Below are 112,078 nucleotides of genomic sequence, written 5' to 3'. Positions count from 1 at the left end.
TCCAGGGCTGACTCGAGATCGGGCCCAGATCCGGTTCACCGGCTCTCGGTCGCACCCGCCACGGTGACGTTGCTCGACAAGTGGGGGCGGTGTTACGGTCTTACCGAGCCCCATATGGGCCTACGCATGGAGGTATCGGCTACTCAGCCATCGCAGAGATCGGCACGTTCCGTCTCTCGCAGCCTGTCAATCCCTGTCCTGGGACTGCTGCGCCCTCTTCACTGCGTAGGTATGCGGGGTATTTCTGTGTCGATTCCCGGTGGCGTGGCCCTCCTTCGCGATCAATCGACACGGAAAGGCAGTGCATGAGCAAGGAACAGGCCGAGACCTGGGCAGGCATCGACGTCAATGAGTTCCAGCGTCAGGTCATCGCCGAGTTTCGGGCGAACAACGGGAAGATGAGCGGCATGTTCGAGGGCTGGACGTTGGCCGTGCTGACGACCGTCGGAGCCAAGAGCGGCCTGCGGCGGGAGAGCATCCTGGGCCATCTCGAATTCGACGGAAAAGGGATCGTCGTCGCGTCCTCGAATGGCGCCGACAAGCACCCCGCGTGGTACCACAACATCCGCAAGAACCCGATCGTGACGGTCGAGACGGGTAGCGACACCTATCAGGCGATCGCCGCCATCCCGCCGGCCCAGGAGCGTGACAAGCTCTTCGACCGCGTGATCGCAGAGGCGCCGGGGTACGCCGACCACCAGGCCAAGACGGCCCGGGAGATCCCGGTCGTCGTACTGCACCGGATCGGCCCCAAGCCCGGCGAGGAGCGGGTCAAGGGCATGGGCGACTGGATCGTCGAGGTGCACGACTGGCTGCGCAAGGAGCTCGAGACGCTCCGCGCCCAGGTCGACCAGGCGATCGAGGGCGGCATGGACACGATCGAGCGGACGCCGCCGGACCTCGCCCAGCAGATGCGCGCCCACTGCCTGAACTTCTGCGGGGCGCTGAAGAAGCATCACGGCGGCGAGGACATGGCCGTGTTCCCGATGCTGGCCAAGCAGTTCCCCGCACTCGCTCCGGCGCTGGCGCAGCTCGGCGAGGAGCACAAGGTGGTGGCGCGGCTGCAGGACGACATCCAGCAGCTCGTCGACAGCTTCGTACCCGGTGAAACCGACTCCGTGCAGTTGCGCGCCGACCTGGAGCGGCTGGCGGACCAGCTGGAGTCCCACTTCAGGTACGAGGAGGAGACGATCGTGACGGCGCTCAACGCCACGGCCCCAGCTCCCGAATTCGGCTGATCACCCCCGGCCCCTTCCTCGGCGCGGGGGTGATCGCTGCGCGCCGGGCCCGGCAGGAGCATGCCGCGGCCCGGCAACCCCGGCTCGGGTCGCCCTCGACAGCAGGCGTTGAGTCGTCCTCAAGCGGGAGTTGCCCAACCGAGAAGAGGGCGGAAGCGGCTGTTCGGCCGCCTCACCGTGGAGGACCCCGGGGGGCGCCGGGGTCCTTGTCGGTGCGTGATCCGCCACGGCCCTCAGGAGGTGAGCACCGGCTCCAGGAAGCTCAGCCTGCCCGCCTCGGTGTCGAGCCGGGCCCTGACCCCGATCGGGTAGGTCTGCATCGAGATCCCGTGCCCGATGTCCGCCCCGGCGAGGACCGGCACCCCGAGGTCGCTCAGCCGCTCCACCAGCATCCGCTCCACGTCGCGCGGCTCGCCGCAGTTGGTGAAGGTGCCGAGCAGGATCCCGGCCACGCCGTCGCTGTAGGTGGCCCGGCGGAGCTGGGTGATGTAGCGGTCCATCCGGAACAGCTCCTCGTCCACGTCCTCGAGGAAGAGGATCGCACCCCGGGCGGGCAGCGAGGTGTCGGTGCCGATCGAGGCGGCCAGCAGCGTGGCCGTGCCGCCCAGCGTGTGGCCCTCCGCGATACCGGGCACGACGGTCCGGGCGTCGGGGAAGACCAGCTCGGTCACCGTCTCCGGGTGGAACAGCAGCTTCATCAGCTCGTCGAAGTCGTACTCGCCCGGCCCTTCGTAGAAGCCGTCGCAGGCGACCATGGGCCCGAACAGGGACGCCCAGCCGAGCTTGACCGCGATCGCCTCCAGCAGCGCGGTCACGTCGGAGTAGCCCACCACGACCTTCGGCCTGGCCGCGTCGATCTTCGACCAGTCGACCAGCTCCAGCGTGCGCTGCATGCCGTACCCGCCGCCGGCGCAGAAGACCGCGTCGAAGGCCGGGTCGCCGAGCGCCTTGGTCAGGTCGTCCGCCCGCAGGACGTCGTCGCCGGCCAGGTAGTCGTACTCGGTCCCGCCGGCCCGCGAGGAGGCGAACACCTCGGGCTTGAGGCCGACCTGCTCCATCGCCACCAGGCCGCGGTCCAGGTTGGCCTGGTTGGGCGGGCTGCTGGCGGCGATGACGGCGACGCGGGCGCCGGGTCGCAGGGCGGGCGGGCGGAGGAAAGCGGTCATCGAAGAACTCCTTCAGTGGACGAGATGGCAGGCGGCGAGGCTGGAGGGCGACGGGTCGCCGGTCAGGACGGGCAGGTCGCGGCTGTCGCACAGCGCGTCCCGCTCGGCCGCCCTGAGCGGGCACCGGGGGTGGAAGCGGCAGCCGTCGGGGACGGAGGTCGGGTCCGGCGGCTCGCCGGTGAGCAGCACGGGCGGCCCGCCCGAGTCGGGCAGCACCGACAGCAGCGCCCTGGTGTAGGGGTGCTTGGGGCGCAGCAGGACCTCCTCGACCGTGCCGGTCTCGACGATCCTGCCGAGGTACATGACCGCGACCCTGTCGGCGATGTTCCAGGCCAGGCCGAGGTCGTGGCTGACGACCAGCGCGGACAGGCCGAGCGAGTCCCGCAGCTCCAGGATCAGCTTGAGGATCTCGCCCCTGACCGAGGCGTCGAGCGAGGCCACCGGCTCGTCGGCGACGATGACCGAGGGTTCGAGCGCGAGCGCCCCCGCGATGACGACGCGCTGCTGCTGGCCCCCGGACATCTCGTGCGGGAAGCGCCCGGCGAACTCCGCGGGCGGCCGCAGCCCGGCTCTGGCCAGCGCGCTGTGCACCCGTTCGCCGAGCCGGTCGGTCAGGCCGTGTAGCCTGGGCCCTTCGGCGACGGCGTCGAAGACGTTCTGCCTGGGGTTGAGGGCGCCGCCCGGGTCCTGCAGGACGAGCTGGGTGCGGCGGCGGTAGGCCTTCAGCGCGGCGGCGGAGTAGCCGAGGGGCTCGCCGTCGCTCAGCACCTGGCCGCCGGTCGGCCTGACCAGCCCGACCAGGGCTCTGGCCAGCGTGGACTTGCCGCATCCCGACTCGCCGACGAGCGCGACGATCTCGCCCTGCCGCACCTGCAGGTTCACCCCGTCGACGGCGCGCGCCGGCCGGGCGCCCCTGCGCGCCGGGTAGGTGACCGTCAGGTCGCGGACTTCGAGCACGGGTCTCATGCCCCGCTCCCTTCCAGCACGCGCAGGCACGCGGCCTCGCGCCGCGGGCCGCTCGGCCACAGCTCCACGGTCTCGGTACGGCAGGCCGCCACGGCCTCGGGGCAGCGCGGCTCGAAGGCGCAGCCGCTGCCCTCGTCGAGCCCGGCCAGCTCGGGCGGCGTGGGCGGGTCGCCGGGCAGCCCTGCGGGCGCCAGCCGCGAGGCCGGGTCGCCGATCGTCGGGAAGGCCCGGCCGAGCGCCCGCGTGTAGGGGTGCCGCGGCTCGGCGATGAGCTGCCTGGACGGGCCGATCTCGGCGATCTGTCCCGCGTACATGACGGCCAGCCGCTCGCACATGTGCGACAGCACCGACAGGTCGTGGCTGATCATGATGACGCCGATGCCCGACTCACGGACCAGCTCGCCGAGCAGTTCCAGCACCTGCGCCTGGACCATGACGTCGAGCGCGGTGGTCGGCTCGTCGGCGATGATCAGGTCGGGGCGGCAGGCCAGCGACATCGCGATCATGATGCGCTGGCGCTGGCCGCCGGAGAACTCGTGCGGGTAGGAGCCGGCCCGCCGCGACGGCACGCCGACGCTGTCGAGCAGCTCGGCCGCCCGCTTGCGTGCCGCCTGCTGCCCGACCTTCTCGTGCAGCAGGATGGGCTCGCAGATCTGCTCGCCGACCGGGCGCACCGGGTTGAGCGCGCTCATCGCGCCCTGGAACACCACGGAGGCCGCCGACCAGCGCACCGCGCGCAGCCGTGCCCACCTGGCGGTCAGCAGGTCCTCCCCCTCGAACAGCACCTCGCCGCTCACCTGGGCGGAGGGGGCCAGCAGCCGCAGCAGGCCGAGCGCCATCGTGGACTTGCCCGAGCCCGACTCCCCCGCGACGCCGAGGGTCTGGCCGCGGTCGAGGGTGAAGCTCACGCCGCGTACGGCGGGCACGGCGCGCTCGCCGTTGCGGTAGGTCACCCGCAGGTCGCGCACGTCGAGCATCGGAGCCCCGCGCCGCTCCTCCGGTGCCGGGGTCTGCTCCCTCGCCGTCATCGGTCCACCATCCTCGGGTTGAGCACGTGCTCGACGGCGCGGCCGACGAGCGTGAAGCCGAGCACGACGATGAGGATCGCGATGCCCGGCGGTAGCAGGTACCACCACGCGCCCGCGGTGACCGCGCCGCCCGCGAACGCCGCCTGGAGCATCGAACCCCAGGTCACGCTGGTCGGGTCGCCGAGACCGAGGAAGGTCAGCGTGGCCTCCGACAGGATCGCCGAGGCGACGGTGAGCGTGCTGGAGACCAGGATCAGCGGCGTGACGTTGGGCAGCACGTGCCTGATCATGATCTGCGTGTTGCCCGCGCCCAGCACCTTGGCCCGCTCGATGAAGGGTCTCGCCTCGACGGCGAGCGTCTGGGCGCGCACGAGGCGGGCGGTCGCGGTCCACGAGGTGACCGCGATGGCGATCGTGATCGACGCCGCGCCCTGGCCGAGCACCGCCGACAGCGAGATGGCCAGCGGCAGGCTGGGCAGCGCGATGAACCAGTCGGTCACGTGCATCAGGGCCTGGCCGACCCGGCCCTGGTAGTGCCCGGCCAGCAGGCCGACCGCGCTGCCCAGCACCACGGTGAGCGCGGTGGCGATGATGCCGATGCTGAGCGACTCGCGTGCGCCCCAGATGACCAGCAGCAGGACCGAGCGGCCCGCCTGGTCGGTGCCGAGCGGGTAGCCGGCGACGGGCGGCGACAGCTGCGGGCCGTCCACCTTGATCACGTTGAGCTGGTCGTCACCGATGAACAGCGGCGCGGCCAGGGCCAGCGCGCCGAAGGCGACGAGCAGGCCGAGCCCGGCCAGGCCGGCGGGCCGCCTGGCGTAGGCGCGGCAGAAGCGGCCGAACGCGTGGTGGCGGGGGACCTCGACGACGGCCGGGGCGTGCGTGGCGGCGGTCATCGGCCACCGCCCGGGTGAAGGCGCTTCATTGGGCTCGCACTCTCGGGTCGAGGAAGCGGTAGACCACGTCCGCCAGGAGGTTCATGATGATCACACTTGCGCTGAAGACGATGAAGGTGCCCTGGAGCAGGGGCAGGTCGGGGATCTTGAGCGCCTCGTAGGTCAGGTAGCCGAGGCCGGGCCAGGAGTAGACGGCCTCGACCGTGATCGCGCCGCTGACCAGGATGCCGAGATGCATGAAGATCATCGTGACCGAGGGCAGCAGCGCGTTCGGCACCGCGTGGCGCCGCCGTACGGCGTCGTCGGTCAGGCCCTTGGCCCTGGCGGTCAGCAGGTAGGGACTGCCCATCTCGTCGATGATCGAGGTGCGCATCACCGTGACGTACTGGGCGAAGACCACCAGCACCATGGTCAGGCAGGGCAGCACCAGGTGCCTGGCCACGTCGGCGACGTGGGTCCAGCCCTCCTGCGGCAGCGAGGGGTCGCTCATCCCGCCCGCGGGCAGCAGGCTCGGGATCGGGCCGACACCCACGCTGAAGGTGACCAGCAGGATCATGCCGAGCCAGAACGTCGGCACCGACCACAGCGTGAGCGAGGTACTGGAGGCGATCCGGTCGAACAGGCTGCCGTGCCGCCAGCCGCTGCGGATGCCCAGCCACAGGCCGAACGCGATCGACAGGACCGCGGCCGTGCCCATGAGGAGCAGGGTCGGCCCGAGCCGGTCGGCCACCAGCGACGAGACCGACTGCTGGAACTGCCAGGAGTAGCCGAGCTCGCCCTTGAGCGTGTTGCCGACGAAGGTGAGGAACCGCTCCCAGAGCGGGTCGTCCAGGCCGAGCTGGACACGGATCTGGGCGAGCTGGGCCTCGCTCGTGGGACGGCCCCTGGTCAGGGTGCGGACCGGGTCGGCCGGCATCAGACTGAAGATCACGAAGCCGATGACCAGCGTGACGAAGAAGCTGACCAGGGCCGCGACCAGCTTCGAGCCCAGATAGGGCAGGAGATCCGACCGCTTGACCCCCCGCTCCCTGACCTTGGCCGGGCCCGGGGCGGTGAGGCTACTCACGGTCGCCCGCCCCCGAGCGGCGCTTGAGCACGATCCCGCCGCCGACGAGCGCGAGGAGCAGGACACCGCCGGCGATCCACAGCGGGCCGCCGCCGCCCTCCTCGGCCGAGGCGGCGGCCGGCTTCGCGGCCGGCGGCGCGGCCTTGAGGTAGCTCCAGAACGCGGTCTGCGCCGGGTACATGCCCTGCGCGTCCGGCTGCCCGATGATCAGTCCGGTCACGGTGTCGGTGCGGGCGACGTTGAGGGTGTTGGCATAGAAGTGGATCTGGTCGACGTCGGCCTTGTACAGGATGTCCTGCATCTCGGCGACGACCTTGGCCCGCTCGTCCTGGTCGAACGTGGTGAGCTGCTTGGCGAACAGCTCGTCGTAGGCCTTGTCGCAGAAGAAGGCGTCGGTGTTGCCGCCGGTGCCGTCGTCCTTGGGCAGCGTGGCGCAGGTCTGGATGCCGAGCAGGAAGGTCGGGTCGGGGCCGGTGGTCCAGGCGTCCATCAGCAGGTCCCAGTCGCCCTTGGCCAGGTCGCTGTTGAGCGCGCTCATGCTCAGTGTCTGGATCTTGAGCTTGATGCCGATCGTCTCCAGCCAGCCCTTGAGGTAGGTGGAGATGCCCGCGTCGGCCGTGTCGTCGGAGTGGATGCCGAGGCGCAGCTCCAGCGGCTTTCCGCTCTTGGGGTCGACGCGGACGCCGTCGGCGCCCTTGGTGTAGCCGGCGTCGTCGAGGATCTTGGCGGCCTGGGCCAGGTCGAACGGTGTCTCCTGGCCCGCGGCCGGCTTCCAGCTCCACTGCGGCCAGGCCGGGGGCAGGTAGCCGGCGCCCACCGTGCCCATGCCGTCGAGCACCTTGGTGACCAGGGTCTTCCGGTCGGTGGCCAGCGAGATCGCGTGGCGCAGCACCGGGTCGCCGAGCGCGGGGTGACCGGTGCCGATCTTCTTGCCGGTACGGGTGCGGGCGTTGTGGTTCACCTCAAGACCGGTCCAGCCGTTGCCGACCTCCTGGGTGGTCAGCAGGCTCTTGTCCGCCTGCAGCGCCTTGAACTGGGTCGGGTTCACGCCGTTGATGTAGTCGAGCTGGCCGCTGCGGAGCGCGGCGACGGCGGCGTCGGTCGACTTGAAGCTCTGCTGGATCATGTGGTCGAAGCCGGGCCTGCCGAGGACGAAGTCCTTGTTGGCGTCGAACTTCGCGTACTGCTCGGGCTTGTAGTCCGTGAGCGTCCACGGGCCGTAGCCGACGACGGGGAAAGTGTCGTTCTTGACGTCCTTGAGGTTCTTGGCCTGCGGCTCCCAGATGTGCTTGGGCACGATCGGGATGCCGCTGCGAGGAATGCTCACATAGATGACGTTGGCCTGCGGCGCCTTGGTCTTGATGACCAGCGTCGTGGCGTCGGTCGCGGTGACCGACTCGAAGTTGCTGACCAGCGAGCCGTTGGCGGTGCCCGCGACCGCGTCGGTCATGATCAGGTTGAGGGTCCAGGCGGCGTCCTCGGCCGTGATCGGCTTGCCGTCGCTCCACTTCAGGCCGTCCCGGAGCTTGAAGGTCCAGGTGAGTTTGTCCTCCGACTGCGTCCACGACTCGGCCAGGTACGGTCCCGGCTTGCCGTTCTCGTCCAGCGAGTTCAGCGTGGGGTAGATCGAGCCGAAGATGTCATAGGCGCCGTCGAAGAAGGCGAGGAACGGGTTGAGCGTGTCGACGCCCGAGCCCGACATCTTCACCCGCAGCGTGGTCTCCTGCGGCGCGGACACGGCCGACCCGGCCGACATGACGGATGCGGCGGATGCGGCGGATGCGGCGGGTGCGGCGGCGAAGGCGGTGGCGCCGGCCACCAGTGAACCGCTCAGCGCGCAAGCGGCAAGGGCCAGCCTGCGCCGCGAGTTGCCTGTCCCCATTGATGTCTCCTGGTCGTTCAGCATGCGTGTGTGAACGAATGCTGACGACCGGTGGCCACGCCCCCAAGAACCGTGAACGCTTTACGACCTGAGCATCGAAAATCGTGATGCTCTCGCCATGTGCCTCCGCCGACCTCTACCTTGGGCCGGGGGCGGATACCGTTCTCCGACCGGCCGGGCCTTGGCCGGACCCTGGCCGGGCCGCCGAGCGGGACGCCGCACGGGCCGGGCCGGGCGGAGGGATGCGATCCGGGACGCGGAGAAGAGGCCGGCCGTCTCCGGCGCCCCGGCGGCGGACGGCGCGCGGCGGCGGGTGGCGGACCGCGGGCGGCACAACGGCAGGCGGCAGGCGACGAACGGCGGACGATACAACGGCCTCAGGATCGGCCGGTGGCACCGCCGGGGCCGCCGGTGATGGAACGGGCCGCCGGCTCGGCGCCCCTGGGGTGTGATACCCCACCCGAGACGGACCCTTACGTTACGTTGTCAATCAAGCCCAAAGAGTCACCGATCGTGATTGCCCTTCCATCGCGTTCCGGCCGCACCCGGCCGGGGCCCCCGGCGAGACGCGAGGCGGCGCGCCAGGGACGGTTCAGGCGGGCAGGCGGCCGGGGTCAGCCCGTGCCCCCGTCGTCGGACGAGAGCGTCATCGCGCCTCCACCGCCAGCCGCAGGCCGAAGCCGATCAGCACCACACCGGAGACCACCTCCAGGCGGCGGCGCACGGCGGGGCGGCCGAAGACCAGCTTCGCGCGCGCCACCGTCCAGATGAACAGGCCGTACCAGACGGTGTCCACCAGCACCCAGACCACCGCGAGCAGCGCCAGCGTAAGCGGCACGTCCGCCCCGTCGGGGACGAACTGCGGCAGGAACGACATCGCGAACACCGCCGCCTTCGGATTGGCCAGGCAGGTGGTGAGGCCCAGCAGGTAGGAGCGCCGCCAGCCCCGCGCGGGCTCTCCGGGCTCCGGCCCGGGCTCCGGCCGCTCCGGTACGGCTCCGCCCTCCCGCCGCCCCTCTCGACGGACCCGCCACAGCGACTGGGCGCCCATGGCGACCAGGAACAGCGCGCCGGCGACCCGCATCACGTCGTAGGCGACCTCCGAGGCGAGCACCAGCGCCGACAGGCCGAAGGCGGCGGCCAGCGCCCACAGCAGGATGCCGGTCTCGTTGCCGAGCGTGGCCGCCAGGCCGGGCCCCCGCCCGGCTCTCAGGGTCTGGCGCAGGATCACCGCGGTGCTGGCACCGGGGATCATGGCGATCAGGAAGCAGGAGCCGATGAAGGCTATGAGGAACATGCCGTCATCATCCGCGGCGTCTCACGTCGTCGGCAATCGCTTAATCCCGGGGCGCGCCGTACAGCCCGGCGAGCTCGGCGACCGTGGCGGCCATCTGCTCGCGCACCTCGGGGGGGCCGAGGACCTCGATGTCGGCGCCCAGGCGCAGCAGCAGCCAGGAGACGTGCCTGACCGACTCGATCGGCAGACGCACGACGGCCCAGCCGTGCTCGTCGGGCGGGCCCGCCTCGGCCAGCGCGGCGTCGGCGATGTCGGCGCCGACGGTGTAGCGCAGCATGTCCTCGATGCCGGGCGCCACCCGCACCAGCGCCTCGGCGGTGTGCATCCGGGCCCGGAACTCGGCCGCGTAGTGCTCCCAGTACGCGGCCAGGTCGAAGTCGCCGGGCCGTTCGAAGCGGCCGTCGAGGAGCTCGGCGGTGACGATCCGCGACACGCGGTAGGTGCGCGGCGCTCCCCCGTCGGCGGCGGCCACCATGTACCACGACCCGCCCTTGAGGACCAGGCCGTAGGGGTGGGCCAGGCGCTCGACGTCGCGCGGCCCCCAGCGGCGATAGGTCATGCGCAGCGGCCGCTGGTCCCACACCGCCTCGGAGACATCACTGAGGAAGGGCGCCTCGTCGGCGCCGCGGTACCATCCCGGGACGTCGAGGTGGAAGCGCTCGCGCATCCGGGCGGCGTGGGAACGCGGCTCGGGGGGCAGCGCGGCGAGCAGCTTCAGCTCGGCGTTGGCGGCCACCTCCCCCAGCCCCAGCTCGGCGGCGGGGCCGGGCAGCCCGGCCAGGAACAGCGAGGAGGCCTCCTCGGCGGTCAGACCGTTGAGGCGGGTGCGGTAGCCGTCCAGCAGCCGGTATCCCCCGGCCGGGCCGCGGTCGGCGTAGACCGGGACCCCGGCCGACGACAGGGCCTCCACGTCCCGGTAGACCGTCCGGATGGAGACCTCCAGCTCCTGCGACAGCTCGGTGGCCGTCATGCGCCCCCGGGTCTGCAGGAGCAGCAGGAGTGACAGCAGACGACTCGCACGCATGACGTCATTGTTCCGCACGATTGCCAATGTCACATAAGTCATGTTCAATTGAACACATGGAAAGTGCTGATCGGATTCGAGCGATCATGTCCGCGCTGCGCGTCAGCGACACCGTGTCGGTGACGGAGCTGGCGGCCGAGCACGGGGTGTCGGAGATGACCATCCGCCGCGACCTCGACGAGCTGGCCCAGCAGGGCGTGGTGCGGCGGGTGCGCGGCGGCGCGGTGAGCCTGCTGCTGCGCGGGGAGGAGCCCCCCTTCGGGGTGCGCGAACGCGAGGCGGTGGAGGTCAAGCGGCGCATCGCCGCCGAGGTGGCGGCGCTGCTGGCCGACGGTGAGGCCGTGCTCCTGGACGGCGGCACCACCAATCTGGAGATCGCCCGCGCGCTCCGCGAGCGCCGGCTGACGGTCCTGCCGCTCTCCCTGCAGTCCGCCGGCGAGCTCGCCACGGCCCCGCGGATCCGCCTCGTGCTCCCGGGAGGGGAGGTCCGCCCCGGCGAGCTCAACTTCGTCGGCCCGCTGACCGAGAACGCCATCCGCTCCCTGCGCTTCGACACCGCGGTCATCGGCTGCTGCGGCCTGTCCGCCGCACACGGCCTGACCGCCCACGACCTGTCCGACGTCGCCGTCAAGCAGGCGGCGATCGCCTCGGCGCGGCGCGTCGTCGTCGCCACCGACTCGGGCAAGTTCACCCGCACCGCCTTCGGCGCCGTCTGCCCCCTGGACCGCCTCGACATGGTGGTCACCGACGCCGCACTCCCCCCGGCCGAACACGACGCCCTCACCGCCGCGGGCGTCATCGTCCGCACCGTCTGACTGGAGCCTCCCCCGTGCACGTCACCACCCTCGACCGCGGCGCGCTCGTCCGCGGCCGGGTCGCGGTCTGCCTGCTCTTCCTGCTCGCCGGCATGGCCGTCGGCACGTGGACGGCGCGGATCCCCGCCATCAAACAGCAACTGGAGCTGAGCGACGGCCGGCTCAGCCTCGCGCTGCTCGGCATCGCCGCCGGAGCGATAGCGGGCATGCAGGCGGTGGGCCGCCTGGTCGACCGCTACGGCAGCGTCAAGGTGATGCTGCCGATGGCCTTCGCGCAGAGCGTCGTGCTGATCCTGCCGGCCCCCATGCCGGACCTCATCACCCTGACGATCTCACTGTTCGCCTTCGGCCTGGTGCACGGCACACTCGACGTGGCGATGAACGCCAACGCCGTCGAGGTCGAGCGGGCCATGGGCCGGCCCCTCATGTCGTCCTTCCACGCGGTGTTCAGCATCGGCGGATTCGCCGGCGCGGCCGTCGGCGGGCTGCTCGCGCACGCCGGCCTCACCCCCGCGGCCACCTTCACCGCCGCGGCCGCCGTCATCGCCGCACTGGCGCTGTGGGCCTCCCGGTGGGCTCTCACGCCACCCGGGGAACCCGCCGCGGAGGCCGTCGCCGGCGGCGCGGCGGCCGGCCGGGGCCGCGGCCTGTTGTTCCTGGGCGTGCTCGGGATCTGCTGCATGATCGGAGAGGGGGCGGCGGCGGACTGGAGCTCGGTCTACCTGCGTGACAACCTCGGCAGCTCGGCCGGGTTCGCCGCGGCGGCCTACGCCGCCTTCTCCATCATGATGACCGCCGGCCGCCTCGCCGGAGACCGGCTGACCATGCTGCTGGGCCCGGTGACGCTGGTGCGCGGCTGCGGCCTGCTGGCCGCCTCGGGGTTCGGCGCCGCCCTGCTGATCAATCATCCGGTGGCCGCGGTGATCGGCTTCGGCTGTTTCGGCGCGGGCCTGTCGTGCATCGTCCCGCAGGTCTTCTCCGCCGCCGGGCGCCGCGATCCGGCCCGTGCCGGGCAGGCGCTGGCCCGGGTGGCGAGCCTGTCCTACGTGGGCTTCCTCAGCGGCCCGGTGCTGATCGGCGGCCTGGCCGAGCTGGTGGGCCTGCCACACGCCCTGGCCGTCCCCGTGCTGCTGGCGGCCTTCGTGGCACTGGCGGCGTCCGCGCTCCGGGCCGAGCCCCTTACAAAGTAGATCAGTTCAGCGGTGCGTGGTCAGGCGACGAACCGGTCGTAGCCGAGCTTGGCCACCATCGCGATCACCACGCACAGCAGGACGGCACGCACGAACCCGGCCCCCCGGCGCAGCGCCATCCGGGCGCCGGCCTGGGCCCCGGCGATGTTGCAGACGGCCATGGCCAGGCCGAGCAGCCACAGCACGTGCCCCTGGTAGGCGAAGACCACCAGGGCGCCCAGGTTCGTACAGGAATTGATGATCTTGGAATGGGCCGAGGCGCTCACGAAGTCCATGCCGAGGACGGTGGTGAAGGCGATGATCAGGAAGGTGCCGGTGCCCGGGCCCAGGATGCCGTCGTAGAAGGCGATCCCGGCACCGGTGACGGCGATCGCGGCCAGGACCCTCGCGCGGGTGCGCAGATGAGGCCGGGGGTGGGCGCCGAACGCCGGGCGGAAGGTGACGAACAGCGCCACGCCCACCAGCGTGACCATGACCAGCGGGATGAGCGCGTCCTTGGAGATCGCCGCCGCCGACGCCGCGCCCAGCCCGGCGGCCACCACCGCGCCCAGCCCGGCGGGGACCACCACCCCGGTCTCGAGCTTGGTGGTCCTGGCGTAGGTCACCGCCGCCGAGGCCGTGCCGAAGATGGCGGCGAACTTGTTGGTGGCCAGCGCCTGCACCGGCGAGAGCCCGGCCATGAGGAGGACGGGGAGCTGCAGCAGCCCTCCCCCGCCGACCACGGCGTCGACCCATCCCGCCCCGGCCGCCGCCACAAGCAACAGGATGATCTGCACCATATCCACGCCGAGCCCCCGAATTACGTGTCCGCCGGGCAGAGCGTACCGACACCTCCCCCGCAGCGGGGAGACGGTCCCTCCCCGGTGGGAGGCGAGCGCCCCGGCGGCCTGGGAGGATCGGGGCGTGAGACGCATCCTGGCCCCGCTGACCAGCCCGTCCACCTACCTGAGGTGGACGTGCCTGATCCTGGGCGGCGCGCTGGCCATGCCGTACGTGATGGTCGGCACGGTGGTCTCCGGGCTGCTGGGCCTGCCGGGGGCGCAGAGCTACACGCTGGTGTCGGCCCAGCCGGTCGTCTTCGCCGGCGTGCTCCCCCTGATCGCGCTGAGCGGGCTGTTCCTGCCGGTACGGGCGCTGGAGCTGACCGCGGCGCGGGGCCTGCTGGACGCCCGGATCGACTACGGCCCGGACCGGCGGGCGCGCACCTGGGCCGAGCGGCGCCGTACCGCGGCCTGGTTCACCCTCCATCTGGGGATCGGCGCGGTGCTGGCGGGGGCGACCCTCGCGCTGGTGCCGTTCGTGGTCTGGCTGTGCCTGCTGCCCCTGCTGGGCGACCGGCTCGGGTTCTTCGGCACGACGCTGGAGGCCGGGTGGAGCAGCGCGTGGGGACCGGCGGCGGCGGTGGCGACGTCGGTGCTGCTGGTCCACGCGGTGGCGGGCGCCGGGGCGCTGCTGGCGCGGCTCGCCCCGGTGCTGCTCGGCCCCACCCCGGCCGACCGGCTGGCGGCGCTGGAGGAGCGGACCCGGCGGCTGGCCACCCGCAACCGGCTCGCCCGCGAGCTGCACGACTCCGTCGGGCACGCGCTCAGCCTGGTGACCATCCAGGCGGGCGCGGCCGGGCGGGTGCTCGACCGCGACCCGGAGGCGGCGCGCGCCGCGCTGGCGGTGATCGAGGAGTCGGCGCGGTCGGCCCTGGAGGACCTGGACCACGTGCTCGGGGTGCTGCGCGAGGAGGAGAGCGGCGGGCGCGCCCCGGCCAGGACCCTGGCCGACCTGCCCGAGCTGGTCCGCTCGACCGGCGCCGTCACCGAGGTCACCGGCGACCTGTCCGCGCTGCCCGCCCTGGTGTCGCGGGAGGCCTACCGGATCGTCCAGGAGGCGCTGACCAACGCGATCCGGCACGGCTGCGGGACGGCCCGGCTGGCGGCGGCCGTACGTGAGGACCACCTGGAGCTGGAGGTGCGCAACCAGATCAGGCAGCGGTCGGGGCGGAGCGGCGGACGGGGGGTGGCGGGCATGCGCGAGCGGGTGACCCTGCTGGGCGGCCACCTGGAGGCCGGGGCGACGGACGGGGAGTGGCGGGTGGCGGCCCGGCTCCCGCTGCGCGGCACCCAGGAGCCCGTCCGGCACTCCCGCCGTAGATCGTGATCAGCTTGCCGGAGTGGGTGGAACGGAGCTCATCGGATCCCCGGTCTCGCGCCGTCCGCCCCGCTCACCTCAGGGCTCTTTCGAGGAAGTCCAGGACGGTCGCGGTGTAGACCCCGGGATCGGTCTTCAGTCCCGTCAGGTGGTCGGCGTCCGGCAGCACGTGCGTCTCGGCTCGGGGATAACGGCCTGCCAGCGCCCGCACCGACGAGGCGGGCAGGATGCGGTCGCGCCCGCCCGACATGAACAGCAGCGGGACGCGCGCGAGCGGGCCGTCCGCCGGCGGCGGCCAGGAGGCGCCGAGCATCGCGGTGGCCAGGGAGCCCAGGGTGCCGGCCACCGCCGCCCGGGGCCCCGGACCGCGCAGCGGGGACGGCAGTGGCAGCCCGCCCGCCTCCAGGAAGTTGCGGAACAGCTGCGGGAGGTCGTCTCCCGGGCCGCTGTCGCAGACGACGGCGTCCACGCCGAACCCCTCACGGGCCAGGGAGTACAGCGACGAGAAGGTGGAGAAGGAGAAGCCGTAGACGGCGAAGCGGGCCGAGCCGTACCCCTCGGCCCGCCTCAGGTGGGTCACCGTCGCGGTGATGTCGTCGGTGAACCGCTCGCCGAGCCCCGTCCGGGCGCGGTCGTGCCCGCTGGCCCCGTGGTTGCGATGGTCGAACAGGCAGACCGTGAAGCCGGCGTCGTGCAGGAACTTCGCGTGCGCGAGGCTCGCCGACTTGCTCAGACCGATGCCGTGTCCGAGCACCACCACCCGGTCCGGCGCCCCCGGGCACAGCCAGGCGTGCAGTCGCCCTCCCCCGCCGAGCGGGATCGCCAGCACTGTGGCGGCCAGCCCGAAGTCCTGCGGCCGCCGATGGTGCCGCCGGCGCGGCGGGTGGAAGAGACGGTAGGCCAGCGCGGCCCCGTACAGCGGCGCGACCGGCGACACCGCCGCCGACAGGATCCGGGCGGCGGGCGACGGGCGCCCCGCCGTGGCACGCCGCCCGGAATCCGGTGCCGGCGTCCCCCCTCCGGGCCGCCGCGCTCCGGCGCGGCCCATGCCGCGGACCACCATGTAGTGGAAGGGGCGGATGACGGCGAAGTAGACAGGTCCCGTCCAGTGGAGGTGCTTGACGACGGTGACCATGCGGAACCGCCTGCGGCCGGGCCCGACCGTTTCGGTGAGGATCGCCAGATAGGCCGCCAGGTGCGAGTCGGTCGCCTCCAGCAGGAGATAGCGGTCCTCCGCCCCTTCGACGACGGTGAAGAACCCGATCTTGCGTCCCGGCGTGAACGGGATCTCCGCCGGCGCCAGGTTCGAGCCCGGCACGACATCGCGATGGGCCAGGCGGAGCAGGCGCGCGAAGACCCTGCGAGCGAGATAGAGGGCCCGCAGCCACCCCGGCGCCCATCCGATGGAGTGTGCGACGAACTCCCGTAGGGTCACCTCTCCCTCGATGCTCTGCACGTCCACGAAGTCCGCGTCGTCGAGCAGGGATCGCAACGCGGGCGGGTCGATGGGCTCGGACATGATCCTCCTTGACCGGCGGGGGTGGGTCCCGGCCGCACCGACGGCCCGGTGCGGCACAGCCGAATAATAGAGAGCTTAATCTAGAATAAATCCACTATTACAGGAGGGGGCATGCGACGGAGCGGAACACCGGCAACGCCGGCACAGCCTCCGCCGTGTGATCAACGGACTGCGATAAGTTACAGATCATCGTCGGACCATCAGATCCTGCCTGACACGGCGCAGGCGGTGGCCGGACTGGTGCGTGTCGCCGCCCGCGGGACCGTGCCGCCCTCCGTGGAGCGACCGCTGACGGAGATCATGCCGTCGGCGCGGCGGTGGCGGCATGAGGGCTCAGCGGACATCGCCGTGCGCGGTGCACGGCGCATGGAACAGGAGAGGCGATGGACGACAGCCTCCTGCAGATACGACGGGGTGACAGGTTCGCTTTCGGCCGCAACTGGAACTCCTTCGTCGACCTCGTCGACGAAGCCCGTATCCACAGCGCGGCCGCCTCGCTGCGGGCGGCCTTGGGCGTCGAGGACCTCACGGGGCGCACCTTCCTCGATGTGGGACCTACGACCTGGTCTACGCCTGGGGCGTCCTGCACCACACCGGAGCCATTGGGCCAGGCGTGTGAGGACCGTGTCCCGTCCGCGTCCGGGCGCGGGGGGAGACAGCGGCGGGGCGCTCACGTAGGTCGCAGCCGTCCGCAGCCGTCCACGGCCGGCCGGACGGGCAGGTGGGTCCGGTGCCAGAGCTCGAACTGCATCAGGACCCAGATGCGGTTGGAGTGATCCCGGCCGGCGGCGTGTTCGGTGAGCAGGCGGGCGACGGCTCGCTGATCGAAGACTCCCCGCCCGCGGGCGGTGGCGTCGGTGAGCACGTCATGGGCCAGAGGGCGCAGCCCCGCCCTGAGCCAGGAGGCCAGCGGCACCCCGAACCCCGTTTTCGGGCGCTCCAGCAGGTGTACGGGCAGCCAGTCCGCCAGGGCATGCTTGAGGAGGTATTTCGTCGTCCCGCCGCAGATCTTCAGCTCGCCGGGCAGACCGGCGGCCCACTCCATCAGGACATGGTCCAGGAAGGGCGAGCGCGCCTCCAGAGAGGAGGCCATCGTGCTGATGTCGGCCTTCACCAGCAGGTCCCCCGGCAGGTAGGTGTTGACGTCGACATCCATGACCCGGGTGAGGTCGCAGCCGGCCGACGACTCCTCGAAGGCCCGCTCGACGATGGCGCCGCTGCGGACGCCCGCCACCCGGCCGCGCTGCCCCGGCGTGTAGATCTCCCGCTTCTGCCTCTCGGTGAAGTAGGACATCAGATGCGTGTATTTGTCGGCCACCGGCAGCCCCGCCAGCTCCATGCCCCACCCCACTCTGCGGGCCAGCGAGCCCTGGCGCGACGCGGCCCGCAGGCGCCTGCCCGCCGCGCCCAGCAATGGAGAGGCGATCGGCGGAACCCACAGCCGGCAGGCCTGCCGCAGCAGCGCGTAGCGGCGGTAGCCGCCGAAGGACTCGTCTCCGCCGTCCCCGTTGAGCACCACCGTCACTTCCTGGCTGCTCATTCTGGCCACCAGGAAGCTGGGGATCGCCGAGGAGTCGGCGAACGGCTCGTCGAAGTGCCGGGCCAAGGTGGGGAGCAGGTCCACAGGAGGAGCAGAGAGCACCAGCTCCGAGTGATCGGTGCCGTAGAGAGCGGCCACCTCTTCGGCATGCTCTCGCTCGTCGAAACCGGTCTCGTCGAAGCCGATACAGAAAGTGCGGACCGGGCGGGACGATTGCCGCGCCATCGCCGCGACGACCGCCGAGGAGTCGATCCCCCGACAGGAAGGCGCCGATCGGGCGCTCGCCGATCATCCGCAGCCGGGTCGCCTCCAGCAGCAGCCCGCGCAGCCGCTCGGCCTCCTCCTCCACAGCGGCGACCGGCCGGGGAGTGGCGTCCAGCCGCCAGTAGCGGTCGACACGTACGTGGCCGTCCTGCCACACCAGAGTCGAACCTGGCGGGAGCTTGCCGATGCCCTCGAAAATCGACCAGGGGGCCGGGACGTACTGGAACGTCAGGTAGTGGTGGAGGGCGACCGGGTCGATCTCACCGCGCCACCGGGGGTCGTGGATCATCGCCTTCAGCTCGGAGGCGAAGCGCAGCGTACCGGAACGTATCCCCCAGTAGAGCGGCTTCTTGCCCACTCGGTCGCGGGCCAGCAGCAGTCTGCGTCTGTTCCCGTCCCACAGGGCGAAGGCGAACATGCCGCGCAGCCGGTGCACAAGGGCGTCCCCGTGCTCTTCGTACAGGTGGACCAGACATTCGGAATCGCCGTTCGCGACCAGACGGTGCCCCTTGGCCAGCAGTTCGGCACGCAGTTCGGCGAAGTTGTAGATCTCCCCGTTGAACACCGCGACGACCATGCCGTCCTCGCTGTAAACGGGCTGATCGCCATCGGCCACGTCGACGACGGCCAGGCGGCGCGTCCCCAGCACGGCCGAAGGCTCGACGTGCAGGCCACTGCCGTCAGGGCCGCGGTGCGCGATCGTTTCGCACATGGCGCGGACCGTCTCCGGATCCACCCCTCCCAGGCAGACGGCGCCGGCTATCCCGCACATCGCTCTTCCAGAAGGCGCCGGTACAGAACCAGATGCCGGCTGATCATGGAGTGTACGCCGAGGTTGTCCAGCGCCCAGTCGCGTGCGGCCAGGCCGAGGGAGGCGCTCAGGTCGGGGTCGCGCAACACGCGCTCCAGGGCGCCGGTCAGTGCATGGGAATCGGCGGGGGGGACCAGCAGGCCACGTCCGCTCAACAGCTCGCAGGTCCCGCCCACCGCGGTGGCCACGATCGGCTTGCCCGCCGCCATCGCCTCCATGACCGCGTTGCTCATCCCCACGTACAGGGAGGCGAGGACCACCACCGACGCCCGGTTCAACAGGGCCTCGACATCCCTGCGCAAGCCCAGCAGCCGCAGGTCCACGCCGGAGTCCGCCGCCTGCCGCAGCAGGGCCCCGCGTTCGGGTCCCTCGCCCGCGAGCACCAGCGTGCCCAGCGTGCCCCGAGCGGCCAGCAGTGCGACGGCATCGATGAGAAAACGGTGCCCTTTGTGTGCTTTCAGATCGGCCACACAGCACACGATCGGCAGATAGGTGACGATCCGCGCCGGTGGGCTGAGAGAGAAGACGGTCGGCCGGATGCCGTCTCCGTCGACGGGCTCACCCTTCAACTACTCTTCACTTTCATGATCTTGCTTTGAGTGATCATGACTGGTGGGCGAAGGGCGGCCATGGCCGGTGTACGTGTCGCAGAAGGATGGCGAATGCGTTACATACGGCAATGCCCATGGCGCCGCCGGAGACCGGTATCGGCAGGCCGCCGCCCCGGAAGCCGGGCCCGACGCGCTGCGCGTGGTGCTCTTCCGGATGAGGGCGGCCCGCCGGGCCGGTGCGCGCCGGGCGGGCAGCCGGCTCTCACCCGGCCTCCAGCGGATCCCAGCCGTGGGCGTAGCGCAGCAGGGACCGGGCGAGGTCGGCGTTGCCCGCCGCCCACACGTCGTCGAACAGGAACCACTGCTGGTGACCGAAGAAGTCGTTCATGTGGATCGACATCTGGGCCAGGTGGCGGGAGTGCCGGACGAGGGTCCGATCCGGGTCGCGGCCCTGCTCCAGCTCGGCGGTCTCCAGCAGCCGCATGGAGCCCTCGTGGAGGGGGCGGTGCTCCCCGATGAGGGCCTGCTCCATGTCCGGCCACCGGTTGCAGCGGTCCAGCGCGGGGCCGATCCCGCCGTCGCCGGGGGCCGTCAGCGCGCGGAGCACCGTCAGCTCCCGCGGCCAGCCGCTGCCGGGGTCGAGTGCCCGCAGGTGGGCCGCGAGCTCCGGCAGCCGGACGCCGGGGAAGGACCACGGGGTCAGCCAGCCGATGCTCTCGCTGTCGCAGAAGGTCAGCAGGACCGCGTAGGTGGTGCCCGCTCCCCCGGGCCGGGCCGGCGCGAGCTCCTCGACCGGGACCGGCGAGGCGAACGGGGCGGGCTCCGCCCCGCCGACGGTCTCGGGCAGCGGCCAGCCGTCGTGCGCCAGATAGGCCAGGCGGTCGGCGCGGGCCCGCACGAGGGAGTCGTCGAGGAAGAAGTAGGCGAGCTCGACCTCGTCGTCGTCGGTCAGCACCCGCACGCTCTGCTCGTCGGCCCGCACCTCGCCCTCGACGTAGAGATGCCGTTGCAGGAGGTCGCGGAGCTCCTGCCAGGTGCCCGGGGCCGCGATCCCGTCCCGGCGGGCGGCCTCGAAGATCGTGCCGAACCCGTAGACCGGCCCGCCCAGCTCGGCCGCGATCCACGCCTCGGTGTCGTGCCCCTCCCGCACCACCGCCGCCCAGCCGCGGCGGAACCAGTCGAGCACCGTGGCGTCGGGCAGACGGCGGACCCGCTTGCTGAGCGGGCCCTCGTAATGACTGCGGTAGATGAAGAGGGTCATGCCGCCAAGATTCCAGAGGCCTCCGACAATCCTCGGGCGGGCGGCGGAGGCCGGGTACGGCGGAGCGCCCCGGCCCCGCGGCGGGCTCCGGTCAGGCCGTGCGGAGCCAGACGGCGGTGTCGGACGGCAGCTCCCCGGCGTCGCCGAGCGGGCCGCTGGCCAGCAGCACGGCGTCGTGGGGCGGCAGTCCCACCGGCCCGGCGCCGAGGTTGACCACGCAGGTGAGGCCGGACTCGCGGGTGAAGGCCAGCACGTCGTCGCCGGCGTCGATCCAGCTCATGGTGCCGTCGCCGAGCTCCTCGCGGCGGATGCGCAGGGCGGCGCGGTAGAGGTTGAGCATCGAGCCCAGATCCGCTCCCTGGGCCTCGACGGTGACCTTCTTCCACGCCTCCGGCTGCGGCAGCCACGACGGCCCGGCGCCGAAGCCGAACGGCGCCTCGTCTCCCGACCAGGGCAGCGGCACGCGGCAGCCGTCGCGGCCCGGGACGGTGTGCCCGGAACGGTGCCACATCGGGTCCTGGCGGAGCTCGTCGGGGATGTCGTCGACCTCGGCGAGGCCGAGCTCCTCGCCCTGGTAGACGTAGACGCTGCCGGGCAGGGCCATGGCTAGCAGCGCCGCCGCCCTGGCCCGGCGGTGACCGAGTTCGAGGTCGGAGGGCGCCCCGTCCCGGCGGTCGCCGTGGTCCCAGGAGGTGTCGGCCCTGCCGTACCGCGTGACCACCCGGGCGACGTCGTGGTTGGACAGCACCCAGGTCGCCGGGGCGCCGAGCGGCCGGTGCGTGGCCAGGGTCTGCCGGATCGACTCACGCAGCGCGGCCGGGTCCCACGGGCAGCCCAGGAAGTCGAAGTTGAAGGCGGTGTGCAGCTCGTCGGGGCGCAGGTAGCGGGCGAAGCGCTCCTGGTCGGGGAACCAGACCTCGCCGACCAGGAGCCGCCCGTCGTACTCGTCGGACAGGCGCCGCCAGCTCCGGTAGACCTCGTGCACCTCGGGGAGGTCGGTGTAGCCGTCGGGGTCGCCGCCGTCGAAGTCCTTGACCAGCACGGCGGCCGAGTCGATCCGGATGCCGTCGACGCCGCGGTCGAACCAGAACCGCAGCACGTCGTGGAACTCCTGGTGGACCTCCGGGTTGGTCCAGTTGAAGTCGGGCTGCTCGGGCGCGAACAGGTGGAGGTACCACTGCCCGTCGGGGACCTGCGTCCAGGCCGGGCCGCCGAAGATGGACTTCCAGTCGCCCGGCTCGTCCCTGAACCAGAACCGTTCCCTGGCCGCCGACCCCGGTCCGGCGGCCAGCGCCTCCTGGAACCACGCGCTCCGGTCGGAGCTGTGGTTGGGCACCACGTCGATGACGACGCGGATGCCCAGCTCGTGGGCCTCCTCGATGAACTTCTCCGCCTCGGCGAGCGTGCCGAAGGACGGTTCGATGTCACGGTAGTCGGCGACGTCGTAGCCGCCGTCGGCCATCGGTGAGGGATACCAGGGGTTGAGCCAGATCGCGTCGACTCCCAGGCCGGAGAGGTACGGCAGGCGGGCCCGCAGGCCCGCGAGGTCGCCGATCCCGTCGCCGTTGCCGTCGGCGAAGCTCCGCAGATAGACCTGGTAGATCGCGGCTCCCCGCCACCACGTTTCAGACATGCTGGGACAACTCCTTGTGATTGAAGGTGGGTGACGAGGTCAGCCCTTGAGGCTGCCGGCGGTCAGGCCGGCCATGATGCTGCGCTGGAAGACGAAGAAGACGATGATGGCGGGCAGACTGGCGATCACCAGTGCGGCGATGAGAACGTTCTGCGGCATCTGGGCCGACAGTGAGGCGATGCCCACGCTGATGGACATGTTCTCGCTGTCCGGCAGCACGAGCAGCGGCCAGACGAAGTCCTTCCAGCAGGTGACCACCGAGAGGATGGACACCACGCCGATGATCGGCCGGGACACCGGCAGCACGATCGACCACAGGATCCGCGCCGGGGAGGCGCCGTCGATCTGGGCCGCCTCCAGCAGTTCCCTGGGGATCGAGTCGAAGAAGCGTTTGAGCAGGAAGACGTTGAACCCGTTGGCCGCCGCGGGGAGCCAGATCGCCCACGGCGTGTTCAGCAGGTCCCAGCCGAAGATCGGCAGATCCTTGACCGTCAGGTAGGCGGGCAGCAGGATCACCATCGGCGGGATCATCAGCGTGGCCAGCATCATGCCCAGGACCAGCTTGCCCAGCACGGGCCGCAGCTTGGACAGGGCGTAGGCGGCCGTGACGTCGACGGCCAGCGTGAACAGCAGGGCGCCGCTGGCGTACAGGAGTGTGTTGCCGAGGAACCGGCCCAGGTTGAGCTGGTCCCACGCCTCGGCGTAGACCTCGAAGTCGAGCGACTCGGGGAAGAAGCCGGGCGGCATCTGGGCCAGCTCCTCGGGCGACCTCAGCGCGCCGGTGACCATCCAGTAGAGCGGGAAGACGAAGGCCGCGGTGAAGCTCACCACCACCGCGACCAGCACGATCCAGTAGATCACCCGTCCGCGGGGGGATTTCAGCGTGTGCGGGGAGACCACGCCGCGGAACTGCGGCGTGACCTCTTCGGGCCGCCTGCGGGCGCCGCGCCGGGCTCTGCTGGAAGTGGGTTCCGGCCGCGGGGCCGGAGTCGGGGGGCTCGGTTGAACGGTGACGTCCGACATGGGTGCTACAGCCTCCCTAGCTCTGGTTGTCCCGCGAGATACGCAGGTAGAAGGCGGAGAACACCATCAGCACGATCATGAGCATCAGCCCCAGCGCGCCGCCGGCGCCGAAGTCGCCGAAGTTGAAGGCGTACTGGTACATCAGGTAGGCGACGGTGAGCGTCGCGTTCTCCGGGCCGCCGCCGGTCATCAGGTACGGCTCGATGAAGACCTGCATGGTGGCGACGATCTGCAGCAGCAGCATCACCAGCAGGATGAGCTTGGTCTGCGGGATCGTGACGTGCCAGACCCGCTTGAAGAGGCCGGCCCCGTCCAGCTCGGCGGCCTCGTACAGCTCGCCCGGGATGCTCTGCAGCGCCGCGAGGTAGATCAGGGTCCCGGTCCCCATGTTCATCCAGGTGGAGACGGCCACCAGGGAGATCAGCGCGGTGTCGGTGGAGTCCAGCCAGCTCAGCGCCGGGATGTTCACCAGGTCCAGGATCTGGTTGAACAGGCCGGGGCCCGGGTCGTAGAACCACTTGAACAGCAGCACTCCGACGGCCGGCGGCAGCATCACCGGCAGGTACACCACGAACCTCAGGTAGGCCTTCGCGTGCCGCAGCTCGTTGAGGATGATCGCCGCCACGAACGGCACGACGTAGCCGAAGGCGAGCGCCAGGCCGGTGAACGCGGCGGTGTTGATCCAGGCGTCGGCGAAGGCCGAGTCGTCGATCACCGTGCGGAAGTTGTCCAGCCCCACCCAGGTGGGCTCGTCGACGAAGTTCGTCTGCTGGAAGCTGAGAATGATCTCCCGCACCATCGGGTACCAGGAGAAGAACGCGAAGCAGATCAGCGCCCCGCAGAGGAATCCGTAGGCCGTAAGGTTACGCCGCAGGCCGCGCCGGAACCCCCCCGGGTTCCGGCGCCGTGATCCCTTCACGGTCATTGTGGTCATCGGTCGACTTCCGATCTCGACGTCTGGCGGGGTGCCGGCCGACGGGCCGGCACCCCGGGTACCGGAGGGGTCAGCTGGACTTGGCCAGCACCTTGTTGGCCTTGGCCTCGGCATCGGCGAGCAGCTGGTCGATGTCGGCGTCCTGCCTGGTCAGCACCGCCGACATGGCCACGTCGAGGATGGCGTACAGCTCCTGGGCCTTCGGCGGCTCGATCTTGTTCTGGATCGTCGCGGAGGCCTCCGCGTAGGGGGCGAAGTGCTCCACCGGCACGGTGGCGAACTTCTTGCGCGTCTCGACGATCTGCTTGCCGGGGGCGGTGTCGCCGTACAGGTCCGGGGTGGGCAGGCCGACCGGACGGCCCTGGCCCTTGTTCCGCTCGTAGTCGAACTGTCCCTGGTCCGGGGTCAGCTCGTGGAACTCCAGCCAGAGGAGACCGGCCCTGATCTTCTCCGGCGTCGCCTTGGGGTTGAACAGGTAGCCGTCGCCGCCGCTCAGCGAGGCCTTGGCCTCCGGCAGCGCCGTCACGCCGTAGTCGTCGAACTTGCCCTTGAAGTCGTTGTTGACCGACTGGACGACGTCGGGGGCGCCGATCATCATGCCGAGCTTGCCGCCGCCCATCATGCGCATCAGGTCCTCCCACTGCAGGAGCTGCTTGGCGCCCATGCTGTTGTCGGTCCAGCGCATCTTCTTGAGATTCTCCAGGACGGCCTTGCCCTCGGGGCTGTTGAAGGCGGCTGTCTTGCCGTCGGGGCCGACCATCTCGCCGCCACGGCCGTACAGGGACGCGGTGAAGTGCCAGCCGCCGGTGTTGCCCGCGCTGTACTCGCCGAACCCGACGTGGCCGGGGCCGAGCGCGGCGATCTTCTTGGCCGCCTCCTGCACCTCGGCCCAGGTCTTGGGCGGGCTGTTGGGGTCCAGGCCGGCCTGGGTGAACAGCTTGCGGTTGTAGACCAGGCCGGTGGAGTAGTTGGTCCTGGGCAGGCCGTAGGTCTTGTCACCGTTCTTGAAGACGCTCATGACGTCGGGCCGCAGGTCGCCCAGCCTGGTGACGCTGCTGACATACGGGCTGATGTCGGCCGCCTGACCGGCAGCGATGATCTTCTGGACGTCGGTGAAGTAGACGTAGAAGACATCTTCCATCGTGCCGCCGGCCAGCTTGGCCTGGAAGGTGTCCGGGTTGATGCAGGGGAAGGCGTCCTTGCTCTCGATCGTGATGTTCGGGTGCAGCTTCTGGAACGCGGCGACGTCCTCGTCCCACGCCGTGCGCTCCAGCGGATTGCTCTTGGGGGGTTGGCAGCCCACGGTGATCGTGACCGGGGCGTCGGCGGCCGTGGTGCCCGGCTTGGTGTCGGCGGCCTTCTGGGCACCGCTGTCACTGCCGCAACCCGCGGCGGTGAGGACGATGCCCGCGGCGAGCAGCATCGAGAGGTTGCGGGGTTTCATGGGGGACTCCTTGGCGGGTCGGTTGCGAGAAACATATAGAGACGCGCAGGACCCAGCAAGAGCTCGTCATACGTGATGCAAAAAAGTGACAGTGAGCTATCCGTCGCTGTGCCGGGGCTCCCGGGCCGCGGCCGGCCACCGCGGCCGTCAGGCCGGCACGGGCCTGCGGCCGACCGGGGGCGGCGGCGTGGACCCCCCTCGACGGGAGTCCTCGGCGCACTCCAGGCCGTGGGCCGCGGCGTAGGCGGAGAACGCCTCCACCTTGCGGCGCGAGGGCATGTGGTCCGGAGAGCCCAGCACCATCCCGATCTTCTCGGCCACCTCGGCAAGCCTGCGCATCATGGCCGCAACCATACGACATGCTTCGCAAAAATTTGCATAGCTTTTGCGGTCGAATGTCGCACCGCCCAGGCGCACGCGCCTCAGGGTGCCGCAGGGCGGTGTCCCCCGCCCGGCCGGCTGTGACCATCTGGCCTGGAATGGGTTTCCGATACTTTTTCGGAGGCCCGCCCACTACAGGAGGCGCCGGACCGATCCAGGTTGACAGAGACCCTTCTTGCTGAAATGACCTAGGTCAGCCAATTTTTTGTGGCATCATGATGAAACATTGCGGATATCTGGCTGTCATTCCGCAGTGAGGCCATCGCCCGATTCCGCTTCCCCGCCAGGGTGGCAACCTCGCTCCCCCGGTCATGGCGGCGGCCCCGGCGCCGGTCACCGATCCGCCGCCCGGCCGCACCGTTTGAGACCGGCCCGGGGAGGAAGTCCCTACCTGCGGAGGCCACGAGGACGGGAGAGACATGACGGAACGGCTGGTGGTGATCGGAGGCGACGCCGCCGGACTGAGCGCGGCGTCGCAGGCGCGGGCCAGGCGCGATCCGCGGGACCTGCGGATAGTCGCCTTCGAGAAGGGCCGGCACGCCTCCTACTCCGCGTGCGGGATCCCCTATCTGGTGGGTGGGGAGGTCTCCGGTCCGCAGGATCTGATCGCGCGGCGGCCCGAGGTCTTCCGCGACGACCTGGCCATCGACCTGCGGCTGCGCAGCGAGGTCACCGAGATCGACCTCGGCCGCCGGGCGGTGGCCGTCCACGACCACCAGGCCGGACGCCGCTACTGGGAGCCGTTCGACCAGCTCGTCATCGCGACCGGCGGCCTGCCGCACCGCCCCGATCTGCCCGGCGCGCGGGCCGGGGGCGTGTACGGCGTGCAGACCCTCGACGACGGCATCGCCCTGCTGCGGGCCCTGGAGGCCCCCGAGCCCGGCCGTCCGCGCAGCGCCGTGGTGGTGGGCGCCGGATACATCGGGCTGGAGATGGCCGAGGCCCTGGTCCGGCGGGGGCTGGAGGTGTCGCTCATCGACGCGGGCGAGCAGCCGATGGGCACGCTCGACCCGGACATGGGCGCCCTGGTCGCCGACGCCCTGCGCGGCCTGGGGGTCAAGGTGTTCCTCGGCGAGCGCGTCGAGGGCTTCTCCGAGTCCGGCGGGCGGGTGGTCGCGGTCCACACCGGGAGCCGGCGCCTCCAAGCGGACCTGGTCGTCCTCGGTCTCGGCACCCACCCGGACACGGCCCTGGCCGAGGCGGCGGGCGTCCCGGTCGGCGGCACCCGGGGGATCCGGACCGACCGGCGGATGCGCACCGCGGCCGAGGGGGTCTGGGCGGCCGGCGACTGCGTGGAGACCTTCCACCTGGTCTCGCGGCGGCCGGTCGCGATCGCGCTCGGCACCCACGCCAACAAGCAGGGGCGCGCCGCGGGCATCAACATCGGCGGCGGGTACGCGAGCTTCCCCGGCGTGGTCGGGACGGCGGTGTCGAAGATCTGCGAGTACGAGGTGGCGCGGACCGGCCTGACCACGGCCGAGGCGGCCGAGGCCGGGTTCGAGACGGTCGAGGAGGTCGTGGAGTCCACCACCCGCGCCGGCTACTACCCCGGCGCGCGGGAGATGCGGACCAAGATGATCGCCGACCGCCGGACCGGCCGGCTCCTGGGCGCCCAGATCGTCGGGCGGGAGGGCGCGGCCAAGCGCATCGACGTCCTGGCCGTCGCCGTCTGGCACGGGATGACCGTGGAGGAGATGACCGGGCTCGACCTGTCATACGCTCCCCCGTTCGCCCCGGTGTGGGACCCCGTGCTGATCGCCGCGCGCAAGACGGCCGAACGCGTCGAGCGGCTCGGCGGGCGTGCCTGACACCTGAGGCCGGGGGCTCCGTTACGGCCCCTTCCATCCCTTCCCGGGGCCACTCCGGCCTCGAGAAGGGAAATCTGGAGGGGCATGGTTGGGCTGGTTCAGAGCGGGAAAGGGCGAAGAATCCCAACCCGATCCCGACAAGGAGTCACAATGCTCACATTGACCGACACCGCGGCCCAGGTGATCCGGGACCTCAGCTCTCAGGTAGCCGAATCCACCGACACCGGTGTCCGTATCTCCTCACAGGCCGACGGCTCGGGGTCCCTGCTGCTGTCGGTGGTGGACGGACCGCAGACCGACGACAAGGTGGTCGAGTCGGAAGGGGCCAGGATCTTCCTGGATCCCACCGCGGCGGACATGCTCGACGACAAGGCCCTCGACGCGGACATCGACGAGGGAGGATCGGTGGCCTTCATGGTCACCGAACAACACCCCTGACCCCGGCCGAGACATGCGCGGCCCCGGCCTCATCGGCCGGGGCGCAGGCCCTGACGCCCCGAACGCCCCGGCGTCCCGGACCAGGCGCCGGGCCGCCGGGGCGCGGCGGGTCAGCTACCGGCGCTGCTCACCGCGAGCGGCTCGCGGGGCGCTCCGGCCTTGGCCTTCTCCATCCGCTCGCCGATCTCCTGGAGGACCTTGCGCCCCATCGCCTCGCGCACCTTGGGGAACCAGTCCTCTTCCTCCTCCTTGACGTGGTGACGCACGTTCTCCATCAGGACGGTGACCTTGGCGTCGAACCGCTCGTCGGCGGGGTCCATCCCCTTCAGCTCGGAGAGTATCCAGACCACCACGTGGTGCTCCTCCACGCTCTCCAGGATGTGGTCGGTGGTGCCGGGAGCACCCTCGCGGGCCGCCGGGTAGAAGATCTCCTCCTCGATGTGGGCGTGGACGGTGAGCTCCTCGATGATCTTGTCGACGATCTCCCGCTTCCTCTTGTGCGCGCCGTCTCCGGCCTTCTCGAACTCCTTGAACAGCTTCTCGACGGTCTTGTGGTCGTCCTTCAGGAGCACGATGGCGTCCATGTCTTCCTCTCTGGTGGATCCCGGTGGATTCGTGGGGTGGTGTCTACGGGGTGAGCAGGATCTTGACGGCCCCGTCCTGCTTCTTCTGGAAGATCTCGTAGCCGTGCGGGGCCTGTTCCAGCGGGAGGCGGTGGGTGGCCAGGTCCATCACCCCGAGCGGGTCGGAGTCGTCGCTCACCAGCGGCATCAGGTCGTCGATCCAGCGCTTGACGTGGGCCTGGCCCATCCGCAGGGTGATGCCCTTGTCGAACATCCTCAGCATCGGCATCGGGTCGGCCATGCCCCCGTAGACGCCGACGACCGAGATCGTGCCGCCGCGCCGTACCGCCTCGATCGACTGGTTCAGGGCGGCGAGCCGGTCCACTCCCGCGGTGGACATCAGCGGGGCGGCGATCGCGCCGGGCAGTATCCCGGTGACGGTCTGGGCGAGCTTGGCGACCGGGGAGCCGTGCGCCTCCATACCCACCGCGTCGATGACCGAGTCGGGGCCCCGCCCGCCGGTCAGCTCGCGGATCGCCTCGGGGACGTCGTCGGTCACTGAGGCGTCCAGCACCTCCACGCCGTGCCTGCGCGCCATCGCGAGCCGTTCCTGGACCCCGTCGATCCCGATGACCCGGTGGCCGAGGTGCTTGGCGATCCTGGCCGACATCTGCCCGATCGGCCCCAGCCCGAAGACCGCGACCGTGCCGCCGTCGGGGACGTCGGCGTACCGCACCGCCTGCCAGGAGGTGGGCAGCACGTCGGACAGGTAGACGAAACGCTCGTCCGGCGGCCCCTGGGGGACCTTGACCGGGCCGAACTGGGCCTGCGGGACCCGCAGGTACTCCGCCTGCGCCCCCGGCACCTCGCCGTACAACTTGGTGTAGCCGAACAGCGCCGCGCCCATGCCCTGGTCGCGGACCTGGGTGGTCTCGCACTGGGCGAACAGCTTCATGTCGCACATGGGGCAGTGGCCGCAGGCGATGTTGAAGGGGATGACGACCCGGTCGCCGGGCTTGATGTGGGTGACCTCCGCGCCGACCTCCTCGACGATGCCCATCGGCTCGTGGCCGAGGATGTCCCCCTCGCCCATGAACGGCCCCAGGAGCTCGTACAGGTGCAGGTCGGAGCCGCAGATCGCGGTGGTGGTGAGCTTGACGATCGCGTCGGTCGGTTCCTTGATGGCCGGGTCCGGGACCTCCTCCACCCGTACGTCGCGCTTGCCGTGCCAGGTGAGAGCCTTCATGATCTTCTCCTCTCGGGGTGGTGCGGGTGGGCGGGGATCTCGGGGTGGTGCGGGCGGACGGAGACGCGCGCCACCGGGTGTCGGGGCGCTCAGCGCACCCGGGGCAGGACCTCCTTGGCGTAGAAGTCGAAGAAGGCGTCCTGCTCCTCACCGATCTGGCTGATGTAGACCTCGGTGAAGCCGGCGTCGAGATACTCCCTGATCGCCTGCGCGTGGATCTCCGGATCGGGCCCGCACGGCGTCGAGGCGGTCGCCTCCTCCTCGGTCACCGACTCGGCCAGCTCCTCGAAGTGCCTGGGCAGCGGGAGCAGCTGCGACGCCTCGCCCTTGATGCCCTGGGTGGGCCAGAGCCGGTGCACGGTCTTGCGCGCGGCGGCCTCGTCGGCGGCGTGGCAGACCTTCAGGCCGCCCTGGACGGGCTTGCCCTCCCCGCCGGCCCGGCGGAACTTCTCCACCAGCTCCGCGCTCGGGCCGGTGCTGATGTAGCCGTCGGCGATCCGGCCGGCCAGCTCCACCGACTTCTCCCCGAAACCGGACATATAGACGGGCGGGGGCTCGTCGGGGAGCGTGTAGAGGCGGGCGGTGTCGAGGTCGTAGTGGGCGCCGCGGTGGGTCACCAGCCTGCCGCTCCACAGCTCGCGCATGAGCTCGACCGCCTCCTCCAGCATCTCCAGGCGTTCGGACGCCGGAGGCCAGCGGGAGTCGATGATGTGCTCGTTGAGGGCCTCCCCGGTGCCCACTCCGAGCTGGAAGCGGCCACCGGTCAGCGCCGCGCTGGTCGCGGCGGCCTGGGCGACGATCGCGGGGTGGACGCGGACCAGCGGGCAGGTGACCGCGGTGGTGATGGGCAGCGAGGTGGCCTCGGCCAGCGCGCCGATCACCGACCAGACGAACGGGCTGTTGCCCTGCACGTCCAGCCACGGATGGAAGTGGTCGGAGATCCACAGGGCCTCGAACCCGGCCTGCTCGGCACGTTTGGCCTGCCGTACGAGCTCCTTGGGGCCGTGTTCCTCGCAAGAAAGGAAATATCCGAACTTGGGCATCTTCGCCCCCTCCTGCTTCCTTGAGGTGCAGCGACGCCCTCATACCCTCTGTGACGGGCGCAAACGGATCACTCCCACCTGGCCATCTCCCGTAGCGGGGTGAGCGCGTCCCGCTGGACGCGCAGCCGTACTTGCCCGCCGTCCAGGTCGGCGACCTGCTCCCAGGAGGCGAACACGCTGTGCCGGTGGGGCCCGCGGACGAGCGCGCGGACCAGCCAGGGGCCGTGGTCGGCCACCGCGCGCTCGTAGCCGAACAGCTGCCCGGTGTGCCGGGGCACGATGACGAAACCGTCCACCGCGAAGGCGTGCTGGACCTGGCCGAGCATCGGGCCGTCCTGCTTGAGCCGTACGTCGGCGACCTGCCCGGCCACCTCGCCCGCCGCGTCGTGCACGACGCGGCCGATCAGCTCACTCATCCGCATGGCCGGCCCCCGGGATCCTGGAGATGACGTGCTCGGCCGTCCAGCGCTCCAGCCGGAGCGGCCGGTGGCCGCGGGTCACCTTCACCGCACCGCCTATCGCGGTCACCTCGGCCATGTCGATCCGGTAGGGCCGGGGGTCCTCCTCCGACCGCAGCAGCTCCGTCACCGCGACCATCAACCGCCCCGGCACCCCTCCGACGCGCGCCCTCCGCGCGCCGCGCCCTCGCACCGGGCCGCGCCCTCCCGGCGGCCCTCATGGGCGCCGCCGCCTCAGCAGGAAGTAGGCCAGCGCGCCCAGCAGCGCGGCGAACTGGCCCCACGCCATCAGCAACACCAGTCCCTCATCCGTCACGTGTCGTCGCCTACCCGGTGAGCCGCCCGTCAGACATGGGGCCCGCCGAGGAAGCGCAGCAGTTCGGCGGCGAGCTCGGCCGGCGCCTCCTCCGCGACGTGGTGGCCGGAGCCGATCGGCGCGCCGCGCAGGTCGTCGGCCCAGCCGCGCCAGATCGCCGGCGGGTCCCCGTAGAGAGCCTCCATGTCGTCGCCGGTGGCCCACAGCAACAGCGTGGGGCAGGCGATCCGGCGGCCGGCCCGGCGGTCGGCGTCGTCGGCGGCCCGGTCCAGGCCGAGTCCGGCCCGGTAGTCCTCGCACATCGCGTGGACCGTGGCCGGGTCGTGGATCGCCCGCCGGTAGTCCTCGTACGCCTCGGCGCCCATCGCCTCCGGGGTCCCGCCGTACCAGGCGTCGGGGTCGGCGTTGATCACTCGTTCGGCGGGCTTGGCCGTCTGGCCGAGGAAGAACCAGTGCCACCAGGCGGCGGCGAACCTGGCGTCGGCCCGGGCCAGCGCCTCGCCGATCGGCACCCCGTCGATCACGACGAGACGGGTGATCATGTCCGGGTGGTCCAGGGTCAGCCGCTGGGCCACATAGGCGCCCCGGTCATGGCCCACGACGGCGAAGCGCCCGTGGCCGAGCACGCGCATCAGCGCGGCGCAGTCACGGGCCATCGCCCTCTTGGAGTAGGGCTCGTGGTCGGCGGTGGTCGCCGGTTTGGACGACCTGCCGTAGCCGCGCAGGTCCGGGCAGACCACGGTGAAGTCCCCGGCGAGCAGCGGCGCGACGCGGTGCCAGGTTGCGTGGGTGCGGGGGTGGCCGTGCAGGAGCAGCACGGGCGGCCCGGAGCCGCCGTGCCGCACGAACAGCTCGGCCTCACCCGTGCCCACCCGCTCTTCCTTGAAGCCCTCGAACATCCTCACCGTTCCTTTCCGGTGTGACCGGCCCGGTGTGACCGGCTCAGTACGGCCAGCTCCAGTCGCGGATCTCCGCCGGGTCCTCGCCGTACTCGCGGGTGTGGGCGCGGGCGCGCAGCCGCTCGTCGGACATGTGCTGGCGCAGGTGCGCCGCTCTGGCGCCCAGGCCGGGGACCCGGTCGATGACGTCCATCACCAGGTGGAAGCGGTCGATGTCGTTGAGCATCACCATGTCGAACGGGGTGGTGGTGGTGCCCTCCTCCTTGTAGCCGCGCACGTGGATGTTGTGGTGGCCGTGCCGCCGGTAGGTCAGGCGGTGGATCGACCAGGGATAGCCGTGGAAGTTGAAGATGATCGGCCGGTCGGCGGTGAACAGGGTGTCGAACTCGGCGTCGGACATGCCGTGCGGATGCTCGGACGGCGGCTGCAGCCGCATCAGGTCGACGACGTTGACCACCCGGACCCTCAGCTCGGGCAGGTGCTCGCGCAGCAGCGCGGCGGCGGCGAGGGTCTCCAGGGTGGGCACGTCACCGGCGCAGGCCAGGACCACGTCGGGCTCGGCCCCCGCGTCGGTGGAGGCCCACTCCAGGATGCCCAGGCCGCGGGTGCAGTGCGCGATCGCCTCCTCCATCGGGAAGAGGTCGAGCACCGGCTGCTTGCCGGCCACGACGAGGTTGACGTAGTCGCGCGAGCGCAGGCAGTGGTCGGCGACCGAGAGCAGGGTGTTGGCGTCCGGCGGCAGGTAGATCCGGACCACCGACGCCTTCTTGTTCATCACCACGTCGATGAAGCCGGGGTCCTGGTGGCTGAAGCCGTTGTGGTCCTGGCGCCACACGTGCGAGGAGAGCAGGTAGTTGAGCGAGGCCACCGGACGGCGCCAGGCGATCTTGTGGGACGACTCCAGCCACTTGGCGTGCTGGTTGAACATCGCGTCGACGATGTGGATGAACGCCTCGTAGCAGTTGAACAGGCCGTGTCGGCCGGTCAGCAGGTAGCCCTCCAGCCAGCCCTGGCACAGGTGCTCGCTGAGCACCTCCATGACCCGGCCGCCCGGGCCGAGGTTCTCGTCGGTCGGCAGCATCTCGGCGTCCCACGCGCGGTCGGTGGCCTCGAACACCGCCGACAGCCGGTTGGAGGCGGTCTCGTCGGGTCCCATCAGCCGGAAGTTCTCCGGGTTGGCGGCGATGACGTCGCGCAGGAGGCGGCCCAGGACCTTGGTCGGCTCGCTCGGCTGGGCGGCGGGGGACTTGACCTCGACGGCGTGGTCGCGGAAGTCGGGCAGCACCAGCGGCTTGAGCAGCTCACCGCCGTTGGCGTGCGGGTTGGCGCTCATCCGACGCGGCCCCTCGGGCACGGTCCGGAGAATCTCCGCGACGGGCCTGCCCTGGGCGTCGAAGAGCTCCTCCGGCCGGTAGGAGCGCATCCACTCCTCCAGCATCGCCCGGTGCTCGGCGTTCTGGCGGACCTCCGACAGCGGCACCTGGTGGGCCCGCCAGGTGCCCTCGACCGGGAGGCCGTCCACCTCGCGCGGGCCGGTCCAGCCCTTGGGCGTGCGCAGCACGATCATCGGCAGCCGCTCGGCACGGCCGTCCTTGAACTCGGCGATCTCGTCGAAGGCCGTGTCGAGGGTCTCGGCCATCAGCCCGTGCATGACCGCCGGATCGTCGCCGGAGACGATGTGCGGGCGGTAGCCGTAGCCCTCGATGAGCTTGACCAGTTCCTCCTCGGGGATGCGGGCCAGGACGGTCGGGTTTGCGATCTTGTAGCCGTTCAGGTGCAGGATCGGCAGGACGGCGCCGTCGCGTTCGCGGTCGAGGAACTTGTTGGAGTGCCAGCCGGCGGCCAGCGGCCCGGTCTCGGCCTCGCCGTCGCCGATCACGCAGGCCACGGCCAGACCGGGGTTGTCGAAGGCGGCGCCGTAGGCGTGGGCCAGCGAGTAGCCGAGCTCGCCGCCCTCGTGGATGGAGCCCGGGACCTCGGGCGCGACGTGGCTGGGGATGCCGCCGGGGAAGGAGAACTGCCGGAACAGCCGGCGCATGCCCTCGGCGTCCTGCCCGACCTCCGGATACCTGTGGGTGTAGGAGCCCTCCAGCCAGGCGTGGGCGACCGCCGCCGGGCCGCCGTGCCCGGGGCCGGCGATGTAGATCATGTCCTGGCCGCGTTCCCGGATGATCCGGTTGAGGTGCGCGAAGCAGAAGTTCAGCCCGGGGGTGGTCCCCCAGTGGCCCAGCAGCCGGGGCTTGATGTGCTCGGGACGGAGCGGTTCCTCCAGCAGCGGGTTGTCCAACAGGTAGATCTGGCCGACCGACAGGTAGTTGGCCGCCCGCCAGTAGGCGTCGATGTGCGCGAGTGCATCCATACCTCCGACAGTTCCTCCGGTGCGGGATTCAAACCATCCGGGCCACCGGTTCCGTTCCGGTGCGGCCCGACGGCCACGGGGCAGGCGTGCGCGGCGGTCCGGGGCCCGGCCGCCCTCCCGGTCACGGCCTGGCAGCTCCTCCGGTCATGGTCCGGCCCCCGGCGGCGACCGCCTTGATCGCCGACGGAGCGCTTCCAGTAGGATCACTTTCCGGTTCGGCCGACGAAGGAGACCTCCCGGTGACGGAGTTGGAGCGCGTTCCCCCAGGCGTCGACCCCAACGTGCCGAGCTCCGCGCGCGTCTACGACTACCTCCTGGGCGGCAAGGACAATCTCAGGGTCGACCGGGCCGTCGCCGGGCGGCTGCTGGCGGTGGCGCCCGACACCCGCCTGGTGGCCCGGGCCAACCGGGACTTCCTGGTCCGGGCCGTGCGCCTCATGGCGGAGCGGGGCGTCCGGCAGTTCATCGATCTCGGCACCGGCATACCGACCTCGCCCAGCGTGCACGAGGTCGCCGGCAAGATCGGCCCTCCGGCCTCCGTGGTCTACGTCGACCACGACCCCGTCGTACACCTGCACACCGAGGTGCTGCTCGCCCTCGACCAGAACGTGGCGAGCGTCCAGGCCGACATCCGCCGTCCCGGCGCCGTCCTCGGCGACCCGCGGGTCGCCGAACTCATCGACTTCGCCCAGCCGGTCGGCGTGCTGATGGTGGGGGTGCTGCACTTCGTCACCGAGGCCGAGGACCCGGCCGGCATCATCGCCGCCTTCCGGGAACGCATGGCCGCGGGCAGCCACCTGGCGCTCTCGCACGCGATGGCCGAGAGCTCACCGGAGGCGGTGGCCCAGCTGACGGCCGCCACGGCCGGCTCCCCCACCCAGCCGACCTTCCGCTCCCGCGAGCGGGTGCTCGCGCTGCTCGACGGGTTCGAGCTGGTGGAGCCGGGTCTGGTGGCCGTGCAGGACTGGCGCGGCTGCGACGACCTCCCGCCGCTCCTCCGCCCCGAGCTGCCGCAGCTCAGGGTCGACGGCGCCGTGGGCCGCCTGGCGTAACGCGGGCCGTCCGGACCGCGGGCGTCTACCGGATCCGGGCGGAGTGTACAAAGATCTTCACGTTCTGCGCGCTCGAGCCCGCCCGAGGACTCGACCGCCTGACCCCGCCCGAGGAGAGGAAGCCGGAAGTGGAGATCGCCATCGTCGGAGGAGGGCTCGGCGGCCTGGCCGCCGCCCTGCTGCTGAGGCAGGCCGGCGTCGAGGCCACCGTCTACGAGCAGGCCACCCACCTGCGAGAGGTGGGGGCGGGCATCGTCGTCGCCCCCAACATGGTCCGCCCCCTGGTGCGGGCCGGGCTCGGCGAACGGCTGGCGGAGTCCGCGGTGGCCCTGGAGACGGCCTGGGAGTTCCGGCGCTGGCAGGACGGGCGGGTGCTGTTCTCCCAGCGGATGGGGGAGGAGTGCCGGCGGCTGTACGGCACCGACTGCTACGTCGCGCACCGGGCCGACCTGCTGGCCATGCTGCTGGAGGCGCTGCCCGAGGACGCGGTACGGCTCGACCGGCGGCTGACCGGCCTGCGGCAGGACGGCCGGGAGGTCGAGCTGGTCCTCACCGACGGACGGGGAGGGACGACGACGGTGGTCGCCGACGCGGTCGTCGGCGCCGACGGGATCCACTCCGCCGTCCGGCCCGCGGTCGTCGCCGAGGAGCCGGCGCGCTTCTCCGGCCTGTGCGCCTACCGGTGCCTGGTCCCGGCCGAGAACGCGCCCGAGCTGGCGCTGCGGCCGGTGCACTCGCTGTGGCTGGGGCCGGGCCGCCACTTCGTCCACTACCCGATCAGCGGGGGACGCCTGGTCAACGTCGTCGCGATCGTGCCGGCCGGCGACTGGCGGATCGAGTCGTGGACGGCCGACGGCCGGGTCGAGGACCTGGCGCGGGAGTTCGAGACGTGGGACCCCCGGCTCGGGCAGCTGATCGCCTCGGCGACCGGCACCAAGCGCTGGGCCCTGTACGACCGCAGCCCGCTGGAGCGCTGGACCGACGGGCGGGTCACCCTCCTGGGTGACGCCGCCCACGCGATGCTGCCCTTCTTCGGGCAGGGCGCCTGCCAGGCGGTCGAGGACGCGGCGGTCCTGGCGGCCTGCCTCCGGGGGGCCACGCGCGAGACGGCGGCGCAGGCGCTGCTGCGTTATGAGGAGATCCGCCGGCCCCGGGCATCCCAGGTCCAGCTCATGAGCCGCGGCCGGGAGGTGCACAACCACCTGCCCGACGGCCCCGCCCAGCGTGAGCGCGACGCGTCCTTCGCCGGCGGCGACCCGCTGCGGCAGAACTCCTGGATCTACGGCCACGACCTGGAGGCCGACCTGGTCCACTGACCCCTCCGGCCGCCGGGCGCCGGCCGGAGACCCGGCAGAGCCGGCAGAAGACCTGGCCGGAGACACGGCACCGCCGGCGTCACGTGACGCCGGCGGTGCCCATCGACGGCCGGACCGCCTCCGGCCCCTGGCCCGGCCTGTCAGCCGGTGACCTCCACGCCCTTCCAGAAGGCCACGTAGCCCTTGATGTGGGCGGCCTCCGGCTTGGGTTCCGCGTAGTACCAGGCGGCGTCGGGGTTGTCCGCGCCGTCGACCTGCAGCGTGTAGTAGTTCGCCGTCCCCTTCCAGGGGCAGACCGTGGTGGTCTCCGACGGCTTCAGGTATTGCGGGGACACCGATTCGACGGGGAAGTAGTGGTTGCCCTCCACCACCCGGGTCTCGTCGCTCTCTGCGATGATCTCGCCGTTCCAGCGCGCAGTTGCCATGCACCAAGGCTGGCACATCCGGCCTCCCGGCGCGCGGGCCGCGGGGACTCCGGCCGAACGGCCGATCTTCCCGGCCGGTTCCGCCCGCCGGTCGGCCGAACGGCCGATGCCCCCGGGGAAGCGCCACGGCGAGGCTGGGCGCGTGAATCTCCGAACCCCACATCTGATGACGGCCGGCCTCGTCCTCCTGGCGACCGCCGGCTGCGGCCTCGGTTCCATCGGCCGGGAGCGGCACGACTCCCGGGAGTTCCCCTACTCGGCGGCGGAGCTGGTGATCAGGGCGGCGGGCACGCCGGTCCGCCTCGAACCCGGCGTCGCCGGCACGCTCCAGGTCGACCGGCGGCTCAAGGGCAAGGCCGCCGACGAGGGCAACGCGTCGTGGTCGTTGAAAGGCGGCACCCTGACGGTGGGCGCCGTCTGCTCCGGCATCGTGATCGACTGCGATTCCCAGTACACGGTCAAGGTGCCGCCGGGCGTGGCGGTCGAGGTCGACGGCGACGACGACGTGAGCGCCGTCCGCCTCACCCGGGCGCTGAACGCCACCAGTCGCGGCGGCGACGTGCGCACCGACGCCGTCTCCGGACCGATGCGCCTGGTCAGCCGGATCGGCAAGGTGACCGCGCGGCGGATCGGCTCCTCCGACGTCACGGCGCGCTCGTCCGACGGCCTCATCGCCCTGTACTTCGCCACGGTCCCCAGCCGGGTGGAGGCCGTCTCCGGCAGCGGGACCGTCGACGTGGTGGTGCCGAGGACCGGCGACGCCTACCGCGTCACGGTCTCCAGCAAGGATGGCAGGGCCACCTCACGCGTGCCCCGGGCCTCCGCCGCCCCGCGCTCGCTGAACGCGCGTTCCGGCGAGGGCGACGTCCGCGTACGGCAGACCGGGCAGGGCTGAGGCCGGCGGCCGGAGACGCGGGAGGCGGCGCGGGCCGTGATGTCAGGGCGTGTCCTTGACGAACACCCGGATCGCCTCGGCCAGCAGGGCCGGCTGGTCCTCCGGGATGAAGGTGTAGCTGTCGGAGATCTCGACCAGCCGGCCCTGAGGCAGCAGCTCCGCCAACCGCCTTCCGTGCTCCCGGGGCATGACGCGGTCCTCCACCGCCCAGACGACGAGCGCCGGACGGTCGAAGGAGCGCAGCCGGCCGGTCGCCTCGACCAACTGATGCCGTCTGGCGGAGCGGAGGTATTTGGTCAGGTCGCGGCGGATGTCCCGGCGGCTGAACAGGGGGCGGAACCAGGCGTCGGTGATCTCATGGGGGATCGGCCGCTTGGACATCGTCCCGTAGGGCAGGCGGCGCAGCGCGCGCAGGCGCAGCGGCTGGTAGATGAGATTCAGACCGCCCGGCAGCCGCCCGGCCAGGACCAGGGCCTTGCCCGGCAGGCCCGGCGGGTAGTTGTCGAACGCCTCGCAGGCGGCCAGGACCAGCCGGGCCACGCGCTCGGGGCGCTCGCCCGCCAGCACCAGGGCGATCCCGATGTCGTTCTGCACCAGGGTCACCTCGCGCAGGTCCAGCTCCTCGACGAACTCCGCCAGGATGCGGGCGTGGCCGTGCAGGGACAGGTCCGCGCCGGGGTCCATGGCCCGCAGATGGGAGCCGAGCGGAAGGGTCGGGACGACACAGCGATGCTCCGGGCTCAGGTCAGCGACCACGTGCCGCCAGAGTGAGCCGTCCATGCCGAGGCCGTGCACCAGGACGACCACCGGGCCGTCGCCGCCGGTGTCCTCGTAGGCGATGGTCCCCGCCGACAGCCGTACGTGGCGCATGGAGCCTCCAGGATTTGATAGATCGCTCTAGCGACATCTTAGATATGATCGGCTACGTAGGCGAAGACGGAGACGAGGAGCCCCAGTGGCCAGCACCAGAGATCGCATCGTCGACGCCGGCGCGGAGCTCTTCCGGCGTCAGGGATACACGGGCACCGGCCTGAAGCAGATCGTCGCCCAGGCGGACGCCCCCTTCGGCTCGATCTACCACTTCTTCCCCGGCGGGAAGGAACAGCTCGGCGACGTGGTCATCCGCTGGTCGGGTGGCCTCTACCTGCAACTGCTCGACGCGGTCTTCACACCCGCGCCGGACGTCGTGACCGCGGTGGGCGACTTCTTCGCCGGGGCCGCCGAGACGCTGCGCGAGACCGACTACGCCGACGCCTGCCCGATCGCCACGATCGCCCTGGAGGTGGCCGGCACCAACGAGGTGCTGCGCCGGGCCACCGCCGACGTCTTCGACAGCTGGATCGGCGGGCTGGCCGAGCGCTTCGGCCAGGCCGGCATCCCCGACGGCAGGGCCCGGGAGCTCGCCGTCACCCTGCTGGCCTCCCTTGAGGGCGCCTTCGTCCTCAGCCGGGCCATGCGGAGCACGCAGCCCCTGGAGATCGCGGGGGCGGCACTGGTCGCCGCGGTGCGGGAGGCCGTGGACGCGCGCCGGAGCGAGTAGGCGGAACGGACCCATGCCTAGAAATACCTTATTCCCGCTATTAGTAATGATCGGGAATTATCTGCCGATTGAGATATATCCCGCCGAAATTTAGCTGATTAGCGAAATTTAGCATCTTAGGCATAATTATGTTAATCAATTCCCGGGACAGGATATCTTCTTGCGTTTTTGCAGGTGCGGGGGTCCGGCACGGATAACGCCACCTCATCCTCGGAACTCGAGGACGAGGACCCTTCGGAGGCATCGATGAGTGAGTTTCCTACCGGGGTAGGGACGCATTCGCGCCAGCAGAACGAGCATCAGGCCCCGCCCGGAACGGGTCAGCAGGCCAAAGCCGCCGCGGCAGAGGTGGCGGACACCGCCAAGGAGCAGGCCCGGGCGGGAGCGCGATCCGCGCCGGGGACACGGCAGGCGTCACGGCCCGGTACCGGGCGCCCCGGGCCGGAAAGGGCACCGTACGGCAAAGCCCTGGTCGGCGGCGGTTCGGCGGTCCCGTCGCGGGCAGGCGGTACACATGCGTGTAGTAGTCGTCGGCGCGACCGGGAACGTGGGCACGAGCGTGGTGTCCGCCCTCGCCTCCGACCAGAACGTCACATCCATCGTGGGCCTGGCCCGCCGGCTGCCGGACTGGAAACCGGACAAGACCACCTGGCACGCCGTGGACGTCTCCACCGGCGACCTGGCGCCGCATTTCGCCGGGGCCGACGCGGTCGTGCACCTGGCGTGGCTGTTCCAGCCCACCCGCGACCCGGTGGCGACCTGGCGGGTCAACGTTCTGGGCAGTGTGCGGGTCTTCGAGGCCGCGGCGGAGCAGAACGTCCCCGTCGTGGTCCACGCCTCGTCGGTGGGCGCCTACTCCCCCGGCCCGAAGAACCGGCCGGTGACCGAGGAGTGGCCCACCCACGGCTGGCCGGGTGCCGCCTACGGCAGGGAGAAGGCGTACGTGGAGCGCCTGCTCGACGTGTTCGAGCGGGACCACCCGGACACCAGGGTCGTGCGGCTGCGGCCGGGCTTCATCTTCAAGCGGGAGGCGGCGACCGAGCAGCGCCGGCTGTTCGGGGGGCCGTTCGTGCCGCAGCGGCTGGTGCGGCCGCGACTGATCCCCTTCGTCCCCGACACCCCCGGGCTCATGTTCCAGGCGCTCCACGCCGAGGACGCCGGCGAGGCCTACCGCCTGGCGGTCACCCGGCCGGTCTCGGGCGCCTTCAACCTCGCCGCCGACCCCGTGATCGAACCGTCCGTGCTGGCCGAGCTGCTCGACGCCCGGCTGGTGCCCGTCCCGGGCTGGGTGCTGAGGAACACCGCCGCCCTCGCCTGGCACATGCGCCTGGTCCCGGCCGCGCCCGGCCTGGTCGACCTGGTGCTCAGAGTGCCGATCATGGATGTCACCCGGGCCCGCACCGAGCTCGGCTGGCAGCCCCGCCACACGGCGGTCGAGGCGCTGCGGGAGCTGCTGGAGGGCCTGCGCTCCGCCGCGGGAATGGACACCCCGCCCCTGTCGTCCCACGCCGGCGGCCCGGCGCGGATCGGCGAGGTGTCGAGCGGGGTCGGCGGCCGGCCGTAGCCGGCGCGGGAGGAAAGCGACCGTAAGGGGCGGGGAAAGGGACCACCGCCTCCCCGTTCCGGGGGTGGGGGCCGGGTATAGCCGTCCTACGTCGAGGCGCCGCCTACCGACGACCGACAGGAGGACTCATGACCGCCGACGACCGTACGGACAAGGACCGGCAGCTGGACGAGGCCCGGGTCGACTTTCACGACACCAACCTGACCACCGATCAAGGCATCCGGGTGGACGACACCGACAACTCGCTCAAGGCGGGCGAGCGGGGTCCGACGCTGATGGAGGACTTCCACTTCCGGGAGAAGATCACCCACTTCGACCACGAGCGGATCCCGGAGCGGGTGGTGCACGCCCGCGGCGCGGGGGCCTACGGCTACTTCGAGCCCTACGACGACTCGCTGGCCGCCTTCACCACCGCGCGGTTCCTCACCACGCCGGGAGTGCGGACCCCGGTCTTCACCCGCTTCTCCACGGTGGCCGGCTCGCGGGGGTCCGCCGACACGGTGCGTGACGTGCGCGGCTTCGCCACCAAGTTCTACACCCCGCAGGGCAACTTCGACCTCGTGGGCAACAACATGCCGGTCTTCTTCATCCAGGACGGCGTCAAGTTCCCCGACTTCGTGCACGCGGTGAAGCCCGAGCCGCACAACGAGATCCCGCAGGCGTCCTCGGCCCACGACACGCTGTGGGACTTCGTGCAGCTGCAGCCCGAGACCACCCACATGATGATGTGGCTGATGTCGGACCGGGCGCTGCCCCGCAGCTACCGGATGATGCAGGGGTTCGGGGTGCACACCTTCCGCCTCGTCGACGCCGAGGGCCGCGGCACCTTCGTGAAGTTCCACTGGAGGCCCAAGCTCGGCATCCACTCACTCGTCTGGGACGAGACCCAGAAGATCGCCGGCAAGGACCCCGACTTCAACCGCAGGGACCTGTGGGAGGCGATCGAGAGCGGGAACTTCCCCGAGTGGGAGCTCGGCGTCCAGCTCGTGCCGGAGGAGGACGAGCACGCCTTCGACTTCGACCTCCTGGACGCCACGAAGATCATTCCAGAGGAGCAGGTGCCGGTGCGGCCGGTCGGGCGCCTGGTGCTCGACCGCAACCCCGACAACTTCTTCGCCGAGACCGAGCAGGTCGCCTTCCATCTCGGCAACGTCGTGCCGGGCATCGACTTCACCAACGACCCGCTGCTGCAGGCCCGGCTGTTCTCCTATCTCGACACCCAGCTGATCAGGCTCGGCGGGCCGAACTTCCCGCAGATCCCGGTCAACCGGCCGGTGGCCGAGGTGCGCAACCACCATCGCGACGGCTACCACCAGATGACCATCCCCCGGGGTCAGGCGAGCTACCACCCCAACTCCCTCGGCGGAGGCTGCCCGGCGGTCGACGGCGCGGGCGCCTACACCCACTACCAGGAACGGGTGGACGGCGACAAGATCCGCAAGCGCAGCGCGAGCTTCGCCGACCACTACAGTCAGGCCACCCTGTTCTGGAACAGCATGGCCGGCTGGGAGAAGGCGCACATCGTGGCGGCCTTCCGCTTCGAGCTCGGCAAGGTGGTCCACACCCACGTGCGCGAGGGCGTGGTCCGCAACCTCAACCACGTCGACCACGACCTGGCCGTCCTGGTCGCCGAGGGCGTCGGGGTGGAGCCGCCCGCCGGACCCGCCGTGCCCAACCACGGCCACGCCTCCCCCGCCCTCAGCCAGGACCACGCCCCGGTGGAGAGCGTCGCCACCAGGAAGATCGCCATTCTCGCCGCCGACGGCGTCGACGCCGCCCAGGTCGAGGGCGTGCAGGCGGCGCTCACCGTCATGGGGGCGATCTGCGAGGTGCTGGCCGCGCGGGACGGCGCGGTACGGGGCGAGGACGGCGAGCAGGTCCCGGTGACCCGCGCGATGAGCACCGTGGCCTCGGTGCTCTACGACGCCGTGGTGGTGCCCGGCGGGAAGGCGAGCGTGCAGGCCCTGTGCGAGGACGGCGACGCCGTGCACTTCGTCTCGGAGGCGTTCAAGCACGGCAAGGCCGTCGGAGCCATGGGCGCCGGGGTGGAGCTGCTGGAAGACGCGCGGGTCGGATCCTCCGCGCAGCCGGGAGTGGTCATCGACGCCGAGGGGAGCCTGGAGGACTTCACCTCGGCCTTCGCCGCGGCGGCCGCCGCCCACCGCCATCCCGCACGCGACACCCAGCGGATGCCGGCGTGAGCCGCGGCGCCCCCGCCCCCCGGGGGAGTGCGGTCACGGAGGTGACGGCGCTCCCCGACGGGGCAGGGGCCCGGTATGACGACACAGCTCTCCCTGGACGGGATCGCCTGGCCCGCCGCGGGTGACGGGGGACGGCCGGACGTGGAGCGGATCCTGGTCGGCACGGCCTCGTGGACGGACAGGTCGCTGCTGGAGTCGGGCTGGTATCCGGCCGGCGCGTCCACCCCGGCCGCGCGCCTGGCCTACTACGCCTCACGGTTCCCGATCGTCGAGGTGGACGCCACCTACTACCACCCGCCGGCCCAGCGCACGGTGGAGGCCTGGCGGGACCGCACCCCGCGGGGGTTCACCTTCAACGTCAAGGCGTTCTCCCTGCTGACCAACCACCCCACCCGGCGGGAGTCCCTCTACAAGGACCTGCGGGACAGGCTCGGCACGTCGAAGCGGACGGTCTACCTGAGCGACGTCGGGCCGCGGATCGCCGAGGAGGTCTGGCAGCGCTTCCTCAGCGCGCTCAGGCCCTTGCACGAGGCGGGGAAGCTGGGGGCCGTGCTCTTCCAGTTCCCCCCGTGGTTCCCCATCGGGCGGGACAACCGGCGCTACATCCTCGAATGCGCGCGCCGCTGCGGCCCCATGCGCATCTGCGTGGAGTTCCGCAACCACACCTGGATGGCGGAGGACAACCGGGCCGAGACCCTCGACTTCCTCGCCTCGCACGACATCCCCTACGTGTGCGTCGACATGCCGCAGGGGCACCCGTCGTCGATCCCGCCGGTCCTCGCCGCGACCTCCGACCTGGCCCTCGTCCGCCTCCACGGGCACTCCGACAGGTGGACCAGCAAGAAGATCGAGGAGCGCTTCGCCTACCTGTACTCGGAGCCCGAGCTCAGGCGCTGGGCCACCAGGATCCGCGCGCTGGCCGGCGAGGTCCCGACCACCCACGTGCTCCTGAACAACTGCTGCGGGGACAACTCCCAGCGCAACGCGGCACGGCTGGCCGTCCTCCTCGGCGCCGCCGAGCCGGAACGGGCCCCGGCTCAGCGGGCCCCCGGCTGAGGGGACGGCCGGGGACGCCGCCCCGTACGCGGGCGCGTCCCGGCCGCCGGCGCGCTCCCCCGCCCGGCGGCGTCGCGAGGTGACCGCTCCATACCCGTGCGGGCGGTCACCTCACCCCGCGCCTCGTCGCCGCCATGGCGGCTCTGCGCTCGTCGGGGGTGGTGCCTCCCCACACGCCGTACATCTGGCGGGTGTTCAAGGCGTAGTCCAGGCAGCGCAGCCGTACCGGACAGCGGCGGCAGACGGCTTTGGCCTGTTCGTACTGCTCTCGGCCGGGCCCCTCGGCGGACACGGGGAAGAAGAGCTCGGGGTCCTCGTTGAGGCAGGAGGAGCGGCGGGACCAGTGGATGATGGGAATGACGTTGCCCTGGATAGACATAGGCGGGATCCAATGAACGTGGAGAAGCTCGACAGTGGGCGGCTCAGCTTCTGGATCGGGTGCCCGTAGAAAACACATTCATACCTTTTCGGGTGAAAAATCACATGGCCTTGACCTCGGTTTTCACGGCGCTCGCGGGTTCAGCGGAACCGGAAGGACCGGGGTCCGGTGATCTCGGTGTCGTCGAGGTGGTCGATCAGGTCGTCCTTGTCGCTCAGGCCGCTCTCCCTGACCAGCCGCGGCCCCATCTCGCGGACCTGGTCGGCCATGTCCTCCATGCCGATCGCGTCGAGCGCCGCGCGCAGCTTGGCCAGGCCGCGCCCCATCTCCACGCTCGCCACGTGGGAGAGCGTCGCCGGCAGCGCCCGCTGCAGGCTCCGCACCGCCACGTCCTTGTCGCGCTCCGGTAGCTGGGGCAGGATGTCGGCCAGCGTGGACAGGGCCACGGCGCACGTCTGGTGCTGCCGCGAGGAGGCGCTGACGACGATCAGGTCGATCAGCGCGGCCGCGATGCGCCGCTGCACGGCGTCGTCGTAGACCACCGGCAGCGGCCCGCCGTACTCGGCGGCGTCGGGGACGCCCGCGGCCGCCCAGCGGGCCGACAGGTCACGCAGGGCCCCGACCGCGGCGAGCGCCACGTCGGGGTTCTGCCGGGTGGAGGTGGCGGCCCAGGCGACGTTGCCGAGCTGCTCGATGGCGTAGTCGGGATCGACGTCGGCGTTGCGGGCCCGGTCGATCGTGACGCAGGTGAGGACGGTGTCGGCGACGTGGGCGCGCTGCTCGGGGCTCCCGCCGCGGATCCGGGCGACGGTGTCGCCGTAGGCGAGCAGGTCGCCGATGCGCACCTGGAAGGCGACCTCGACCACCTCTCCCGTGCCGGCCAGCAGCGACTCCAGGCGGGCCGTGCTGATGTCGATCACGTATCCGGTGGCCCGGGTGGTCACCGGGACCTGCTCTCCCTCCAGCCGGGGGGCCGTGCGGGAACGGGCCAGCAGCGGCATCTGGCGTACCCGGGCCCGGTAGGCCAGCTCCTGGATCGAGCGCACCACGGAGGTGGGACGCATCTGGTCGATCATGAGATATCCCATGAACACCAGCAGGATGAGCGCCCCCGCGGCCAGCACGACCGCCAGGAGCGCCCCCACCCCGGCCCATTCGGGCCGCGAGACGGCCATCACGAGATAGGTGTAGGTGGCACAACCGGCGACATACCCGAAATATGCCTGGTTGGCCCTGCGCCGGAGGAACTGGTCGAACACCACCGGCGCCACCGACGTCGCGGTGTGCGAGACCGCCACCAGCAGCGCCGACAGGGTGAGCGTGGTGACCGTCACCAGGCCCGTCGCGATCACGCTCAGCATCTTGACCAGGTTGTCGTGCGGGAACAGCCGCAGGAAGACCGCCCGGACGCCGGCGGGCCACTCCGACGAGGAGATGTCCGCCGAGACCGATCCCACCGCCAGCGCCACCGCGCCGAGCACCATGAGCAGCGGGGTGAACAGGAATTCCGCCGCCGACAGCCGCATGCGGACCCGGAGGTCCTGCCGGTTGGGCACAAGGCGCTGGAGTTGGGAGATTTCCGACATCGCCCGCCATTACCCTCGGGCCGACGGAACAAACGATCATTCCGCCGGAGCGAGGCACCGCCCGGCCGTCGTGATCTCCGCCCCCATGTTGCGCTCCATCATCCGCAGCGCCGCGTCGCCGAGGTCGGCGTGGATGTGGGCGACGCAGTCACGCGGCACCCGGATGCAGAAATGGCGCACGTACGCGTCGAGCGCGGTGTACAGGATGCACTGCTCGGTCACCTGGCCGGTCAGCACCAGCGTCTCGACCCCCCGGCGGCGCAGGAGGTATTCGAGCGAGGTGCCGAAGAACGCGCTGTGGCGCACCTTGGGCAGGAAGGCGCAGTCGCGAGGGGGCAGCACGGGCTCCACCAGCTCCGGGTGCCTGCCCTTGCGCGCCAGCGTCTCGATGTCCTCGCGGGTGGCCGCGAAGTCGCCGTGGTTGTCGTTGACGTAGATCAGATCGACGTCCTCGCACCCGTGCGCCCGTCCGGCGAGCTCCGACAGCGGCCCCGTGATCCCGGCGACGCTCCGCGCCAGCGGCCCGGCGTCCTGGTGGTCGTACGGGTTCAGCATGTCCACCACGATCACCGCTGTGGCCCCCACGCCACGCTCCTCTCCCCCGTGCTTGTCCGCCGTCCGTTCGCCGCCCCTTCCGGACGGCGCCGCGCCCCGGGCGGAGGGGACGCCGCGCTCCCCCCGCCCGGCGCCGTCGTCCCCGGCACCGCCCAGGTGACGGTTGCCCGAGGTGACGGCCGGCCGTCACCCGGCCGGCTGCGCCCGCCCGTTCGGGACGCAGTGGGTCATCTTCAGGCCGGACACCTCGCGCGGCCCGTTCTTGCCCAGCTTGGACAGCCGCTCGCGCTCCTCCTCGTCCAGGTCCTGACTCGCCAGCGGCTCCAGGTGGGCGACGTCCCCGGGCCCGATCCCGAGCCCCTCCCCGACGCGCAGCCCCAGCTCGTCCTCGACCATCAGGAAGTGCCAGACCATGCGCTCCTGGACGGGCCGCTCGGCCTGCGACAGCAGGGTGACGAAGTTCAGCACGAGGTCGTCGCGTTCCCACTGCTCCATCAGCAGGTAGCGCTGACCCGCCTGGGCGTAGTCGTTGGTCCTGGGGATGCGCTTACGGGTCAGCCGGCCGGAGATGACCGGCCCCTGCTCGTCGTGGGTGGGGTAGTGCCCCTCGCTCAGCCCGCCGAGCAGGGACGGCTCGTAGTTGATGTGCGGGCTCTCCCCCTCGGTGTCGACGTAGAAGGTCATCTGCCCGTCGCGCTGGTTGGTGCGCACCTCGGCGTGCTTGGCCTGGTTGACCGGGAGCTGCAGGTAGTTGGGCCCCACCCGGTGGCGCTGGGTGTCGCTGTAGGAGAACGTCCGGCCCACCAGCATCTTGTCGTCGGAGAAGTCGAGCCCGTCGACCAGGACCCCGGTGCCGAAGGAGATCTGCTCGTTCTCGGCGAAGTTGTTGGCCACGTTCCGGTCCAGGACCATCCGGCCGACCGGCAGCGCGGGGAAGTCGTTCTCCGGCCACACCTTGGTGTCGTCCAGGGGATCGAAGTCCAGCTCGGGGTGCTCCTCGTCGGTCATGATCTGCACCAGGAGCTCCCACTCGGGGAAGTCACCGCGGTCGATCGCCTCGTGCAGGTCCTTGGTGGCGTGCCCCAGCTCCTGCGCCTGCACGGCGGCCGCGTCGGCGGCGGTCATGCTCCGCACGCCCTGCTTGGGGATCCAGTGATATTTCACCAGATGGGTCTCCCCCTGCTGGTTCACCCACTTGTAGGTGTTCACGCCGAAGCCCTGCATGTGCCGGTAGTCGGCCGGGATGCCGCGCGGGCTGAACAGGTTGACCAGCATGTGCATGCTCTCCGGGGTCTGCGACATGAAGTCGAAGATCCGGTTGGGCTCCTGCCGGAAGGTCACCGGGTCGGGCTTGAGCGCATGGATCACGTCGGGGAACTTGATGGCGTCCCTGATGAAGAAGACGGCCAGGTTGTTGCCGACGAGGTCCCAGTTGCCGTCCTCGGTGTAGAACTTCACCGCGAACCCGCGCGGGTCGCGCGCCGCCTCGGAGGAGTCCCTGCCGCCGATCACGGTGGAGAAGCGGACGGCCAGTTCGGTCCGCTTGCCCGCCTCCTGGAACAGCTTCGCCCTGGTGTAGCGGCTGACCGGCTCATCGCCCAGCTTGCCGTACGCCTCGAAGTACCCGTAGGCGGTCACCCCGCGGGCGTGCACCACCCGCTCGGGGATCCGCTCCCGGTCGAAATGGCTGATCTTCTCCAGGAACTGGTAGTTCTCCAGGGTGGCCGGGCCTCGCGCGCCGACCGTGCGCTGGTTCTGGTTGTCGTAGACCGGGTGCCCCTGCCGATTGGTCAGCACCGGTCGCTCGTTCCCCCGCTGCGGTCCGTTGCTCGACACGTCCGTCATCGTGACGCTTCCCTCCTTGCGGTGATCATTTCCGGCGCACCGAATCCCTGCCGGCACACGAGGGGTTCCCTATCCGGCTAAAAGCGACTTATAGCGCCAAAAATAAGAATCTCCGCAAGAGGGAAGTTCACTTGAACGGCGCCCGCCCGGCACGGCCGCCGTTCACCGGGCCTTGGCCGTGGCCCTCCTGTTGGCCTTCTTGATGGCCTCGACGAGCTGGTCCTTGGTCATCGTGGACCGGCCGTCGATGCCCAGGCGCTTGGCCACCTCGTACAGATGCTGCTTGGACGCGTGGGCGTCCACCCCTTCGGCGGTCCTGCCCCGCTTCGGAGTGCTCCTGGCCGCCTGGGCGTCGGAGGGGCCCTTGCGGGCCTTCGGCTCCCAGTGGTCGCCGACCTTCTCGAAGGAGTGCTTCAGCGCGGCGAAGGCCGTACGGTGCGCCCGCTCCCCCTCGCCATAGGTCTCCACCGCCGAGTCGTGGGCCTTGATCCAGGTGTCCCGCGCCTTCTTGGAAGAGCGCTGCAGCGTCGACGGGAGTTCTTCTCGTGCCGGCATCTCCGGTTCACCTCTCTCGCTCGTCACCGGTGTCACCGCCCCCATGCCCGCACCCTCCCGGTTCATGTCAGGGCGGTGGCCTCACCTCGGAGGCGACCTCCGGAACCGTGCCGTGCCGGACGCCTCAGGCCGAGCGCCTCAGGCCGAGCGCCTCAGCAGGGAGACGACCGCCCGCTCCACATCGCCGTGCGTGGCGAGCTGCCCGAAACCCGCGTCGGCACCGAGGCCGGTCAGCGCCCCCGCGATGGTCCGGCCCCTCTCGTAGGCCTCGACGACGCGGGGATCCACGTAGGAGGCGCGGGCGACGGCGGGGGTGTTGCCCAGGTAACCGGCCACCTCCTTGATCACCCGGTTGACCGCCCGCCTCCTGCCGGTCCTGGACCGCACGCGGGAGGAGACCGCCAGGCCCACCGCGGCCAGCACCGTCGCGTGCCAGGTCCGGAAGTCCTTGGCCGAGACCTCCGATTCCAGGGTCTCGCGGAGGTAGGCGTTGATGTCGTCGCTGCGCACGTCCACCCATCGGGAGCCGTCCTTGTAGCGCAGCAGCTCCCCGCCCTCTCCCGAGCTGTGCAGGGAGGAGATCACCTTGCACACCTCCGCGTCCACGATCTCCACCTCCCGATGCCTGCCGCCCTTGGCGGGATAGGAGCAGATGACCCTGCCCGCCCTACAGGTGACGTGCTCCATCCGGAGCGTGGCCAGCCCGAACGACTCGTACGCCTCCCCTCCCACCCGGAAGAAGCCGATGTCGAGCATCCTGGCCGCGGCGGCCAGCACCCGCTCGCGCGTCGGCCCCCGCTGTTCCAGGTGCTCGGCGACCCGCTCGCGGAACTTCGGCAGCCGCTCGGCCATCTCCCGCACCCGCTCGAACTTCGCCAGATCCTGCTCGGCCCGCCAGACGTCGTGGTAGCGGTACTGGCGCCGGCCGGCCGTGTCGGTGCCGACCGCCTGGATGTGCCCATCCGGCGACCGGCAGATCCAGACGTCGGTCCAGGCGGGCGGGAGCGCCAGTGCCCTGATCCTGTCGAGGGTGCGGCGCTCGCGCACCCGGCCCCCGCCGGGGTGGTGGTAGCTGAAACCACGTCCCCTGCGCCGCCGCCGGATGCCCGGCTCCGCGGGGTCGCTGTTCCGGAGTTCGGTCATGTCCGCCCCCCTACCCGGGAAGGACGCTCTCATGAGCGGGACCTTCTCCCGGGGCCCGGGACGGTCCTCTGTAGGGTCGTGGGTCATGACGCTGCGTGTGGTGATCGCCGACGACGAGGACCTGATCCGTGCGGGCCTGAGGATCATCATCGACTCGGAGCCCGACCTCACCGTGGTGGGCGAGGCCGCGGACGGCGCGGCCGTCGTGCCGGTGGTCCGCGAACACCGGCCGGACGTGGTGCTGATGGACGTGCGGATGCCGGCCGTGGACGGCATCCAGGCCACCCGCAGGCTGACCGCGCTGCCCGAACCGCCCAAGGTCGTGGTGGTCACCACGTTCGAGAACGACGACTACGTCTACGATGCGCTGCGGGCCGGGGCCAGCGGCTTCCTGCTCAAGCGCACCCGCCCCGCCGAGCTGGTCCAGGCGGTCCGGACCGTGGCCGCCGGCGACTCCCTGCTGTTCCCCGCCGCCATCCGCGGGCTGGCCGCGCGGCGCGAGGGCGGCCGGGCCGTCCCCGGCATCGGCCGGCTGACCTCGCGCGAGGGCGACGTGCTGCGCCTGATGACCCGCGGCCTGTCCAACGGGGAGATCGCCGCGGAGCTGGTCGTCAGCATGGAGACGGTGAAGACCCACGTGGGCAACGTGCTGGCCAAGCTGGAGGCCCGCGACCGCACCCAGGCCGTCATCACCGCCTACGAGTCGGGCTACGTCTCCCCGCGCTGAGACCGCCCGGCGCCGCGCCGCACTTCTGCACCATGCCCCTCAGACCGGGACGGCCACCCCCGCGTTGCGCAGGATGTCGGCTCCGGCCAGCACCGTGCTCTCCGCGGCGGTCAGGCCGGAGGCGGCCAGGTGGGCGTCGACGATGCGCAGGCCCACGCCGTAGCCGGCCATGTCCGGGACGCCGGCCGGCTCCTGGCCGAACCTGCGCATGGCCGCGTCGCCCAGCACGTAGGCCGGGGTGTGCCGCATGCCGGCGAGGCCGACGCGGGCGGTGATCTTCTCGTAGGCGCGGTCGAACTCCGCGCCGGTCACCATCCCCGACCACGGACCCATGGCCTCGGGGCCGGACAGCTCCCGGACGAACGCCTCGGCCAGCCCCTCGGACACGACGTGCTCACCGACCGTGACCGTCCTGGGGTCCCACTCCACGTTGTGGTAGCGGACCTGGTGGTGGAACTCGTGCACCGCGCAGTGGGCGATCCTGCCGATGACGTCGTCGGCGGGCCAGGCCAGCAGGTAGAGCCAGCCCGGCGTGGCTCCCATGCCGTAGTAGCCGCCGACGGTGGTCGTCAGATACTCGTCGTCGGGGTCGCCCAGGACGAGCATGACCTGGAGGCTCTCGGGGCCCCTGATCCCCGGCACCGCGTCGCCGAGCCGCTTCCACGCGGCCGCGAGGGCGTCGCCGATCCGGCCCCGGACGTCCTCCTCGACCAGCCGGCGCAGCGCGGGCAGGTAGCGGTCGTCGTCGCGGTCCACCCGGAAGCCGCCGCCCCCGTGGTGGATGTCGACGATGTCGCCGGGCACGGGGACGGCCCGGCGCATCGGCGCGAGCATGCCGCGCAGCGCGTCCGGACGCCGGTCGAGCGGGAGTCCGGTCAGCTCCAGCATGGCCCGCGGGGTGTCGTGAACGATGATTTCCATGCCCGGCACGCTAGGAACTCACGCTACGTGAGAGTCAACCCCGGGGCTCCGCCGTCCTGGCGATGTTCCTCGGTGCCGGAGCCCTCGCCGGAGGAGGCGGGGTGCCGCGGCCTCATCCCTCGGCGGGGAAGCGGCGTTCCAGGTTCCCCGACGGGAGTGGCGACCTCCCGGGCCGGGCGTGCGGAGCCGTCCGCCGCCGCCGGGAGCGCCGTGGCGTCATTTCTTGATCAACGGAACGACCTGGTCGATCGCGTAGGGGATGCTCAGCACGGTGTTGAAGGACAGCGCCGCGCCGATCGGCGGGTCCTGGTAGGTCAGGAACAGAGCGCGGCCCTCCTTGGCGACCTTGAGCTCCTTGTACACGCTGTCGTTCTTGATGCGCTCCCACGGCTCCTTGCCGGTCGTCAACCACACCAGCCGGTCGACCTCCAGCATGTTCAACCCCTCCGAGCCGAACTCGGCGACGTTGGACAGGCCCGCCTGCTCAGTGATCTTCTCGGGGATCGTGAAGCCGAGCTCGGCGAGGAACGCCGACTTGGGGTCACCCTTCTGGAAGGCCGAGTACGTCCCGCTCTTGAAGCTGTCGGCGGCGACGGCCGTCAGGCCCTCCCACTGCGGGTTGGCCTCGCGGGCCTGGGCGAACTTCACGCCGATGCCGTCGATGAGCGCCTTGGCCTCGGCCTCCTCACCGAGGGCCCGTCCGGCGAGCAGCGTCATCTCCTGCCACGGCGCGGCGTAGGGGTCGAAGCCCTTGGGCTGGGCCACGACGGGGGCGATCTTCGAGAGCTGGTCGTACTGCTCCTTCTGGATCCCGGAGTACATGGCGAAGATCAGGTCGGGCTTGAGCGCGACGACCTTCTCCATCTTGACGCCGTCCTCGCGCAGGCCGAGCACGGTGGGCTCGACGCCGCCCCACGCGTCCTTGGCCCACGGCCAGTCGGTGAACGGCGTGCGCTGGAACCAGTCCACCACACCCACCGGCCTGTGCCCGAGGGCCAGCAGGGGCTCGTGGTCGCTGAGGCCGATGGTGACGATCCGCTCCGGCTTCTCGGTGATCTCCGTGGTGCCGTGGAGGTGCTCGACCTCGAGCGGGAAAGCGGCTCCGGCGGCGGGCGCCCCCACTGCCGTGGCCTCGGCTTGAGGGCTGGATGGACCGCCGCTGCCGCCGCAGGCGGCCGCGGTCATGGCCAACGTCAGAGTGGCGAATGCCGTCAGCAGGCGGTTCGTCTGGAGAGGGGGGAACATCGTCTTCTCATGTCTCTTCGATGCGACACACGGTCTCAGGGTTACAAACGGCACGAGGGAGAATATTAAGGTAAGGCTTACCTTAATACAATCACTCAAGTAAGGTTAGGTTTGCCTGAATTCCGCAAGATCGGATCCCAGTGACACATCAGAAGTCCCCACCCCCGCGGATCCGATCGAGGCGTGGTCTCCCGCTCCTCGCTCCGGCCACGCTGGTGTTGATCGGCCTGTGTCTGCTCTCTCTGGCGGTGGGCAGCCGCGCGATCGGCCTCGACCAGGTGGCCCGCGCCCTGTTCGACCCCCAGGCCGTCGAGCCGGAGGTGGCGGCCATCGTCACGGGCACCCGGCTGATGCGCACGCTGGTCGCCGTGCTCGTCGGCGCGGCGCTCGGTCTCGCGGGAGCCGTCATGCAGGGGCTGACCCGCAACCCGCTCGCCGACCCCGGGCTGCTCGGCGTCAGCGCGGGAGCGGCCTTCGGCACCGTCGTCGCCGCCGGGCTGCTCGGCGTCACCGGAGTGTTGGGGTCGATCTGGTTCGCCTTCGGCGGGGCCGCGCTGGCCGGCGTCGCGGTGTTCCTGCTCGGCACCCGGGGAAAGGGCAGCGCCTCGCCGGTGAAGCTCGCCCTGGCCGGCGTCGCGGTCACCTACCTCCTCGACTCGCTCACCGGCGGCATCGCGCTGACCGACCCGGAGGCGCTCGACCGCTACAGATACTGGTCGGCGGGCTCGCTGACCGGGCACGACAGCACGACACTGCTGCAGGCCCTGCCGTTCCTCGTCGTGGGCGCGGGGCTCGCGCTCAGCACCGCCCTCACGCTCAACAGCCTCTCCCTCGGCGACGACGTGGCGGTCGCCCTCGGCCGCAGCATCGGCCGGCTCAGGATCAGGGCGGCGGTGGCGGTCACCATGCTCACCGGCGCGGCCGTGGCGGTCACGGGCCCGATCGTCTTCGTCGGCCTGGTCGTCCCGCACCTCGTGCGCACGGCCACCGGCCCCGACCACCGCCGGCTGCTGCCCGGCTCGATGCTGGTCGCGCCCTGCGTGCTCCTGGCGGCCGACATCCTCGGCCGCGTGGTCGTCCGCCCCCAGGAAATCGACGTGAGCCTCGTCGCCGCCTTTCTCGGCGCGCCCTTCTTCATCGCCCTGGCCCGTCGCCGCCGACTCGCGGAGCTCTGATCGATGTCCGGTCTTCATCTGTCCCGTGGCCGGCTCGTCCTCCGCCTGCCCGCGGTGTCGGGCACGGTACGGCTCCGCCACGTCCTGGTCTGGTGCGTCCTGGCGGTGACCGTGTCACTGGCCTCCGGCCTGACCTTGGCCATCGGCTCGGGCGACTACACCGCGCCGGTCTCCGCCCTGTGGGGTGCGGGCGACGACCCCGCCGCCGTGTTCGTGGTCCAGGAACTGCGCCTGCCGCGCGCCGCCGTCGCCCTGCTCGCCGGCGCGGCCTTCGGCCTGTCGGGCGCGATCTTCCAGGCCGCCACCCGTAACCCTCTGGCCAGCCCCGACGTGCTCGGCATCACCCAAGGAGCCGGTACGGCGGTCACCGCGGGAGTCGTGCTCGGCCTCGGCGCCTCGTCGGACCTCGGCACCCAGTCGCTCGGCCTCTGCGGCGCGCTGGCGAGCGGCCTGCTCATCTACGTCCTCGCCTGGAACAGGGGTACGACCGGCTACCGGATCGTCCTGGTCGGCATCGGCGTGAGCTGGATCTGCGTCAGCGTGACCTCCTACCTCCTCAGCCGCGCCGAGCAGTACCAGGCGCAGAAGGTCCTCGGCTGGCTCGTCGGCAATCTCAACGAGCGAGGTTGGCTCCACGCCCAGCCGCTCGCCTGGGCGATGACCGTACTGGTGCCGCTCACGCTCCTGCTCGCCCGCCAGCAGCGCGCCCTGCACCTGGGCGATGAGGTGGCGACCGGGCTCGGCCTGAGGGTGCAGCCCGCACGCATGGCCCTGTTGATGTGCGGTGCGGCCCTGGCGGCCTCCGCCACCGCCGCGGCCGGGCCCATCCTGTTCGTCGCCCTGGCCGCCCCCCAGATCGCCCAGCGCCTGGCCCGCACCGCCGTCCCACCCCTCACCGCCGCAGCCCTCACCGGCGCCACGGTCGTCCTGATCAGCGACCTGATCAGCCAGCGTCTCCTGTCCGACTCCGTCCTGCCGGTCGGTGTCGTCACCGGAGTGCTCGGCGCCCCGTTCCTCCTGTGGCAACTGGCCCGCACCACCCGCTAGCCGTGCTGCCCACACAGGTCAGACCCACGGCGGGCGCTGCGCGGGCGGCCGTCCGCGCCGGATCCGCCGGTGGTCTCCGGCGGGGCGGCCCGCCCCGCAGCCGGGAGCGCGACACTAGATGGGCGAGCCGTCGTCCTCCTCGCCCTGCTGCGGCCCCGGGGTCCCCGTGCCGCTCCGCGAGGGCGACGGGGACGTGGTGGGCTCGCCGGGCTCCGGCGTCGCCGGGACCGGCGGCGGGGTCGGCACGAACATCGTCGGCGGCAGCGGCTTGGGCGGCGGCTGGACCTCGTCGTCGCGGCGGATCAGCAGCCAGGCCATCACCGCCAGCAGCACCAGCAGCACGGTCAGCACGGCCCCGGCGACGACCACCGACCGGCGGGTCTCGGTGGGCGGCGGCGCGCTCTTGGGCGGCGCGGGCAGCGCGGGCGAGCGGTCGCTGATCCAGTGCGGCGCGAAGTCCGGGCCGTGCTGCTCGCCGATGAGCGTGCCGCGCACCAGCACCGGCTCCAGGAAGCGCTCGGCCCCCGCCCGGTCCGGTTCGTACGGCGTGGCCACCCACGGCGCGCTCCCGCCGTCCATGGCCAGCACCTGGGGGACGGTGTCGGCCACCGCGGTGCGGCCGCGCGCCGCCCTGGCCATCCAGCCCCGCACCCCCGAACGGCTGGCCGCCGCCTCGCGGATCCCGGTGACGAACCGGTCGCGGGCCGCCGGGTCGAGCGCGGCGCCCCTCGTCAGCACCGCGACCGAGACCGCCCGGCCGTCGGAGCCCTGCCCGAGGTAGACCAGCCCGGCGGGCCCCACCCGCAGACGGGCCTGGAGCACGAAGGGCCCGAGATGGGGTGGGTCACCGTACTGGAGCGGACTGGCCACGCCTGCCATGAAAGCACATCGGGACGATCAAGCGGCGTCCGTGTGGGTGCTGACGGGAAAGCCGGGTGGGTACTAACAGGAAATACACATCCGACCGGCTGTGCGGCCCCGCATCTCGTTTGGTGGAATGTCAACATGACCGTCGCCGAAGAACTGCCGAGCGAGACCGACACCGGACTGCTGCGCGAGGCCCTGGCCGAGGTCCGGCGGGTCATCGTGGGTCAGGAGCACATGGTGGAGCGCCTGCTGGTGGCCCTCCTCGCCCGGGGCCACTGCCTGCTGGAGGGCGTGCCGGGGGTCGCCAAGACCCTGGCCGCCTCCACCCTGGCCACCGTCGTCGGCGGTGACTTCGCCCGCATCCAGTTCACGCCCGACCTGGTCCCCAGCGACATCGTGGGGACCCGGGTCTACCATCCCTCCCGCGAGTCGTTCGACGTCGAGCTCGGCCCGGTGTTCGTCAACTTCCTGCTCGCCGACGAGATCAACCGCGCCCCGGCCAAGGTGCAGTCGGCGCTGCTGGAGGTCATGGCCGAGCGGCAGGTGTCCCTGGCCGGGCGGACGCATCCGCTGCCCAGGCCGTTCATCGTGCTGGCCACCCAGAACCCGATCGAGTCCGAGGGCGTCTACCCGCTCCCGGAGGTCCAGCGCGACCGGTTCCTGTTCAAGATCCGCGTCACCCATCCCAACGCCCACGAGGAGTTGGAGATCCTGCACCGGATGAGTGTGACCCCGCCCACCCCCCGGGCGGTGCTCGACCCCACCCGGCTGACCGCGCTGCAGGCGATGGCCGAGCAGGTCTCGGTGCACCAGCTCGTCGCCGACTACGTGGTCCGGCTGGTGATGGCCACCCGCTCCCCGGGCGAGTACGGCATGACCGACCTGGAGGAGAACATCGAGATCGGGGTCAGTCCCCGCGCCACGCTGGGCCTGGTCGCCGCCGGACGCGGCCTGGCCCTGCTGCGCGGCCGCGACTACCTGCTCCCCGACGACGTCCGCGACGTGGCCGTGGACGTGATGTCCCACCGGCTGATGCTCACCTTCGACGCGCTCGCCGACGGAGTGGACCCCGAGGACGTGGTCAGGCAGATCCTGGCCGTCGTGCCGCCGCCCCTGGTGGTGTGGAACCAGGGCCCCCGATGAACCGGACCGGCGCGGGAGGGGCCGCCGCCGCGAACACCGCCGAGCAGGCGCTGCGCCGGCTCGAACTGACCATCGTCCGGCGTCTGGACGGGCTGCTGCACGGCTCCTACCAGGGCCTCCTGCCGGGGCCCGGCACCGAGTTCGGCGACAGCCGGGTCTACGTCCCCGGCGAGGACGACATCCGGCGGATGGACTGGGCGGTGACCGCCCGCACGACCGTCCCGCACGTGCGGGACCTGATCGCCGACCGGGAGCTGGAGACCTGGGTGCTGGCCGATCTGTCGCCCAGCATGGACTTCGGCACCGCGGAGATGGAGAAGCGGGACCTGGTGGTGGCCGCGGTCGGCGCGGTCGGCTTCCTGACCGGCCGGATCGGCAACCGCTTCGGCGCCTACGTGCTGCACGACGGACACGTCCACCGGATGCCCGCCCGGGGCGGGCGCCCGGCCCTGTACGGCCTGCTGCACTCGCTGATGGAGGCCCCCCGGGGCCGTCCCGTCGCCGGCGCCCCCGACCTGGCCGAGGCGGTCGAGGTGCTCGCCTCCGCGCGGCGGCGGCGTGGCCTGCGGGTGATCGTCTCCGACTTCCTGGACGCCGAGCCCAGCCTCGACCCCGGCCTGGAGCTGCCCTGGGAGCGGCCGATCCGCCGCCTGGCCGCCCGCCACCAGGTGCTGGCCATCGAGGTGATCGACCCGCGCGAGCTGGAGCTGCCGCCGGTGGGGCTGGTCAACCTGACCGACCCGGAGTCCGGGCGGAGCCGCCAGGTCCAGCTCACCGCCAAGGTGCGCGCGGCCTACGCGGAGGCGGCCGCCAGGCAGCGGGCGACGACCATGATGGCGCTGCGCCGGTGCGGGGTGGCGCACCTGGTGCTGCGCACCGACCGCGACTGGATCTTCGACATCGCCCAGTTCGTGCTCCGGCAGCGGCGCATGGCACACCTGACGCACCGGCACCCGGCCCCAGGAGTGACGCGGTGACCTTCCTCTCTCCGGCCATGCTGTGGCTGTTCGCCGCGCTCGCCCTGGTCGTGGCGGGCTACGTGGCAGCCCAGTTCGCCCGGCGCCGCTACGCGGTGCGCTTCACCAACCTGCCGCTGCTGACGCTGGTGGCCCCCGCCGGGCCCGGCTGGCGCAGGCACGTGGCTCCGGCGCTGTTCCTGCTGATGATGAGCCTGCTGATCGTCGGCGCGGCCCGGCCGGCCGACTCGGTACGGGTCCCGCGTGACCGCGCGACCATCATCATCGCGCTGGACATCTCGCTGTCGATGGAGGCCGCCGACGTCCAGCCCAACCGGATCACCGCCGCCAAGCAGGCCGCCCAGAAGTTCGTCGAGGACCTGCCGGAGCGGTTCAACGTCGGGGTGGTCGCCTTCGCCCGCTCGGCCTCGGTGGTGGTCTCCCCCACCACCGACCACCAGGCGGTGTCGACCTCGCTGGGCAACCTGACCACCCGGGCGGGCACCGCCATCGGCGAGGCGGTCTTCAACTCCCTCGACTCCATCCGCTCCTTCGACCAGCAGGCGGTCACCGACCCGCCGCCCGCGGCGATCGTGCTGCTGTCGGACGGGGACAACACCTCGGGCCGGTCGGTGGCCGAGGCGGTCGAGGCGGCGACGAGCGCGCGCGTGCCGATCTCCACGATCGCCTACGGCACCCAGGAGGGCACCGTCTCGATCGACGGCCGTGACGTGAACGTGCCGGTGAACAAGGCCACCCTGCAGACCCTGTCGGAGGGCACCTCCGGCCGCGCCTACGAGGCGGAGTCGGGCAGCCAGCTCCGGGAGGTCTACGAGCAGATCGGCACTTCGCTCGGCTACCGGACGGTCCACCAGGAGATCAGCCAGTGGTTCGTCGTGGCGGCGCTCCTGACCGGCCTGCTGGTCGCCGTGTCGGGCCTGCTGCTGGGGTCACGGCTGCCCTGACCCGGTCCCGGCCGTTGGTAACGTTCTACGACGTGGCACATTACTTCGAGGAGCGTCCCGAGACCGCCAGCCGTCCGGGCTCGGTCACGCTCGTGCTCCCCGACCTCCATCTGAAGCTGGAGACCGACAGCGGGATGTTCTCTCCCGAGCGGGTCGACCAGGGCACCCGGATCCTGCTGGAGACCGTGCCCCCTCCCCCGGCCGAGGGCGACCTGCTGGACCTGGGCTGCGGATACGGGCCGATCGCGCTGACGATGGCCTCGCGCGCGCCCGGGGCCACGGTCTGGGCGGTCGACGTCAACCGCCGCGCGGTCGAGCTGTGCGCCAGGAACGCCCGGGCCGCCGCCCTTGACAAAGTAAGGTCAGTGCACGTCGACGAGGTGCCGCCGGAGGTCCGCTACGCGACCATCTGGTCCAACCCGGCGATCCGCATCGGCAAGGCCGCCATGCACGAGATGCTGACCCGCTGGCTGTCGCGGCTCACCCCCGACGGCACCGCCTACCTGGTGGTGCAGAAGCACCTGGGGTCCGACTCCCTGCAGCGCTGGCTGAACGAGCAGGGCTGGCCCACGGCCCGGATGGCCTCGCGGTCCTCCTACCGGATCCTCCGGGTGGAGGCCCGGCCCGACGCGGATCCCGCGCGGTGAGCAGTGAGAACAACGGCGGGTCCGGCAGGTGCCTCCCGCGGAACGGACGAGAAACGGTGAACGAACGATGACTGCAAACCCGCGCAGGCAGCTGCGGCCGACCGACGTCAAGCGGCTCAACCGCACCTGGCGCCGGAACACCGAGGGCCGTCTCGCCCTGATCGTGGAGTCGGTGACCGGTCCGTTCAACATCGGCTCCATCTTCCGCACGGCCGCCGCCTTCGGGGTGGAGCGGATCTGGCTGGCCGGCAACGCCACTCCCCCGACCAATCCCAAGGCCCAGAAGACCGCGCTGGGCACCGACCGGCTGGTGGCCTGGGAAGGACCGCTCAGCGCGGTGGAGGCCGTACGGGCCGCCAAGGAGGACGGGTTCACCGTCGTCGCGGTGGAGCTGACCGGAGACGCGGCGCCGCTGCACGAGGCGAAACTCGGCGGAGACCTGTGCCTGGTGGTGGGCAGCGAGGACCACGGCTGCTCCCCGGCGCTGCTGGAGGCCGCCGACGGCGTCTGCTATATCCCGCAGGTCGGCCGGGTGGGCTCGTTCAACGTCGCGGTCGCCACCGCGATCGCGCTGGCCGAGGCCCGCCGCCGGGAGTGGTCCGGCAAGGAGCCGCCGGCCGGGGAATGAGCCCGCTCCGGGGCCCGTGACCCAAACGTTCACCCGCGCGCGATGACGGCCGCGCTCATACCGGGCATACTCCTGCACGTGCAGCGCCGTTACCCCTTCCTCGACCATCCCGGCCCGCTCGCCTTCGCCCACCGGGGCGGGGCGGCCGAGGGCCGGGAGAACACCCACGCCGCGTTCGCCCGCGCGGTGGAGCTCGGCTACACCTACCTGGAGACCGACGCGCACGCCACCGCCGACGGGGTGCTGCTGGCCTTCCACGACCACACCCTCGACCGGGTGACCGACCGGCGGGGCCGGATCGCCGAGCTGCCCTACCGGCTGGTGCGCGAGGCCCGGATCGGCGGCGTGGACGAGATCCCGCGCATGGACGACCTGCTGGGCTCCTGGCCGCAGGCGCGCTTCAACATCGACGTCAAGGAGGCCGCGGCCATCGGGCCGCTGGCCGAGGCGGTCAGGCGGACCAACGCCTACGACAGGATCTGCCTCACCTCCTTCTCCGACGAGCGGCTGAGCCGCGCCCGCGCCGCGATGGGCCGCGAGGTGTGCTCCTCGCTCGGGCCGCGCGGGGTCGCGGCCCTGCGGGCGGCGGCCGCCACCTCCGGCTACGGCCGCCTGCTCACCCGCCTGGCCCGCTCCGGAGTTCCGTGCGCGCAGGTGCCGCTGGGCTTCCGCGGCCTGCGGGTCACCACGAGGTCCCTGATCCGCACGGCGCACGCCCTCGGCATGCAGATCCACGTGTGGACCGTCAACGACCCCCAGAAGATGCGTCGCCTGCTCGACCTGGGGGTGGACGGCGTGATGACCGACAACATCTCCGGCCTCCGCGAGGTCCTGGAGGCGCGCGGCCAGTGGCACCCCGGCCGGCTCGCCGCGTGAGCCCCGCCTCCGAGACACGTGAGCGTCCCCCCGAGACACGTGAGCGCCCCCCGAGACGCCGCGTGAGCGTCCCCCGAGGCACGTGAGCCCCACCACCCCCTGAGCCCACGTGAGCCCCACCCCTGAGACCACGTGAGATCCGCGTGAGCAGTACCCCCGTGACATCCCCCAGCGAACCGAGGACCGCCCATGACCGCCGAACGGGTCGTCGAGGACTCCCCCCAGGCCCGCCGCCGCGAACAGCGCGGCTGGTACTTCTACGACTGGGCGAACTCCGCCTTCAACTCCACGGTCCTGACGGTCTTCCTCGGCCCGTATCTGACGACGATCGCCAAGACCGCCGCCCAGGGCCGCCCGTACATCGACGTGCTCGGATTCGACGTACGGCCCAGCGCCTACTTCTCCTTCGTGGTGGGCGCGGCGGCCATCCTGCAGATCATCCTGATGCCCGTCGCCGGGGCCCTGGCCGACCACACCGGCCGCAAGAAGGAGCTCATGGGCCTGTTCGCCTACATCGGCGCCGGGGCCACGATCTGCTTCTGGTTCCTCTCCGGTGAGCGCTACCTGCTGGGCGGGGCGCTGTTCGTGCTCGCCAACCTGGGCTTCGCCGCCGCGTTCGTCATCTACAACTCGTTCCTGCCCGAGATCTCCACCGCGGACGAACGCGACGGGGTCTCCGCCCGGGGCTGGGGCTTCGGCTACCTCGGCGGCGGCATACTGCTGGCCGTCAACCTCGCCCTCTTCCTCGGTCACGACACCCTCGGCGTCTCCGAGGGCGACGCCGTGCGCATCTGCCTGTCCTCGGCCGGCGTGTGGTGGGCCGGGTTCACGGTCATCCCGATGTTGCGGCTGCGCAACCGGCGCGCGCTCGCCGCGGGCGCCGAGAGCGCCGGGCAGGCCGTGGCCGGGACCTTCCGGCAGCTCGGCCGGACGATCGTGGAGCTGCGCCGCTACCCGCTGACGCTGGGCTTCCTGGTCGCCTACCTGATCTACAACGACGGCGTGCAGACCGTCATCTCCTTCTCGGCCACCTACGCCGACAAGGAGCTCGGGCTGAGCCAGACCGTGCGGATCGCGGCGATCCTGATGGTGCAGTTCGTCGCCTTCGGCGGCGCGCTGCTGCTGGGCCGCCTGGCCGCCTCCTACGGGGCCAAGCGTGTCGTGCTGGGCGCGCTGGTCGGCTGGACGGCCGTGGTGGCGGTGGCCTACTTCCTCCCCCGGGGCTCGGCGCTGCCGTTCTTCGCGCTCGGCTTCGCCATCGCGATCGTGATGGGCGGCACCCAGGCCCTGTCGCGCTCGCTGTTCTCGCACGTGATCCCGGCGGGCAAGGAGGCGGAATATTACAGTCTGTATGAGATCAGCGACAAGGGCTCGACGTTCCTCGGCTCCTTCACCCTCGCCCTGGCGCTCCAGCTGACCGACAGTTACCGTCTCGGCATCATCTCACTGGTGATCTTCTTTGTCCTCGGCTTCGTCCTGCTCGCCGCCATCAACCTGCCCAGGGCCATCCGCGAGGCCGGGAACACGGTGCCCGAGCGCATCTGACACCCTCTCCGAAAGGGCTCTGTCGCAGACCGGGTCAAGAACGCGCGATTGGATCACCCCATGTGTGGGAATCCACACACGGTATCAAGCGTTGTACGCCGTGGGAGACGAACCCCTCACGACGGGGCCCTCAGGAGGCATTGAGACATGGGCGAGCGTGCGCTACGCGGTACCCGACTCGGGGCGACCAGCTACGAGAACGACCGCAACACCGATCTGGCCCCGCGCCAGGAGGTGTCCTACACCTGCCCGAAGGGCCATCGATTCGACGTTCCGCTCGCCGCTGAGGCCGAGATCCCGGCGACCTGGGAGTGTCGCATGTGCGGCGCGACCGCCATCCGGGTCGACGGCGAGCTGCCGGAGGCCAAGAAGGCCAAGCCCCCGCGGACACACTGGGACATGCTGCTGGAGCGCCGCACGATCGAGGACCTGGAGGAAGTGCTCAACGAGCGCCTGGCGATTCTACGCGCCCAGCGCCGCAAGAGCGCCTGACCGGCTCGGGAGACCCCCGGCGTCCACAGCGGACGCCGGGGGTCTCCGCCGTCCCGGCCCGCCTCGGCGGGTGGCCCAGCCGGCCGCTCCCGTATTGGATCTGGGAGCGGGCCGGGCAGGCCGTTAGAGTCCGTCCATGACCATGGAGACCATCGGGGACGAGGCGGCGGCCACCGGAGCCGCCGAGAGGGCGGCGGCCCTGCGGGCGCTGCACGTGCCGGGCAGCCCGCTGGTGCTGCCCAACGTCTGGGACGCCGGGTCGGCCCGTGCCGTCGAGGCGGCCGGATTCCCGGTGATCGCCACCGGCAGCGCCGCGGTCGCCGCGTCGCTCGGCTACGACGACGGGCAGGACACGCCGGTCGCGGAGATGCTGGCCGCGGTCGGCCGGATCGTCCGGGCGGTCGGCGCCCCCGTCACCGCCGACCTGGAGCGCGGCTACGGCCTGGAGCCCGCGGAGCTGGTGGAGCGGCTGGCCGCCACCGGTGCGGTCGGCTGCAACCTCGAGGACTCCGATCCCCGCACGGGCCGGATGATCGACGCCGGGGAGCAGGCCGACTTCCTGTCCGCCGTCCGCGCCGCGGCCGCCGGCGCGGGCGTCGACCTGGTGATCAACGCCCGGGTCGACACCTACCTGCACGGCACCGGGTCCCCCGCCGACCGGCTCGCCGAATCGGTCCGGCGCGGGCACGACTACCTCCGGGCCGGCGCCGACTGCGTCTACCCGATCATCGTCTCCGAGGCCGAGGTGATCCGGGCGCTGACCGAGGGGATCGGCGGCCCGGTCAACATCCTGTTCCGCGCCGGCACGCCCTCGCTGGAGGAGCTGGCCGCGCTCGGGGTGGCCCGCGTGAGCTTCGGGCCCGGCCTGCACCGGGCCGTGCAGGCGTACACGGCCCAGATGGCCGCGGCGATCCGGGCCGGGCAGAGCCCGTATCCGCCGCAGGACCCCGTCCGCTGAGCTCCCCCGGCCTTGGCGGCGGAGCGCGGGGTCACCCCGGTCAGCGCGCCCCGGGACGGCCCGCCGGGTACGGGCCGTACGGCCGTGCGGGGATCACCCGGGGTACGGGCCGCCGTGCGGGGATCATCCCGGAGGGGTACGTACCACGTGTGAGGGTCATCCGGGGGTAACCGACATGCGCACAGTCATCGCGGGTGGACACGGGAAGATCGCGCTGCGCCTGCAGCTCACCGGTGGGGACACCCCCGTCCCCCAGGCCGTCCGGGCCCTGGACCCCCAGCGTCCCGAGCCGTGGATCGTCGGACGTCGAGCCCGACCCGTACGCACGGACCTCTCACGCCGCCGCTTCCTGTCCCCCGGTCCGCGGCGCGTGCGGCGCCGGGTGCGTCAGCGGCGTGATGCCCGGCGGGCTCGGAGCCCGGGACCCGATGCGCCACAGAAGTTTCAAAACCCCTGGTCAGCGGGGGTATCGTCCATATATGCGCATTAGGTCATGTCGATCGACAGGGCAGAGACAGGGGTCTGACCGGCCTGCCGCGGGCGGGGGATCCAGGGTGCGACAGCAGGGCGGCATGATCATCTCACGGGCCGCGGGCCGGGGAACGGGGCGCTGACCGTGGCGGCACGGTCCCTTCCCCCCGACGGCAGGCCCGGCGGAGACGGCCGCGACGCGCTGGCCGTGGACCTCCTCGGCGTACTGGAGGAGGTCGGTGCCCACACCGGCGGGATCTACCGCCTGTCGCCCGGCGGCCAGGTGCTGGAGCTGGCGGTGATAGAAGGGCTGCCGCGGGAGTTCGTCCGGCCGTGGGAACGGATCAGCCTGACCGCCCCGATCCCGGTGGCCGACGCCCTGCGGGAGAGGCGGCTGGTGTGGGTGGAGGGCGAGGAGGAGATGGTCCGCTGCTACCCGGACCTGGCGCTCGCCCTGCCCTACCAGTTCCGCATGGCCGCACTGCCGCTGGCCACCGACACAGCCGCCTGCGGGGGGATGTTCGTGCTCTGGCCCTGCTCCCACCCCTCGCGGCTGTCCTCCGGCGAACGCGACCGTCTCACCGCCGCCGCCACCGGCCTGGCGCGGGGGCTCGAGAAGGCCGCCCGGACCGGCCCGCCGCTCCGGGCGGGTCTGGAGCCGTACGTGCCCGGCCCGCCCGGCGGGGGCCGGGCCGAGGCGCTGGAGACGATGGTGGCGCGCCTGCCTGAGGGGATATGCGCCATGGACGACCACGGCCGCCTCACCTACATCAGCCCGCGGGGAGCCGCGCTGATCGGCGAGTCTCCCCGGCGGCTGGTCGGCGCCCGGCCCTGGAGGGTGCTGCCCTGGCTGAACGACCCGGTGTACGAGGACCGCTACCGCGCGGCGATGGTCAGCCGGCAGCCGACCTCCTTCGTGGCGCTGCGCCCTCCGGACCTGTGGCTGTCCTTCGATCTGTACCCGCTCGGCTCGGGCATCACCGTGCGCATCACCCCGGCTCCGGTGGGACCGGGGGACGTCCCGGCGCCCGCGCCGTCGGTCGACCCGGCGATCCCCACCCGGGTCGGGGCGATCTATCACGTCCTTCACCTGGCGAGCGCGCTGACCCAGGCCGCGGGCGTCCAGGACGTGGTGGACCTGGTCGCCGACCAGATGATGCCCGCCTTCGGCGGGCAGGCCCTGGCCCTGCTGACGGCCGAGGACGGCCGGCTGGGCGTCGTCGGCCATCGGGGCTATCCCCCCGAGATCACCGCGCAGTACGACCGCCTCCCGCTGAGCTCGCCCACCCCGAGCGCGCGGACGATGGTCACCGGAGTGCCCAGCTTCTTCGAATCCCCGGAGGAGATGGACCAGATCTACCCCATGGCCGTCGCTCCGGACGACGGGATGGCCGCCTGGGCGTTCCTGCCGCTGATCGCCTCCGACCGGCCCGTCGGCACCTGCGTGCTCGCCTTCTCCCAGCCCCACCGCTTCACCGTCGAAGAGCGCGCCGTACTGACCTCGCTCGGCGGCCTGATCGCCCAGGCGCTGGAACGCGCGCGTCTCTACGACGCCAAGCTGGAGCTCGCCCACGGCCTGCAGGAGAGCCTGCTGCCCCACGCACTGCCCCGCCTGCCGGGCCTGACCGCGGCCGCCCGTTATCTCCCCGGCACCGAAGGCATGGACATCGGAGGAGACTTCTACGACGTCATCCGGCTCACCGACGACACCGTCGCCGCCGTCGTCGGTGACGTCCAAGGGCACAACGTCACCGCCGCGGCCCTCATGGGCCAGCTACGCACCGCGGTGCGCGCCTACGCCACGACCGGCGCCGGCCCCGGCGAGGTCCTGGCCCGCACCAACCACCTGCTGGCCGACCTGGACCCCGGCCTGTTCGCCACCTGCGTCTACGTCCAGCTCGACCTGCGCCGCCGCGTGGCGCACCTGGCCCGCGCCGGCCATCCCCAGCCCCTCCTGCGCCACCCCGACGGCGGCGTGCGGGTGCTGGACATACCCGGCGGCCTGCTGCTGGGCGTCGATCCCGGAGCCGAGTACCCGTGCACGGAGGTCCCCCTGGAGGCCGGCTCCATCCTGGCCCTCTACACCGACGGCCTGATCGAGACCCCCGGGACCGACCTCGACGACTCCCTGGCCGATCTCGGCGCCGAGCTGGCGCGCACCGGCGAGCAGAATCTCGAGGACCTGGCCGACGCCCTGATCCGGCACGCCCGCCCGACCGGCTACCGCAGCGACGACATCGCCCTGCTCCTGCTGTGCCCCACCGCCGACCCGGCCCCCGCCCCGGAGAGCGCCCCGGCCCTCGACCCCGCCCCGGAGAGCGGGCCGCCCGCCGCCCGTCCGATAACCCGCCGTCCGTCCAATAAGATGCCGTGATGCGCGACCTTGGTGAAGACCCGCGGCCGGCCCGTGGCGCGGTGCGGGAGATCCACGACGTGGACCGGGCGGCGACCCTCGCCTACTCCCCCGACCTGGACGGGCTCGCCGACCCCGGTGAGATCGTCTGGGCCTGGGTCCCCTACGAGGAGGATCCGGAGCGGGGCAAGGACCGGCCGCTGCTGGTCGTCGGCCGTCACGGGCGGAGACTGCTGGCGATGATGCTGTCCAGCCGCGGTGGCGACTCCCGCGACTGGCTGGAGATCGGCCCCGGTCTCTGGGACCGGGACAACCGGGTCTCCTACCTGCGCCTGGACCGGATCTTCGAGCTCGACGAGGGTGACATCCGGCGCGAGGGATCGGTTCTGGACCGCGACCGGTTCGCCCGGGTCGCCGCCGTCCTGCGGAGTGCCCATGGCTGGGCCGCCGACGGCTGAACCCGGCGGTCACCGGATGTCATCGGAGATCATCTGGAAGGCGGCGCAGGCCCCGGCCGCGGCGGACTCGACCGCGGCCTGGGACTCGATGATGAGGCCTCCGGCGGCGTAGAGGCCGGGCACGCTGGTGTGGAAGGAGCCGTCGACCTCCACGTAGCCGTCCCGGCCCACCGCCAGGCCACGATGCTCGGCGAGATGGGAGACCAGCGGCACGGGCCGCCGGCCGAGCTGCCACAGCAGGGTCTGCCGCTCGACGAGCGTGCCGTCGGCCAGTTCGACCGCGCGCAGATCCCCGTCCGAGTGGTACAGCCTGCGGATCCTCCCCTCGACGACCTCCGCGTCCGGGCCGCCCTCCGGCATGGCGCCGTCGGCCAGGACGATCACGTCCTCGCTCCAGGCGGAGACCGCGGCGGCGGCCGTCGCGGCGGACTCGGGGTCGCGGGTCACCACGCCCCAGGTGCGGTCCCGGTTCTCCCAGCCCAGACAGAACGGGCAGTGGATGACCGTCTTGCCCCAGCATTCGGCGAACCCCTCGATCTCAGGAGGGAGGTCGACCATTCCCGCGGCGAGCAGCACGCGCCGGGCCCAGACCGGCCCGCCGTCCTCGGTGGTGACGGTGAACCCGCCCTCGGGGGCGGGGGCCACATCAGTGCCGGTGGCCTCGTGCAGCTCGGCCATGCCGTATCTGCCCAGGTCGTCCCAGGCGCGGTGGCGGTATTCGGCAGGGCTGACCCCGTCGAGGCCCACGATGCCGTGCACCTGCCTGGCCGGGGCGTTGCGGGGCGGCCGCGCGGAGTCCAGGACCACCACCCGGCGCCGGGAGCGGCTGAGCGTCATGGCCGCCGTCAGCCCGGCGGGCCCGCCGCCGATGATCGCCACGTCGAAATGTTGCACGGCGACCTCCTTCCACTCCTGTCCGGCCGCCCGCGGGACCGCCGGTCACGAGGCTGATCCATGGTCATCCGGAAAACCGCGTTTCACGGATGACACGGCGTGTCAGGAGGATGCCCGCTGACGGGCGCGCCAGTCGTCGCCGGCCGGGGGCCGGCAGGGGCCGGCGTCACTCCGCCGGGAGCCTGGGCAGGACCGGGACCAGGCGGAACACTCCCGTCATCAGCTCCGGAGGCCCGTCCTCCCCGGTGATGTGGCCGGCCACCGCCCGCATCACGTCGGTGGCGGTGACCATCCCCACCAGCCTGTTCGACTCTCCCAGGATCGGAATGGCGTCGACACCGGCGCTGACCATGATCGCCGCGGCGTAGGCCAGGGACGCGTCGAGAGTGGTGTGCGGGCAGCGGTGGCCGGCCAGCAACGCGTGGACGGGCAGGTGCGACTGCTCGGCCGGCCCACCGGACCAGCGGGCGGTGAGGTCCTCCCGGGTGAGGACGCCACGCAGGCAGCCACGCCTGTCGACGACCGGCAGGTGGTGGACCCCCGCGCGGCGCATGATCTCCCATGCCAGCAGCGGGGACTCCTCGGGGTCGACGGCGACCAGCGTCCGGCTCATCACCTGCGCCACCGTGAGCTCGCGCACGTCCATCACGCCTCGCCTCGGGCGGGCAGGAGCGCGACGCGCCCCCCGGCGGCCCGTCCGGCCGCGGCCCGCGCGGAGGGTGAGCCGCCGGCGCCCACCCCTACGTGCGCTGTCATGTCGTCCTCCTCGATTGTCACCCTTCCATCCGACCGCCCCCGACGCCTTCCCGCAGCGGCCGAAGGACCCGGCCGTCAGGGACTTCCGGCCCCTGTCCCCTGTCCCCGGGACAGAGGCCGGGGCCCGTCGCCGGAGCCGAGCCCCGCGCCGGCCGTCAGGATCGCCCCGGCGGTCACGGCGCCGGCACCGCGTCACACCGGCGGGGGCCGCGGTTGTAGGGCAGCTTGGCCAGCAGCATGCCCATGGCACAGGCGTCGGTCAGCGCGGCGAAGGTAAGTCCGCCGCCGACCGCGGCGGCCACCCATTTGACCCGCGGGACGAGCGCGCTGGCCACGATCGAGCCGAGCACGACGGAGCCGGCGACCAGGCGGACCTGACGCTCCAGGTCCCAGCGGGGCCGGCCGGTCCTGACCGGGGCGCCGGCGGCCTGCCAGGCGTTCATCCCGCCGTCCAGGACCGGCCAGGCACCCGCTCCGGCCTCGGCCGGCAGCCGCTGGGCCTGGGTGGCGCGCCGCCCGGAGCGGCAGATGAGCACGGCCTGCTCGCCGGGGCGGGCGCGCAGCTCGTCGCGGCGCTCGCGCAGTTCGTCCAGCGGCACGTTGAGCGCGCCAGGGATGTGGACGGCCTCGAACTCGCCGGGGGTGCGCACGTCGATCAGCCGTGGTCCGGCCCCGGCCTCCAGCAGATGGCGCAGGGCGGCGGTGTCGAGCTTCGCGGGCAGGGTGGGGGCGGTCATGCGATGTCCTCCTCGGGGGCGGTGATGGTCAGGCCGGCGTCGGCGGCCCGGGCGTAGGCGTCGTCGATGTGCACCACGCGACGGCCGGCGCGGGCCAGCAGCCCGGCGGCGGCCGCGGCGCGGTATCCGGAGCCGCAGTGCACCCACACCGTCCCGGGCGGCACCTGCTCCAGACGGTCCGGCAGTCCGGGCAGCGGGATGTGCACCGCGCCGTCGATGTGGCCGGCGCGCCATTCCCCGCCCATCCGCACGTCCAGCACGACGTCGGGGGCGGGCAGGTCACGCGGGGGCCGGCCGGCGCGCGCGGCGGCCAGGTCGGCGAAGGTGGCCACCGCCAGCTCGCCCAGGCGGGCGTGGTCGTGGCCGGCCCACTGCTCGGGAGTGCCGACCGCGGCGGCGGCCGGGCGATCGATGCCGATGCGGGCCAGTTCGCGCTGGGCGGCGGCGACCTGCTCGGCCGACTCGCCCAGCAGCGTGATCGGCGCCTCCCAGGGGGCCATCCAGCCCAGCCAGGTCGCCATCGGCCCGTCCAGGCCGAAGCTCAGCGTGCCGGCCAGGTGCCGGTGGCTGAACGCCTTGCGTGAGCGCAGGTCGACCACCCACTGCCCGGCCTCGATACGGGCGCGCAACTGCTCGGCGTCGGCCGGCCGCGCAGGGGTCAGGTCGATCAGGCCGGGACCGGCGCTGTTGCGGGCGTAGTAGGCGGGGTAGGCGTCCAGGCCGGCCAGCGTCCGGGTGACGAAGTCGCCGGCCTCCAGGCGCAGCGCGGGGTTGGCGCTCCTCTCCCGCCCGATGGTGGAGGACGGCGCGTCGGACTGGGTGGCCGAGCAGAAGCTGCCGAACCCGTGGGTGGGCCAGATCCGCGCGCCGTCGGGCAGCAGGTCGGCCAGGTGCCGCACCGAGGCGTGCTGGGCATGGGCCAGGGCGCGGGCGTGCCGGACGCCCAGCAGGTCGGTGCGGCCCGTGGTGCCGAACAGCAGCGACCCTCCGGTGAAGACCCCCACCGGCCCGTCGTCGCCGTCCAGCACGTACGACAGGTGGTGGAAGGTGTGTCCCGGAGTGGCCACCACCCGCAGACGCATCGCCGGTGACACGGTGACCTCCTGACCGTCGCCGACGGCGAGGCGGTCGAAGGCGACCTCGTCGGCCGCCGCCACCAGGTAGGCCGCTCCGGTCACCCGGGCCAGGGCCAGTCCGCCGGAGACGTAGTCGTTGTGCAGATGCGTCTCGGCCACGTGTGTGACGCGCACCCCCAGCCGTCCGGCCAGGTCCAGGACGCGGTCGATGTCACGCTGCGGGTCGATGACCACCGCCACCTGCCCGTCATGGGCCAGATAGCTGCGGTCTCCCAAGGAAGAGGTCTCGATCGTCGCGATCCGCACCATACGCTCCTATGCCCTACCCCGTAGGGTATCGGTCGGGCAAATGGAAACGGGGGTCCCGCGGAGACGCGGCCGGGCGTGTGACCACGTCCGAGCAGTCCCGGCCCTCCTCGATCATGCGGATGATTCCGCCGATCCGGCCCCGGGCCCGCTTGAGGCGGGCGAGCACGTCGGCGAGCAGGCCGGCGCCCACATCCATCGTCTCCTCAATCTTCGCAATTACCCCCGGGGGTATAAATGCCACAATAGTCGACACTGTTCCCTGTTCAGCCCCTCCTCCACCAGGCAGGAGCACCGGCGCCGTGCCCCGGCGGTAACCCCGGATCCAGGACTGGCGGCAGGGCTGAGGGACGACCGGCCGGAATGAGGGGACCTTCGGCTCTGCCCCGCCGCGGGGGCGCCGGGTCAGCGTTGGGGATATGAGACCTGATACGGCCGGAGCGCACGTGCTCTCCCGCGAGGAGTGCATCGACCTGCTGGCTTCGGCGCCGATCGGGCGGATCGTCTTCACCGACCGCGCCCTCCCCGCCGTGCAGCCGGTCGGCTTCTGCCTCGACGGCGAGGACATCGTCATCCGCGCCGTCGAGGGGTCCGCGGTCGCCGCCACCCGTGATGCCGTGGTGGCCTTCGAGGCCGACGACTTCGACTCGCGGACATGCACCGGCTGGTCGGTCACCGCCGTGGGATACGCACGGGCGGTGTCCGACCCCGTGGAGATCGCCCGGCTGTCGGCGCTGCCGCTGACGACCTGGGTGCCCGGTGGAGGGACCCTCTTCATCAAGATACCGGCGGAGCTGGTCGTCGGCCGATGCATCCGGCACTAGGCGGCGACCGGACGTCGCGGTCCGCCGCGCCCGGCGTCAGCCGAGCGGCACGCTCCACACCAGCCGGGTGCCGCCCTGCGGCGGCGCGTCGACCGTGAGGTGGCCGCCCAGGCGTTCGGCCCGTTCCTGGAGGTTGCGCAGCCCGCTGCGCCGGCCGTCCGCGGGCACCCCGACGCCGTCGTCGGCCACGACCAGGACGAGCCGCTCGTCGCTCACCTCGGCCGACACCTCCACCTTGGACGCTCTGGCGTGGCGCACGACGTTGGACAGCGCCTCGCGCAGCACGGCCGGCAGTTGCTCGGCGATCTCCGCGGGCACCCCGCCGTCGAGGCGGCCGTCCATGGTCAATCCCGGCATGAAGCCCAGGTGGCCGCGTGCGCCCTCCACCAGCTCCACGATCCGCGCGCGCAGGCCCGCCGCGCCGCTCTCCCGAGGGGACTGCAGGGCAAAGATGGTCGAGCGGATCTGCCGGATGGTGCCGTCCAGCTCGTCGATGGCGTTCTGCAGCCGCCCCGAGGCCTCGGGCCGCTCGACCAGCCGCACCGTGCTCATCAGCGTCATGGCGACGGCGAACAGCCGCTGGATCACCACGTCGTGCAGGTCCTTGGCGATCCGGTCGCGGTCCTCCAGCAGCCCCAGCCGCTCGGCGTCCATCCGTCTCTCGGCCAGCTCCAGGGCGATCGCGGCCTGTCCGGCGAAGGAGTACAGCATGCGCAGCTCGGCCTGGCTGAACGGGATGCGGCCCACACGCTTGCCCAGCGACAGCACGCCGTGCACGGTATGCGCCTCGCCGATCGGCACGGCGGCCACCGGGCCGAGCGAGCCGTACTCGGCGATCGCGACCGGGACCTCGGCCTCGGCGGGGTCGGTGACCATGAGCGGCTCGCCGCTGGCGAAGGCCCGGCCCGCCAGGGAGTCGGCCACCGGCACCCGGGCATGGGCCACCTGCTCGCAGGCCGGCCCGTCAGTGATGACCACCTGGAGGTCGTTCCCGGACTCGTCGGGCAGCAGGACCGCCACGACGTCGGCGTCGGCCATCTGCCGCGCCCGGCGTGCTATCAGCGTGAGCACCTCCCGCGGCTCGGCCCCCGACAGCAGGCTGGTGGTGACCTCCGCCGAGGCCTGCAGCCACCGCTCACGCCGCAGGCTGTCGGCATACAGCCGGGCGTTCTCGATGGCCACCCCGGCGGCGGTGGCCAGCGCGGTGACGATCGCCTCGTCCTCGGCGTCGAACTCCCCTCCCCCACGCTTCTCGGTGAGGTAGAGGTTGCCGAACACCTCCTCGCGCACCCGGATCGGCACACCCAGGAACGAGCCCATCGGCGGGTGGCCGGGCGGGAATCCGTACGATTCGGGGTGGTCGCTGATGTGGGCCAGCCGGAGCGGCCGCGGCTCCTTGATCAGCAGGCCGAGCAGGCCGAGGCCGTGCGGCCAGTGCTCGATCCTGGCGATCTCCTCCTCAGTCAGCCCCACCGGGACGAACTGAACGAGCGTGTTCTCCTCACCGATCGCGCCCAGGGCGCCGTAGGTGGCGTCGACCAGCGTGGTGGCGGTCTCCACGATCCGGCGCAGCACCGTCTCCAGGTCCAGGTCACTGCCCACCGACACGACCGCGTTCAGCAGCGCGTGCACCCGGTCCCGGGTGGCCAGCACGGCCTCCAGCCGCACCTGCAGCTCCGAAAGGAGCTCATCCAGCCGCATGTGCGGAATCAACGCGCCGGGCTCGATATCCGCCATACGTATGAGTTTGGCATTCCGGACGGGTGAATGCCCACTTCGGCGGGGTGAGGAGGGTCACGCGTCTTTTCAGCCGCGACACCTCGGCGTAACACTGGGACATGTCTTGTGCCTCCCCCGCCCCCCGGCCACCGGTGCTGCGCGGCCGTGACGCCGAACAGGACGCCCTGCGGCGGCTGATCGACGGCGCCCGCGGCCGGTCGGGGGGCGCGATGGTCCTGCTGGGCGCGCCCGGAATGGGCAAGAGCGCGATGCTCGACTTCGCGGCGGACCAGGCCGGCGGGTTCGTCGTGCTCAGGGCCCGCGGCGTCGAGCCGGAGGCGGGCCTGCCGTACGCCGGGCTGCACGGCCTGCTCCGTCCGCTGATGGGGCGGCTGCCCGCGCTGCCGCCGGCGCAGGCGCGGGTGCTGGCCCGGGCGCTGGAACTGGGGGCCGCCGACGGCGGTCTGGCGCTGCCCGCCGCGGTCCTCAACCTCCTGGCGGCCGTGGGGCGGCCGGTGCTGGCCTGCGTCGACGACGTGCACCACTTCGACGCGCCCAGCCGCGAGGCGCTCTTCTTCGTGGCCAGGCGCCTGGCCGGGGAGCCGATCGCGCTGCTGTTCGGGGCGGACGGCGGCGGCCCGGAGCCGGAGGGCGTCCCGGGGCTCCGGCTGCGGGCGCTCGGCGCGGACACGTGCGGGCAGCTGGCCGACGATCTGGCGCCGGACGGGCTCGGCGAGGAGCTGCGGGCGGCGCTGGTCGAGGTCGCCCACGGCAATCCGCTCGCCGTCGGCGAGCTCGTCGGATCGCTCAGCGCCGCGCAGCTGGCCGGCGACGCCGCCCCGCCGGGCACCCTGCCGCCGGACGGGCGGCTGTGGCGCGCGCACGCCGACCGGCTGGCCCGGCTGCCCGAGGACGCCGGGCGCGTGCTCCTGCTGATCGCGGCGGACCCGGAGCTGGACATGGTCGCGCTGGTCCGGGCCGCCGGGCCGGAGTGCGCCCTCACCGCGCTGGCGGTGGCCGAGAGGGCGGGCGTCGCCGTCCGCGTCCGCGGGGACCGCTACGACTTCCGTGAACCGGCCATGCGATCGGTGGCCTACTTCGAGGCCGCTCCCGCCCGCAGGCGCGCGGCCCACCGCCTGCTCGCGGAGATCCTCGACGGCGATCACCAGCGGCTGCGCCGGGCGTGGCACCGGGCCGCGGCGCTGGACGGCCCGGCCGAGGAGCTGGCCGACGAGCTGGCCTCGGCCGCCGCCGGCTCCCGCGGCGGCTACCCGGAGCCCTCCGCCGCCCTGGAGCGGGCCGCCGAGCTCACCGCCCGCAGCGACCTCAGGGCCGCCCGCCTGGCCGCCGCCGCCAACCGGGCATGGCACGCCGGGCTCCCGCGGCGCGCCAGATCGCTCCTCGCCCGGCTGCGCTGTCTGACGGTCTCCGAGGAGGTGCGGGGCCAGGCCGAGCTGATCCGGGGCAGCCTGGAGCTGCGCAGCGGGAAGACGGGCAGCGCCCACGACGGGCTCCTGGCGGCGGCCGGCCGGCTGCTCGACCGGGACCGCGGACAGGCGGTCCGCGCGCTCCTGCGCGCGGGTGAGGCCAGCTACCTGGCCGGGGACAACTCCCGGTTCCTGGCCATAGCGCGGCAGGCCGCCGCGCTGCGCCGGCCGGACGACCCGGCGGCCACCCAGCTGATGTTCGAGTATCTGGCGGGCACCGCGGCGACCTTCCGCGGCCGGCACGGAGAGGCGGCCGACCCGCTGCGCCGGGTCCTGGAGCTGGCCCCGTCGGTCGGCGATCCGTCGGTGCTGGTCTGGGCGGGCGTCGCCAGCCTGCTGCTCGGCGACGACGTCCAGGCCCTCAGGCTGTCCGCCCGGGCCGTGGAGAGCGCGCGCGTCCGGGGAGCCGTCTCCACGGTGCCCCAGGTGCTGGAATTCATGATCCAGGCCGAGATCTGGGTGGGCCGCTACGCCTCGGTCACCGCCAGCGCGGCCGAGGGCCTGCGGCTGGCCCAGGGGTCCGGCCAGCTCAACAGCGCGGGCCAGCACCTGGCGTGGCTCGCCCTCACCGCGGCCGTCGAGGGCGACGAGGAGACGTGCCGGATCAGGGCGGCCGGGGCCCTCGAACTGGCGGGCGCCCACGGTCTGGGCGTCGCCGGGGCGCTGGGCAACTGGGCGCTGGCCCATCTGGACCTCGCCGCGGGGCGCCACGCGGGCGCGGCGGAACGGCTGCGCGCCACGGCCCGGGCGGACGGGACGAACGGCCACCTCGTGGTGCGGGTCATGGCGACCCCCCATTTCGTCGAGGCCGCCGTGCGGACGGGCGAGCGCGAGCAGGCCCGGGCGGCGTTGCGGGTGCTCGACCGCTGGGTGGGCAGCACCCGCAGCCCCGACCGGCTGGCGCTGGCCAGGCGCTGCCACGCGCTCCTGGCCGCTCCGGGCGAGGCCGAGGAGCACTTCCGCGACGCGCTCGACCTCCATCACCGGGGTCTGTGCGAGTTCGAGACGGCACGCACCCAGCTGCTGTTCGGCAGCGCGCTGCGCCGCAACCGGCGTCCCGGCGCCGCCAGGGAGCACCTGCACAGCGCACTGGAGACGTTCGAGCGCTCCGGCGCGCGGCTCTGGGCCGAGCAGGCGCGGGCGGAGCTGCGCGGCGCGGGGGAGGCCGTCCGGCCGCTCGGCCCCAAGGCGGCCGAGAAGCTGACGGCCCAGCAGTTCCAGATCGCGCGGATCGTCGCCGCCGACGCCACCAACCGGGAGGTGGCGGCCCAGCTCCATCTGAGCCCGCGCACCGTCGAGCATCACCTCAGGAACATCTTCGCCAAACTCGACATCCGCTCCCGGGTCGAGCTGGTCCGGCTGCTCTCCTGATCCTGAGAGGCCCCGGATCTCCTGAGAGGTGCCGGGGGACGTCACCGATCCGGGCCGGCCGGAGACAGGTGATTTCACCGATGCGTGAATGACTATGTGATCTGACAATTGCGACTGTCGGCAGTCAGCGCAGTCCACGCGGGAGCCCGGCCGCGCGATTCCCCCATCGACCCGTACCGCTCCGTGCCGGCCGCTCGCCCGCGTGGACGGCCGCCGGCCTGATCCCTCTCCTCCGAACAGGGAGTACAGCGACGTGCAGTCAGACAACTTCACCCCCCTCCCCCCGCGTCCCCACGTGTCCGGCCGTGGCGGGACCGCGCCCGCGCCGGCCCGCCGGGCGGGGACGGTCGCCAAGCTGACCTTCGCGCTGGCCCTGGCCGGCGGCGCCCTCGCCCCGGCCGCTCACGCCGCGCCGCCCGGCGCCCCCGTCCACGCCACCCCCGTCCACGCCACCCCCGCCGCGCGTCTGGCGGCGAACCCGTACGAGCGCGGCCCCGATCCCACCGTCTCCAGCATCGAAGCCGTCCGCGGCCCGTTCGCCATCGCGCAGACCGACGTCTCGCCCCTGCGCGTGACCGGTTTCGGCGGAGGGACGATCTACTACCCGACCACGACCAGTGCGGGGACGTTCGGGGCCGTCGCCATCGCCCCGGGCTACACCGCCGACAGATCCAGCATGGCCTGGCTGGCGCCCCGGATCGCCTCCCAGGGCTTCGTCGTCTTCAACATCGACACCCTCACCCGGAGCGACCAGCCCGCCAGCCGGGGGCGCCAGCTGCTGGCGGCGCTCGACTACCTGGTCGAGGAGAGCTCGGCCTCCAGCCGGATCGACGCCGGCAGGCTCGGTGTCATGGGCCACTCCATGGGCGGCGGCGGCTCGCTGGAGGCAGCCGACGACCGGCCGCAGCTGCAGGCGGCGATCCCGCTCACCGGGTGGAACCTCGTGAAGAACTGGTCCGGGGTGCGGGTCCCGACCCTCGTCGTCGGCGCCGAGAACGACACGATCGCCCCGGTGGCCTCGCATTCGAAGCCGTTCTACAACAGCCTGCCGTCCTCGCTGGACAAGGCCTACCTGGAGCTCGCGGGCGCGAGCCACTTCGCGCCCAACGTCTCCAACACCACCATCGCCAAATACAGCATCTCCTGGCTGAAGCGGTTCATCGACGACGACACCCGCTACGAGCAGTTCCTGTGCCCGGCGCCCCGGGGCGACAGGAACATCTCGGACTACCAGGACACCTGTCCCCACTCGTAGGCACCGGGCCCCCGGGCCGCCGCCCGGCCGGATCTCCGGCGGCGGCCCGGGACCGGCGGCGGCCGCCTCGCGCGGCCGCCGCCGGTAGCGGCGGGCGGGCGCCGGGCCCGGGGTTCACGGCAGCAGCCGGTAGAAGCGCCAGAACCCGAAGTCGCTGATCGGCAGGACCTCCACGTCCCCGAAGCCCGCCTCGACCGCGTAGCGCCGCAGGGTGTCGGGGCGCATCACCGTGCCGGTGCCGGCCGAGGGCTGGTGGGACATGCCGTCGGGCAGGCAGATGAGCAGGCTGAAGCCGTACAGCAGCCGCTCGGTGTCGTCGGCGGGCGCGGTGAAGGAGGGGGCGGTGGCCTCGTCCATGACGACGACCGTCCCCCCGAGGCGCAGGGCCCGCCGTATCTCGGTGAGCGTCTCCACCGGCCGGGGCATGTCGTGGATGCACTCGAAGGCGAAGACCGCGTCGTAGCCGTCTCCGGCGGGCGCGAGCGCACTCGCGTCGCCGTGGCGGAAGGCGACGCCGACCCCGGCCTCGCCGGCGTTGCGTACGGCCAGCTCGACCGAGGGGCCGTCGATGTCGATCCCCTCGACGACCGCCTGCGGGTAGGCCCGGGCCAGCGCGATGCTGGACCAGCCGCCGCCGCAGCCGACGTCGGCGATGCGGGCGCCGGGCCGGCGCAGCAGCGCGTCGAGGTCGGGCACCCCGGCGAGGGCGCCGGGGAGCGCGTGCTCGAACCAGGGCCGGTTCATGTCGGCCTGGGACTCCCGCATGTCCGGCCCGAAGGCGGCCCAGCCGACGCCGCCGCCGGCGCGGTAGGCCTCCAGCAGGGCGGGCGTCTGCGCGGCGGCCCCGGCGATCATCCGGGCCAGCGGCGCGAGGTAGGCGAGGCTGGACTCGTCGGTCAGCACCTCCGCCGGGCCCGCCGGCAGCGAGAAGCGGCCGTCTTCGCCGACCGCCAGGATGCCGCAGGCGGCCTGCTGCTCCAGCCATTCCCGGGCGTATCGCTCGTGACCGCCGGCGCGGGCGGCCAGCTCTGCGGCGGTGGCCGGACCGTGCCCGGCCAGTGCCCGGTACCAGCCCAGCCGGTCCCCCAGATGCACCGAGAGCACCTCGATGGCGCCCAGCGCGGACCGCAGCAGGCGGTCGGCGAACTCCTCCGTCGTCTGCGTCGTCATGATGTCTCCTTCCGTCGCCGTCCGGCACCGGCGACGTGGAGATCGGCTGCCGATCCGCTGCCACGCCACCTGGTCACGACCACTCCTGCCCGGCCTCCCGGCCCGATCGGACAACAGCGATGGAGGTAATAAGGTTTACGGCCTATGTTCAGGAACGTAAAGCGTTGTGACCTTAAATCCGTTGTGTGGGTTCTTGCCCTGAGTATTTCAGCTTCGTTGCTGGTCGGGAGCAGTGCCTTGCTGAGTGGTCACTTCGCGCCGGCCCCCGGTGGGACCGCGGCGGACCCCAACCGGTCCGCACCGCCGGCGGCCCCCCTGCCCGAGGTCTCGGTGACGCCCACCCCGCCGCCGGAGCCGTCGGCGTCGCCGGCGCCTGAGCAGACGTTCCTGCTGGCCAACGGGCGGCGGCAGCCGCCGAGGATGACGGTGCCGGGGTCGGCCGGCGGCCGCTACGCCGTCGTCCCCGGCGGCGCCCGCCCTCCCGCGGGCCGCACGGGCAAGGTGGTCCGGTACATGGTCGAGGTCGAGCGCGGCCTGCCGTTCGACGCGCGCGAGTTCGCCGACGAGGTGCACCGGATCCTCAACGACCGGCGGAGCTGGGGGTTCCGGTTCCAGCGGGTGGAGCGCGGCCCGGTGAAGATCCGGGTGTCGCTGTCCAGCCCCGCGATGACGGACCGGCGGTGCCGGCCGATGATCACCTTGGGCATGCTGTCTTGCTGGAACGGCGGGCGGGCGGTCATCAACGCGATGCGGTGGAACTCGGGCGTGCGCGGTTACGGCCGCGACGTCGCCTCCTACCGCGAATATGTCATCAACCACGAGGTCGGCCACGGTCTCGGCCACGGCCACGAGCCCTGCCCGGGGCCGGGCAGGCGGGCCCCGGTCATGCTCCAGCAGACCAAGTCGCTGTACGGCTGCCGCCCCAACGCCTGGCCGTCGCCCCGGCGCTGAGGGGCTCAGCCCGTGACGGCGAACCGCCTGGCACAGTGGGCCCGCAGCTCGCCGATCAGCTCCCGGACGGCGACCGAGTTCGCCATCTCGGAGGTGGTGACGTAGCCCACGCGCCGGATCGGCGGGGCCGCGTCGAGCTCCGCCACCGCGACCTTGGGCGGCGCGTCGACGACGGTGAGGCGCGGGACGATCGCGCTGCCGAGGCCGTAGCCGACCATCGACAGCACGACCCCGTCGTCCTCGACCTGGATGTCGCCCGGCGGGATCCACTCCTGCCGGTCCAGCCACCGCCTGGTCTCCGCCGAGCAGTTCTCGTGCCAGTCGATCATCGGCAGGCTGCGCGGGTCCGGGTGTCCCGCCGGATAGGCGAGCACGTACGGCTCGGCGAACAGGTCCCTGCCGATGACCCCGTCCACCCGGGAGGGAAGGGTGGCGATGCCGAGGTCGGCCCGGCCCTCCAGCACCTCCCCCGCGATGCCCCTGCCGATCTCCTGCACGATCCGGACGTCCACCGTGACTTTCGGATAGCGCCGGGCGAACCGGGCGAGCACCGTGGGCAGCAGATGGAAGGCGGCGCTGCGGAAAGCGGCGACCTTGATGTTGCCGGTCGCCTCTCCCCCCGAGGTCGCGCGCGCCTCGGCCCTCATGACGTCCATGAGGCGCAGGATCCGCCGGGCGTGCCCGGCCGCCGCCACCCCCGCAGCCGTGGGCTGGGCCCCGTTGCGCCCGCGCCGGAACAGCACCGTGCCGACCTTGCGCTCGGCGGTGCGGACGGCGTGGGAGACCGCCGACTGGGTGAGGCCCAGTCCCGTCGCGGCGGCGGAGAAGGTCCGCTCCCGCTCCACGGCGACCAGGATGCGCAGCTCGCTCGCCGTCAGATCCTCGTTCGTCACATGACAGACGTTATATGAACGTCGTTCATGGAAGTTCCTCTTCCATCGACGCCGCCCCCTGATCGCCCGCCTCCCGCCTTCCTAGGCTGGCGGGCACAGCGGATCGACCAACAGGGGGACTCCCGTGCGCGCCATCCAGATCACCCGTACCGGCGGACCCGAGGTCCTGACCGAGGTGGAGCTGCCCGATCCGGTGCCGGGGCCGGGCGAGCTCCTCGTCGAGGTCGAGGCGGCGGGGGTGAACTTCGCCGACATCGAGCGGGTCGCCGGCACCTACCTCTCCCCGGACCTGCCGTTCGTCCCCGGCGCCGAGGTCGCCGGACGCACCGCCGACGGCCGCCGCGTCATGGGCCTGGCGCAGCGCGGCTACGCCTCCAAGGCGGTCCTCGACGGCGAGGACGTCGTGGAGCTGCCCGAGGGGATCGACTCGGGCGCGGCGCTCACCCTGCTGGTCCAGGGCCTGACCGCCTGGCACCTGATCCGCTCGGCGGCGCGCGTGCTGCCCGGGGAGAGCGTCGTGGTCAACTCGGCGGCCGGCGGCGTGGGGCACCTGGCGGTCCAGCTCGCCAGGCAGGCCGGGGCGGGCCGGGTGATCGCCACGGCCTCCAGCGAGGCCAAGCGCGCCCTGGCACTGAGCCTGGGCGCGGACGCGGCCGTGGACGGCGAGGCGGAGGGCTACGCCGAGCGGGTGATCGAGGCCAATCTGGGCCACCGCGCCGACGTCGTCCTGGACGCGGTCGGCGGCCCGGTGTTCGACGCCGCGCTCGGCGCGGTGGCCGACTTCGGCCGCCTGGTCAGCTACGGCACGGCCTCCGGGCAGACGCCGTCCCCGATCGACATGGACCGGCTCCTGGAGCTCAACTTCTCCGTGGTCGGCTTCTGGGTGCGCCCCGCCCTCCGGCTGCCCGGCGGCTACCAGGAGCCGCTGCGGGAGCTGCTCGGCCTCGCCGCCTCCGGCCGGCTGCGACCGCTCGTGGGCGGGGAGTACGCGCTGTCGCAGACCCGGCGCGCCCACGAGGACATGCTCGCCCGCCGCACGACCGGCAAGATCGTCCTGCGCCCGTAGCGCGCGGGGCCGCCCGGACGGTCCCCGGCGGACACCCCATGATCACTGGCGGGGGCAGGGCGCCGACGCCCCCGGTCCGCCACCTGGAGGCCAGGACTTCCCACGAAGGTATACCGCGTTTGCAATTAAATGCGTAAGCAATTATTGTCAGCGCCTGTACTCATCGCACGCTTCTTGGGAGATTCTCGTGCCTCTCGCTCTGCTGGCTCTGGCGATCAGCGCCTTCGGCATCGGCACCACCGAATTCGTGATCATGGGGCTGCTCCCCGAGGTCGCCGGTGACTTCGGCGTCTCGATCCCGACGGCCGGCTACCTGATCTCCGGCTACGCGCTGGGCGTGACCGTCGGCGCTCCGCTGCTGACCGTCCTCGGCGCGCGCCTGCGGCGCAAGCACCTGCTCCTGATCCTCATGGCGATCTTCATCGTGGGGAACCTGCTCTGCGCCGTCGCCCCGACCTACGGCCTGCTCATGCTCGGCAGGGTCGTGGTCTCCTTCTCGCACGGGGCCTTCTTCGGCATCGGCTCCATCGTCGCCGCGGGCCTCGTCGCCCCGGAGCGCAGGGCCGGGGCGATCGCCCTGATGTTCACCGGGCTGACCCTCGCCAACGTCCTCGGCGTCCCCATGGGGACCGCGCTGGGGCAGGCGTTCGGCTGGCGCTCCACCTTCTGGGCCGTCACCGCTCTCGGCGTCGTCGCCTTCGCCGGCGTCCTCGCCCTCGTCCCCGCCCAGCCCCGTCCCACCGGCGGCCTGCGCCAGGAGTTCGACGCCTTCCGCAACGGCCAGGTATGGCTGGCCCTGGCCGTCACCGCCCTCGGCTTCGGCGCCCTGTTCGCCTCCTTCTCCTACATCGCCCCGATGATGACCGACGTCGCCGGCTTCTCCGAGGGCGCCGTCAGCTGGCTGCTGGTGCTCTTCGGCGTGGGCGCGGTCGTCGGCAACATCATCGGCGGCCGGGCCGCCGACCGCAGCCTGATGCCGAGCCTGTACGTGATCACAGCCGGCCTGGTCGCGGTCCTGGCCGCCTTCGCCTTCACCGCGCACTCCCAGGTCGCGGCGGCGATCACGATCTTCGTGGTGAGCACCGTCGGCTTCGCCACCGTCCCCTCGCTCCAGAAGCGGGTCCTGGACAAGGCGGGAGAGGCTCCCGCGCTCGCCTCGGCGGCCAACATCGGCGCCTTCAACCTGGGCAACGCCGCCGGCGCCTGGCTGGGGGGCCTGACCATCCAGGCCGGCCTCGGCTACACCTCGCCCAACTGGGTGGGCGCCCTGATGGCCGCCGGAGCGCTGCTTCTCGCACTGATCTCCGGGGCCCTCGACCGCGCCCGCCGCGGCGCCGGCGTCACCCGGCCGGACGCCGCCGCCCTGGCCCGCTGACCGGGAACGGCCACCCCTCCGCACCGCTGGACCGTCCGGGCTACCGTACGGCTTGCGGAACCGACGAGAGGAACCCTTGATGACATCCGACGGTGACTACGGAGTGCCCGGCTCACTGGCGAAGGTGCTCGCCGACGTCGCCGCCGAGCGGGTGGCCCAGGACGCCATGTGGGGCATCCAGGACCTCGCCGACGGCACCGGCCGGGAGGGCGCGGCGGCGGCCGAGGAGGCCAAGGAGGACGTCGCCGCCGCGGCCCGCGAGGGCCGGCTCACCTGGCGGCACATCCTCCTGGAGGAGGTGCTCGAAGCCTTCGCCGAGACCGACCCGGACGCCCTGCGCACCGAGCTGGTCCAGGTGGCGGCCGTCGCCGCCAAGTGGGCCCAGGCGCTCGACCGGCGCGGCGGGCCCCTCCCCCACCAGGTGAGGAAGGCCCGCTTCCGCGTCATCGTCGACGTCCACGTCGTCTTCGCCCGTGACGGCGCCGTGCTCCTCAGCCGCCGGTCCGGCACCGGATACGCCGACGGCCTGTGGCACCTGCCCAGCGGCCATCTGGAGGAGGGCGAGTCCGCGGTGGCCGCCGCGGCCCGCGAGGCCCGCGAAGAGGTGGGCGTCACCGTCGAGCCGGACGACCTCGTCTTCGTCCACGCCATGCACCGGGCGCCCGAACGGGTCGGGCTCTTCTTCGCCGCCGCCCGCTGGAGCGGCGAGCCGTACAACGCCGAACCCGACAGGTGCAGCGAGATCGCCTGGCACCCCCTGGAGGCGATCCCCGAGGACACCGTCGACTACCCGGCGGCGGCCCTGCGCGCCGTCGCGGACGGCCGACCCTTCGCCCTGCACGAGTGGGGCTGAGCGCGGCCGGGCCGCGACCGGCGGGGCACGGCAGAGGACGCCTCCACCCGTACGGCGGGTGGAGGCGTCCTGTTCCGGAGGTGCCCGCAGGCGCGCGGGGTGTCCAGGCGTCCGGGACGCTCAGGACACCGGAGGCTCAGGCCCAAGGGCGTTTCGGGGAGGTGGGAGGTCCGGGGCGGAGGGGCCGGGGGGCGGCCCCTCCGGGCCGGGCGGCGAGGGAGTCCGCGAGTGGGGATGTCCGCGTCAGGCGGCGAGGGGGGCCGCGTGCGGGGCGTCTGTCAGGGAGTGAGGTTGACGTAGTAGCGGGAGTATCCGTTCATGTCGACCAGGCGGGTGCCGACGGTCCTGGCCGCGGTGCTGCCGATGTTGAGGCAGGAGTCGAACGCGGTCTGGTAGACGTAGATCGGGCCGTAGGGGCCGGTCCAGACGGCTCCGTTGGCGGCCTCGGCGTAGAACGCGGCGTAGCGGTTGTTGGTGTTGAGCACGTGGGCCTCGCCGCCCGGGTCGATCGCCCACCAGCCCCGGGTGCCCCACTGACCGTAGTCACGGCAGCCGTCGGGGCTGTAGAACATGATCGCGACCCACACCTTGGAGGTGTAGCGGTTACGGAAGTGCAGCTCCATGCTCTACTCCTCCGGTTCCGTGAACCGCTGGGCCAGCGGCCTGTCGTCGATCGCCTGATCGGCCAGGGGCGGCAGGTGATCGTCGGCCCCCGCGGCGACGGCGATCCGATCCGCCGTCCCCACGCGCGCGCTCACCTCGCCCGTATCGGCCGCTGTGGTGTCCGCGAACGCCACCCGTGGATCGGGCAGACGCTCGGTGCCGTTGTCCGGCATGTGGCTCAACTCCATTCTTTGAACGCGTTGAGTGACTGACCAGAAACCTACAGTAATAGTCAAGGCTTGTAAAGAGTCGAGTAAAGTCGGTGCGGACGCGGAAGGGGCGCCGCCCCGAGGCGGACGGCGCCCCTTCCGCCCACAGGTCATTCGGTCCGGCGCACCCCGCCGAGGAAACGGTGCACGATCACCACGAGGGCGAGGAAGAGCCCGCTCACCACCTGCTGGAAGGAGGCGTTGAGGTTGCCGACCTGGTTGATCAGGTTCTGGATCACCCCCGGCAGCAGCGCCCCGGCGATCGTGCCGCCGAGGGCTCCCGAACCGCCGGTGAGCAGGCCGCCCAGGCCGACGACCTCGCCGGGCCGGAGCGCGAAGGAGACGCCGTCGAGCAGGTGCTTGCGGGTGAGCCCGGTGGCGGTCAGGACCGGCGGGTCCTCCTCTGAGGGTCTCGGCCGCCTGCCGGCGCATGGCCCCGAAGTCGATGAGCCGGAACCGGCCCCTGGGCTCGCGGCCGAGGAACAGGTTGCGCGCCACGCTCATCGACGGGACGAGGTCGACCTCCTGGTAGATCGTGGAGATGCCGGCCCGCTGGGCGTCGAGCGGGCTGGAGAAGCTCACCTTCTCGCCCCGGTATCTCACCTGGCCGGCGTCGGCCCGGTAGACCCCGGTCAGCACTTTGATCAATGTCGACTTGCCCGCGCCGTTCTCCCCCACCAGGGCGTGACCTCGCTCCTGCCGAGCGTGAACGACACGTGGTCCAGCGCGCGGACGCCGGGAAACGCCTTCAGCACCCCGGCGGCCTCGAGGACTCGGCCGTTGTCTGCCGCAGGGCTCCTCTCCCGAGGGGTCCGGGGCGGCGGCGCCGCCCGGACCGGTCTTCGATGATCAGTAGGCTTCGGAGATCGAGTCCTTGGCGTTGGTCCTGTCGTACTCCCGGTCGGCGATGACGACCTTCTCCGGGATGCTCTCGCCGCCGACGAACTTCTGGCCGCCGAAGGCGTCGATGGTGCAGCCGGCGCCCGCCGGGGCGATCGGCGTCTGGACGACCGGGGCGCCCTGGGTGCTCGCGCCGGCCGGCTCGGCCGTGGACTCCTCGGACTTCGCGCAACCGGACGCGACGAGGACGGCGGCGGCCAGCAGCGCCACGGCCGCTCCGCCACGGGGCGGAGGGCCATGGCGGGGCCCGCGCCCCCGAACAGGACGCGGGCCGTGGTCGTGGCTCAGAGCCGCGTGATCCGCACGGCGTCGGCGATGACGTAGCCGACGCCGGAGGTCCAGCGGCTCACGCCGACGACGTTGTAGTCACCGGCGTTGAGCGAGAAGGTGCCGAGGTTGCGCCAGCCTCCGCCGCCGGAGCGCTGGTCGACGTAGACCGTCTGGTTGCCGCCGGAGGCGGCGACGATGTACGGCGCGGAGCTGTTGTAGCCGGGGTCGGCCGGATACCAGGCCTCCACGCGGTAGGTGCCCGCGCTGGGGATGGCCGCCCGATACCAGGCCGGGTCGCTGGCCGCCACCGGGCCGGCGAAGCGGTAGTCCGTGCCGTACCGCTGGCCGGAGTAGGCGGAGGTGCCCCAGTTCGCGCTGGCCGTGAACTTGCCCGCGGTGGTGTTGTCGACGGTGACGGACCAGGAGGTGCCGCCGCCTCCCGTCACGTACTGCATGTACTTGTTCCAGTCCCAGTACTGGCCCGGGTCGGTGTGGGTGGCGCCCGGCACCTGGTTGTGCCCGATGATGTGGGTGCGGTCCTTGGGGATGCCGTACTTGTCGCAGATGGAGCGGGTCAGCGCCGCCGAGGCGCGGTACATCGCGTCGGTGAACCAGGAGGCGTCGCTGACGTAGCCCTCGTGCTCGATCCCGATGGACCTGGTGTTGTAGCTCCAGTTCCCGGCGTGCCAGGCGACGTCCTTGTCGCGCACCATCTGCGTGACGGCGCCGTCGGAGGAGCGGACGACGTAGTGCGCCGAGACGCTCGCGCTGGGGTTCTGGAACCAGGAGATCGTGCCGGCGTAGGAGCCCTGGGTCACGTGGATGACGACCCGGTCGATCGCGTAGCTCGACGGACGGCTGGAGGCGGTGTAGTTGGAGGAGCTGGCGGCCACCCAGCTCGCGTTGGGGTAGTCGGGGCTGGCGGCCTGGGCGCTCAGGTCGCGGGCCTGGGCGTAGGCGCCCCGGTCGGCCTGCACCTCCTGCGGGGCGACCTGCACCCCGGCCGCCTGGATGCCCCTGCCGAGCAGGTCGTAGACGGCGTCGGCGTACAGCCGGGCGACCTCGGGGGTCGAGGCGTTGCCGTACTCGGCCACGGCCTGGTACCACCGCCCGGCGTCCTTGCGGGCGGCCTCGTCGAGTCCGAGCCCGTCGGCGAGGGAGCGCAGCACCGCGGCGCCGCCGAGGACGTTGGCCGCCTCGTCCGTGCGCAGCTTCCTGACCGCTTCGCCGGTGAGCTCGGCCGCCTTCTCCAGGGTGTGGGTGGTCGGGTTGCTGACCAGGTGCATGACCCCGTAGCCGCCGCTCGCGCTCGGCTTGCCGCCGTGCCCGTCGAGGTGGGTCTCGGCGTAGGCGAGCGCGACGAGCAGGTCACGCGGGACGTCGTAGGCGGCGGCCGCGCGGGCGAACGCCTCGGCCAGGGGGTCGGCCGGAGCGGCGCTGGCCGGGCGGCCGGCGAGGACCAGGAGAGCGGTGAGGAGACAGGTCGTGATGGCGGCTAATCGGGTCCGGGCGAACGTCATGGTCGCTCCTCGGTCGGGGGGTGCCAACGGCTGCACAGTAAGGGCGTTTCATGACATATGTCGATAATTGACATTACTGATGAGTTGGATGAAAATTTTCGCCCTCGCTTCCGGGCCGGGGCGGCGGCCCGGATCCGGCCGGCGTGAAGACTATTGCACTTTTGCCGGAAAGCACTGAAGCTTTCCTTCTGTGACGACGTATCGAACGGGCCGGACGTGGCGGCCCGTCACCATCGGTCGCATTGCCGCAGCAGCCATCGCCCTCGTTCTCACCGCGCTCACCGGCGCCGTCGCGCCCGTGCCGGCGGCCGGCGCCGCCGCGGCCGCCCCCGCGGGCGGTACGGCCGGCACCCTCGCCGCCTGCCCCACCGATCCGGCGACCCCCAAACGCCAGCTCCGCGCGATGTGGATCGCCAGCGTGGCCAACATCGACTGGCCGAGCAGGACCGGCCTGAGCGTGTCGGCGCAGCAGGCCGAGTTCCGCGCCTGGCTGGACCTGGCGGTGCAGAAGAACATGAACGCCGTCGTCGTCCAGGTCAGGCCGATGGCCGACGCGTTCTGGCCCTCGCCCCACGAGCCTTGGTCACAGTGGCTGACCGGCACCCAGGGCGGCGATCCCGGCTACGACCCGCTGGCCTTCATGGTGAGCGAGGCGCACGCCCGCGACATCGAGTTCCACGCGTGGTTCAACCCCTACCGCGTCGCCAACCACGACGATCCCACCCGGCTGGTGGCCGGCCACCCGGCGCGGCAGAACCCCGGCTGGCGGTTCGCCTACGGCGGCAAGCTCTACTACAACCCGGGGATCCCCGCGGTCCGCGACTTCATCGAGGGCGCCGTCATGGACGCCGTCACCCGTTACGACCTCGACGGCGTGCACCTCGACGACTACTTCTACCCCTATCCGGTCAGCGGCGAGACGATCCCGGACGCGGCCGCCTACGCCCAGTACGGCGGGGGGTTCGGCAACGTCCACGACTGGCGGCGCAACAACGTCAACCTGCTGGTGAAGGAGCTGGACCAGCGGATCCACACGGCCAGGTCCTGGGTCAAGTTCGGCGTCAGCCCGTTCGGCATCTGGCGCAACGCCGCCACCGACCCGCTCGGCTCGCGGACCTCCGGCATGCAGTCCTACGACGCCATCTACGCCGACACCCGGCTGTGGGTGAAGCAGGGCTGGGTCGACTACGTCGCGCCGCAGATCTACTGGCACATCGGGTACGCCGTCGCCGACTACAAGGTGCTCACCGCCTGGTGGGCGGAGACGGTCAAGGACACCGGCGTCCAACTGCTCGTCGGGCAGGCCGCCTACCGGGCCGGGGCGGCCGGCCAGGACGCGGCCTGGCAGCAGCCCGGCGAGCTCACCGCGCACCTGAGCTACAACCGCCAGCACCCGGAGGTGGCCGGCGACATCTTCTTCAGCGCCAAGGACGTCCGGGCCGACCGGATCGGCGCCGTCTCCCGGACGGTGGCCGACCACTACTCCAGGCCCGCCCTGATACCGGCCCACGGCACGGCGGCCGCGCCGCCCGGCCCGTCGATCACCTCGGCGGTCCGGACCGGCGGCGGGGTCTCGCTGTCGTGGCAGCGCGGCGGGTCGAGCAGCCCGACCTCGTACGCCGTCTACCGGGTCGGCGGCGCCCAGACGACGGACCCGTGCTTCTTCGCCGACGGCCGCAACCTGCTCAGGACGGTCCGCGGGACCTCCTTCACCGACGCCACCGCCGCGGCCACGGGCACCTACACCTACTACGTGACGGCCATGGACCGGCTGCACCACGAGAGCGCGCCGAGCGCGGGCCAGGTGGTCGCGGCCACCGGCCCGTTCAGCGTCGTCGTCGACAACGCCGACGCCGGCTTCACCGCCGGCTCCGGCTGGGGCACCTCGAGCTTCTCGTCGCAGCGCCACGGCGCCGACTACCGGTTCGCCGACCCCGTCGCGGCGAGCGACCCGGCGTGGTTCCGGGCCCAGATCCCCAGCGCCGGCAGCTACCGGATCGAGGTCTGGTATCCGGCGAACGCCGGCTACAACAGCGCGACGCCGTTCATCGTGGCGGCCGGCGGCGGCAACCAGGTGATCAACGTCGATCAGCGCGCCGGCGGCGGCCAGTGGCGCGCCCTGGGCACCTTCACCCTCTCCGCCGGCACCTACAACGTCGTCGGGGTGAGCCGCTGGACCTCCACCGGTGGTTACGTCATCGCCGACGCCGTCCGCATCACCAAGACCTAGTGCTGCGTTCCTGAATGGGGGCGGATATCCCTGCTGACCTGGGGCGATGGTGGTCTCAGGGGGGATTGTCATGCCGAAACTGCTGCACGCGCGTCCGCCGGCGGACGCCGAGGAGGAGCGGCAGATCCGCAAGCTGGCCGGGGCCCGTCACGCCCCGGCAGACTGGATCATGCAAGCACAGATGATCGTGTTCAGCTGGCAGGGCCTGCGCACCAGCGCCATCGCGGCCAAGCTGGGCTGTCACATGCAGACCGTGCGCGAGCGGATCGACCGGTTCAACACCGAGGGCCTGACCGGGCTCGGCGACCGGCCCGGAGCAGGCCGCAAACCACACATCACCGAGCTCGAACGCGGACAGCTCATCGCGCTGGCCCGCTCGACCCCGCCCGGACGGCTGGTCCGCGACGCGGCCGGGGACCTGGCCGCCACCGACGACAGCGGCCCGGCGCAGTGGACGCTGGACAGCCTGACCGCCGCCGCCCGCGCGCGGGGCATCGTCATCGCCCGCAGCCAGGTCCGCCGGATCCTGCGAGCGGAGAAGGTCCGCTGGCGCCACACCCGCTCCTGGACCACCTCCACCGATCCGGACTCCGCCCCAAAAGAGCCGCGATCATCGACCTCTACACCCAGCCGTCGCCCGCCACCACGGTGATCTGCGCCGACGAGCTGGGGCCGGTGACCCCGCGCACCTTCCCACCCGCGCCCGCCTGGTCGCCCGACGGGCACCGGATCAAAGCCCGGCTGGAGTATTTCACGCGGCACCGACAAGACCTGGGTGTACGGCGCGCTGCGCATCGCCGACGGCATCGAGCTCACCTTCTGCGCGCCCTCGCGCAACAGCGACGGCTGGATCCAGTTGCTGACCCAGATCGCCAGGGCCAACCGGCGTGGTGCGATCGTGGTCATCACCGACAACCTCTCCAGCCACTCCAGCTGGAAGGTCCGCCAATGGCTACTGCGTCACCCGCGGATCCGCCAGGTGTTCCCGGTCAAAGCGTGCTGGCTGAACCTGGCCGAAGGCTGGTGGCGACTGCTCCGCAAGGCCGCGTTCGCCGGGCAGACCTTTACCGACGCCACCGAGGTCGCCCACGCGGTCACCCTCGCCACCGCCCAGCTCAACGCCCACGCCCACCACTGGATCTGGGGACGACCACCGCCCCAGCCCCGGATCCTGCGCCGCAAATTCGTCTACCTGCTATGAGGAACGCAGCACTAGTGGCCCTGTGCCCATACCGATCAGGCAGGTCTCGCGCTGCGGAACGAGCGCCGGTAGCTGTCAGGCGGAACTCCGACGATCCGCTTGAACTGGCGTCGAAGTGTCGTGGCGGTGCCCATGCCGGCGGCGAGGGCGACCGCCTCGATGCTCTCGTCGGTCGCCTCCAGCAGCTCCTGGGCGCGGCGTACGCGCTGGGTCAGGAGCCACTGGATCGGTGTCTGACCGGTCACCGCCTGGAACTGCCGTCCGAGGTTGCGCGGGCTCATGTTCGCCTTCCGCGCCATGTCTGTCACCGTCAGCGGCTGGTCCAGCCGTTGCTGAACCCAGGCGAGCAGGCCGACGAGCACGTGGTCGCCCGCGACCTGCATCGGCGTGGCCACGAACTGGGCCTGGCCGCCGGGCCGGTGCGGCGGCATGACGAGGCGGCGGGCGACCGAGTTGGCGACGGCGGCGCCGTGGTCGAGGTGGATCAGGTGTATGCAGAGATCGACGGCGGCGGCCTTCCCCGCGGCGGTGAGCACGCTGCCGTTGTCCGTGTACAGCACGTCCGGGTCCACGACGGCCCGCGGATGGCGGGCACTCAGCTCCGCGGTGTGAGCCCAGTGCGTGGTGGCCCGCCGGCCGTCCAGCAGGCCCGCCGCGCCGAGCGCGAACGCCCCGGTGCAGAGAGAGGCGACCCGGGCGCCCGACTCGTGGGCCGCACGCACGGCTTCGAGCAGTTCCGAGGGCGGCGGATCGTCGATGTCCGCGCACGCGGGCACGATCACGGTGTCGGCGCTGATCAGGCGCTCCAGCCCGTGGTCCGGCTCGACCGTGAACGGGCCGATCCGGACCGGTCCGGGCCCGCAGAGCAGTACGTCGTACCAGTCTCCCGTGGCTTCGCGCGGGGGCGTGCCGAAGATCTCGTAGGCCACTGCCAGCTCGAAGTGCAGCAGGTGACCGGCGGTCGCCAGCGCGATGGTGTGCATGTCCGAAAGTGTACGGATGATGTCGTTCCGGACTCTCACGGTCATCTTCCCCGTTCAGCCAGAGTGACTCGTCAGAACATCGAGATCTGGAGAGTCATGAGTGCATCGGATGCAGTGGTGGTCTACGGAGCGACAGGGCACACGGGGCGCTTCGTCGTCGCCGAGCTTCTCCGGCGCGGCTTCACCCCTGTCGTCTCAGGCCGTGACGCGGCTCGGCTGAAGGCGCTGGCCGAGGAACGGCGGGAATGGGGAGAGGTGACGGTGCGGCCGGCCGCGGTGGATGACCCGGGCTCCCTGGACCGGGCCCTCGCCGGCGCGGCGGCGGTCATCAACTGCGCCGGGCCGTTCGCGGTGACAGCGGGCCCCGTGGTCGAGGCGGCCTTGCGCGCGGCGATCCCGTACGTCGACGTCGCGGCGGAGATCGAGGCGAACGCTTCGACGTTCGCCGACCACGCGGAAGCGGCTCGGAAGGCGGGCATACCCGTGGTGCCGGCCATGGCTTTCTACGGTGGGCTGGGCGACCTGTTGGTGAGCGCGGCCATGGGGAGGTCGACCGCTGCGGACGCGGTGCACATCGCGTACGGGCTGAGTGGCTGGCATCCCACGGCGGGGACCCGGGCGGCGGGTCAGGTGTCCCATCAGCGTCGTGCGGGCCGTCGGGTGCGCTTCAGGGACGGCGCGCTGGAGTATCACGACGACAAGGTGTCAGAGCAGGACTGGCTCTTCCCGGAGCCGCTGGGACGGCGGACGGTGATCGCGGAGTTCACCATGGCGGATGTCGTCACCGTCCCCAGCCACCTGGCCGTGCCCGAAGTCCGCACCTACATGACCGTCGAGGCCGCGAGGGACCTGGCCGGGGAGGACACCCCGGAGCCGGAGGCGGTCGACGCCCTGGGGCGTTCGGACCAGACCTTCGTCGTCGACGTCGTGGTCTGCGCGGATGGCGCCGAGCGGCGCGCCACGGCCCGTGGCCAGGACATCTACGCCGTCACCGCGCCACTGGCGGTGGAGGCCGTCCGGCGGATCCTGGCGGGGCACACGCGGACGGCGGGCGTGGCCTCGGCCGGCGCCATGTTCGACGCGGCCGACTTCCTCCGGACGCTGGCTCCGCACCTGTCGATCGAGCTTCCGCACTGACCGGGCCCCGGCCCTTGGGCGGGCGTCCGGTCCTGTCCGGTCCCGAGTCCCAGGCGCCACGCCGGGACGGGGCGGGTCCGCCGGTGAGGCGGCGGACCATGGGGTCGATCATGAGGACGTGGATCACGGCTCCGGAGCGGGCAGGAGGGTTGTCGCGCCACAGGGCCACGGGCCGGCGGGGAGGGTGGCGGCCACCGCCGCACATCGCAACTCCCGGTTGCTTTAATATGAGCGCGACAGACAGGTGTCCGCGATGGAGCAGCCAGGAGTCACGATGGAACCGGAGTCCCTCCCGGCAGGCCGGGAGCGCCCGATCGGGCGCGGCCCGAAGGTGCGCGCCGCGGTCCTCTCGGCGACGCTCGCCGAGCTGGCCGAGACGGGATACGCCGGCCTGACCGTCGACAACGTCGCGCAGCGGGCCGGCGTCCACAAGACGACGGTCTACCGGCGCTGGAAGGACCGCGAGGCCCTCGTCCTGGACGCGCTGACCGAGCAGGTCGCGGCGGACATCCCCATCCCCGACACCCACGCCGTCGAGACGGACCTGCGCGAGCTGGCGCGTTCACTCGTCAGGATGCTGACCAGCCCCGCCGACCGGGCCGTCACGATCGCGATGTTCTCGGACGCCGCGCGCGTGCCGGAGATCGGCGACGTCAAGCGCCGCTTCTTCGCCGACCGCTTCCTGCGCGCGGAGCCGGTCGTCACCCGTGCCGTCGAACGCGGCGAGCTGCCTGCCGGCACCGATCCCGCCGAGCTCCTCAAGACCCTCATCGCGCCGATCTATCTCCGGCTGCTGATCACCGCCGAACCCGTCGACGAGACCACCGCCGACCACGCGGCGCAGGTCGCGCTCGCCGCCGCACGTGCCGGCGCCCTCCACCCCGCGGGACGGGAGCGGCCCTCCCCGGCGGCCGGTCGGAGCCGGTGAGCGGAGCCGGACGGACCGGCACGGGCCTGCCGCGCCCGGGGGCTCACCTCGGCCTGGTGCGGTTGCTCCACTTCGGCCTGCGGAACAGGTCGCGGCGCTCCAGGAGGTAGGCGAGCTTCGAGGCCGTGATCCGGACCGTCTCCTCGTGCCGGTGCCGTTTCTCCGGGACGACGGCGCTCCAGCGTTCGAGCAGGCGGGCCATCTCGTCGGCGACCTCGCCGATCACCCGGTAGCGGGTGCTGAAGGCGTAGAGGTCGCCGTGCACCTCGTTGACCAGGTCCTCGTCGACCCGCCGGGCCAGCGGTCTGATCTTCTTGAGGATGTCGGCGTCCATCGCCGGGGTCACCGGGGCACGGCGCGCGTCGCCCTCGGGCACCATGATGAGCGCCCGGATCCGCGTGACGGCCAGGGCCCGTTCGGGCTGCGGGGTCGAGGGGTGCTCGGCCAGGTCCAGAAGGCGGCGGAGGGTCTCCTGCGTCCTGTCGTCGAACATGGAAACCCATCCCGCCCCTCGCGCATGCCGTAAAAGTGCGATCACATGCTATTCGACCAGGCGGCGTCCGCTCGGCCGCCTCAGGGCTCGGCCAGTACGCAGCGCGTGCCGGTGTAGATGGTCGGCATGCACCGGTTGCAGTGGATGCACCGGGAGGCGATGGCCCGGTCCCGCTGGATCCGGATCGGCAGGTCGGGCTCCATGAGCAGCGCCCTGCCCATGGCCGCGAACTGGAAGCCCTCCCGCATGGCCAGGTCCATGGCCGGGCGGCCGGTGATGCCGCCGAGCAGGACCAGCGGCATGCGCAGGGCGGCCCGGAAGCGGCGGGCGTCGTCGAGGAGATAGGTCTCCCGGTAGGGGTAGGTCCGCAGGAAGCGGCCGCCCAGCAGCCGCACGCCCAGCCGCTGCGGTCGCGGGAAGACCCCGGCGAACTCCCTGAGCGGGGCCTCCCCCCTGAACAGGTACATCGGGTTGAGCAGCGAGCTGCCCGCGGTCAGCTCGATGGCGTCGAGGCCGCCGTCCTCCTCCAGCCAGGCCGCGACCTGGAGGCTCTCCTCGGGCGCCAGGCCGCCGCGCACCCCGTCGTCCATGTTGAGCTTGGCCAGGATCGCGATCCGGTCGCCCACGGCCCCGCGCACGGCGCGGGCCACCTCGCGGGCCATCCGGGCGCGGTTGGCCAGGCTTCCGCCGTAGCCGTCGGCCCGGCGGTTGAGCCGGGGGCTGAGGAAGGCGCTGACCAGGTAGTTGTGCCCCATATGGATCTCGACGGCGTCGAAGCCCGACTCCGCCGCGATGAGCGCCGCCTCGGCGTGCGCCCGCACGACGCGCTCGATGTCGGCCCTCGTCGCCGCCCGGGTCATGGTCATGCCCATCGGGTTGAACCGCCGGGTCGGGGCCAGCGCGGGGAGCCGGTTGGAGGCCGGGTTGGCCACCGGGCCGGCGTGGCCGATCTGCGCGGAGACGGCCGCCCCCTCGGCGTGTACGGCGTCCGCCAGCCGGCGCAGCCCGGGGACGGCCTCCGGGCGCATCCAGATCTGCCGGCGCTCGGTGCGCCCCTCGGGCGCGACCGCGCAGTAGGCGACGGTGGTCATGCCCGCGCCGCCGGCGGCCGTCCGGCGGTGGAACTCGACCAGGCCGTCGGAGACCAGCGCCTCGGGGGTCCGGCCCTCGAAAGTGGCGGACTTGATCAGGCGGTTGCGCAGGGTGATCGGCCCGAGCTTCGCGGGGGCGAAGACGTCGGCCACGGTTCCGGCCATGAGTCACTGTTTACCAAACAAGCGCTTGGATTGCATCAGTCCGGCCGGTGACGGGTGCGGCGGGGCGGCCCTCGTAGAATGAATCGGCGACACATATTGTGCGCAACACATCATCTGCGCCGCGCATCCGGACCGCGCCGCGCGACCGGATCCGGAAGGGTGGCCGCCACATGCCGAACGAGGACCGCGACCGGCTGATCCAGCGGGTGGTCGCCGACAGCCGCAGGCACTACGCCGCCTACACGCTGTTCAACCAGGCCCTCGCCGAGCACCTCGGGCTCCACCCCACCGATCTGCAGTGTCTCAGCCTCCTCTCGCTGGAGGCGGAGCCGCTGACCACCGGAGAGATCGCCAGACTGACCGGCCTGACCTCGGGGTCGGCCACCCGGCTGGTGGACCGGCTCGACCGGGCCGGGCTGGTGGTCCGGCAGAGCGACCCCGGCGACCGCAGGAAGACGCTGGTCTCCCTGGCCCCCAGGTCCGTGTCGGAGGTGGACGCCGCCTGGGACACCCCCGGCGAGGCGTTCCTCACGGCCCTGGACGACTTCACCGACGAGCAGCTCGCCGTCATCGGCGACTATCTCCGCCGGGTCTCCGCGGTCGGCGCCGAGCAGGCCGCCCGGCTGGCCTCCGCCCGCGGCTCCGGCCGCAAGGGCTCGTAGCGCGGCCCCCGCGGAGCGGAGCCAACGATCGTAGAGCATCGGAGGCCCCGGCTCACCGCCATCATCGAATCCGGTATCCGACGGGCCCTCCAGCCGGCTTTCTGCCGCAAAACCCGACTTTTCGCCTTTCCAGTGAATACAGTCCAGCGTTGTCGGGCGGTGACCACCCTTCGCGGAAGGGCGGAGGCGAGTGGACGGGGTGGCGGACGGCCATGGATCCGATCGGTGACGATCTGCTCAGAGTCATGGAGCCGGAGCTCGGATACCGGGAGCGGGCCGGTCAGCACACCACGTTCGGCGAGTGGTATTCGACCAGCGTCGTCCAGGACCCCCAGTACAGGACGGCCCCCTGGTGCGACATGGTCATCGCCTGGGCCGCCGACAAGGCCGGCGTCGCGGACTTCGTCGGCCGGTTCGCCTGGACGCCCTCCCACGCCCGCTGGTTCGAGACGCGGGGCGCCTGGTCCGGGGAGCCGGAGCCGGGGGCGCTGGTCTTCTTCGACTGGTCCGGCGGCAAGGACATCAAGGGCATCGACCACGTCGGCGTCGTCGAGCGGGTCGACGGTGGAACGATCCACACCATCGAGGGCAACGTCGACGGGGTCTGGCTGAGACGCAAGACGCGCGACGAGAGCAAGGTCGTCGGATACGGGCTGCCGCGCAAGGTCAAGGAGCGCCTGGCCGGGACCTCCCCCGGCGAGGCGGGCCCGGCGGGGAGCCCCTCCGGCGAGGACGCGACCGTCCCGCAGACGGCCGGGCGGATCGAGGTCCGCCCGGCGCCCGCCCCCGGCGCCGTGACCGCCGCCCGCCCGGGGACGCCGGCGGTCTCCCTGGAGACCGCACCGGTCGCGGGGGTGCTCCTGCTCGTCCTCGCCGCGACGCTCGTCCTGGCCAGACGCCGCGCGCGCACCCCGGCCGCCGGGCCGCCCGCCGTACCGGCCGCCGGACGGCACCGCAGACAGGGCTCGGGGACGGGCACGGCGGCCGGACCGGACGCCGGCCGGCCCGCCGGAGCGGCCGCACCCGGGACGGCCGCGCCTCACTCCCGGCCGGCCGGCCGGGGCGCGGCGGCCTCCAGGGACACGGCCGCGGGTGGAGCGGGTCCGGCACGTCCCGCGGGCGTCAAGGCCGGCCGGCGGCCGTACTCGTCCGGGCCGGGTGAGCGCACCGAGAGTCCGGCCGGCGCGACGGTCCGGTTTGATTAATAAGGTTAGGCAAAGCTAAGTTGCTCACGACGACCTTTCCGAGCGGAGGCAGCACGAGATGACAGCCGTCAGTGAGCAGACCGTAGAGCGCGTGGAGGAGATCCTCCCCTACCGCGCCTTCCACGTCCGGGTCCTGCGGACGCTGCGGCTCAGCCCGAGCTTCGTCCGGGTGACCTTCGGCGGCGAGGAGCTGTCGGCCTTCGCCGACAACGGGTTCGACCAGCGGATCAAGCTGATCCTCCCGCTGCCCGACGGCGGCTTCACCCCTCTCGGCGACGGGGCCGACTGGTACCAGCGGTGGCGGGCGCTCCCGCCGGAGCTGCGCAACCCGATCCGCACCTACACCGTGCGGGCCGTACGGCCGCGCCGGTGCGAGCTCGACGTCGACTTCGTGCTGCACGGCGAGGCCGGTCCCGCCTCCCGCTGGGCGACCCACGCCGCCCCCGGGCACCGGGCCGTGGTCGTCGGCCCCAACGCGGCCTGCCCCGGGCCGACCGGCGGCCAGGAATGGGCCCCGCCGGCCGGGGCCACGCGCCTGCTGCTGGCCGGTGACGAGACGGCCGTCCCCGCCATCGCCGCCATCGCCGAGAGCCTCTCCGGCGACGTGCGGGCCACCGTCCTGCTGGAGGTGCCGGAGCGCGCCGACGCGCTCCCCCTCGACGTACGGCCGGGCGTGGAGGTCACCTGGCTGCCCCGCGAGGGGGCCCGCCACGGCGAACTGCTCGGCCCGGCCGTCCGCGAGGCCGTCGACGGGATCACCCTGACGGGCGGCGAGGCCGCCGGCCCGCTGGAGGACGTCGACATCGACACGGAGATCCTGTGGGAGATCCCCCGGCCCTCCGGTCGCGAGGGCCTGTACGCCTGGCTGGCCGGCGAGGCGGGCGTGGTCAAGCTGCTCCGCCGCCACCTCGTGCAGGAGGCCGGGGTCGACCGCTCGTCGGTGGCGTTCATGGGCTACTGGCGGCTGGGACGCGCGGAGATCGACTGAGCGCCGGAGCCGCTCCCGTGGAGCCCGCCGGCGGGCCGGCCGCAGCCGCCGCCACCCGCGGCCGGCACCGGTGGTAGCCCGGCGGACTCCGGGTAGTGACCGGTGCATGACGGTCACCGGATTCACTGGGCGGGTCACGGCGTCGTGGACCCGGGCCCGCCACCGCCACGGCTGGCTGGACCACCTGGCCCGCGCCGGCGTGCGCTACGACCAGACGGACGGTGGACGGCTGTCGGCCGCTCTCACCTATTACTCGTTCTTCGCGCTGTTCGCGCTCGCCCTGCTGAGCTTCGCGATCATCGGGCACGTCCTGGACGATCCGCAGGTGATACGCACGGTGCAGCGCTATCTCACCGACAACTTCCCCCGCCTCGACGTGCAGGCGCTGCGCGACGCCCGGAGCACGGCCGGGCTGGTCGCCCTCGTCGGCATGCCGGTCACCGGCCTGTTCTGGATGGACACCCTGCGCTCGGCGATCAGGGCGATCTGGCGGATCGAGGAGTATCCGGGCCGCTTCCTGCTGCGCCAGCTCATCGACCTGGGCGTGCTGGCCGGGCTCGGGGCCCTGCTGTCGGCCTCGCTCGCGGTCGCCTTCGCCGCCGAGGCGCTGCTCGACTGGCTGCTGGTGCACACCGTGGGCGCCGACGACGCCCCGGCCCGGTGGCTGACGTCCGTGGTCGCTTTCCTGCTCGGCTTCGGGGTGAACACCCTGCTGGCGGCCGCCCTGCTGACCGCGCCCCCGCGGCTGCGGCTGCCGCTGCGCCGGGTCCTCGGGCCCGCGCTGTTCGTCAGCCTCGGCCTGGAGGTCCTCAAAACCCTCGGCCAGTTCTATCTGGAGCTCACCGCGGCCAACCCCGCCTACCAGGTCGTGGCCGGCGCCGTCGCGCTGCTGGCCTTCCTCAAGATCCTCAATCAGATCATCCTGTTCGCCGCCGCGCTCACCGCCACCAGCACCGCCGGGGACATCGTCGACCTGGCCGTCCGCCGCGCGCCCTCCGTTCCGGCGGCCCTGACCTGATCCTCGTCCGTCCCCGCGGGCACGCCGGGCCGCGGCGGGCGCGGGTGTGCGAACATGGCCGGGAACACCGATCGCCTCACGGAACGGGGCCGATCCTCCCGGAGAGAAGGGCGCCCGCATGCCTCACGGCGGACCGTCCGACACGGCGCGCCTGACGGCCGACGGCCTCCGGCTGCCGCCGCTGACGCGCTGCCTGGCCGGGCAGGGCTGGCGGACCGTCACCTCGGGCCCGGCGGACCTGGCCGTGGAGGCGACCGGCGACGGCTACGAGGCGGCCTTCGACGGCGAGGGTCACTGGTTCGCCTCGCTGGCCGAGCTCGCCGGCTGGGCCGGACCGCCGGCGGCCCGGCGGTCACCGGGCCTGCGCCCGGCCGAGACCCGCGTGGTCGCCGAGACGATGGCCGACGTGTCGGCCATCGGCCCGTTCTTCGCCGTCTCGACGGACCCCGCGCAGGAGGCCGACCCGGCCTGGCGCCCGCTCACCGCGCTCTACGCCGACGTCGGCGCCCTGCGTGCCCGGATCCGCGACGTCGGGCGGCTGCTGGGCACCGGCGAGGCGAGAGTCGCCGCCTCGATCCTGTTCCAGGGACTGGCCGCCCGGCTCTGGTCACCGGTCGTCGGCGCGGCCTCCGTCCGGGCCGTGCTGCCGGACCTGGCCCCCGCCGGCGTCCGCTGGCGGCCCGCCGCCGGCGGCCCGCTCCCGCTGTGGGCGCCCCGCCCGGCCGGTTGGGAGATCGCCGACCCCGGCCGGGCCGCCGGGCTGATCCACCGCAACGTGGTGACCGAGCTGCTCGGACCGCTGGCCGAGGCCGTACAGGAGATCACCGGGGTCGCCCCGGGGCTGCTGTGGGGCAACGCGGCCTCCGCCCTGGCCGGGACCCTGTCGGCCATCGCGGGCGAGCGGCCGGACGCCGTCTCCCGGGCCGCCCCGCTCACCCGTGAGCTGCTGGCCCTCGGGGTCCTGGAGGGGACGGGCGAGCTGGCCGAGCCGGCCCCCGGCCGTCATCTCTTCGTCCGGCACAGCTGCTGCCTTTACTACCGCGTGCCCGGCGGCGGCAAGTGCGGCGACTGCGCCCTGCTGGACCCCGAGATCCGCCGCGGCCAGTGGGCGCGGGCCGTACGGCAGGCCGGCGCGGCCCCCTGACCCGGGCTGTCCGGATTGCACCGATACTGGAACGGTGCTGAGCAGTCACCGCCTGCGGGTGCTTCGGGAGGTTTTCCGGACGGGGAGCATCGCGGGAGCCGCGCGCACCCTGCGGCTCTCGCCGTCCGCCGTGTCCCACCAGCTGTCCAGGTTGGAGGAGGAGGCGGGGGTCGGCCTGGTCGAGCGGGGCGCGCAGAGCCTGCGGCTGACCGCGGCCGGGCGGCGGCTCGCGACCCGGGCGCAGGAGGTGCTCGACATCATCGAGGCCGCCGAGAAGGACCTGCTGGCGCAGGCCCGGGCCGACGCCGGGCAGCTCCGGATCGGGTTCTTCGCCTCCGCGGGCTACCGGCTGCTGCCGCTGGCGCTGTCGACCTTCACCGCCCGCCATCCCGCCGTGGAGCTCGACCTGGTGCTCGGCCAGCCGCACGAGCTCCTGCCCGACCTGGAGAGGGGCGCGCTCGACATCCTGGTGGTCTTCGAGCACGCGCTCGACCCCTGGAAGCCGCCGGAGGGGGTCGAGGTCGCCCACCTGTTCGACGAGCCGCAGCTCCTGGTCGTGCCGTCGGGTCATCCGGCGGGGCAGCGGCAGCGGGTACGGCTCGCCGACCTGGCCGACGAACCGTGGATCACCACGTACGGCACCGACACGCCGGTGTCGGTATTGGAACGGGCCAGCGCGCTGGAGGGGTTCAATCCGATGATCCGCTGCCGCAGCGACCACTACGAGGTCACGCTCGGGCTGGTCAGGGCGGGCCTGGGGGTGGCCCTGGTGCCCAGCCTCGGCGCGCAGGGCGCGGCGGGCATCCAAGTGTGCCGGCTGGACGGGCCCCGCCTCTTCCGCAGGATCGGCGCCGCCGTCCGCCCGACCAACCCCAACCCGGCGCTGCGCTCCTTCATCGACTACCTGCGCGACGCCTCGGCCCAGATGCGCAACGCCCTGCGCTGAGACTCCGGGTCCGGCGCCCGGGCCACGAGCGGGAGCGCCGGCCGCCGCACCAGGCCTGACCTGGCCTGGAGGCGTCCATCGGCTCCCACAGCCGGCCATGGGATGATCACACTCCTCACATCATTATGTCCTGACATAATGATGTGCTATTGCTTTGTCGTAAATTCATCGTTACGTTCTTGTGCGACAGCATCCCCCAAACGAGGAGGCGCAATGCGTCCCCTGCCCAGGCTTTTCCTGGCAGTCCTGACGTGCTCGCTTGTCGGAGCACTGTCTGTCCCGGCTTCGGGGCAGAGCATCCCGTCGGTGGACCCCGAGGTGGAGACCCCCGCGCTGTTCGACGACGAGGCTGGCGGCAACGCCAACGGCGACGACCCGGCCATCTGGGTCCACCCCTCCAACTCCGGCAAGAGCCTGGTGGTGGCGACGGCCAAGGAGGGCGGCCTCTACGTCTACAACCTTGACGCCGAGCAGCTCCAGCACCTGCCGGCACCCGCGGCGCCGGGGCCCGACGACGAGGGCGGTCGTTTCAACAACGTCGACGTCACCTACGGCTTCGGCGGGCGGGACCTCGCGGTCGTCTCCGACCGCGGCCGGGACCAGCTCCGGATCTACGCCATCGCGCAGGGCCAGCTGACCGACGTGACGGACCCGGCGGCGCCGTTCGTGTTCAACACCACCCAGTCGCAGGTCAACGACGGGGAGACGGCGTACGGCCTGACCACCTGGAAGGACTCCACCGGCACCTACGCTCTGGTCAGCCGCCGGCACACGACCTCGATCGGCCTGGTCAAGCTCCTTCCCAAGCCGAACGGCAAGGTCGGCTACCAGGTCGTCAGGACGCTGAACCTGCCCGCGTCGTTCGCCCTGCCGAACGGCCAGAGCTGGACCCCCTGCGACGAGCCGGACAGGACGCCGCAGGTCGAGGGCATGGTCGTGGACCAGCAGACCGACGTGCTCTACGCGGCCCAGGAGGACGTCGGCATCTGGCGGATGCGGGCCGACCTCACCGGGACGCCGACGCTCATGGACAAGGTCCGCGATTACGGCGTGCCCGCCACCTACGACCCGGCGACGGAGGAGTGCACGCCCGGCGTGGACCCCGGCTACGGCGGCCAGCACCTGTCGGCCGACGCCGAAGGCCTCACGATCTACTACCGGGACGACCAGAAGGGCTACCTGCTGGCCTCCAGCCAGGGCGACAGCACCTTCGCCGCCTACCGCAAGGAGGGCTCCAACGCCTACCTCGGCCAGTTCCGCGTCGGGACGCACGACGGCGTCGACGGCGTCGAGCACAGCGACGGCTCGACCGTGCTGAACGTCCCGCTGGGTGACTTCGACGAGGGCATGTTCATCGCGCACGACGGCGCCAACACGCCGGCCGTGCCCGACCGGGAGAACACGAACTTCAAGTTCGTCGGCTGGGAAGGCATCGCCGACGGGCTCGACCTTGACGTCGACACCGACGGCTGGGACCCCCGCGACTGAGGATGAGTGAAGCCCCCGGCCGGACGGGGCGCTTTCCAGTGGTCGTCGCAACACGATGATCACTTAATGGTGGAGAAGCACAGCGAGGCGCTCGGCTGGGACATCCCAGCCGGGCGCCTTTCGCGGTCCGGCGGTCAATTCGGCGGCGACGGCGTCGATTCGCTCTCGGCCGTGGACTGACAGGTCCCTTCCCTCGGGGAGGCGCCGGCGCGGCAGGCCGCCGGCGTTCCCGGTCGAGCCGCGCCGCCAGGGGCCGGCCGGGCCTCGGAAGCGGACGGGCGGGTCGGCGGCGACGTCGAACCCGTGGTGACGGCCTGTCCCGCCGCCTTGGCCCCCGCTCAGGGAGCGTTTGAGCCGGACCGGCAGCGTGGCCGTGGCCCCGGTCGGGGCGGCGCGCATGCTCTCGGCGCCGCGGACGCCGCCGCACTCGACGGGCAGGTGGACGGGCATCACGTAGCGGGTGGCGCGCCCGACCAGGGCGCCGACGGCCGACGCCTGGTCCTCGCCGATGGTCGGCCGCCCTTGGACGTGGAGCGCCTGGTAGGCGGTCTCGTGGCACACATGCGTCTCCGCGCGCTCGGGAAGGCTTCTGCGCAGGCTCGGGGCGATCCGCTGAGGTGGCGGAACGCGAAAGAAGGGGGCACCGCCGGTCGTCTGACCGGCGGTGCCCCCTTCTTTCGCGCCTTGTCCTCTTTCTCGCCTTGTCCGGCGCCGAGCCGTTGCGCCGCCCCTTCCCGGTACGCCGGTCGATCCCGGCGATTCCCGGCACGTCTCACGGCCGCTGAAATCCTGATTCACAAGGCGGAAGCACTCCTCCCGCTCCGCGGTCAGCTTCTTCCGCCTCTGCGGGGATCGGATCCGGTGGATCTCGACGTCCGTCGCACGCCCCGAGTCGGGGGCCGCGACGCCACCCGGAAGGGCGGCCTGACTCGCCGGCGGCTTCTCCGTCCACCGGCTCAGCCGTGGTTGACGCGCCAGAAGTCGGAGACCGTCTGGCGGTTCTGGAGGTCGCCGAGCAGCACCTTGGGGTCGGTGTGGAAGAGCTGGGAATTCCAGTCGCCCAGGCCGGGCGGGGTGACCGGCGGTTTGACGGTGGCGTTGCCGGAGACGCCGCCCTCGCCGATCTCGTGCTTGACGCCCTCCTCGGTCATGATGAAGTGGACGTACAGCTTGGCCGCGTTGGGGTGCTTGCTCTTGGCGGCGACGGCGACGTACTTGGGATAGCTGAAGCCGACGAACGGCGTCATCCCCGTGCACGTCGCCTGGGTGTATCCCTTGTCCTCGTTGTTGCGGAACTTCGAGATCGACATGAAGCCGATCTTCTTGTCGGTGGCGCTCGGCGCGCCCACCGCACCGGAGATGTCCTCGTCGGAGCCGGTCAGCACCGGCTTGTTGACCGACATCCGCTTGATCCATTCGAAGGCGGCGCTCTTCTCCTTGGTCTCCAGCGCCTTGCCGTACTTCGCCTGGTAGGCCTGCTCCAGCGCCTGGTTGCCGTGGGCGTCCAGCTGGGTGAAGAACGACAGCACGGTCGGCTTGCCCAGCGGATCCTGCATCACCAGCTTGCCGGCCCATTCCGGCTCGGTCAGGTCCCACACGTTCTTCACCGGGCACCCGTCGGGCGACAGCTTGGTGTTGTAGGCGAAGACCGTGGCCTTCGACAGCGCGAGCAGCGGGTTCTGGTTCTCCTGCGGGATCTGGTCCTTCAGGTCGGCGGGCACCCAGGTCTGTGCCACGCCCTGCGGGATGAGCTGGCCGACCAGCACCCCGCCGTCCTCGTACATCGCCGCGTCGATCGTCACGTTGTCGGCGGCGTGCTCTCTGAGCATCTTCTCGGCGGTCTGCGGGGTGTCGGACTTCACGCCCTCCATCGCGATGCCGTACTTGTCGGTGAAAGCCTTGGCCACTTCCTCGATGTCGCCGCTGGAGTCGTAGACCAGCAGGCTGCCCTCCTTCTTGGCGGCCTCGACCAGGGTGTCCAGGTCGAAGGCCGCGTCGACCGAGGGGCCGGGCAGCGGCTTGGCCGCCGTCGTCCCAGATGGGGCGTCGGCTCCTGTGGAGGGCGCGCACGCGGCGACGGCCAGTGCCAGCAGCGCCGCAGGGATGATCTTCCGGGTACGCCTCACGATGGCGTCACTCCTCTTGCCTCTCAAGGGTCGTATGCGCCTCTCAGAGCCCCGATCCGGCGGCGCAGTGCGCTCAACGATGAGTGCCACGTGAAGTGTTTGTCAAGACATTCTTACCTTTGTGAAGCACTCGACACGATCCTGTCACATGCCACGCGCGCGGACAGCCGTCTGGTGTTGGTTAAGACATCCTGATCTCCATTAATGTCTGACCGTGACTGTGACGAGATTGGACATCGACCTCGACAGGGCGAGTCCCGTACCCCTCTACTTCCAGGTGGCCGAGCGGATCGCGGAGGCCATCCAGGCCGGCGAGCTGCTCCCAGGATCCCGGCTCGCCAACGAGATTCAACTCGCCGACCACCTGGGGCTCTCGCGCCCGACCGTCCGCCAGGCCATCCAGTACCTCGTCGACAAGGGCCTGGTGGTCCGCAAGCGCGGCGTCGGCACCCAGGTCGTGCACGGCCAGGTCAAACGGGCGGTCGAGCTCACCAGCCTCTACGACGACCTGCGCCGGGCGGGACAGGAGCCGGTCACCCGGGTGCTGACCATCGACACGGTCCCCGCCGAGGAGAGCGTCGCCGTCGCCCTCGGTGTCTCGCCGGGCGCCGAGGTGCTCCGGCTGGAGCGGCTCAGATACGCCCTCGGGGAACCGCTGGCCCTGCTGCACAACTGGCTGCCGGCCGGGTCCACCCCCCTGTCGGCCGAGGCGCTGGAACGGCATGGGCTCTACGAGCTGCTCCGCTCCACCGGCGTCCGCATGCGGGTCGCCAACCAGCGGATCGGCGCCCGCGCCGCCACTCCCGCGGAGGCCCGGCTGCTGGAGGAGCGCCGCTCCTGCCCCCTGCTCACAATGGTCCGCACGACCTATGACGACCAGGGCAGGGCCGTGGAACACGGCTCGCACGTCTACCGCGCCTCCCACTACGCCCTGGAGGTCACCCTCGTGGAGCGCTGACCACACTCCGGAACCTCACGCTGGTGATGATGATAGTTAGTCCGAATGTCAGGACAAATTCTTGACGGTTTACCTCCCGTTCATCTAGAACTGGAGGCCCCTGGACGAGGAGTCATCATGCGTGTGGGTTTGTTGGGCCTTGGTCGTATAGGCGTGTTTCACGCTGCCACCCTTTCCGCTCTTGTCGACGAGCTGGTCGTCTCCGACGCCGACCGGAGTAGGGCGGAGGAGGTGGCCGGACGGCTCAAGGCCCGCGTCGGAGACCCCTTCGACGCCGACGCCGTGGTCATCGCCACCCCCACCGCCACCCATGCGGAGTTGCTGGTAAGGGCCTGTGACCTGGGGGTGCCGGCCTTCTGTGAGAAACCCGCGGCGCCCGGCGTCGCGGAGACGATACGGGTCGCCGACGCCGCCGAACGGAGCGGGACGGTCGTGCACATCGGCTTCCAGCGCCGCTTCGACGCCGGCTACACGGCCGCGCGCGAGGCGCTGCGGAGCGGCGAGCTCGGCACGCTGCACCGGGTCCACATGATCACCGGCGACCCGGCGCCGCCGGCCCCCGACTACGTCCCCATGTCCGGCGGCATCTTCCGGGACTGCCACATCCACGACTTCGACATCCTGCGCTGGGTCACCGGCCGCGAGGTGGAGAGCGTCTACGCGACCGGCTCCAACCGGGGCGAGGCGTTCTTCGCCGAGGCCGGCGACGTCGACAACAGCGCCGCGCTGCTCACCCTGGACGACGGCACGCTGGTCACCCTGCAGGGCTCCCGCTACAACGGCGCCGGCTACGACGTGCGGATGGAGCTGGCGGGCACCCTGCGGACCCGGGCGGTCGGCCTCGACCCGCGCACGCCGCTCACCAGCACCGAGGGGCTGCAGCCGCCCGGCGAGCCGTGGCCGGACTTCCAGGCCAGGTTCGATGCCGCCTACATCGCGGAGATGAGCGCGTTCCTGGCGGCGGCACGGGGCGAGCGCGAGAGTCCCTGCACGGTCCAGGACGCCCTGGCCGCGCTCCACATCGCCGAGGCGGCGGACCTGTCCCGCCGCAACGACCGCCCGGTCCGTCTTCTGGAGGTGACCAAGTGAGGATCGCTGCGGCTCCCATCTCGTGGGGCGTGTGCGAGGTGCCGGGCTGGGGACACCAGATGCCCCGGGAAAGAGTGCTGGCCGAGATGGCGGAGCTGGGCCTGACGGCCACCGAGCTGGGCCCCGACGGTTTCCTGCCCCCGGAACCCGAGCAGCGCGCACGCCTGCTCGACGGGTACGGCCTGCGCGCGGTCGGCGGGTTCGTCCCCGTCGTCCTGCACGACCCCGGCCATGACCCGCTGCCGGGTCTGCGGGCCGCGCTGGCCTCCTTCGACGAGGAGACGGTGGTCGTCCTGGCCGCCGCCACCGGCGCCGACGGCTACGACGCGCGTCCCTCACTGGACGCGGAGGGCTGGCGGACGCTCCTGGGCAACCTGGACAGGATCCGGCGCGAGACGGCCCACCTGGTCACCCTGCACCCGCACGTCGGGACCATGGTCGAGACCAAGGACGAGGTGGAGCGGGTGCTCGACGGCAGCGCGGTCCCGCTCTGCCTGGACACCGGTCACCTGCTCATCGGCGGCACCGACCCGATGGACCTCGTCCGCGAGACCCCCGAGCGGATCGCGCACGTCCACCTCAAGGACGTCGACACCGCCCTCGCCGAGCGGGTCCGGTCCGGTGAGCTGTCCTACACCGAGGCCGTGAAGGCGGGGATCTACCGCCCGCTCGGCCGCGGCGACGTGGACGTCCCCGGCATCGTCGCCGGCCTGGGAGCCGCCGGATACGCGGGCTGGTACGTCATGGAGCAGGACGTCGTCCTCGGCTCCGAGCCGCCCGGCGGCGCGGGCCCCCTCCACGACGTCCGCGCGAGCGTGGCCTTCCTGGGGAGCCTCGCGTGACCGACGTGCTGACCATGGGGCGGGTGGGGGTGGACATCTACCCGCAGCAGGTGGGGGTGTCGCTTCGGCAGGTGGAGACCTTCGGCAAGTATCTGGGCGGCAGCCCGGTCAACGTGGCGGTGGCCGCCGCCCGGCTGGGCCGTTCCAGCGCGGTGATCACCCGGACCGGGGCCGATCCGTTCGGGCTGTTCGTCCATGACGCGCTGCGGGAGTACGGGGTCGACGACCGTTATGTCAGTGCGGTGCCGGGGCTGCCGACGCCGGTGACGTTCTGTGAGATCCGGCCGCCGGAGGACTTCCCGCTGTATTTCTACCGCTGGCCCAAGGCGCCGGATCTGGAGATCCTGGCCGAGGAGCTGGATCTGGAGGCGGTGGCCGGGAGCCGGTTGTTGTGGGCGACGGTGACGGGGTTGTGCCAGGAGCCGTCGCGGGAGGCGCACTGGGCGGCGTGGCGGGCGCGGGGACGCCGGGCGCACACGGTGCTGGATCTGGACTACCGGCCGATGTTCTGGCCGGATGTGCGGACGGCGCGGATACAGGTGCAGCGGGCGCTGGGGCAGGTGACGGTGGCGGTGGGCAATCTGGATGAGGTGGAGGTGGCCACCGGCACGCGGGACCCGTATGAGGCGGGCCGGTTGCTGCTGGAGGCGGGGGTGGAGTTGGCGATCGTCAAGCGGGGGTCGGCCGGGGTGGTCGGGATGCGCGTTGGGGAGACGGTGGAGGTGGCGCCGGTGGAGGTGGAGGTGGTCAACGGGCTGGGTGCGGGGGACGCCTTCGGTGGGGCGTTGTGTCACGCCCTGCTGGAGGGCTGGCCGTTGGAGCGGACGCTGCGGTTCGCGAACGCGGCCGGGGCGATCGTGGCCGGGCGGCTGGCGTGCGCTCCGGCGATGCCCACCCTCGACGAGATCGAGGACGTCCTGTCGGGTGAATCTCCCAGAGGCGAGACCGCACATGCGTGAGGAGGACTACCGCCGGCTGCTCGACGACCGGGCCCGATATCCGGAGCGGGTGGCCGAGGCTGCCGCCGCGCGCGGGCGCAGGCCGCTGCTGGCCGGCCGCGACCAGTTGCTGATCATCGCGGCCGACCACCCGGCGCGCGGCTCGCTCGGCGTCGGTGACCGCCCGATGGCCATGGAGAGCCGCGTCGGCCTGCTCGACCGGCTGACGAGCGCCCTGGCCAGGCCCGGCGTGGACGGGCTGCTGGCCACCCCCGACATCGTGGAGGACCTGCTGCTGCTCGGCGCGCTGGAGGGCAAGCTCGTCATCGGGTCGATGAACCGGGGCGGCGTGCAGGGCTCGGCGTTCGAGTTCGACGACCGCTTCACCGCCTACGACACCGCCTCGATCGTCCGGATGGGCCTGGACGGCGGCAAGATGCTCTGCCGGATCGGCCTGGACGACCCCGCCACCGCCGCCACCCTGGAGTCCTGCGCCGGGGCGATCACCGAGCTGGCCTCGCACGGCCTGATGGCGATGATGGAGCCGTTCTGGTCGCGGCGGGTCGGCGGCGCGGTCAGGCACGACCTGTCCCCGGAGGGGATGATCCACGCCATCAACGTCGGCCAGGGACTCGGCGCGACCTCCGCCCGCACCTGGCTGAAGATCCCGGTGATCGAGGACATGGAACGCGTCATGGAGGCCACCACGCTGCCGACCCTGCTGCTCGGCGGCGATCCCACCCAGGCGCCCGACCAGGTCTTCGACTCCTGGGGCAAGGCGCTGCGGCTGCCCGGCGTGCGGGGCCTGGTCGTCGGCCGGGCCCTGCTCTACCCGCCCGGCGACGACGTGGCGGCGTCCGTGGACACCGCGGTGAGCTTGCTGGAGACCTCATGACGCACATTCCCCGCGGCACCGCCGCCGGCGCCCCGTGGGCGGTGAAGATCACTCCCGAGTCGGCCGGGTGGACCTATGCCGGACTGCGGGTCGTGGACCTGTCCGGTGGGAGCGTGGAGTTCACCACCGGTGAGGAGGAGATGCTGGTCCTCCCCCTGTCGGGCTCGTGCGAGGTCACCGCCGACGGCCTGCGGCTGCCGCTGGCCGGCCGCACGTCGGTCTTCGATTCGGTGACCGACTTCGCCTACCTGCCGATCAGGACGTCCGCCCGGATCACCGGCACGGGCCGTTTCGCACTCCCCGCCGCCCGCGCGACCCGCCGCTTTCCCATCCGGTACGGCCCGGCGCACGAGGTGCCGGTCGAGGTGCGCGGCGCCGGCCAGGCCAGCCGCCAGGTCAACAACTTCTGCGCCCCCGACGCCTTCGACTGCGACAAGCTGATGGCGGTCGAGGTGCTCACCCCCGGCGGCAA

Annotated in this window: 107 protein-coding genes and 2 pseudogenes; 52 read left to right on the top strand and 57 right to left on the bottom strand. The window is 72.1% G+C overall.

From position 1 onward, the window contains the following. The first annotated feature begins 305 nt into the window (after positions 1–305). A complete protein-coding gene (locus ACZ6R6_RS35270) occupies positions 306–1,238 on the top strand; it encodes a nitroreductase/quinone reductase family protein (RefSeq protein WP_470100781.1) in 933 nt (310 codons plus the stop codon). Between the two features lie 233 nt (positions 1,239–1,471). Here ACZ6R6_RS35270 and ACZ6R6_RS35265 read toward each other — a convergent pair whose 3' ends face one another. The 8 genes from ACZ6R6_RS35265 to ACZ6R6_RS35230 all read right to left on the bottom strand — a co-directional run bounded on the left by ACZ6R6_RS35265 (position 1,472) and on the right by ACZ6R6_RS35230 (position 10,563). Next, the gene (locus ACZ6R6_RS35265; RefSeq protein ID WP_470100779.1) at positions 1,472–2,404 is read right to left on the bottom strand and encodes a S66 peptidase family protein; all 933 of its coding nucleotides are present in this window, start codon (positions 2,402–2,404) and stop codon (positions 1,472–1,474) included. A 12-nt stretch (positions 2,405–2,416) separates the two neighbouring features. Further along, a complete protein-coding gene (locus tag ACZ6R6_RS35260; RefSeq protein ID WP_470100777.1) occupies positions 2,417–3,370 on the bottom strand; it encodes an ABC transporter ATP-binding protein in 954 nt (317 codons plus the stop codon). Then, positions 3,367–4,398 carry an ABC transporter ATP-binding protein gene (locus ACZ6R6_RS35255; RefSeq protein WP_470100775.1) on the bottom strand — a complete coding sequence of 344 codons (1,032 nt, stop codon included), beginning with the start codon at positions 4,396–4,398 and terminating at the stop codon, positions 3,367–3,369. Before ACZ6R6_RS35255 ends, ACZ6R6_RS35260 begins: the two co-directional genes overlap by 4 nt. Next, complete coding sequence (locus ACZ6R6_RS35250; protein WP_470100773.1) at positions 4,395–5,294, bottom strand: ABC transporter permease; 900 nt, start codon at positions 5,292–5,294, stop codon at positions 4,395–4,397. The genes ACZ6R6_RS35255 and ACZ6R6_RS35250 overlap by 4 nt, the downstream gene beginning before the upstream one ends. A 25-nt stretch (positions 5,295–5,319) precedes the next feature. After that, positions 5,320–6,360 (bottom strand): ABC transporter permease, encoded by a 1,041-nt coding sequence (locus ACZ6R6_RS35245; RefSeq protein WP_470100771.1) that lies wholly within the window; start codon positions 6,358–6,360, stop codon positions 5,320–5,322. Continuing rightward, positions 6,353–8,242 (bottom strand): ABC transporter substrate-binding protein, encoded by a 1,890-nt coding sequence (locus ACZ6R6_RS35240; RefSeq protein ID WP_470100769.1) that lies wholly within the window; start codon positions 8,240–8,242, stop codon positions 6,353–6,355. The genes ACZ6R6_RS35245 and ACZ6R6_RS35240 overlap by 8 nt, the downstream gene beginning before the upstream one ends. A gap of 646 nt (positions 8,243–8,888) precedes the next feature. Then, a complete protein-coding gene (locus ACZ6R6_RS35235; RefSeq protein WP_470100767.1) occupies positions 8,889–9,539 on the bottom strand; it encodes a LysE family translocator in 651 nt (216 codons plus the stop codon). A 40-nt stretch (positions 9,540–9,579) separates the two neighbouring features. Then, complete coding sequence (locus ACZ6R6_RS35230) at positions 9,580–10,563, bottom strand: helix-turn-helix transcriptional regulator (protein ID WP_470100765.1); 984 nt, start codon at positions 10,561–10,563, stop codon at positions 9,580–9,582. A gap of 56 nt (positions 10,564–10,619) precedes the next feature. On the opposite strand from ACZ6R6_RS35230, the gene ACZ6R6_RS35225 reads away from it, so the two are divergent. Further along, positions 10,620–11,378, top strand: a complete 759-nt coding sequence (locus ACZ6R6_RS35225) for a DeoR/GlpR family DNA-binding transcription regulator (protein ID WP_306870208.1) — start codon at positions 10,620–10,622, stop codon at positions 11,376–11,378. Between the two features lie 14 nt (positions 11,379–11,392). Continuing rightward, positions 11,393–12,568, top strand: a complete 1,176-nt coding sequence (locus ACZ6R6_RS35220) for an MFS transporter (protein ID WP_470100762.1) — start codon at positions 11,393–11,395, stop codon at positions 12,566–12,568. A 20-nt stretch (positions 12,569–12,588) separates the two neighbouring features. Here the strand turns inward: ACZ6R6_RS35220 and ACZ6R6_RS35215 are convergent, their stop codons facing one another. Beyond that, complete coding sequence (locus ACZ6R6_RS35215; protein ID WP_470100760.1) at positions 12,589–13,347, bottom strand: TSUP family transporter; 759 nt, start codon at positions 13,345–13,347, stop codon at positions 12,589–12,591. 124 nt (positions 13,348–13,471) lie between these two features. On the opposite strand from ACZ6R6_RS35215, the gene ACZ6R6_RS35210 reads away from it, so the two are divergent. Further along, positions 13,472–14,716, top strand: coding sequence for a sensor histidine kinase (locus ACZ6R6_RS35210; protein WP_470100758.1), 1,245 nt, complete (start codon positions 13,472–13,474; stop codon positions 14,714–14,716). Positions 14,717–14,780: 64 nt separating this feature from the next. Here the strand turns inward: ACZ6R6_RS35210 and ACZ6R6_RS35205 are convergent, their stop codons facing one another. The 10 genes and pseudogenes from ACZ6R6_RS35205 to ACZ6R6_RS35160 all read right to left on the bottom strand — a co-directional run bounded on the left by ACZ6R6_RS35205 (position 14,781) and on the right by ACZ6R6_RS35160 (position 26,029). Further along, complete coding sequence (locus ACZ6R6_RS35205) at positions 14,781–16,226, bottom strand: alpha/beta fold hydrolase (protein WP_470100756.1); 1,446 nt, start codon at positions 16,224–16,226, stop codon at positions 14,781–14,783. A 670-nt stretch (positions 16,227–16,896) separates the two neighbouring features. After that, positions 16,897–18,018, bottom strand: coding sequence for an asparagine synthetase B family protein (locus tag ACZ6R6_RS35200; protein WP_470100815.1), 1,122 nt, complete (start codon positions 18,016–18,018; stop codon positions 16,897–16,899). A gap of 310 nt (positions 18,019–18,328) precedes the next feature. Further along, positions 18,329–18,742: pseudogene (locus ACZ6R6_RS35195) on the bottom strand (asparagine synthase (glutamine-hydrolyzing)); the annotation flags it as partial. Between the two features lie 47 nt (positions 18,743–18,789). Then, on the bottom strand, positions 18,790–19,410 hold the full coding sequence (locus tag ACZ6R6_RS35190) for a glycosyltransferase (protein WP_470100755.1): 621 nt from the start codon (positions 19,408–19,410) through the stop codon (positions 18,790–18,792). A gap of 244 nt (positions 19,411–19,654) precedes the next feature. Next, on the bottom strand, positions 19,655–20,653 hold the full coding sequence (locus ACZ6R6_RS35185; protein ID WP_470100753.1) for a hypothetical protein: 999 nt from the start codon (positions 20,651–20,653) through the stop codon (positions 19,655–19,657). 91 nt (positions 20,654–20,744) lie between these two features. Continuing rightward, the gene (locus tag ACZ6R6_RS35180) at positions 20,745–22,286 is read right to left on the bottom strand and encodes a glycoside hydrolase family 13 protein (protein WP_470100751.1); all 1,542 of its coding nucleotides are present in this window, start codon (positions 22,284–22,286) and stop codon (positions 20,745–20,747) included. A gap of 39 nt (positions 22,287–22,325) precedes the next feature. Continuing rightward, positions 22,326–23,309, bottom strand: a complete 984-nt coding sequence (locus ACZ6R6_RS35175) for a carbohydrate ABC transporter permease (RefSeq protein ID WP_470100749.1) — start codon at positions 23,307–23,309, stop codon at positions 22,326–22,328. A 16-nt stretch (positions 23,310–23,325) separates the two neighbouring features. Beyond that, positions 23,326–24,243: a carbohydrate ABC transporter permease gene (locus ACZ6R6_RS35170; RefSeq protein WP_470100747.1), complete on the bottom strand. Its 918-nt coding sequence runs from the start codon at positions 24,241–24,243 to the stop codon at positions 23,326–23,328. Between the two features lie 70 nt (positions 24,244–24,313). Next, positions 24,314–25,687: an ABC transporter substrate-binding protein gene (locus ACZ6R6_RS35165; protein WP_470100745.1), complete on the bottom strand. Its 1,374-nt coding sequence runs from the start codon at positions 25,685–25,687 to the stop codon at positions 24,314–24,316. Between the two features lie 147 nt (positions 25,688–25,834). Then, the gene (locus tag ACZ6R6_RS35160) at positions 25,835–26,029 is read right to left on the bottom strand and encodes a hypothetical protein (RefSeq protein WP_470100744.1); all 195 of its coding nucleotides are present in this window, start codon (positions 26,027–26,029) and stop codon (positions 25,835–25,837) included. Between the two features lie 458 nt (positions 26,030–26,487). On the opposite strand from ACZ6R6_RS35160, the gene ACZ6R6_RS35155 reads away from it, so the two are divergent. Then, the gene (locus ACZ6R6_RS35155; RefSeq protein WP_470100742.1) at positions 26,488–27,876 is read left to right on the top strand and encodes an FAD-dependent oxidoreductase; all 1,389 of its coding nucleotides are present in this window, start codon (positions 26,488–26,490) and stop codon (positions 27,874–27,876) included. 150 nt (positions 27,877–28,026) lie between these two features. After that, positions 28,027–28,314, top strand: a complete 288-nt coding sequence (locus tag ACZ6R6_RS35150) for a Fe-S cluster assembly protein HesB (RefSeq protein WP_470100740.1) — start codon at positions 28,027–28,029, stop codon at positions 28,312–28,314. A gap of 110 nt (positions 28,315–28,424) precedes the next feature. Here ACZ6R6_RS35150 and ACZ6R6_RS35145 read toward each other — a convergent pair whose 3' ends face one another. The 8 genes from ACZ6R6_RS35145 to ACZ6R6_RS35110 all read right to left on the bottom strand — a co-directional run bounded on the left by ACZ6R6_RS35145 (position 28,425) and on the right by ACZ6R6_RS35110 (position 35,198). Continuing rightward, complete coding sequence (locus tag ACZ6R6_RS35145; RefSeq protein WP_470100739.1) at positions 28,425–28,898, bottom strand: hemerythrin domain-containing protein; 474 nt, start codon at positions 28,896–28,898, stop codon at positions 28,425–28,427. Between the two features lie 43 nt (positions 28,899–28,941). Continuing rightward, a complete protein-coding gene (locus tag ACZ6R6_RS35140; RefSeq protein ID WP_470100737.1) occupies positions 28,942–30,123 on the bottom strand; it encodes a zinc-dependent alcohol dehydrogenase in 1,182 nt (393 codons plus the stop codon). Between the two features lie 89 nt (positions 30,124–30,212). Then, positions 30,213–31,166 carry a TIGR03557 family F420-dependent LLM class oxidoreductase gene (locus tag ACZ6R6_RS35135; protein ID WP_470100736.1) on the bottom strand — a complete coding sequence of 318 codons (954 nt, stop codon included), beginning with the start codon at positions 31,164–31,166 and terminating at the stop codon, positions 30,213–30,215. Positions 31,167–31,234: 68 nt separating this feature from the next. Then, the gene (locus ACZ6R6_RS35130; RefSeq protein ID WP_470100734.1) at positions 31,235–31,582 is read right to left on the bottom strand and encodes a hypothetical protein; all 348 of its coding nucleotides are present in this window, start codon (positions 31,580–31,582) and stop codon (positions 31,235–31,237) included. Beyond that, positions 31,575–31,763 (bottom strand): hypothetical protein, encoded by a 189-nt coding sequence (locus ACZ6R6_RS35125; protein ID WP_470100732.1) that lies wholly within the window; start codon positions 31,761–31,763, stop codon positions 31,575–31,577. Before ACZ6R6_RS35125 ends, ACZ6R6_RS35130 begins: the two co-directional genes overlap by 8 nt. Before the next feature lie 78 nt (positions 31,764–31,841). Next, positions 31,842–31,940 carry an LPXTG cell wall anchor domain-containing protein gene (locus tag ACZ6R6_RS35120; RefSeq protein ID WP_470100730.1) on the bottom strand — a complete coding sequence of 33 codons (99 nt, stop codon included), beginning with the start codon at positions 31,938–31,940 and terminating at the stop codon, positions 31,842–31,844. A gap of 29 nt (positions 31,941–31,969) precedes the next feature. Beyond that, the gene (locus tag ACZ6R6_RS35115; RefSeq protein WP_470100813.1) at positions 31,970–32,839 is read right to left on the bottom strand and encodes an alpha/beta fold hydrolase; all 870 of its coding nucleotides are present in this window, start codon (positions 32,837–32,839) and stop codon (positions 31,970–31,972) included. A 43-nt stretch (positions 32,840–32,882) separates the two neighbouring features. After that, positions 32,883–35,198, bottom strand: a complete 2,316-nt coding sequence (locus ACZ6R6_RS35110; RefSeq protein ID WP_470100728.1) for a phosphoketolase family protein — start codon at positions 35,196–35,198, stop codon at positions 32,883–32,885. A gap of 239 nt (positions 35,199–35,437) precedes the next feature. On the opposite strand from ACZ6R6_RS35110, the gene ACZ6R6_RS35105 reads away from it, so the two are divergent. Both ACZ6R6_RS35105 and ACZ6R6_RS35100 read left to right on the top strand, forming a co-directional pair. After that, the gene (locus ACZ6R6_RS35105) at positions 35,438–36,250 is read left to right on the top strand and encodes an SAM-dependent methyltransferase (RefSeq protein WP_470100726.1); all 813 of its coding nucleotides are present in this window, start codon (positions 35,438–35,440) and stop codon (positions 36,248–36,250) included. 128 nt (positions 36,251–36,378) lie between these two features. Further along, complete coding sequence (locus ACZ6R6_RS35100; RefSeq protein ID WP_470100724.1) at positions 36,379–37,566, top strand: FAD-dependent monooxygenase; 1,188 nt, start codon at positions 36,379–36,381, stop codon at positions 37,564–37,566. 140 nt (positions 37,567–37,706) lie between these two features. On the opposite strand, the gene ACZ6R6_RS35095 is transcribed toward ACZ6R6_RS35100, so the two are convergent. Beyond that, positions 37,707–37,991 (bottom strand): DUF427 domain-containing protein, encoded by a 285-nt coding sequence (locus ACZ6R6_RS35095; protein WP_470100722.1) that lies wholly within the window; start codon positions 37,989–37,991, stop codon positions 37,707–37,709. 142 nt (positions 37,992–38,133) lie between these two features. On the opposite strand from ACZ6R6_RS35095, the gene ACZ6R6_RS35090 reads away from it, so the two are divergent. Beyond that, a complete protein-coding gene (locus tag ACZ6R6_RS35090) occupies positions 38,134–38,886 on the top strand; it encodes a DUF4097 family beta strand repeat-containing protein (protein WP_470100720.1) in 753 nt (250 codons plus the stop codon). Positions 38,887–38,928: 42 nt separating this feature from the next. Here ACZ6R6_RS35090 and ACZ6R6_RS35085 read toward each other — a convergent pair whose 3' ends face one another. Continuing rightward, on the bottom strand, positions 38,929–39,756 hold the full coding sequence (locus ACZ6R6_RS35085; protein WP_470100718.1) for an alpha/beta fold hydrolase: 828 nt from the start codon (positions 39,754–39,756) through the stop codon (positions 38,929–38,931). A gap of 85 nt (positions 39,757–39,841) precedes the next feature. On the opposite strand from ACZ6R6_RS35085, the gene ACZ6R6_RS35080 reads away from it, so the two are divergent. The 4 genes from ACZ6R6_RS35080 to ACZ6R6_RS35065 all read left to right on the top strand — a co-directional run bounded on the left by ACZ6R6_RS35080 (position 39,842) and on the right by ACZ6R6_RS35065 (position 45,247). Then, positions 39,842–40,426 carry a TetR/AcrR family transcriptional regulator gene (locus ACZ6R6_RS35080; RefSeq protein ID WP_470100716.1) on the top strand — a complete coding sequence of 195 codons (585 nt, stop codon included), beginning with the start codon at positions 39,842–39,844 and terminating at the stop codon, positions 40,424–40,426. A 514-nt stretch (positions 40,427–40,940) separates the two neighbouring features. Continuing rightward, on the top strand, positions 40,941–41,990 hold the full coding sequence (locus tag ACZ6R6_RS35075) for an NAD-dependent epimerase/dehydratase family protein (protein ID WP_470100714.1): 1,050 nt from the start codon (positions 40,941–40,943) through the stop codon (positions 41,988–41,990). Positions 41,991–42,118: 128 nt separating this feature from the next. After that, complete coding sequence (locus ACZ6R6_RS35070; RefSeq protein WP_470100713.1) at positions 42,119–44,191, top strand: catalase; 2,073 nt, start codon at positions 42,119–42,121, stop codon at positions 44,189–44,191. Between the two features lie 75 nt (positions 44,192–44,266). Continuing rightward, on the top strand, positions 44,267–45,247 hold the full coding sequence (locus tag ACZ6R6_RS35065) for a DUF72 domain-containing protein (protein ID WP_470100711.1): 981 nt from the start codon (positions 44,267–44,269) through the stop codon (positions 45,245–45,247). Positions 45,248–45,353: 106 nt separating this feature from the next. Here ACZ6R6_RS35065 and ACZ6R6_RS35060 read toward each other — a convergent pair whose 3' ends face one another. From ACZ6R6_RS35060 to ACZ6R6_RS35035, 6 genes are all read right to left on the bottom strand, one after another. Then, the gene (locus ACZ6R6_RS35060) at positions 45,354–45,626 is read right to left on the bottom strand and encodes a WhiB family transcriptional regulator (protein WP_306870019.1); all 273 of its coding nucleotides are present in this window, start codon (positions 45,624–45,626) and stop codon (positions 45,354–45,356) included. 140 nt (positions 45,627–45,766) lie between these two features. Continuing rightward, positions 45,767–47,212, bottom strand: a complete 1,446-nt coding sequence (locus ACZ6R6_RS35055) for a DUF2254 family protein (protein ID WP_470100708.1) — start codon at positions 47,210–47,212, stop codon at positions 45,767–45,769. A 36-nt stretch (positions 47,213–47,248) separates the two neighbouring features. Beyond that, positions 47,249–47,797, bottom strand: a complete 549-nt coding sequence (locus ACZ6R6_RS35050) for a cysteine hydrolase family protein (protein ID WP_470100706.1) — start codon at positions 47,795–47,797, stop codon at positions 47,249–47,251. A gap of 156 nt (positions 47,798–47,953) precedes the next feature. Beyond that, positions 47,954–49,612 carry a catalase gene (locus ACZ6R6_RS35045; protein WP_470100704.1) on the bottom strand — a complete coding sequence of 553 codons (1,659 nt, stop codon included), beginning with the start codon at positions 49,610–49,612 and terminating at the stop codon, positions 47,954–47,956. Between the two features lie 162 nt (positions 49,613–49,774). After that, the gene (locus ACZ6R6_RS35040; RefSeq protein ID WP_470100702.1) at positions 49,775–50,167 is read right to left on the bottom strand and encodes a ChaB family protein; all 393 of its coding nucleotides are present in this window, start codon (positions 50,165–50,167) and stop codon (positions 49,775–49,777) included. Positions 50,168–50,305: 138 nt separating this feature from the next. Beyond that, positions 50,306–51,310 carry a DNA topoisomerase IB gene (locus tag ACZ6R6_RS35035; protein ID WP_470100700.1) on the bottom strand — a complete coding sequence of 335 codons (1,005 nt, stop codon included), beginning with the start codon at positions 51,308–51,310 and terminating at the stop codon, positions 50,306–50,308. A gap of 85 nt (positions 51,311–51,395) precedes the next feature. On the opposite strand from ACZ6R6_RS35035, the gene ACZ6R6_RS35030 reads away from it, so the two are divergent. Beyond that, complete coding sequence (locus tag ACZ6R6_RS35030) at positions 51,396–52,037, top strand: response regulator transcription factor (RefSeq protein WP_306870004.1); 642 nt, start codon at positions 51,396–51,398, stop codon at positions 52,035–52,037. Between the two features lie 39 nt (positions 52,038–52,076). On the opposite strand, the gene ACZ6R6_RS35025 is transcribed toward ACZ6R6_RS35030, so the two are convergent. Beyond that, a complete protein-coding gene (locus ACZ6R6_RS35025; RefSeq protein WP_470100697.1) occupies positions 52,077–52,958 on the bottom strand; it encodes a DUF2268 domain-containing putative Zn-dependent protease in 882 nt (293 codons plus the stop codon). A 216-nt stretch (positions 52,959–53,174) separates the two neighbouring features. Continuing rightward, entirely contained in the window at positions 53,175–54,203 is a 1,029-nt protein-coding gene (locus ACZ6R6_RS35020; protein ID WP_470100695.1) for an iron-siderophore ABC transporter substrate-binding protein, read from the bottom strand. A 215-nt stretch (positions 54,204–54,418) separates the two neighbouring features. On the opposite strand from ACZ6R6_RS35020, the gene ACZ6R6_RS35015 reads away from it, so the two are divergent. Both ACZ6R6_RS35015 and ACZ6R6_RS35010 read left to right on the top strand, forming a co-directional pair. After that, positions 54,419–55,378, top strand: a complete 960-nt coding sequence (locus ACZ6R6_RS35015) for a FecCD family ABC transporter permease (RefSeq protein WP_470100693.1) — start codon at positions 54,419–54,421, stop codon at positions 55,376–55,378. A 3-nt stretch (positions 55,379–55,381) separates the two neighbouring features. Next, positions 55,382–56,425: a FecCD family ABC transporter permease gene (locus ACZ6R6_RS35010; RefSeq protein ID WP_470100691.1), complete on the top strand. Its 1,044-nt coding sequence runs from the start codon at positions 55,382–55,384 to the stop codon at positions 56,423–56,425. A gap of 114 nt (positions 56,426–56,539) precedes the next feature. Here the strand turns inward: ACZ6R6_RS35010 and ACZ6R6_RS35005 are convergent, their stop codons facing one another. Next, positions 56,540–57,304 carry a hypothetical protein gene (locus ACZ6R6_RS35005; protein ID WP_470100689.1) on the bottom strand — a complete coding sequence of 255 codons (765 nt, stop codon included), beginning with the start codon at positions 57,302–57,304 and terminating at the stop codon, positions 56,540–56,542. Between the two features lie 126 nt (positions 57,305–57,430). Between ACZ6R6_RS35005 and ACZ6R6_RS35000 the strand changes: the two genes are divergently transcribed. The 11 genes from ACZ6R6_RS35000 (at position 57,431) to ACZ6R6_RS34950 (ending at position 68,784) form a co-directional block, all read left to right on the top strand. Beyond that, positions 57,431–58,435 carry an AAA family ATPase gene (locus tag ACZ6R6_RS35000; RefSeq protein WP_470100687.1) on the top strand — a complete coding sequence of 335 codons (1,005 nt, stop codon included), beginning with the start codon at positions 57,431–57,433 and terminating at the stop codon, positions 58,433–58,435. Further along, positions 58,432–59,412, top strand: coding sequence for a DUF58 domain-containing protein (locus ACZ6R6_RS34995; RefSeq protein WP_470100685.1), 981 nt, complete (start codon positions 58,432–58,434; stop codon positions 59,410–59,412). Before ACZ6R6_RS35000 ends, ACZ6R6_RS34995 begins: the two co-directional genes overlap by 4 nt. Then, positions 59,409–60,356: a VWA domain-containing protein gene (locus tag ACZ6R6_RS34990; protein ID WP_470100683.1), complete on the top strand. Its 948-nt coding sequence runs from the start codon at positions 59,409–59,411 to the stop codon at positions 60,354–60,356. The genes ACZ6R6_RS34995 and ACZ6R6_RS34990 overlap by 4 nt, the downstream gene beginning before the upstream one ends. Before the next feature lie 32 nt (positions 60,357–60,388). After that, positions 60,389–61,003 carry a class I SAM-dependent methyltransferase gene (locus tag ACZ6R6_RS34985; RefSeq protein WP_470100681.1) on the top strand — a complete coding sequence of 205 codons (615 nt, stop codon included), beginning with the start codon at positions 60,389–60,391 and terminating at the stop codon, positions 61,001–61,003. A gap of 67 nt (positions 61,004–61,070) precedes the next feature. Then, positions 61,071–61,631 carry an RNA methyltransferase gene (locus ACZ6R6_RS34980; protein ID WP_451927394.1) on the top strand — a complete coding sequence of 187 codons (561 nt, stop codon included), beginning with the start codon at positions 61,071–61,073 and terminating at the stop codon, positions 61,629–61,631. 78 nt (positions 61,632–61,709) lie between these two features. Continuing rightward, positions 61,710–62,507, top strand: coding sequence for a glycerophosphodiester phosphodiesterase (locus ACZ6R6_RS34975; protein ID WP_470100679.1), 798 nt, complete (start codon positions 61,710–61,712; stop codon positions 62,505–62,507). A gap of 189 nt (positions 62,508–62,696) precedes the next feature. Continuing rightward, a complete protein-coding gene (locus ACZ6R6_RS34970) occupies positions 62,697–64,052 on the top strand; it encodes an MFS transporter (RefSeq protein ID WP_470100678.1) in 1,356 nt (451 codons plus the stop codon). Between the two features lie 147 nt (positions 64,053–64,199). Beyond that, complete coding sequence (locus tag ACZ6R6_RS34965) at positions 64,200–64,544, top strand: RNA polymerase-binding protein RbpA (RefSeq protein ID WP_012892001.1); 345 nt, start codon at positions 64,200–64,202, stop codon at positions 64,542–64,544. A gap of 136 nt (positions 64,545–64,680) precedes the next feature. After that, the gene (locus ACZ6R6_RS34960) at positions 64,681–65,502 is read left to right on the top strand and encodes an isocitrate lyase/PEP mutase family protein (RefSeq protein WP_470100676.1); all 822 of its coding nucleotides are present in this window, start codon (positions 64,681–64,683) and stop codon (positions 65,500–65,502) included. Between the two features lie 616 nt (positions 65,503–66,118). Continuing rightward, a complete protein-coding gene (locus ACZ6R6_RS34955) occupies positions 66,119–68,347 on the top strand; it encodes a SpoIIE family protein phosphatase (protein WP_470100674.1) in 2,229 nt (742 codons plus the stop codon). Next, the gene (locus ACZ6R6_RS34950) at positions 68,347–68,784 is read left to right on the top strand and encodes a type II toxin-antitoxin system PemK/MazF family toxin (RefSeq protein ID WP_470100672.1); all 438 of its coding nucleotides are present in this window, start codon (positions 68,347–68,349) and stop codon (positions 68,782–68,784) included. Before ACZ6R6_RS34955 ends, ACZ6R6_RS34950 begins: the two co-directional genes overlap by 1 nt. 9 nt (positions 68,785–68,793) lie before the next feature. Here ACZ6R6_RS34950 and ACZ6R6_RS34945 read toward each other — a convergent pair whose 3' ends face one another. The 5 genes from ACZ6R6_RS34945 to ACZ6R6_RS34925 form a co-directional block, all read right to left on the bottom strand. Beyond that, positions 68,794–69,678, bottom strand: coding sequence for an NAD(P)/FAD-dependent oxidoreductase (locus tag ACZ6R6_RS34945; protein ID WP_470100670.1), 885 nt, complete (start codon positions 69,676–69,678; stop codon positions 68,794–68,796). 166 nt (positions 69,679–69,844) lie between these two features. After that, complete coding sequence (locus ACZ6R6_RS34940; protein ID WP_470100668.1) at positions 69,845–70,324, bottom strand: CBS domain-containing protein; 480 nt, start codon at positions 70,322–70,324, stop codon at positions 69,845–69,847. 283 nt (positions 70,325–70,607) lie between these two features. Then, positions 70,608–71,171, bottom strand: a complete 564-nt coding sequence (locus ACZ6R6_RS34935) for a rhodanese-like domain-containing protein (RefSeq protein WP_470100666.1) — start codon at positions 71,169–71,171, stop codon at positions 70,608–70,610. Beyond that, entirely contained in the window at positions 71,168–72,556 is a 1,389-nt protein-coding gene (locus ACZ6R6_RS34930) for an MBL fold metallo-hydrolase (RefSeq protein ID WP_470100664.1), read from the bottom strand. The genes ACZ6R6_RS34935 and ACZ6R6_RS34930 overlap by 4 nt, the downstream gene beginning before the upstream one ends. A gap of 13 nt (positions 72,557–72,569) precedes the next feature. Then, positions 72,570–72,752: a metal-sensitive transcriptional regulator gene (locus tag ACZ6R6_RS34925; RefSeq protein WP_470100662.1), complete on the bottom strand. Its 183-nt coding sequence runs from the start codon at positions 72,750–72,752 to the stop codon at positions 72,570–72,572. 220 nt (positions 72,753–72,972) lie between these two features. Between ACZ6R6_RS34925 and ACZ6R6_RS34920 the strand changes: the two genes are divergently transcribed. Then, positions 72,973–73,377 carry a pyridoxamine 5'-phosphate oxidase family protein gene (locus ACZ6R6_RS34920; protein WP_470100660.1) on the top strand — a complete coding sequence of 135 codons (405 nt, stop codon included), beginning with the start codon at positions 72,973–72,975 and terminating at the stop codon, positions 73,375–73,377. A 36-nt stretch (positions 73,378–73,413) separates the two neighbouring features. Here the strand turns inward: ACZ6R6_RS34920 and ACZ6R6_RS34915 are convergent, their stop codons facing one another. Beyond that, on the bottom strand, positions 73,414–75,114 hold the full coding sequence (locus tag ACZ6R6_RS34915; RefSeq protein WP_470100658.1) for a sensor histidine kinase: 1,701 nt from the start codon (positions 75,112–75,114) through the stop codon (positions 73,414–73,416). A gap of 101 nt (positions 75,115–75,215) precedes the next feature. Between ACZ6R6_RS34915 and ACZ6R6_RS34910 the strand changes: the two genes are divergently transcribed. Both ACZ6R6_RS34910 and bdeA read left to right on the top strand, forming a co-directional pair. Beyond that, a complete protein-coding gene (locus ACZ6R6_RS34910; protein WP_470100656.1) occupies positions 75,216–77,954 on the top strand; it encodes a helix-turn-helix transcriptional regulator in 2,739 nt (912 codons plus the stop codon). Positions 77,955–78,207: 253 nt separating this feature from the next. After that, a complete protein-coding gene (gene bdeA / locus ACZ6R6_RS34905; protein WP_470100654.1) occupies positions 78,208–79,209 on the top strand; it encodes a bis(hydroxyethyl) terephthalate hydrolase in 1,002 nt (333 codons plus the stop codon). A gap of 114 nt (positions 79,210–79,323) precedes the next feature. Here the strand turns inward: bdeA and ACZ6R6_RS34900 are convergent, their stop codons facing one another. Continuing rightward, entirely contained in the window at positions 79,324–80,379 is a 1,056-nt protein-coding gene (locus ACZ6R6_RS34900) for a class I SAM-dependent methyltransferase (protein WP_470100652.1), read from the bottom strand. 237 nt (positions 80,380–80,616) lie between these two features. On the opposite strand from ACZ6R6_RS34900, the gene ACZ6R6_RS34895 reads away from it, so the two are divergent. Beyond that, the gene (locus tag ACZ6R6_RS34895; RefSeq protein ID WP_470100650.1) at positions 80,617–81,330 is read left to right on the top strand and encodes a DUF3152 domain-containing protein; all 714 of its coding nucleotides are present in this window, start codon (positions 80,617–80,619) and stop codon (positions 81,328–81,330) included. Positions 81,331–81,335: 5 nt separating this feature from the next. On the opposite strand, the gene ACZ6R6_RS34890 is transcribed toward ACZ6R6_RS34895, so the two are convergent. After that, positions 81,336–82,223: a LysR family transcriptional regulator gene (locus tag ACZ6R6_RS34890; protein WP_470100648.1), complete on the bottom strand. Its 888-nt coding sequence runs from the start codon at positions 82,221–82,223 to the stop codon at positions 81,336–81,338. A 124-nt stretch (positions 82,224–82,347) separates the two neighbouring features. On the opposite strand from ACZ6R6_RS34890, the gene ACZ6R6_RS34885 reads away from it, so the two are divergent. From ACZ6R6_RS34885 to ACZ6R6_RS34875, 3 genes are all read left to right on the top strand, one after another. Next, positions 82,348–83,289 carry a quinone oxidoreductase family protein gene (locus ACZ6R6_RS34885; RefSeq protein ID WP_470100646.1) on the top strand — a complete coding sequence of 314 codons (942 nt, stop codon included), beginning with the start codon at positions 82,348–82,350 and terminating at the stop codon, positions 83,287–83,289. 187 nt (positions 83,290–83,476) lie between these two features. Continuing rightward, positions 83,477–84,664 carry an MFS transporter gene (locus ACZ6R6_RS34880; protein WP_470100644.1) on the top strand — a complete coding sequence of 396 codons (1,188 nt, stop codon included), beginning with the start codon at positions 83,477–83,479 and terminating at the stop codon, positions 84,662–84,664. 79 nt (positions 84,665–84,743) lie between these two features. Continuing rightward, positions 84,744–85,517: an NUDIX hydrolase gene (locus tag ACZ6R6_RS34875; protein WP_470100642.1), complete on the top strand. Its 774-nt coding sequence runs from the start codon at positions 84,744–84,746 to the stop codon at positions 85,515–85,517. Between the two features lie 278 nt (positions 85,518–85,795). Here the strand turns inward: ACZ6R6_RS34875 and ACZ6R6_RS34870 are convergent, their stop codons facing one another. The 6 genes and pseudogenes from ACZ6R6_RS34870 to ACZ6R6_RS34845 form a co-directional block, all read right to left on the bottom strand. Then, on the bottom strand, positions 85,796–86,140 hold the full coding sequence (locus tag ACZ6R6_RS34870) for a DUF1036 domain-containing protein (RefSeq protein WP_306869863.1): 345 nt from the start codon (positions 86,138–86,140) through the stop codon (positions 85,796–85,798). A gap of 3 nt (positions 86,141–86,143) precedes the next feature. After that, a complete protein-coding gene (locus tag ACZ6R6_RS34865; protein ID WP_399965493.1) occupies positions 86,144–86,353 on the bottom strand; it encodes a hypothetical protein in 210 nt (69 codons plus the stop codon). Positions 86,354–86,499: 146 nt separating this feature from the next. Then, positions 86,500–86,628, bottom strand: coding sequence for a hypothetical protein (locus ACZ6R6_RS34860; RefSeq protein WP_470100817.1), 129 nt, complete (start codon positions 86,626–86,628; stop codon positions 86,500–86,502). A gap of 223 nt (positions 86,629–86,851) precedes the next feature. Beyond that, positions 86,852–87,028, bottom strand: a pseudogene (locus ACZ6R6_RS34855) (sugar ABC transporter ATP-binding protein); the annotation flags it as partial. Between the two features lie 210 nt (positions 87,029–87,238). Continuing rightward, positions 87,239–87,499: a hypothetical protein gene (locus ACZ6R6_RS34850; protein ID WP_470100640.1), complete on the bottom strand. Its 261-nt coding sequence runs from the start codon at positions 87,497–87,499 to the stop codon at positions 87,239–87,241. 74 nt (positions 87,500–87,573) lie between these two features. Further along, positions 87,574–89,079, bottom strand: a complete 1,506-nt coding sequence (locus ACZ6R6_RS34845) for a golvesin C-terminal-like domain-containing protein (protein ID WP_470100638.1) — start codon at positions 89,077–89,079, stop codon at positions 87,574–87,576. 190 nt (positions 89,080–89,269) lie between these two features. On the opposite strand from ACZ6R6_RS34845, the gene ACZ6R6_RS34840 reads away from it, so the two are divergent. The 3 genes from ACZ6R6_RS34840 (at position 89,270) to ACZ6R6_RS34830 (ending at position 92,510) form a co-directional block, all read left to right on the top strand. After that, positions 89,270–91,309, top strand: coding sequence for a family 10 glycosylhydrolase (locus tag ACZ6R6_RS34840; protein WP_470100636.1), 2,040 nt, complete (start codon positions 89,270–89,272; stop codon positions 91,307–91,309). Between the two features lie 70 nt (positions 91,310–91,379). Beyond that, positions 91,380–91,961 (top strand): helix-turn-helix domain-containing protein, encoded by a 582-nt coding sequence (locus ACZ6R6_RS34835; RefSeq protein WP_470100634.1) that lies wholly within the window; start codon positions 91,380–91,382, stop codon positions 91,959–91,961. Positions 91,962–92,084: 123 nt separating this feature from the next. Beyond that, complete coding sequence (locus ACZ6R6_RS34830) at positions 92,085–92,510, top strand: transposase (protein WP_470100632.1); 426 nt, start codon at positions 92,085–92,087, stop codon at positions 92,508–92,510. 35 nt (positions 92,511–92,545) lie between these two features. On the opposite strand, the gene ACZ6R6_RS34825 is transcribed toward ACZ6R6_RS34830, so the two are convergent. Then, positions 92,546–93,493 (bottom strand): helix-turn-helix domain-containing protein, encoded by a 948-nt coding sequence (locus tag ACZ6R6_RS34825; protein ID WP_470100630.1) that lies wholly within the window; start codon positions 93,491–93,493, stop codon positions 92,546–92,548. Positions 93,494–93,589: 96 nt separating this feature from the next. Here ACZ6R6_RS34825 and ACZ6R6_RS34820 point away from each other — a divergent pair, with 96 nt between their 5' ends. Both ACZ6R6_RS34820 and ACZ6R6_RS34815 read left to right on the top strand, forming a co-directional pair. Next, a complete protein-coding gene (locus ACZ6R6_RS34820) occupies positions 93,590–94,630 on the top strand; it encodes a saccharopine dehydrogenase family protein (protein ID WP_470100628.1) in 1,041 nt (346 codons plus the stop codon). 253 nt (positions 94,631–94,883) lie between these two features. Next, a complete protein-coding gene (locus tag ACZ6R6_RS34815; protein WP_470100626.1) occupies positions 94,884–95,558 on the top strand; it encodes a TetR/AcrR family transcriptional regulator in 675 nt (224 codons plus the stop codon). 43 nt (positions 95,559–95,601) lie between these two features. Here ACZ6R6_RS34815 and ACZ6R6_RS34810 read toward each other — a convergent pair whose 3' ends face one another. Together ACZ6R6_RS34810 and ACZ6R6_RS34805 are read right to left on the bottom strand one after the other, a co-directional pair. After that, complete coding sequence (locus tag ACZ6R6_RS34810; RefSeq protein WP_451933454.1) at positions 95,602–96,051, bottom strand: hypothetical protein; 450 nt, start codon at positions 96,049–96,051, stop codon at positions 95,602–95,604. An 80-nt stretch (positions 96,052–96,131) separates the two neighbouring features. Beyond that, positions 96,132–97,307, bottom strand: coding sequence for an NADH:flavin oxidoreductase (locus ACZ6R6_RS34805; RefSeq protein WP_470100624.1), 1,176 nt, complete (start codon positions 97,305–97,307; stop codon positions 96,132–96,134). Between the two features lie 170 nt (positions 97,308–97,477). Here ACZ6R6_RS34805 and ACZ6R6_RS34800 point away from each other — a divergent pair, with 170 nt between their 5' ends. From ACZ6R6_RS34800 to ACZ6R6_RS34770, 7 genes are all read left to right on the top strand, one after another. Further along, complete coding sequence (locus tag ACZ6R6_RS34800; RefSeq protein ID WP_470100622.1) at positions 97,478–97,969, top strand: MarR family winged helix-turn-helix transcriptional regulator; 492 nt, start codon at positions 97,478–97,480, stop codon at positions 97,967–97,969. 212 nt (positions 97,970–98,181) lie between these two features. Then, a complete protein-coding gene (locus ACZ6R6_RS34795) occupies positions 98,182–99,174 on the top strand; it encodes a CHAP domain-containing protein (RefSeq protein ID WP_470100620.1) in 993 nt (330 codons plus the stop codon). A 58-nt stretch (positions 99,175–99,232) separates the two neighbouring features. Continuing rightward, positions 99,233–100,162 carry a siderophore-interacting protein gene (locus ACZ6R6_RS34790; RefSeq protein WP_470100618.1) on the top strand — a complete coding sequence of 310 codons (930 nt, stop codon included), beginning with the start codon at positions 99,233–99,235 and terminating at the stop codon, positions 100,160–100,162. Between the two features lie 106 nt (positions 100,163–100,268). Then, positions 100,269–101,180 (top strand): YihY/virulence factor BrkB family protein, encoded by a 912-nt coding sequence (locus ACZ6R6_RS34785; RefSeq protein WP_470100616.1) that lies wholly within the window; start codon positions 100,269–100,271, stop codon positions 101,178–101,180. Between the two features lie 118 nt (positions 101,181–101,298). After that, positions 101,299–102,324: a (2Fe-2S)-binding protein gene (locus tag ACZ6R6_RS34780; RefSeq protein ID WP_470100613.1), complete on the top strand. Its 1,026-nt coding sequence runs from the start codon at positions 101,299–101,301 to the stop codon at positions 102,322–102,324. Positions 102,325–102,358: 34 nt separating this feature from the next. Continuing rightward, positions 102,359–103,270 carry a LysR family transcriptional regulator gene (locus ACZ6R6_RS34775; protein WP_470100610.1) on the top strand — a complete coding sequence of 304 codons (912 nt, stop codon included), beginning with the start codon at positions 102,359–102,361 and terminating at the stop codon, positions 103,268–103,270. A gap of 306 nt (positions 103,271–103,576) precedes the next feature. Beyond that, the gene (locus ACZ6R6_RS34770) at positions 103,577–104,758 is read left to right on the top strand and encodes a phytase (protein WP_470100608.1); all 1,182 of its coding nucleotides are present in this window, start codon (positions 103,577–103,579) and stop codon (positions 104,756–104,758) included. A 63-nt stretch (positions 104,759–104,821) separates the two neighbouring features. Here the strand turns inward: ACZ6R6_RS34770 and ACZ6R6_RS34765 are convergent, their stop codons facing one another. Continuing rightward, positions 104,822–105,319 (bottom strand): transposase, encoded by a 498-nt coding sequence (locus tag ACZ6R6_RS34765; protein ID WP_470100606.1) that lies wholly within the window; start codon positions 105,317–105,319, stop codon positions 104,822–104,824. 395 nt (positions 105,320–105,714) lie between these two features. Next, the gene (locus tag ACZ6R6_RS34760) at positions 105,715–106,884 is read right to left on the bottom strand and encodes an ABC transporter substrate-binding protein (protein ID WP_470100604.1); all 1,170 of its coding nucleotides are present in this window, start codon (positions 106,882–106,884) and stop codon (positions 105,715–105,717) included. Between the two features lie 214 nt (positions 106,885–107,098). Here ACZ6R6_RS34760 and ACZ6R6_RS34755 point away from each other — a divergent pair, with 214 nt between their 5' ends. The 6 genes from ACZ6R6_RS34755 to ACZ6R6_RS34730 form a co-directional block, all read left to right on the top strand. Then, positions 107,099–107,842 carry a GntR family transcriptional regulator gene (locus ACZ6R6_RS34755; protein ID WP_470100602.1) on the top strand — a complete coding sequence of 248 codons (744 nt, stop codon included), beginning with the start codon at positions 107,099–107,101 and terminating at the stop codon, positions 107,840–107,842. A 117-nt stretch (positions 107,843–107,959) separates the two neighbouring features. Next, a complete protein-coding gene (locus ACZ6R6_RS34750) occupies positions 107,960–108,931 on the top strand; it encodes a Gfo/Idh/MocA family protein (RefSeq protein ID WP_470100600.1) in 972 nt (323 codons plus the stop codon). Continuing rightward, positions 108,928–109,773: a TIM barrel protein gene (locus ACZ6R6_RS34745; RefSeq protein WP_470100598.1), complete on the top strand. Its 846-nt coding sequence runs from the start codon at positions 108,928–108,930 to the stop codon at positions 109,771–109,773. Before ACZ6R6_RS34750 ends, ACZ6R6_RS34745 begins: the two co-directional genes overlap by 4 nt. Next, positions 109,770–110,732 carry a 5-dehydro-2-deoxygluconokinase gene (gene iolC / locus ACZ6R6_RS34740; RefSeq protein ID WP_470100596.1) on the top strand — a complete coding sequence of 321 codons (963 nt, stop codon included), beginning with the start codon at positions 109,770–109,772 and terminating at the stop codon, positions 110,730–110,732. Before ACZ6R6_RS34745 ends, iolC begins: the two co-directional genes overlap by 4 nt. Next, positions 110,725–111,606, top strand: a complete 882-nt coding sequence (locus ACZ6R6_RS34735; RefSeq protein ID WP_470100594.1) for a Cgl0159 family (beta/alpha)8-fold protein — start codon at positions 110,725–110,727, stop codon at positions 111,604–111,606. The genes iolC and ACZ6R6_RS34735 overlap by 8 nt, the downstream gene beginning before the upstream one ends. Continuing rightward, a partial coding sequence (locus ACZ6R6_RS34730; RefSeq protein ID WP_470100592.1) for a 5-deoxy-glucuronate isomerase occupies positions 111,603–112,078 on the top strand: 476 nt, incomplete at its 3' end. The genes ACZ6R6_RS34735 and ACZ6R6_RS34730, both read left to right, overlap by 4 nt.

Source organism: Streptosporangium sp. NPDC048886, from assembly GCF_055586905.1.
This window is presented reverse-complemented; position numbering and strand designations above follow the sequence as displayed.

Bases quoted from the DNA above. Each gene is read 5' to 3' on its own strand.
- ACZ6R6_RS35270 (WP_470100781.1), top strand. From the start codon at position 306: ATGAGCAAGGAACAGGCCGAGACCTGGGCAGGCATCGACGTCAATGAG.
- ACZ6R6_RS35265 (WP_470100779.1), bottom strand. From the start codon at position 2,404: ATGACCGCTTTCCTCCGCCCGCCCGCCCTGCGACCCGGCGCCCGCGTC.
- ACZ6R6_RS35260 (WP_470100777.1), bottom strand. From the start codon at position 3,370: ATGAGACCCGTGCTCGAAGTCCGCGACCTGACGGTCACCTACCCGGCG.
- ACZ6R6_RS35255 (WP_470100775.1), bottom strand. From the start codon at position 4,398: ATGACGGCGAGGGAGCAGACCCCGGCACCGGAGGAGCGGCGCGGGGCT.
- ACZ6R6_RS35250 (WP_470100773.1), bottom strand. From the start codon at position 5,294: ATGACCGCCGCCACGCACGCCCCGGCCGTCGTCGAGGTCCCCCGCCAC.
- ACZ6R6_RS35240 (WP_470100769.1), bottom strand. From the start codon at position 8,242: ATGGGGACAGGCAACTCGCGGCGCAGGCTGGCCCTTGCCGCTTGCGCG.
- ACZ6R6_RS35235 (WP_470100767.1), bottom strand. From the start codon at position 9,539: ATGTTCCTCATAGCCTTCATCGGCTCCTGCTTCCTGATCGCCATGATC.
- ACZ6R6_RS35230 (WP_470100765.1), bottom strand. From the start codon at position 10,563: ATGCGTGCGAGTCGTCTGCTGTCACTCCTGCTGCTCCTGCAGACCCGG.
- ACZ6R6_RS35225 (WP_306870208.1), top strand. From the start codon at position 10,620: ATGGAAAGTGCTGATCGGATTCGAGCGATCATGTCCGCGCTGCGCGTC.
- ACZ6R6_RS35215 (WP_470100760.1), bottom strand. From the start codon at position 13,347: ATGGTGCAGATCATCCTGTTGCTTGTGGCGGCGGCCGGGGCGGGATGG.
- ACZ6R6_RS35205 (WP_470100756.1), bottom strand. From the start codon at position 16,226: ATGTCCGAGCCCATCGACCCGCCCGCGTTGCGATCCCTGCTCGACGAC.
- ACZ6R6_RS35185 (WP_470100753.1), bottom strand. From the start codon at position 20,653: ATGACCCTCTTCATCTACCGCAGTCATTACGAGGGCCCGCTCAGCAAG.
- ACZ6R6_RS35180 (WP_470100751.1), bottom strand. From the start codon at position 22,286: ATGTCTGAAACGTGGTGGCGGGGAGCCGCGATCTACCAGGTCTATCTG.
- ACZ6R6_RS35175 (WP_470100749.1), bottom strand. From the start codon at position 23,309: ATGTCGGACGTCACCGTTCAACCGAGCCCCCCGACTCCGGCCCCGCGG.
- ACZ6R6_RS35170 (WP_470100747.1), bottom strand. From the start codon at position 24,243: ATGACCACAATGACCGTGAAGGGATCACGGCGCCGGAACCCGGGGGGG.
- ACZ6R6_RS35165 (WP_470100745.1), bottom strand. From the start codon at position 25,687: ATGAAACCCCGCAACCTCTCGATGCTGCTCGCCGCGGGCATCGTCCTC.
- ACZ6R6_RS35160 (WP_470100744.1), bottom strand. From the start codon at position 26,029: ATGATGCGCAGGCTTGCCGAGGTGGCCGAGAAGATCGGGATGGTGCTG.
- ACZ6R6_RS35155 (WP_470100742.1), top strand. From the start codon at position 26,488: ATGACGGAACGGCTGGTGGTGATCGGAGGCGACGCCGCCGGACTGAGC.
- ACZ6R6_RS35150 (WP_470100740.1), top strand. From the start codon at position 28,027: ATGCTCACATTGACCGACACCGCGGCCCAGGTGATCCGGGACCTCAGC.
- ACZ6R6_RS35145 (WP_470100739.1), bottom strand. From the start codon at position 28,898: ATGGACGCCATCGTGCTCCTGAAGGACGACCACAAGACCGTCGAGAAG.
- ACZ6R6_RS35140 (WP_470100737.1), bottom strand. From the start codon at position 30,123: ATGAAGGCTCTCACCTGGCACGGCAAGCGCGACGTACGGGTGGAGGAG.
- ACZ6R6_RS35135 (WP_470100736.1), bottom strand. From the start codon at position 31,166: ATGCCCAAGTTCGGATATTTCCTTTCTTGCGAGGAACACGGCCCCAAG.
- ACZ6R6_RS35130 (WP_470100734.1), bottom strand. From the start codon at position 31,582: ATGAGTGAGCTGATCGGCCGCGTCGTGCACGACGCGGCGGGCGAGGTG.
- ACZ6R6_RS35125 (WP_470100732.1), bottom strand. From the start codon at position 31,763: ATGGTCGCGGTGACGGAGCTGCTGCGGTCGGAGGAGGACCCCCGGCCC.
- ACZ6R6_RS35115 (WP_470100813.1), bottom strand. From the start codon at position 32,839: ATGTTCGAGGGCTTCAAGGAAGAGCGGGTGGGCACGGGTGAGGCCGAG.
- ACZ6R6_RS35110 (WP_470100728.1), bottom strand. From the start codon at position 35,198: ATGGATGCACTCGCGCACATCGACGCCTACTGGCGGGCGGCCAACTAC.
- ACZ6R6_RS35095 (WP_470100722.1), bottom strand. From the start codon at position 37,991: ATGGCAACTGCGCGCTGGAACGGCGAGATCATCGCAGAGAGCGACGAG.
- ACZ6R6_RS35085 (WP_470100718.1), bottom strand. From the start codon at position 39,756: ATGCGCCACGTACGGCTGTCGGCGGGGACCATCGCCTACGAGGACACC.
- ACZ6R6_RS35075 (WP_470100714.1), top strand. From the start codon at position 40,941: ATGCGTGTAGTAGTCGTCGGCGCGACCGGGAACGTGGGCACGAGCGTG.
- ACZ6R6_RS35070 (WP_470100713.1), top strand. From the start codon at position 42,119: ATGACCGCCGACGACCGTACGGACAAGGACCGGCAGCTGGACGAGGCC.
- ACZ6R6_RS35065 (WP_470100711.1), top strand. From the start codon at position 44,267: ATGACGACACAGCTCTCCCTGGACGGGATCGCCTGGCCCGCCGCGGGT.
- ACZ6R6_RS35060 (WP_306870019.1), bottom strand. From the start codon at position 45,626: ATGTCTATCCAGGGCAACGTCATTCCCATCATCCACTGGTCCCGCCGC.
- ACZ6R6_RS35055 (WP_470100708.1), bottom strand. From the start codon at position 47,212: ATGTCGGAAATCTCCCAACTCCAGCGCCTTGTGCCCAACCGGCAGGAC.
- ACZ6R6_RS35045 (WP_470100704.1), bottom strand. From the start codon at position 49,612: ATGACGGACGTGTCGAGCAACGGACCGCAGCGGGGGAACGAGCGACCG.
- ACZ6R6_RS35040 (WP_470100702.1), bottom strand. From the start codon at position 50,167: ATGCCGGCACGAGAAGAACTCCCGTCGACGCTGCAGCGCTCTTCCAAG.
- ACZ6R6_RS35035 (WP_470100700.1), bottom strand. From the start codon at position 51,310: ATGACCGAACTCCGGAACAGCGACCCCGCGGAGCCGGGCATCCGGCGG.
- ACZ6R6_RS35030 (WP_306870004.1), top strand. From the start codon at position 51,396: ATGACGCTGCGTGTGGTGATCGCCGACGACGAGGACCTGATCCGTGCG.
- ACZ6R6_RS35025 (WP_470100697.1), bottom strand. From the start codon at position 52,958: ATGGAAATCATCGTTCACGACACCCCGCGGGCCATGCTGGAGCTGACC.
- ACZ6R6_RS35020 (WP_470100695.1), bottom strand. From the start codon at position 54,203: ATGTTCCCCCCTCTCCAGACGAACCGCCTGCTGACGGCATTCGCCACT.
- ACZ6R6_RS35010 (WP_470100691.1), top strand. From the start codon at position 55,382: ATGTCCGGTCTTCATCTGTCCCGTGGCCGGCTCGTCCTCCGCCTGCCC.
- ACZ6R6_RS35005 (WP_470100689.1), bottom strand. From the start codon at position 57,304: ATGGCAGGCGTGGCCAGTCCGCTCCAGTACGGTGACCCACCCCATCTC.
- ACZ6R6_RS35000 (WP_470100687.1), top strand. From the start codon at position 57,431: ATGACCGTCGCCGAAGAACTGCCGAGCGAGACCGACACCGGACTGCTG.
- ACZ6R6_RS34995 (WP_470100685.1), top strand. From the start codon at position 58,432: ATGAACCGGACCGGCGCGGGAGGGGCCGCCGCCGCGAACACCGCCGAG.
- ACZ6R6_RS34980 (WP_451927394.1), top strand. From the start codon at position 61,071: ATGACTGCAAACCCGCGCAGGCAGCTGCGGCCGACCGACGTCAAGCGG.
- ACZ6R6_RS34970 (WP_470100678.1), top strand. From the start codon at position 62,697: ATGACCGCCGAACGGGTCGTCGAGGACTCCCCCCAGGCCCGCCGCCGC.
- ACZ6R6_RS34965 (WP_012892001.1), top strand. From the start codon at position 64,200: ATGGGCGAGCGTGCGCTACGCGGTACCCGACTCGGGGCGACCAGCTAC.
- ACZ6R6_RS34960 (WP_470100676.1), top strand. From the start codon at position 64,681: ATGACCATGGAGACCATCGGGGACGAGGCGGCGGCCACCGGAGCCGCC.
- ACZ6R6_RS34950 (WP_470100672.1), top strand. From the start codon at position 68,347: ATGCGCGACCTTGGTGAAGACCCGCGGCCGGCCCGTGGCGCGGTGCGG.
- ACZ6R6_RS34940 (WP_470100668.1), bottom strand. From the start codon at position 70,324: ATGGACGTGCGCGAGCTCACGGTGGCGCAGGTGATGAGCCGGACGCTG.
- ACZ6R6_RS34935 (WP_470100666.1), bottom strand. From the start codon at position 71,171: ATGACCGCCCCCACCCTGCCCGCGAAGCTCGACACCGCCGCCCTGCGC.
- ACZ6R6_RS34930 (WP_470100664.1), bottom strand. From the start codon at position 72,556: ATGGTGCGGATCGCGACGATCGAGACCTCTTCCTTGGGAGACCGCAGC.
- ACZ6R6_RS34925 (WP_470100662.1), bottom strand. From the start codon at position 72,752: ATGGATGTGGGCGCCGGCCTGCTCGCCGACGTGCTCGCCCGCCTCAAG.
- ACZ6R6_RS34920 (WP_470100660.1), top strand. From the start codon at position 72,973: ATGAGACCTGATACGGCCGGAGCGCACGTGCTCTCCCGCGAGGAGTGC.
- ACZ6R6_RS34915 (WP_470100658.1), bottom strand. From the start codon at position 75,114: ATGGCGGATATCGAGCCCGGCGCGTTGATTCCGCACATGCGGCTGGAT.
- ACZ6R6_RS34910 (WP_470100656.1), top strand. From the start codon at position 75,216: ATGTCTTGTGCCTCCCCCGCCCCCCGGCCACCGGTGCTGCGCGGCCGT.
- ACZ6R6_RS34900 (WP_470100652.1), bottom strand. From the start codon at position 80,379: ATGACGACGCAGACGACGGAGGAGTTCGCCGACCGCCTGCTGCGGTCC.
- ACZ6R6_RS34875 (WP_470100642.1), top strand. From the start codon at position 84,744: ATGACATCCGACGGTGACTACGGAGTGCCCGGCTCACTGGCGAAGGTG.
- ACZ6R6_RS34870 (WP_306869863.1), bottom strand. From the start codon at position 86,140: ATGGAGCTGCACTTCCGTAACCGCTACACCTCCAAGGTGTGGGTCGCG.
- ACZ6R6_RS34865 (WP_399965493.1), bottom strand. From the start codon at position 86,353: ATGCCGGACAACGGCACCGAGCGTCTGCCCGATCCACGGGTGGCGTTC.
- ACZ6R6_RS34845 (WP_470100638.1), bottom strand. From the start codon at position 89,079: ATGACGTTCGCCCGGACCCGATTAGCCGCCATCACGACCTGTCTCCTC.
- ACZ6R6_RS34835 (WP_470100634.1), top strand. From the start codon at position 91,380: ATGCCGAAACTGCTGCACGCGCGTCCGCCGGCGGACGCCGAGGAGGAG.
- ACZ6R6_RS34825 (WP_470100630.1), bottom strand. From the start codon at position 93,493: ATGCACACCATCGCGCTGGCGACCGCCGGTCACCTGCTGCACTTCGAG.
- ACZ6R6_RS34820 (WP_470100628.1), top strand. From the start codon at position 93,590: ATGAGTGCATCGGATGCAGTGGTGGTCTACGGAGCGACAGGGCACACG.
- ACZ6R6_RS34815 (WP_470100626.1), top strand. From the start codon at position 94,884: ATGGAGCAGCCAGGAGTCACGATGGAACCGGAGTCCCTCCCGGCAGGC.
- ACZ6R6_RS34810 (WP_451933454.1), bottom strand. From the start codon at position 96,051: ATGTTCGACGACAGGACGCAGGAGACCCTCCGCCGCCTTCTGGACCTG.
- ACZ6R6_RS34805 (WP_470100624.1), bottom strand. From the start codon at position 97,307: ATGGCCGGAACCGTGGCCGACGTCTTCGCCCCCGCGAAGCTCGGGCCG.
- ACZ6R6_RS34800 (WP_470100622.1), top strand. From the start codon at position 97,478: ATGCCGAACGAGGACCGCGACCGGCTGATCCAGCGGGTGGTCGCCGAC.
- ACZ6R6_RS34795 (WP_470100620.1), top strand. From the start codon at position 98,182: ATGGATCCGATCGGTGACGATCTGCTCAGAGTCATGGAGCCGGAGCTC.
- ACZ6R6_RS34790 (WP_470100618.1), top strand. From the start codon at position 99,233: ATGACAGCCGTCAGTGAGCAGACCGTAGAGCGCGTGGAGGAGATCCTC.
- ACZ6R6_RS34785 (WP_470100616.1), top strand. From the start codon at position 100,269: ATGACGGTCACCGGATTCACTGGGCGGGTCACGGCGTCGTGGACCCGG.
- ACZ6R6_RS34780 (WP_470100613.1), top strand. From the start codon at position 101,299: ATGCCTCACGGCGGACCGTCCGACACGGCGCGCCTGACGGCCGACGGC.
- ACZ6R6_RS34750 (WP_470100600.1), top strand. From the start codon at position 107,960: ATGCGTGTGGGTTTGTTGGGCCTTGGTCGTATAGGCGTGTTTCACGCT.
- ACZ6R6_RS34735 (WP_470100594.1), top strand. From the start codon at position 110,725: ATGCGTGAGGAGGACTACCGCCGGCTGCTCGACGACCGGGCCCGATAT.